The organism is Paraburkholderia sp. RL17-368-BIF-A (assembly GCF_046054045.1).
GTDB lineage: Bacteria > Pseudomonadota > Gammaproteobacteria > Burkholderiales > Burkholderiaceae > Paraburkholderia > Paraburkholderia graminis.
The window spans coordinates 56,262-167,873 of record NZ_JARESN010000007.1; the positions used below are offsets into that span (position 1 = coordinate 56,262).

Consider the following 111,612-nt stretch of genomic DNA (forward strand, 5'->3'; position numbering starts at 1 on the left):
GAGCGTCCTTGACGAGCAACAACGTGGCGAATTCGTGCGGACTCAGCATCGTTTCTCTCCATGTCAAGCAAACGCGGACAGCCTCGACGGCGACTGGCATCGAATGGCAGGGCCATTGCCAGGTGGTCCGCAAAAAATCGGGCGGGAGGTACGGCTTACGACAGTTTTGACTTCGCACCGGCGGCACGCGAGAGCGCAACGAACGCCGGGAACTGGAGTGTAGTCAAGCGAACGTTAAACACCAAACCGGCCCCTGCAAATTTTCCCTTTGACAATCAGGCGTCGCAGAGGCGGTTCGCGGCGGCGGGCAGATCCATGATTTCACTTGAAGTTCGGCGTGCACTGCAACATGCCGGCCAGCGCCGGGTCACGCGGCCACATACACCTGGCAATTGGCCGTATTGAGCGTTTCGACCATGTCGGCGGGCGGCGCGGCATCGGTGAAAAGTGCGTCGATCTGGTCGAGATGGCCCTGACGGACCAGCGCCGGGCGGCCGAACTTGGAACTGTCGGCGGCCAGGAATACGGTGCGCGCGTGCTGGATGATGGCTTCGGCGACGCGCACTTCGCGGGTGTCGAAATCGCGCAAGGTGCCGTCGGTCTCGATGCTCGAGGTGCCGATGATCGCGAAGTCGACCTTGAACTGACGGATGAAGTCGATCGCCAGTTCGCCGACGATGCCTTTGTCCCACGGCCGCACGATGCCGCCCGTGACGAGCACTTCGCAATCGGGATAGCCGCTCATCATGCTGGCGACGTTCAGATTGTTGGTGATCACGCGCAGGCCGCGGTGCCGGTTGAGCGCGCGCGCGACTTCCTCTGTGGTCGTGCCGAGATTGATGAAGAGCGACGCCTGATCGGGAATGTGCGTGGCGACTAACGCGGCGATGCGCCGTTTCTCGTCGTGGAACATGCGCTGACGCGCGGTGTACGAGACGTTCTCGGAACTGGTCGGCAAACTCGCGCCGCCGTGATAGCGGCGCAGCAGGTTCATGTCGGCGAGCCAGTTGACGTCGCGGCGGATCGTCTGCGGCGTCACGTCGAAGTGGGACGCGAGGTCGTCCACGGTCACGAAGCCGTCGCGTTGCACCCACTCCAGCAGTTCCTGTTGCCGGGCGTTCAGCGTGAGGCGGGGATCTCGGGTCATGGTCTCGGGTCGTGAGTTTGTTATGGCGTCTGCCCACGGCGGCGCGGGCAGGGCGGGAACGAGCGTGCGCGTATTGTAAGACCATCGCGGGGCGCGTCCGCCAACTCGGAGGATCGTCGCTATCTCCACGCCGTCATTCGCGAGCCGCCGTTACTCGCATTTCGCGAAGCAAGGCGAGTTTGCCGAGCCGGCTTTTTTGCCGGGCAGTGCAATCGCGCTTGCCTCACTGAAACTTTCGTCTATCGTGGAATTGGAACTGCGGCCAATCGGCACGGTCTGTGCTGGGTTGTCTGCAGACTTGCGAAACAGAGGCTAAGATGCAGACACAAGGGGTTAACTCTAATTCACGGCGCTGTATCCGACACGGCGAACCGCAACGCGAGGCAGCGCAATAGCAGCGGTTGCGAGCATGCTCCACGAGTCGATACAGCTTTCGGAGCAAGACACGATGCACACAGAGCTGAACCATGTCATGCCCTGGCGAATCGAGGACATCGACCTCACTCGGATCGACCGCCAGAAAGCCGTCGCAAATGAAGACCTGTTGTTGCTGCTGTGCGCCGCTTCGTTTATTGAAAGCGGTACTGATCTTTACACCAGTAATCTCAGCCAGTTCTTTAACGACGATCCCGAAGTTTCCGCGTGGCTTAACAACGAATGGGAGCCCGAGGAAATGCAGCACGGCCGCGCGCTCAAGACGTATATCGCGTACGTGTGGCCCGAATACGACTGGGACACCGCGTTCCGCAATTTCATGGACGAGTATTCGCTGACCTGTTCCGTCGAAGATTTCGAAAAGACTCGCGCGCTGGAAATGGTGGCGCGCTGCGTCGTTGAAACAGGCACCGCGACGCTGTATCGCGCGATCGGCGAGTGTTCGGACGAACCGGTTCTCAAGCAGATCACGGACAACATTCGCACGGACGAAGTCCGCCATTACAAGCACTTTTTCAAGTACTTCAAGAAGTACAACAAGATCGAGGGCAATGGCCGGCTCGCGGTGCTAGGTGCGCTGATGCGCCGCGTGATGGAGATCAAGAACGAAGATTCGGAGATCGCCTTGCGTCATGTGTTCGCGATTCGTTATCCGGAGCGCGTGCGCGATCAGGCTTATAACCGCGAGCGCGCCGCGCGCATCAACGCGCTCGTGCGGCGCAATCTGTCGGCGGACATGTGCGTGAAGATGCTGCTCAAACCGCTCGATTTGCCCGCGAAGATTCAACCCGGCGTGCACTATCCGCTCGCGAAGATCACGCAGCATGTGTTCTTTCGGTGAGGGCGTAGCAGGTTAGTGACGCATTGCTTAGGTCACGCGCGCAAACGCGCCGTCAAAGAAATGGCCCGCTCGATGCGGGCCATCTGCTTTTCGAGGCATGATGACGAATGCTTGCCTCTTAACCGGACCTTTGCGATGAGCGATTCCTCTCAGCCACAGCGCGCACTCGATCAGACTGCATTCGACGAATGGCCCGACTCGATTCGCGCGCTCTTCGACGGCTCGTCGCTCGCGAGCAAGACCGGCTTCACCGCGTCGCTCCTGACCGTCGACGTGAACCAGCACATTCGCACGTCACTGCTCGGCATCGGCGAGTTATACGCGCCCGATTCGCGCACGCTGTGCATCGCGCTGTGGCCGCAGGCGCGGGCGGCGCGCGCGATCGCACGGAGCGGGCGCGCGGCCTTGAGCTTCGTGTTCGACGACGCGTTTTACCAGGTGCAGTTGCTCGCCGCACCGCTGCCTTCCGCGGATGGCGACGACAGCGGTCTCGTCTATTTGAGCTGCTCTATCGAGTCGGCGGAAACGCAAAGCGTGCAGTATGCGCGCCTGACGAGCGGCATCACGTTCGAGCTGGATGTTGGGAGAGAGAAGGTGCTCGACCGATGGGAACGGCAGGTCGAGCATTTGAAGCGAGCCGCGTCGTCGGGTGGGTGACTTGCGGCTCGCGTTCGTGTTGCGGCTGGGTTGTGGCTAAGCTTGGTTAGCGACCGCGCTGACCGCTGCGCGCCGGATTGCCACCGCGCGGCGAGTCGTTGCGTGACTTTGCGCCGCCGAGCAATGCGCCCGGATTGCCACCCTGAGGTTTGCGCGGCGCGTGCTGCGCGGCGCTACCTTCATGAGCAATCGCGCGCGGACGATCGTCCTGACGCTGACCGTCGCGGCGCGGCTGGCCGCCGTTGCCGGCCGGCTTCGCGCCTTGCGGCTTCGGCTGCTGCTGAGCGTTCGCCGGACGTTGCCCCGAGCGTTGCGCTGGCTTTGCCGCGCCGCCGTTGCCGCCCTTCGGCGCGCCTTGACCCTGGCGCGGCGAACGTCCGCCGCCACCGCCGCCGCCCTGGCCGCGGCGCAGAATCGGCTCCGGCTTCGCAGTCGGGTCCGGTTCGAAACCGGCGATCACTTCCTGCGGCACCGGACGCTTGATCAGCTTCTCGATGTCCTTCAGCAACTGCAATTCGTCGACGCACACGAGCGACACCGCTTCGCCCGTCGCGCCCGCGCGGCCCGTACGGCCGATGCGGTGCACGTAATCTTCCGGCACATTCGGCAAGTCGAAGTTGACGACGTGCGGCAACTGATCGATGTCGATGCCGCGCGCGGCGATATCGGTCGCCACCAGAACCTGCAGCGTGCCGTCCTTGAACTCGGCCAACGCGCGCGTGCGCGCCGACTGGCTCTTGTTGCCGTGAATGGCGAGCGCGCTGATGCCGTCCTTCGTCAACTGCTCGGCAAGGCGATTCGCGCCGTGCTTGGTGCGCGTGAACACCAGCACCTGAAACCAGTTGTGCTGCTTGATCAGGTGCGTGAGCAACTCGCGCTTCTTGTCGCGATCCACCGGGTGGATTTTTTGCGCGACGGTTTCCGCCGTCGTATTGCGGCGCGCGACTTCGATTAGCGCCGGCGAGTCGAGCAGGTTGTCGGCGAGCGTCTTGATCTCGTCGGAGAACGTGGCCGAGAACAGCAGGTTCTGGCGCTTGGGCGGGAGCTTCGCGAGCACGCGCTTGATATCGTGGATGAAGCCCATGTCGAGCATGCGGTCGGCTTCGTCGAGCACGAGAATCTCGAGATGCGACAGGTCGATGGTCTTCTGCTGCATGTGGTCGAGCAAACGGCCCGGCGTTGCGACGACGATGTCCACGCCGCTTCTCAATGCACCGATCTGCGGATTAATGCCGACGCCACCGAACATCACGGTCGACTTCAGCTTCAGATATTTGCCATAGGCACGCACGCTTTCTTCAACCTGCGCGGCGAGTTCGCGCGTGGGCGTGAGAATGAGCGCGCGCACGGCGCGCTTGCCCGACGCCGACGTGTTCGCCGGCATGGAGTTCAGACGCTGAAGGATCGGCAGCGTAAAGCCGGCCGTCTTGCCGGTGCCGGTTTGCGCGCCGGCCAGCAGATCGCCGCCGTTGAGCACAGCCGGAATCGCCTGAGTCTGGATAGGAGTCGGAGTGGTGTAGCCGAGTTCGTGTACAGCGCGGACCAACGGTTCGGACAAGCCGAGGGAATCAAAAGACATAAATGCTCTTTGCAATGCAGTTTCGCGAACGGCGCATGTAAGCGCCGGCGGGGCAGGAATGCGGCATCAATGCCGCACGTACGCGCCGCCTGGCGTGATCGAGATCAAGGCCGAGGCCCAGTTCCGTTCGCAGGGAAATCGGCGGCACGCTCGAGATGCGTGCCGGATGCTTCAACGCGCTATGCAGACACGTTGACTGGCCTTAAGTTGCATTTCGCCGCCGTGGACGTCACGCGACATAGCGCGCGACGCTGACGAATTGACACAGACTGCCCGCCAGTACGAACAGGTGCCAGATACCATGTCCGTGCCGGATGCGCTCGTCGTTGATGAAGAAGTAGATACCGGCGCTGTAGATGACCCCGCCGGCCACGAGCCAGGCAGTGCCCGCAGCCGGTAATGCTTCCAGCAGCGGGCGGACGGCAACGAGCGCGAGCCATCCCATCAGGACATACAGCACCATCGAAACGCTGCGGGTGCGTCGCCCGAGCGTCAGTTCCTGCACGATGCCAAGAGCGGCAAGCCCCCAGCTCACGCCGAACAGCGACCAGCCCCACGGCCCACGCAACGTGACAAGCGTGAACGGAGTATAGCTTCCGGCGATCAGCAGATAGATCGCCGAGTGGTCGCATTTCTGCAGCACCGCCTTGACGCGCGGGTTGCGCACGCTGTGGTAGAGCGTCGAGATAGCATACAGCACGAACAGCATCGCACCGTACACGCTGAAGCTGACCACCTTGTACGCGTCGCCTTCAACCGCGCCCATCGTCACGAGCGTCACCAGCCCCGCCACCGACAGCACGGCGCCGACGAGGTGGGTAATGCTGTTCAAACGCTCACCGACATGCACGGTCTTTTCTCCTGCACGGTTTCATTGGGGCAAAAGTTGCCACGTTAACTACCCCATGATACCGGTCATCAAAAAACGAAGGGCGCGGCCGCGAATCTCGCAGGCCGCGCCCTTGATGCTACAAACGCTGCTTAGTCGAGCGGCGCCGAACGCAGATCGGACACTTGCTGCGGCGACACGGCCGTGCCGTGGTTGCCCCACGACATACGGATGTACGTCACGACCGCTGCGACTTCCTGATTCGACAGCGACTGTGCGAACGGCGGCATGCCGTACGGATGCGGGTTCGCGTCCGTGCTCGGCGGATAACCGCCGTTCAGCACCATGCGGATCGGGTTGACCGCCGACGGCATCTGGATCGACTGGTTGTTCGCGAGCGGCGGGAAGGCCGGCGGCATGCCGAGACCATTGTCCGCGTGGCACTTCGCGCAGTTGTCAGCGTAGATCTTCTGACCTTGCTTCAACAGTTCGCCGCCGAACTTTTCGGACGTTTCGAGCTGCATCGGCTCAGGTGCTTCGCTCTTCTGCGGAATCGTCTTCAGGTACGTGGCCATTGCGTTGATGTCCGCATCGCTCATGTACTGCAGGCTGTTGTGGACCACTTCCGCCATCGGGCCGAACACTGCGCCGCGGTTCGACACGCCGGTTTTCAGCAGATCGGCGATGTCTTTCGTTTCCCAGTCGCCGAGACCCGCTTCCTTGTTCGACGTGAGCGACGGCGCGTACCAGTTCTGCAGCGGGATCAGACCGCCGGCGAAAGCCGCCGAGCTGACCGGGCCGCCCATTGCGTTGATCGACGTGTGGCACATGCCGCAATGGCCGAGACCTTCGATCAGATACGCGCCGCGGTTCCACTCGACCGACTTGGTCGGGTCCGGCTTGTACTCGCCTTCACGGAAGAACAGCGTGCGCCAGCCGATCAGCATGTTGCGCTGGTTGAACGGGAACTTGAGTTCGTGCGGACGGCTCGGCACGGCAACCGGCGGCACCGAACGCAGATACGCGTAGATCGCGTCCGAGTCGGCGCGCGTGACTTTCGTGTAGCTCGTGAACGGGAAGCCCGGATAGAGCAGGCTGCCGTCTTTCGAGCGGCCCGTGTGCATGGCGCGATAGAAGTCGTCCTGCGTCCACTTGCCGATGCCGTACTGGTCGTCAGGCGTGATGTTCGGCGTGAACATCGTGCCGAACGGCGTGGCCATGGGCAGACCGCCCGCGAACTGCTTGCCGCCGCGCACCGTGTGGCAGGCGATACAGTCGCCGGCGCGGGCGAGGTACTCGCCCTTCTTGACGAGCGCGGCCTGGTCGGCCGGCGTTGCCGCCACGGCCGAGCCGTTATGCAGATTGTCGCCGCCCGACCACAGGACGGGGACGAGTGCAGCAGCCGCGACAACGACAACTGCCGAGAGGGCGAACAAAGACTTGCGTTTCATTTGAGTGTCTCTCCCGGTGCCTTATTGCGGTTCGCTGCCGCAGGCAAGCGGAGTCTTCATCGAGCGGGCCGGAGCCGGCACGGGGTTTTGTGGAGCCTGTTGCGTGGAAAGCCACGCAGCGACCGCGTTGACGTCTTCGTCGGTGAGACGCGTGGCGATGGTGTGCATGCAATCAGGTGCGATTGCGTGGCGCGTGCCCGAACGCCATGCGCCGAGCTGCGCGCTGATGTAATCGGAGTGCAGACCGACCAGACCCGGAATGGCCGGCTCCATGCCGGTCAGGCTCTTGCCGTGGCAAGCCGCGCAAGCCGGAATCTGCTTCGACGCGTCGCCGTTCAGCACGATCTGCTGGCCGCGCGCGAGCGTGGTGGACGAAACCGTCGGCTTGGCCGGCGCCGGATACGGCGGGCGCTGCTTCGAGAAGTACGTGGCGATCTGATGCAGATAGTCGTCGGAGAGATACGTGACGAGGTAGTTCATGGGCGGATACTTGCGGCGCCCTTCGCGGAAATTCTGCAACTGGTTGTACAGATAGTCGGCCGGCTTGCCCGCGAGGCGCGGGAAGTAGTCGTTGTCCGTGCCTTGACCGTGTGTGCCGTGGCAGGCCGTGCAACCTTGCACGCGCGCTTCCATCGTATCGGGGGCCTTCGGTTGAGTCTGCGCTTTCGCAGCGCTATAGACACCCGCGGAGCCGATCAGCAGAAGGGCAAGCAACGGGCGGAAAATGCGTCTTGAAGACACGCGTAACTCCATCAAAATCGGGGACCTGACCGAACTTCGAGCGGCTCGGTGTGAAGGGCAGCCGGCGCTGCGGCGACGCAGCATTCTATCATCGAAGGGTGATGATGACTATTTGCCGCACGCGCGACGCTTGCGGATGTCACAGGCGTGCGACAGTTTGACGCGCATTGCCGCGCCCGAGCATGTTCATGCACGCCTTCTCGACTTTTTACTGCGTGGTCCACGGTTGCAAGCGCTGTACCCGGCGAACTTTTGCGCGCGATGTTGAACCCACGCGCACGCGGACCATCGAAGCGTACACTTCCGGGCGCGCCGGGTTGCGCGTTCGATCTGTTCGCGCGGCGCGAGCGGTCTGCTGCATTCCGCTCCAGCCCTGCCGGCCACTGCCGTTTTCCTGTTCACCGCTATCGGCCTTACATGAAGCTAATCCATCTTATTCGTCCGGCGCGGCTTTCATTCGCGTTCGGCGCCGCGGCGCTCTTGCTGACGTCCACGGCATTCGCGCATGCGCAACTCGTTTCCAGCGAGCCGGCTGCCAACGCCGAAGTCGCCGCACCCGCCGAGGTCACGCTGCACTTTACGGAGCCGCTCGAACCGGCGTTCAGCAAGATCGCGCTCGCCGATGCCAATGGCAAGCCGGCCGCATCGGCTGCGTCGCAAGTCGATAAACAGGATGCGCGCGTCATGCATCTGCCGCTGCCGCAGTTGGGCGCGGGCCACTACGCGGTGCATTGGACCGCGGTTGCCACCGACGGTCATCGCACGCAAGGCGACTTTGCGTTCACTGTCAAATGAGCATCGACGGACTGTGGATCGGGCAGGTCGCGATGGCCGCGCTCATGAATGTCGCGTTTGCGTTTGCCGTCGGTTCGGCGTTGCTCGGCGCGTGGCTGGCGGACGATGCCAAGGCGAAGATCTCGCCCGCGCAACCCGCGTGGTTGCGCGCGCAACGGTCGTTGCTGACGGCGAGCGTCGTGCTGGTGCTCGCGGATCTCGGCTGGCTGCTGTATCAGGCGGCGTCGATGAGCGGCGTGGCATTGCCCGCCGCGTTCGGCATGGTGCCGACCGTGCTTTCGCAAACGCATGTCGGCTATGGCTGGAGCGTTGCCTTCGCCGGCGCGCTGATTTTGCTCGGCACGGCCATGACGAGTCACGGCGGCATGCTGCGCAATGCGCTGCTGTGGCTCGCGGTGATCGTCATCGCGGCGGGCAAGGCGTCGCTCGGACATGCGGCGGACGCCGGCCTCGCGTCGGCGGCCATCGCGATGCAAACGCTGCACGTGCTCGTGACGACCGTCTGGGGCGGCCTCGCGATCACGGCCGGGCTTGTCGCGTTGCCGGCGCTGGGCGCGTCGACGGCGCGCGGCGTGCTGATCCGCACGGCGACGCAGGTGTCGAATGTGTCGCTGGTCGCGGTCGGGTTTGTCATCCTGTCCGGCATCTTCAATGCGGTGCGGGGTTCGGGCGGGTCGTTGCTGGCGATCGAGTCGAGCTCGTGGGGCCATGTGCTGATTCTCAAGCTCACGCTCGTCGGACTGGCGCTGGTGCTTGGCGGACTGAACCGCTTCCTCGCGCTGCCGCGCCTGCGCCGCACGGCATCGACGATGGACGCGCATACCTTCGTCAACGTGCTTTACCTGGAAGCACTTGCGTTGATCGGCGTTCTTGTCGCGGCCGCCGTGCTGTCGCATAGCGTGCCGGCGTTTGCGGCGCTTGGGTGAGGGGTGGTTGGGTGGGTTTGGATGGGGCAAGGCGGCGGTGACTGTGCGCCTTGCCGCGTCACCTCGGGCGACGCGTAGTTCGCACGCGTCGCGTAGACAAGCGGCGGTGCGCCTTGCCGCGTCACCTCAGACAACGCGCAGTCCACACGCGTCGCGTAAAAAACGCCGCGCAGTTTTGACGCGCGGCGCAGTAGACACGGCCGCTCATCTCAGCAAGCGAATCCGCTAGTACCCGCCAATCCGCTACTGCCCCGCAGCCGACAACCGCCTCTCCACTTGCGCCGGCTCCAGCGTTTCCTCGGGAAACATCTCCTGCATCAGTTCGCCCGTATCGGTGAACCATTGGCAGATCAGCCAGTTGCCTGACGCGAACAGCACGGGACCGCTCCATGTGACGGTCATCGGCGATCCGCCCGATTTCAGCCTCAGCACATCGCCGACGCCGTACACCGGCCTGGTGAGCCGGGCCGTTCTGGCGATGCGCGTCGATAGCATGTTCAGCATGTGGCCGCCCGATCGATTCATTCGAGGCCCAGCCGATGCCCGACGATCGGCGCGCTAAAGAGCGCGATCGCGCAGCCTGCCGCTTTTCCTTCGAGTTCGGCTGCGGCCGCGTGCGCGCCGTAGACATGCGCCAGCACGTCGAAAAGCTGCGGAATGCAATAGATGACGGCGGCGGCGATGAACCATTTTTCGAGCGCCGCGATGCGCCAGCCGCGTTCATACGCGACGGCCGCGCCGATGATGCGCAGCACGCCGAACAGCGCGAGCGCGCCGACGGCCGCCTGTTCGCGCAGCAGATAGTCCGGAATGAATTCGCCCATGAAAGCCCCCGATGCATTTTGTTGTCGAGTGCATTTGAGCAAGGACCACGCCATGTGACTGTCTGATGCCGAACAAAGGGCGCGAGCGCCTTTGTCGACGGGGCTTTGCGGGGCGCAGAGGCAAGCGGCGCGAGCGTCTTGCGAGCGCTGCTGGAGCCGGTTTGGTCCCGGACGTTACGTTACTGAGACGGCCGCGCGTCACGTCGCCGTAACGTGTGGCTGCATCGCGCGAATCGCCCGGCTGTCGACGCACAAAAGAGAGCGCCGCCCGCAGGCGGCGCTAGTCAGTTAGTCAGTTAGTCAGCAAACCGGCTCAGTCAGCAAAGCTCCGCTCACCACTCCGCGACGCTGCCGTCCGCGTGACGCCAGACCGGATTGCGCCAGCGATGCCCGACCTTCGCCATCTCGCGCACCTTCTCTTCGTTCACCTCGATACCGAGACCCGGACCTTGCGGAATCGACACGAAGCCGTCTTCGTATTTGAAGACTTCCGGGTTCCTGATGTAGTCGAGCAGGTCATTGCCCTGGTTGTAGTGAATGCCGAGGCTCTGTTCCTGGATGAACGCGTTGTAGCTCACCGCGTCGATCTGCAGGCAGGTGGCGAGCGCGATCGGACCGAGCGGGCAGTGCAGCGCGAGCGCGACGTCGTAGGCTTCCGCCATCGACGCGATCTTGCGGCACTCCGTGATCCCGCCCGCGTGCGAGGCGTCCGGCTGGATGATGTCGACGTAGCCGCCCGACAGGATGTGCTTGAAGTCCCAGCGCGAATACAGACGCTCGCCCAATGCAATCGGCGTGTTGGTCTGGTTGACGATGTCGCGCAGCGCTTCCGCGTTTTCCGACAGCACCGGCTCTTCGATGAAGAGCAGCTTGTACGGGTCGAGCTCTTTCGCGAGCACTTTGGCCATCGGCTTGTGCACGCGGCCGTGGAAATCCACGCCGATGCCAATGTCCGGTCCCACCGCCTCGCGCACCGCGGCCACGTTGTTGATGACGCCTTGCACCTTGTCGAAGGTGTCGATGATCTGCAGTTCTTCCGAGCCGTTCATCTTCACGGCCTTGAAGCCGCGCTCGACCACGGCGCGCGCGTTGTTCGCAACGTCGCTCGGACGGTCGCCGCCGATCCACGAATACACCTTGATCCTGTCGCGCACCTGGCCGCCGAGCAGCGCGTGAATCGGCACGCCATGATGCTTGCCCTTGATGTCCCACAGCGCCTGATCGACGCCGGCGATCGCGCTCATCGTGATCGGACCGCCGCGATAAAAGCCCGCGCGGTACATGACCTGCCAGTGGTCTTCGATCAGAAGCGGGTCTTTGCCGATCAGATAGTCCGACAGTTCTTCGACGGCCGCGGCCACCGTATGCGCGCGGCCCTCGACCACCGGCTCGCCCCAGCCGACGATGCCTTCGTCCGTCTCGATCTTGAGGAAGCACCAGCGCGGCGGAACGATGAACGTTTCAAGCTTGGTGATTTTCATGACGTGCGTCTCCACTCATTGCGAAATATTCGAGGGTTTTCATGCTACCGCACAATCGCGCTAAAGTACTATTAATAGTACTATTCGCCACATATTGAGCGGCGCCGCCGCCGGGAGAAAGCTATTCAGCACGATCTGCATGGGCGCGTCGCGCATTTGCTGGGCACGGCGATTTTGCGTGGCGACTACGCGCCCGAATCGATCCTGCCGCGCGAGGCTGAGCTAATGGGCACTTTGGGCGTGAGCCGCACGGTGTTGCGCGAGGCGCTGCGCACGCTGACGTCGAAAGGGCTGATCGAATCGCGGCCGCGCGTGGGCACGCGCGTGCGGCCGAGGCACGCGTGGAATCTGCTCGATGTCGATGTGCTCGACTGGTATTCGCGCGTCGCCGAGCCGATGCAATTCGCGCTCAAGCTGCAGGAAATGCGCGAGATGATCGAGCCGTATGCCGCCGGTCTCGCGGCGGCTTCGCACGCGGATGACACGTTCGGCGCGCTGGCCGCCGCCCACGCGGCGATGGCCGCGGCGCGCAATGTCGACGAATGGGTAAGGGCGGATCTGCAGTTTCACCTGAGCGTGCTGATCGCGTGCAGCAACGAATTGCTGATTCCGCTCGGCACACTGATCGAACGTACGCTCGAGGCGCAGCTTCGGCTGAATGCGAAGCGCGCGGAGGTTTTCAATGCGTCGCTCGCGGAACATACGGCCGTGTTCGAGGCGATTCGCGAGCGCGACGCCGCCGCCGCGCGCGACGCGATGGCGCGCCTGCTCGGCGTGACGCGCGGGCGCATCGAGGCGTGATCGCGCCGGTTCCCGGATGGCTCGCTTACTTGGCTTCCGGGCCCGTCGTGGCCGCGCCCGACGACGGCGCCAGTTCATAACAGCCCGGCACTTTCTTGCTCGCCTCGGAGGCTTGCGAATCGATGCACTTGAAGGCGCTCTGGTCGCGCTGCACGAAGATCGTATCGGCCGGGCCGCCGTCGGCGCGAGGCGTATTGACGACGGCGACGATCCTGTAGCCGTTCTGCAGAAGCGTCGACAAGGTGGTCTGGCTTGCGCGCCACTGGTTGTCGGTCGGAGTTTGCGCCTGAGCCGCGCTCACGGAAGCGGCGCCCCAAAGCGCGATCGATGCGATGGCCACGGCGCGCGCGGCGGTGCGGAACGTCATCAACAATCCTCCTTGAAGTTGCGAGTGTCGGTGCCTGAATGAAAAATAGACAGCCAGAAACGAAAAAGCCGCTGGACCTTGTGGGTCAGCGGCTTTTTCTTGCAACTGGTGGCGAATCAGGGACTCGAACCCCGGACCTGCGGATTATGATTCCGTCGCTCTAACCAACTGAGCTAATTCGCCGAAAGAAGCGAGATTATGAGGATAGCGCCTGGGGCTGTCAACCCCCGGCGCGCAACTTTTTAAACTGCCGCCTCATGAGCCCGCAAGCGCGGGCCTGCGGGGCGGCGGATCCCGGTCAATCCTTCGCGTAAATGTCCGAGTCTTTCGTTTCGCGGACGAACAGCATGCCGATCACAAACGTGATGAGCGCGATCACGATCGGATACCACAAGCCCGAGTAGATGTTGCCCTTCGCCGCGACGATCGCGAACGCGGTGGCCGGCAGGAAGCCGCCGAACCAGCCATTGCCGATGTGATACGGCAGCGACATCGACGTATAGCGGATACGCGTCGGGAACATCTCCACCAGCATTGCCGCGATCGGTCCGTAGACCATCGTCACGTAGATCACGAGGATCGTCAGGATCACCACGCTCATCGGCCAGTTGATCTGCGACGAGTCGGCCTTCGGCGGATAGCCCGCGGACTTCAGCGTCGTGGCGAGCGTCTTGTCGAACGTCTTGCCCTGTTCCTTGGCGTCGGCGGCCTTGCCGTCATACGTGTTCACCACCGTATCGCCGACCTTGATCTGCGCCGCCGTGCCCGCCGGCGCCGCGACGTTCTCGTAGTTCAGGCCGGCCTTCGAAAGCGCGCTCTTCGCGATGTCGCAGGAACTCGTGAACTTCGACGTGCCGACCGGGTTGAACTGGAACGAGCATTCGTCGGGATTCGCGATCACGACGATCGGCGCCTTGGCCGTAGCCGTTTCCAGCGCCGGGTTCACATAGTGCGTGAGCGCCTTGAAGAGCGGGAAGTACGTCAGCGCGGCGATCAGCAGCCCGGCCATGATGATCGGCTTGCGGCCGATGCGGTCCGACAGCGAGCCGAAGAACAGGAAGAACGGCGTGCCGATCAGCAGCGCGATGGCGATCATGATGTTGGCCGTTGCGCCGTCGACCTTCAGCGTCTGCGTCAGGAAGAACAGGCTGTAGAACTGGCCCGTGTACCACACCACGGCCTGGCCGGCCGTCAGGCCGATCAGCGCGAGAATCACGATCTTCAGGTTCTTCCACTGGCCGAACGCTTCGGTAAGCGGCGCCTTCGACGTCTTGCCTTCGGCCTTGATGCGCTCGAACACCGGCGATTCATGCAGTTGCAGGCGAATCCACACCGAAATGGCCAGCAGCACGATCGACGCGATGAACGGAATGCGCCAGCCCCATGCGCCGAACGCGTCTTCGCCCATCGCCGTACGCACGCCGAGAATCACGAGCAACGAGAGGAAGAGGCCGAGCGTGGCCGTCGTCTGAATCCAGGCAGTGTAGAAGCCGCGGCGTCCCGGCGGCGCATGTTCCGCCACGTAGGTCGCGGCGCCGCCGTACTCGCCGCCGAGCGCCAGGCCCTGCAGCATCCGCATCGCGATGAAGATGACCGGCGATGCGATGCCGATCGCCGCATAGCCGGGCAAGAAGCCGACGAGGAACGTCGACACGCCCATGATCACGATCGTGACGAGGAACGTGTACTTGCGGCCGACCATATCGCCGAGCCGCCCGAATACCACCGCGCCGAACGGCCGGACCGCGAAACCCGCGGCGAAGCTGAGCAGCGTGAAAATGAAGCCGGCAGTCGGATTGACGCCGGAGAAAAAGCTCTTGCTGATGAAGGCGGCCAGCGAGCCGGCCAGATAAAAGTCGTACCACTCGAAAACCGTACCTAGCGACGATGCGAAGATCACCCGCTTCTCATCGCGCGTCATGGGCACGGGCGAAATGTGTCCGCCTACGGTAGCCATATGTCGTCTCCAATATTGATATGCACGCGGTGCGCCGGCCCGCGGCGTTCCGTGCAACCGATTATTGGAGTGAAAACTTACGGCCTACTGACGTGAATGGTTGCGCCGATGGCTTGCTGACCCGCGACGAAGGTTCGTGAAAATAGGTCAATTCTGGTTCAACGCCGTGCAATATGCTGTGAACGCCGGACAACTTGGCTTTGGCGGCTTATGGCTGTCAGCCCGCGTTAGGGTAAGTCCTGCCCCGCTCGAGCACATGCAAACTGACACGCACGAGCGTTCCCGCGAGCCGCGGCGCGGTTTGATAGACGTTGTCGTCGATGGTCAGCTCGCCGCCGTGCATCGTCGCGATTTCGCGGACGATCGCAAGCCCGAGGCCGCTGCCGTCGCCTTCGCGGCCGAGAATCCGGTAAAAGCGCTCGACGACCCGCGAACGTTCGGCGGCTGGAATGCCGATACCGGTGTCTTCCACTTCGAGATGCACGAGCCGCGCGGCGGCGTCGTGCCTCACTCTTACGGTGATGCGGCCGCCCGCCGGCGTGTAGCGGATCGCGTTGTCGATCAGGTTCGACAACATCTCGCGCAGCATGACCGGATTGCCGTCGACCTCGACGGGTTCGTCCGGCGCCTCGTAACCCAAATCCATCTGCTTGGCGAGCGCGGCCTGCACCCAGTCGCGCACGGCATTGCGCGCGACTTCCGTCACTTCCACCGGCGTGAAGATCTGCCCGGACATGCGGTTTTCGGCGCGCGCGAGCGCAAGCAGTTGCGTGACGAGCCGCGCCGCGTGCTCCGAACTCGTCGCGATCTGCTCGAGCGAGCGATGCACTTCCGCCGACGCGTCTTGCCGCAGCGCCAGCTCAGCCTGAGTGCGCAGGCCGGCGAGCGGCGTTTTCATCTGATGCGCGGCGTCGGCGATAAAGCGCTTTTGCAATTCCATGTTCTGCTCGAGGCGCGTCAGCAAATCATTGAACGACGTGACGAGCGGCTCGATCTCCGGCGGCGCGCGACGCGCCTCGAGCGGCGACAGATCGTCGGGCCGACGCGCGCGGATGTGCGCCTGCAGCGCGTGCAGCGGCGCGAGGCCGCGCGAAAGGCCGAACCACACGAGCAGGATCGCGAGCGGCAGGATCACGAACTGCGGCAGGATCACGCCTTTGATGATGTCGTTGGCGAGCTGGCTGCGTTTGTCGAGCGTCTCGGCGACCTGCACGAGCACCGGCTCCGCGCCGGGCGTCTGCGGGAATTCGACCGTCGTATAGGCCACGCGGATGTCGTTGCCGCGCAGCATGTCGTCCCGGAAAGCGACAAGGCCCGGTTGCGGCCGGTCGTCTTCGTGCGGCAGCGGCATGTCGCGCTCGCCCGCCACCAGCTCGCCCCGCGTGCCGAGCACCTGATAGAAAACACTGTCGACGTTGTCCGTCCGCAAAAAGTCGCGCGTGGAATCGGGCAGCGTCAGTTCGGCCACGCCGTTGACCGGATGAATCTGCCGAGCGAGCACGTAGGCGTCGGTTTCCAGCGCGCGGTCGAACGGCCCGTTCGCGATCGATTTGGCGACCAGATACGTGACCGCGAGGCTCATTGGCCAGAGCAGCAGCAAAGGCGCGAGCATCCAGTCGAGAATTTCGCCGAATAGCGAGCGGGGGCGCGCCTCGGCGGCGGCTTCGGTTTCGTCGGGCGGGGCGAACGGATTGGCGTAGCGCTCGTCGCGCGCCTCGTCGAGGTCCGCCGCGCGGGCCGTCGCGCGATCTGCGCGTGCGGACATGATGTGCTCTATTTGTAGTGGTGACTCGCCGGCATTCCGCCGGCCGGCGTTGACGGCGATGGTGCCGGTTCGGGCTCGGCGGGTGTGGTTGCCGCCGCATTCGCACTGGCATTCGCGGGCGCGACCGCTTTCTCGAGGCAGTAGCCGAGCCCTCGCACGGTGATGATGCGCACGCCGCTCGGCTCGATTTTCTTGCGCAGCCGGTGCACATAGACCTCGATTGCGTTGTTGCTGACTTCCTCGCCCCATTCGCAAAGATGGTCGACGAGCTGTTCCTTCGAAACCAGCCGGCCGATCCGTTGCAGCAGCACTTCGAGAAGACCCAGTTCGCGCGCGGACAGGTCGATCACCTGATCGTTGATATAGGCGATCCGGCCCACCTGATCGAAGCCCAGCGAACCGTGCCGCACGATCGTCGGACCGCCGCCCGCGCCGCGCCGCGTGAGCGCGCGTACACGCGCTTCGAGTTCGTTGAGGGCAAACGGTTTGGCCATGTAGTCGTCGGCGCCGAGGTCGAGGCCCTTGACGCGCTCGTCGACGCTGTCCGCGGCGGTCAGAATCAGCACCGGCAGGTTCGAATTGCGCGCGCGCAGGCGGCGCAGCACTTCGAGCCCGGACATGCGCGGCAGGCCGAGATCGAGAATCAGCAGATCGAAACTTTGCATCGACAGCGCGGTGTCGGCCTCGACGCCGCTCTTCACGTGATCCACGGCATAGGCCGATTGGCGGAGTGATCGAACGAGACCGTCCGCGAGTATGCTGTCGTCTTCGGCAATCAGAATTCGCATGATGCGCCAGCTCAGGGCCTTGGCCGGCACCTCGGGTGTCCCCGCGGCGCACAGCGGTCTCCGAATCATTGTGGGTGGTTGGGCGGCGCGACAGTAAAAATGCGCGTTCGCATCAGAATCACGCTTGCCAAAACCACTGTTTTTTTATACAGTGTCTGAGTTTCGTGTGCTGTCCTTCAAAACTGGACGACACATCTGCCTCAGACGCCGTTCATCATAGCAAAGGACGATTCATGGAAGAAAGCAAGAAAGGCTCGGCTGGACTGACTGCTGAAAAGAGCAAGGCACTCGCTGCCGCCCTCGCGCAGATCGAAAAGCAGTTCGGCAAAGGGTCGGTCATGCGGCTCGGCGCAGGTGAGGTAGTCGAAGACATCCAGGTCGTTTCCACCGGATCGCTCGGCCTCGACATCGCGTTGGGCGTCGGCGGTTTGCCGCGTGGCCGCGTGGTCGAAATCTACGGTCCGGAGTCGTCGGGTAAGACCACGCTGACGCTGCAAGTCATCGCGGAAATGCAGAAGATCGGCGGCACGGCAGCGTTTATCGACGCGGAACACGCGCTCGACATTCAATACGCGGGCAAGCTCGGCGTGAACGTGAACGACCTGCTGGTGTCGCAGCCGGACACGGGCGAGCAGGCGCTGGAAATTGCCGATGCACTGGTGCGCTCGGGCTCGATCGACATGATCGTGATCGACTCGGTCGCGGCGCTTGTGCCGAAGGCTGAAATTGAAGGCGAAATGGGCGACTCGCTGCCGGGTCTGCAAGCGCGTCTTATGTCGCAAGCGCTGCGCAAGCTCACGGGCACGATCAAGCGCACCAACTGCCTCGTGATCTTCATCAACCAGATCCGCATGAAGATCGGCGTGATGTTCGGCAATCCGGAAACCACCACCGGCGGTAATGCGCTCAAGTTCTACGCGTCGGTGCGTCTCGACATTCGCCGCATCGGCTCGATCAAGAAGAACGACGAAGTGATCGGCAACGAAACGCGCGTGAAGGTGGTCAAGAACAAGGTTTCGCCACCGTTCCGCGAGGCGATCTTCGACATTCTGTACGGCGAGGGTATTTCGCGTCAGGGCGAAATTATCGACTTGGGCGTGCAGGCCAAAATCGTCGACAAGGCCGGCGCGTGGTACAGCTATAGCGGTGAGCGTATCGGCCAGGGCAAGGACAATGCGCGTGAATTCCTGCGCGAAAATCCGGATATCGCTCGTGAGATCGAGAACCGCATCCGCGAATCGCTGGGTGTGAATGCAATGGCCGAGGCAGTGACCGGCGCAGGCGCAGAAGTCGCGGACGAAGAGTAACCACTACGTGATACGCAAGGGCCGGCCATTGTCCAATTCTGGACGCAACGTGGGCGGCCCGCGTAATGACGGGAGCGATTCGCCCGAACGTTCGGCGCATGCGGATCTATCCGAAACATCGGATCGCTTTGATCCGTTCGATCGGCCTGAACCGTTCGACGCACACGATCGCGCCGCAGGCCGTGGCCTGCGGCGCGCGCTGTTGCCAGGTCAGCCCGACCAGTCCGCTGAGGCTACCTACACGCGCTCGAGTGAGTCGCGCGGCTCACGCAACTCGCGTAACAACTCACGCAGCTCGCTTCGTTCGCATGGGTCAAGCGGCTCACGCAGCACATCTGCCTCAGACCAAACACCCGGCGACGCAGATCCCGCCCCAAGCGAAGCAAAAAAATCCCAACGCCCAGCACGTTCGCTCAAAGGACGCGCGCTCGGCTACCTATCGCGCCGCGAATATAGCCGCAGTGAACTTGCACGCAAGCTGAAGCCCTTCGTCGAAGAAAGCGATTCGCTCGATACGCTGCTCGACACGCTCGAAGCCGAAAACTGGCTATCCGATTCCCGCTTCGCCGAAAGCCTGATTCATCGTCGTTCGTCGCGACTGGGTGCGAGCCGCATCGTTGGCGAATTGAAGCAGCACGCGGTGGATCGCACGCTCGTCGACGAAGCGAGCGCTCAATTACGCGAAACGGAACTGGCGCGCGCCCAGGCCGTATGGCGCAAGAAGTTCGGTCAGCTTCCGGAGACCGCGGCTGAGCGCGCGAAGCAGGCGCGCTTTCTCGCGTCACGCGGCTTTTCTGGCGCGACGATCGGCAAAATCCTCAAAGGTATCGACGAAGAATGGAGCGGTGAATAACGGCGAAGGCGGCGACTAGCAGCGAAGGGCGCGAAATGACGCGAAACGGCGGAAAGTGCCGCGAAGCGCCAGAAGCAGGACAAGCACCACAAGTCCCACCAAACCGCATCACCCACACTAACGCTTCAACCCAACCTTCCCCCCACCAACTCCAGCCATAACCCCACCCATAACCGGCCAGCAGGCCGTCCCCGCCGCATTCCGGGCTGTCCCGAATACCCAGTATGCTAAAATTCACGCGTTTTCCAATTCGGCCTTTCCTTTCCGCATGCCGCTTTCCTCGTCAGTGCCCCGTCAATTGCGCCATCGTCGCGCAATCCGGGCGGAAGCTTATGAACGAGCCGATGGCCTGTGGGATGTGGAAGCGTGCTTGACCGACGAAAAGCCACGCGACGTGGTCCTTGCGTCGGGCGTCCGGCCCAATGGTCAACCGATCCATGAACTCTGGCTTCGCATCACCATCGATCGCAAGCTCAATGTCGTCGACGCCGAGGCGTCGTCCGACTGGGTGCCCTATCCTGGGCTCTGCCAAGCCAGCAATCCCGCCTATCGTGCCCTCATCGGGCTCAATCTGTTCCACAACTTCCGTCGCGATGCTGCCCGTTTGCTGGCCGGCACGGCGGGTTGCACGCATCTCACCGAGCTGTGCGCGATCCTGCCGACCGCAGCGATCCAGGCGTTCGCCGGCGACGTATGGAACACCGGTGACAGCACGCCAGGCGCGAGTGCAAGTTCAGAAAGCGAGTCGACCGACGGCACCGCCGAACGTCTAAACGAAAAACCGCCATTCCAGTTGGGACGCTGCCACGCGCTGCGTTTCGACGGGGAGGCAGTGCAGCAGTTTTACCCGCGCTGGTATGGCCATGCGCCACGCCCAGCAGACCGCCCGGCATCGCCAGACAACGGGGCGGCCCGCCACGAAGGCAGGGGCAATGCGCCCGGCATGTTGGACGGTAGCGGAAGCGATGTTTAATCCAACTCTCAGACTGAAGGGAATCACGCATGAAGATTCACGAGTACCAGGGTAAGGAAATCCTGCGGAAATTCGGCGTCGCGGTACCGCGCGGCAAGCCGGTCTTCTCGGTGGATGATGCGGTCAAGGCCGCGGAAGAGCTCGGCGGCCCGGTGTGGGTCGTGAAGGCTCAGATCCATGCGGGTGGCCGTGGCAAGGGTGGCGGCGTGAAGGTTGCCAAGTCGCTGGATCAGGTTCGTGAGTACTCGAACCAGATCCTCGGCATGCAGCTCGTCACACACCAGACTGGTCCGGAAGGCCAGAAGGTGAACCGTCTGTTGATCGAGGAAGGCGCGGACATCAAGAAGGAACTGTATGTCGGCCTCGTGATCGATCGTGTTTCGCAGAAGATCGTCGTGATGGCGTCGAGCGAAGGCGGCATGGACGTCGAGGAAGTCGCGGAAAAGACGCCCGAGCTGATCCACAAGGTTGCCGTCGATCCGTCGACCGGCCTGAAGGACGCCGAAGCAGACGACCTCGCGAAGAAGATCGGCGTGCCCGACGCGTCGATCCCGCAAGCACGCGCGATCCTGCAAGGCCTCTACAAGGCGTTCTGGGAAACCGACGCATCGCTCGCCGAAATCAACCCGCTGATCCTGACGGGCGACGGCAAGGTCATCGCACTCGACGCCAAGTTCAACTTCGATTCGAACGCACTGTTCCGTCATCCGGAAATCGTCGCGTATCGCGATCTGGACGAAGAAGATCCGGCTGAAGTCGAAGCGTCGAAGTTCGACCTCGCGTACATCTCGCTCGACGGCAACATCGGCTGTCTGGTGAACGGCGCGGGCCTCGCAATGGCGACGATGGACACCATCAAGCTGTTCGGCGGCGAACCGGCGAACTTCCTCGACGTGGGCGGTGGCGCCACGACGGAGAAGGTCACGGAAGCGTTCAAGATCATGCTGAAGAACCCGAACCTGACCGCGATTCTGGTCAACATCTTCGGCGGCATCATGCGCTGCGACGTGATCGCGGAAGGCGTGATCGCGGCGTCGAAGGCCGTCTCGCTGAAGGTGCCGCTCGTGGTCCGCATGAAGGGCACGAACGAAGACCTGGGCAAGAAGATGCTCGCCGATTCCGGTCTGCCGATCATCTCGGCTGACAGCATGGAAGAAGCGGCTCAGAAGGTCGTCGCGGCTGCCGCGGGCAAGGCGTAATCAGCCTCCCACGGCGTTTACCAGGATTACGAATGGCGGCGCACGGTAGCGCACGGGCAACGCGGGCGAGAACGTTCCGCCTCGTTGCTCGTCGCGCCATCGTGTGACGCCAAACGAACAGAGGTCAATACATGTCGATTCTGATTAACAAAGACACCAAGGTCATCACGCAGGGCATCACCGGAAAGACCGGTCAGTTCCATACGCGTGCTTGCCGTGAATACGCAAACGGCCGCGAAGCGTACGTCGCAGGCGTGAACCCGAAGAAGGCCGGCGAAGATTTCGAAGGCATTCCTATCTACGCAAGCGTCGCTGAAGCCAAGGCTGAAACGGGCGCGACCGTGTCGGTGATTTACGTTCCGCCGGCAGGCGCTGCTGCTGCAATCTGGGAAGCAGTCGAAGCCGACCTGGATCTCGCGATCTGCATCACGGAAGGCATTCCCGTCCGTGACATGATCGAGATCAAGGACCGCATGCGTCGCGAAAACCGCAAGACGCTGCTGCTCGGACCGAACTGCCCGGGCACGATCACGCCGGACGAGCTGAAGATCGGCATCATGCCGGGTCACATCCACCGCAAGGGCCGCATCGGCGTCGTGTCGCGTTCGGGCACGCTGACGTATGAAGCAGTCGGCCAGTTGACGGCGATCGGCCTCGGCCAGTCGTCGGCAGTCGGTATCGGCGGCGATCCGATCAACGGCCTGAAGCACATCGACGTGATGAAGATGTTCAACGACGATCCGGATACGGACGCCGTCATCATGATCGGCGAGATCGGCGGTCCGGACGAAGCGAACGCGGCTGAGTGGATCAAGGGCAACATGAAGAAGCCGGTGGTTGGCTTTATCGCTGGCGTCACGGCGCCTCCGGGCAAGCGCATGGGTCACGCCGGCGCGCTGATCTCGGGCGGTGCGGATACGGCCGAAGCGAAGCTGGAAATCATGGACGCCTGCGGCATCAAGGTCACGAAGAACCCGTCGGAAATGGCGCGTCTTCTGAAGGCAATGCTGTAAATCGAAACTGGCGCCCAGTTCGAGCGCCTTTTTTGATACGCTTACGAGATCCTTTCGTAGCGTGCGTTCTCAAAAGCGGGGGAGTTAAACACTCCTCCGCTTTTTTATTGGCCGCGCGTCCGCTTCCTTCTTATTCTTTTGCTCATGCTCGAGTTCCTCGCCACGCTCCATTGGGGCGCAGTCATTCAGATCATCGTCATCGACATTCTGCTCGGTGGCGACAATGCCGTCGTGATCGCGCTGGCCTGCCGCAACCTGCCGCCCGCGCAGCGCACGAAGGGCGTGCTGTGGGGCACGGCGGGCGCGATCCTGCTGCGCGTGATACTGATTGCTTTCGCGGTCGCGCTGCTCGACGTGCCGCTGCTGAAGTTCGCGGGCGGGCTGTTGCTGCTGTGGATCGGCGTCCGGCTGATGGCGCCGGCGCACGACGCGCACGACAACGTGAAGCCCGCCGATAAGCTCATCTCGGCGATCAAGACGATCATCGTCGCCGATGCCGTGATGAGTCTCGACAACGTGATCGCCATCGCGGGCGCGGCCGAAGCCGCTGACCCGGAGCATCGCCTCGCGCTGGTGATCTTCGGCCTCGTCGTGAGTATCCCGTTGATCGTATGGGGCAGCCAGATCGTGCTGAAACTGCTGGACCGGTTCCCGATCGTCATCACGCTCGGCGCCGCGTTGCTCGGCTGGATCGCGGGCGGGCTCATCATCAACGATCCGGCCGGCGACCGTTGGCCGGTCCTCGACACGCCGCTCGCCGAATACGGCATGAGCATCGCGGGCGCGCTGTTCGTCGTGATCCTGGGTTATGTGATCAAGCGCCGCAACGCGAAATCCGCGGCGGCCTGAAGGAACGCCAAGCATCACACCTGCGTGCGTTCCAGGTTCAACGTTAGCCATTCGGCTGACTGTCCGAGACGAGCGTCGCTCGCTACGATCAAAGCGCCTGTTCCCGATTCGTGGAGCAGGCGCTTTTCGTTTCAGGAGCCTGCCGATGATCGTCACCTTGCCTTATTCCCCTTATTCGCAATCCACGCTGGCGCACTCGCGATTCGCGCGAGCGCGCTGGTCCGCAACACTCGCGCGAGCGTGCCGCCGCGTCGGCTCGCGCCTCGGTCTCGGCTTCACGCTGATCGAACTGATGATCGTGCTGGCGATCGTCGGCGTGATCGCGGCCTATGCGATTCCCGCGTATCAGGACTACCTCGCGCGCAGCCGGGTGGGCGAGGGACTGTCGCTCGCGTCGTCGGCGCGTCTTGCCGTGTCGGAAAACGCGGCGAGCGGCAACGCGTTCGGTGGCGGCTACGCGTCGCCGCCCGCGACGCGCAACGTCGAGTCCGTTCATGTCGACGACGACAGCGGCCAGATCACCGTCGCCTTCACGACGCGCGTGGCGCCTGCTGGCTCCAACACGATCACGCTCGTGCCGTCGGTGCCCGACAACATCGATGCGCCCACCGCGCGCGTCTCGTTGGCGAAGGGCTCGGTGCAGGCGGGCGCGCTCGCGTGGGAATGCTTTGCCGGCGGCAAGACGGCGTCGTCGTTGCCGGCACCGGGCGCAGGTCCGATGCCCGCACAGGCGCCGACCTTGCCTTCCCACCTCGCACCTCCCGAGTGCCGCGCGTAATACAAGACGCGCGATGCAACACGCGACCCGCGCGATGCACGCACGGATAACTAGCCGTTCAAACGTAAATCGCTGATTTTCGGGATATTTCGGCCCAGCCGGCGCACAGCGCAAGGATTTTTTTGTATAGTGCGCCGGTTGCTGACGCCCACCCGCTTACTCGATGCCCACACCTTTCGCGCGCTACCTTTCTCTCATACTGTTGGCTCTCGCGTTGGTGCTGCCTTATGCAGTCGTCAACCATACCTATCCGATTCCGACGTTCTACGCTGAATTCACAGCCCTCGCGTTGTACCTGCTGATGGGCGCCGGCGTGGTCTTGCTGGTCGCGGGCTCGCAGCCGCGCATCGGCTTTGCGTCGCCCGTGGTGGCGCTCGTGCCGCTGCTGTTCGGGCTGTTGCTGGTCGCGCAGTCGGTGCTGCTGCCGGTCTCGCAGCCGTCGATGAACTGGCTCGGCGGCGGCTTTCTGTTGGCTGCATTCATGGCGACACACGCGGGCTACGGCTTCGCGCGCGCGAAGCTCAGCGAGACCGCGTTGCGCTGGGCGGCTTGCGCGCTGGTCGTCGGCGGGCTGTTTGCGGTGTTCTGCCAGGTCATCCAGCTCTTTCACCTGGAGACGCGCGTGTCGCCGCTCGTGATCGCGTATAACGTGACGGTCGAGCGCCGGCCGTTCGGCAACATGGCGCAGGCGAACCACCTCGCCACGTATATCGCGTTCGCGATGGCCGGCGCGCTGTTCCTCGTGCAGACGCGCCGGATCGCCGTCCCGATCTGGGCTCTCGTCTCCACCATCTTTGCAGTGGGGCTCGCGTTGACGGTCTCGCGCGGCCCGTGGCTGCAAATGGGTGTGATCGTCGTGGCCGGTTTCTGGATGGCGTTCGCGCAGACCCGCGCCGAACCGCAGTTGCGCCGCAGTCATCGGCAATGGCTGATTCCCATTGCGCTCGCTGTGCTGTTCTTCGTCGTGAATGCGCTGATTCGCTGGGCCAACGTGCGCTATCACCTCGAACTCGGGCAGTCGGCGGCGGATCGTTTCAAGGACGCCGGCCAGATCGCGCCGCGGCTCGCGCTGTGGAAATACGGCTGGACGATGTTCCGCACGCATCCGTTGCTGGGCGTCGGCTGGGGCGAGTTTCCGAGCTACCAGTATCAGTACGCGAAGACGCTCGGCGGCGTCGAGATCGCCAATAATTCGCACGACGTCTTTATCGATCTGCTCGCAAAAACCGGCCTGATTGGTCTTGCTATCGTGCTGTTCGGCCTCGTCACGTGGCTGGTGCGTGCGGTGCGCGCGCCGCAGAGCGCCGGGCGCGTATTCGGCATTGCGCTGATCGGCGTGCTCGTCATGCATGCACTCGTCGAATATCCGCAGCAGTACATGTTCTTCCTGCTGCCGGCCATGTTCGTGTTCGGCTTGCTCGAGACGCGTCCGTTGCGGCTCGTGCCTGCGCGTCTGTCGTTTGGCGTATTCGCGGCGATCGTGTTCGGCGGCATTGCCGCGCTTTATCCGGTGTACCGCGATTACGCGCGCGCCGAGGTGCTGTACTACGGCTCGCGTCCGGCCGAGCAATATCGCGCGGACCCGTCGTTCCTTTTCCGGGCGTGGGGCGGGTACGGCATGGCAACGCTGTTGCCGATGAACTCGATGGATCTTCAGCACAAGCTCGCGATGCATCGTCAGGCGATGGCGCTGTTGCCAGGCGAAACCGTGCTGCGTCGTTATGCGGTGCTACAGGCGTTGAGCGGAGACACGGCCGCGGCATTCGATACCGTCGAGCGACTGAAGATTTTCGCCGAGGAACTGAAAGACTGGCCGTCGCAGTTGAGCTATCTGTATCAACTCTGCGATGAGCAGAAGACGCTCGCCGGCTTCAAGGCGGAACTCGTCAAGCGTTACGGTCTGCCGTCGGGCGATGTCGAGCAGGAAGACGACGAGGAGTGAGGCGGGTCTTTGGTGGAAGCGCGAAGCAGTGAAAAGGGCAGCGTGATCGCGCGCTTACTCCGCCACCCAATCCCCCGACTTCCCACCATGCTTCTCCATCACCCTCACATCGGTGATCGTCATCCCGCGATCCACCGCCTTGCACATGTCGTACACCGTCAGCAGCCCGACCTGCACGGCGGTGAGCGCTTCCATCTCGACCCCGGTTCTGCCTAGCGTTTCCACCTGCGCGGTGCAATGCACGGCGGGCGTCTTGTCGTCCAGTTCGAAGTCCACCTTCACGCGTGTCAGCGCGAGCGGATGACACAGCGGAATCAGGTCCGCCGTGCGCTTTGCGCCTTGAATCGCGGCGATGCGCGCAACGCCGATCACGTCGCCCTTTTTTGCGTTGCCGTCGCGGATCAGCGCGAAGGTTTCAGGCAGCATGCGGATCGAGCCGCGCGCGATGGCGATGCGCTTCGTCTCCTGCTTGCCGCCGACGTCCACCATATGCGCGTCGCCGGCAGCGTCGAAATGAGTGAGTTCAGGCATGGTTGGCTCCTTCAGAGGGCGCCTATCATAGCAGTGCGGTGCGCCCGTCCGGCCCTGCGCCGGCCTGCCGGATGGGTGCGTCGACTGATTACAATTGCGCCATGCCCGCTATCTTAGTCGCGCGATGATCCGAGCGGCGGGCGTCGCTTTCGACTCCGTCATACGAACTCGCAATGCGTCTGAAACGGTCTCTTGCTGCGTTGCTCTGTGTTGCGCTGGCCGCGCCGCCTGGCGCGTTCGCGCAGACACGCGCGGCGTCCGGCGCTGCGCCGGTGCAGTCCGCTGAGCCGCCGCTCGTCAGCGGGCCGGTCGAGTCATACGCCGATCCGATCGTGCCGCCGGACATCGCACAAGGCGTATTCGGCGTGTACGGCGGCGCGCAAAGCCGCTTCTCCGGCAACTCGGGCGCGAACCGCGGCGCCAACGGTGGCGGCACCGGCGGCTGGCGTGCGCCGATCGTCGCGCAGCAATTGCCCGACCTCGGCAGCGGCGGCGCGGGGACGCTCACGCCACAAGCCGAGCGCAAGCTAGGCGAACGCGTGATGCGCGACTTGCGGCGCGACCCCGACTATCTCGACGACTGGCTGGTGCGCGACTATCTGAATTCGGTCGCCGCGAAACTCGCCGCAGCGGCGAACGCGCTGTATATCGGCGGCTATCGGCCGGACTTCGATCTGTTCGCCGTGCGCGACGCGCAGATCAACGCGTTTTCGCTGCCCGGCGGTTTCATCGGCGTGAACACGGGGCTGATCGTCGCGACGCAAACCGAATCCGAACTCGCGTCCGTGCTCGGCCACGAGATGGGCCACGTCCTGCAACGCCATATCTCGCGGATGATCACGACCGGCGAGCGCAGCGGCTACGCGGCGCTCGCGGGCATGCTGTTCGGCGTTCTCGCGGGCGTGCTTGCGCATAGCGGCGACCTGGGCAGCGCGATTGCGATCGGCGGTCAGGCTTACGCCGTGGACAACCAGTTGCGCTTTTCGCGCTCCGCCGAACACGAGGCGGACCGCGTCGGCTTTTTGCTGCTCGCCGGCGCAGGCTACGACCCGTACGCGATGACGGCGTTCTTCGCCCGTCTCGACCGTGCGGCGATGAGCGATACCGGCATTCCGGCCTACGCGCGCACGCACCCGCTGACCGGCGAGCGGATCGCCGACATGGAAGACCGCGCGCGGCGTGCGCCATACCGGCAACCGCATCAGGTGGCCGAGTACGGTTTCGTGCGCGCGCGGGCGCGCTTGCTGCAGGACCGCTCGCGCAGCGAATACGCCGACGAGATTTCGCGCATGCGCTCCGAAATCGAAGACCGCACGGCGCTGAACGTCGCGGCGAACTGGTATGGCATCGCGTATGGCCAGATGCTGCTCGAGCGTTACGACGACGCGGCTTCGTCGCTGGCGTCGTCGCGTGCGGTGTTTTCGGCTGGGGCACAGGCGGACGGCGACGCCGCGCGCACTTCCCCAAGTCTCGACGTGCTCGCCGCCGACATCGCGCGGCGTGCCGGCCGCGACGAAGACGCCGTGCGTCTTGCCGATCTCGCGCAAAAGCGCTGGCCGCAATCGAACGCCGCCATCGACATGCACATTCGTACCTTGCTGAGCTTGCGGCGATTCACCGAGGCGCAGGCGCTGGCGCAGAAAGAGACGCGCGCGCAGCCGGATCAGCCGGCCTGGTGGTTGTATCTGGCGCAGGCGAGCGCGGGGACGGGCGATGCGCTGACGCGTCATCGCGCGCTCGCCGAGAAGTTTGCGCTGGAAGGCGCGTGGCCGTCCGCGATTCGTCAATTGAAGGACGCGCGCGATATGAAGACGATCGGCTATTACGATCTGGCTACCGTCGACGCGAGGCTGCACGAGATGGAGAACCGCTACAAGGAAGAGCGGCTGGATGAGAAGGGTTAGGCGCGAAGTTCATGAACCCGCTCCTCTGAAGCATGCAAGCTGCGCGACGAGATGCCGAACCTCAAACCATCGCCGCCGGACTCGCCACAAACCCAAAGCGCGACGCAACTTCTTCGCGCCGTATCGGTTGAAGCGGCAACGTGACGCCGCCGTTCCAGTGGAATTCGCCGCTTAGAGAGTCGTCGGCGAGCGTCGCGTGGTCCGCGAAAACTTCCAGATCGTGGTCGTGCAGAACGGCGATGCGCGGCGGCGCTGAGGGATTGCCAGGATCGGAAGCACCGGCGAACAGAATCCCGCCCTCATCGTCGGCAAACACGGCCGACGGTTCGAAACCATTGCCCGCCTGATCTTTCAGCGCGAGCGCGCCGTCCGCCTCGACCGACAAACGCACGACCCACGGCGTATAGCCCAGCTCGACATACACGCGCTGCGGTCCATTCTGAAAGAACCACTGCCCGCGTTCGTCGCGCTCGTAATTGCGATTGATGAAGCCGAGCAGCGCTTCGTGACGGATCGGCGTGCCGGGCGATCCGCTCGCCTGCGCGGCTTCGTCGCGCATGCGCCACTGGCCGCGCCGGTCGAGCATCAGCCAGCCGGTGCAAGCCGGTACGTTCGGCCACTTGGCCAACGCCTGTTTGACGATGTCATCCATGATCGACGTGCTGCTCCAGATAGCCGAACACGCGCCGCGACAACCAGTCGATCCGGCCAGGAAACGGTCCGGTCATGAAGCCGGCGTGGCCGCCATCCCTCGGCTGATCGAGTTCCACCGCCGCCGACACCTCATGCCGCGACGGCAGCGCCTCGGCCGGCAGGAACGGATCGTTGCGCGCGTTCAGGACGAGCGTGGGCACCTGAATGTGCGGCAGCAACGGCCGCGTGGTGGCGACGCTCCAGTACTCGTCGGTATCGCGAAAGCCGTGCAGCGGTGCGGTCACGACGTTGTCGAACTCGTACATCGTACGGCTCGCGAGCATCGCGCCGCGGTCGAACAGGCCGGGAAACTGCACGAGCTTCTGCTCGGCTTTCTGCTTGAGCGTCTTGAGGAAGCTGCGCGTGTAGATCATGCCGAAGCCTTGCGACAACGCGCGGCCGCCGGCATGCACGTCGATGGGCGTGGAGATCGCAGCGGCGGCGTGGACGACCGACGCCGCGTCCTCGCGCCGCTCGCCGAGCCAGCGCAACAGCACATTGCCGCCGAGCGACACGCCCGCGGCGACGAGCGGCCCGCGATGCGCGGCGCGCAGGCGTCGCAAAATCCAGTCGACTTCGTTGCTGTCGGCCAGATGATAGAAGCGCGGCAAGCGGTTCAGCGCGCCGCTGCAACTGCGAAAGTGCGGCACCACACCGTGCCAGCCATATTCGCGTGCGGCCGCCATCAACGACGATGCGTAATGCGAGGCGGAGCTGCCTTCCAGGCCGTGAAACAGGACGAGCAACGGCGCTTCGGCTGAGGGACTCTGACTAAGCGCCGCGTCTGCTGTCATGACCGAGGCTGGCACGTTGTCGTGCCGAACCCAGTCGACGTCGATGAAATCGCCGTCAGGCGTGTCCCAGCGCTCGCGGCGAAACGACACCGCCGGGCGGCGCGCGAACAGCGACGGCACGATGGTCTGCACATGTTTGTTCGGCAACCAGAGCGGCGCACGATAGAGCAGGTCTTTGGCGACCTCGACGGTGGCTTCGATTGTGGCTTCGACGCTTGCTTGCACAGTGGCTTCGACAGCCGCCGCGGGGCGAGCCGCGTCGTCGGAAGCGGGGCGCTCTTGTGGCGTCCCCCACGGGGACTTGCTGCGGGGCGTGCTCATGCCGGCTTCAAGCGAGAGTGTGGCGGCGCGGAGCGCGCGTCAGTGAAGCGACCCTTGGCCGTGCCGCATCTTGGTCGCGAACTGGCTGGCTGCTTCATTGGGCATCGGGCTCGCGTGAATGTGCGCGATGCGCCATTCGCCGCGTTCATGAACCATCACGTAGGTGGTGAAGACCATCGCCGGCGTGGCTTTCGGATCGACCGGACGATGCGCTTCCGCGATCGCATAAACGACCGTGCCGAGGCTGTCGTAGACGCGAATGTCGAGCGGCTCGATCGAGACCGGCGCGGTTTCCAACTGGATCTGCAAGCCCGTGCGAATGCTTTCGAGGCCGTGCAGATGCGAGCCGTCGGCGCAAATGCAGCTCACGAACTCCTCATCGATCCACAGGCCCATCAGGCTGTCGATATTGACCTCGGCGACGGCCTGGTAATAGGCGTTGAGGGTATCGGCGGCGGCTTCGAAGATATGGGCAAAACGTGGCATGGCTCGTCAGTCTCTTGTGCGCGGCGCGCGGTTGCAAGGCAGCGGTCAGCGGGACAGTCCGGTGCGCCGGACATTCGCACCCGAGCGCCAGAATGCCCGCGCCGCAAGGCGCGAACATGACGCGACGCGCTGAGGGGCGTGCGGTGTTGCGTGCAAGTGTCAGCCGGCTCAGCGGTGCGCGAGCAACATGCCGCGCAAATCGCCGAAAACCTGCTCGGCGCTCAACTGCTTCAGGCAGTTCAGATGACCCAGCGGACACTCGCGCTGAAAACAGGGGCTGCATTCGAGATGAAGCCATTGTACCTTCGCAAGCTCCGACAAGGGCGGCGTGTGCCGCGGATCGGTCGAGCCGTAGACGGCCACGAGCGGTCGGCGCAGCGCGGCCGCGACGTGCATCAGCCCGGAATCGTTGGTGACGACTGCGTTGGCCCGCGAGATCAGCGCGCACGCTTCGCCGAGCGCCGTCTGGCCGCACAGATTGCGCACGTTCGGCGCTTTTTCGGCGATGGCCTGCGCAAGCGGCGCATCTTTCGGCGAACCGAGCGCGACGATCTGCGTGTACGGAAACGACTGGCCGACCATTTGCGCGAGCGCCGCGAAGTGCTCCGGCGGCCAGCGCTTGGCCGGGCCGTATTCCGCGCCGGGGCAGAACACGAGCAACGGCACCCGCGTGTCGAGATTGAAGCGCGCCGATACGCGCGCCGCCTCGTTCAGATCGGCGTCGAGCCGCGGCATCGGCAGGTCGTCGGGAATCTTCGCGCCGGGCGCGTAGGCGAGAGCGGCGTAATGGCCGACCATCGGCGGACGCTCGTCCTTGCGCGGATTCGCGTGGCGCACGTTCAACAGGCCGATGCGGCTTTCTCCGGTATAGCCGATGCGCAGCCGGATGCCGGCCATCCACGGAATCAGCGCGGATTTCAGCGAGTTCGGCAGCACATAGGCCGCGTCGTAGCCGACGTCGCGCAAGTCGCTCGCGAGCTGCCACCGGCGCAGCATCTGCAGCTTGCCGTGCGCGAGATCCGTCGCGTAGACGTCGCGGATTTCCGGCATGCGTTCGAGCACGGGCGCGACCCACGAGGGCGCGACCGCGTCGATCGCCATGCGGGGATGCAGTTTCACGAGGCGCGCAAAAAGCGGCTGCGCCATCAATGCGTCACCGATCCAGTTCGGTGCGATAACCAACGCGCGACGCATCAGAGTGGGTGTCCGGTGTCGAAACGAAGCGCCGCGCGCGATGCGCGTGGCGCTTCGTTTAAATGAAAGTAAAGGGAAAAGGCCGTCGGCCGCGGGCACGCCGCAACGGCGCGCCCGCAATCAGTCGACAGCCGATGACGCAGACGAACGGCGCTCAGGTGTGAGGTTCAGTGACCCTTGATCACTTCGCCGTCGCGCAGCTTGTAACGCGTGCTGCAATAAGGGCAGCGCGCCTCGCCGTGCGAGACGTCGATAAAGACGCGCGGGTGCGCGCTCCAGCGCGGCATGGCCGGATTCGGACAGTACGCCGGGAGGTCTTTTGCCGTGAGTTCGACCAGCGGCATTTCCTTGATATCGCTCATGAGACTTTCTCGTTGTATGCAGGGTGCGCGCGGTGCAATGCGCGTTAAATCTTGGTCAGCCAGTGCGCGTACTTGTCGCTCTTGCCGTTGACGATGTCGAAGAAGCCCGACTGCAGCTTCTCCGTGATCGGGCCGCGGGCGCCCGCGCCGATGGTGCGGTTATCCAGTTCGCGGATCGGCGTGACTTCCGCGGCGGTGCCGGTGAAGAACGCTTCGTCGCAGGTGTAGACCTCGTCGCGCGTGATGCGCTTTTCGATCACCTGGATGCCCGCGTCGCGCGCCAGCGTGATGACCGTGTCGCGCGTGATGCCGTCGAGGCACGACGACAGGTCCGGCGTGTACAGCTTGCCGTTGTTCACGAGGAAGAAGTTCTCGCCCGAGCCTTCCGACACGTAGCCGTCCACGTCGAGCAGCAGCGCTTCGTCGTAACCGTCGGCGACGGCTTCCTGGTTCGCGAGGATCGAGTTCACGTACCAGCCCGACGCCTTCGCGCGGACCATCGACACGTTCACGTGATGACGCGTGAACGACGACGTCTTCACGCGGATGCCCTTGGCAAGCCCGTCTTCACCGAGGTAAGCGCCCCACGGCCACGCCGCGATCGCGACATGAATGGTGTTGCCCTTGGCCGACACGCCGAGCTTTTCCGAGCCGACCCAGATGATCGGGCGCAGATAGCACGACTCGAGCTTGTTTTCGCGGACCACTTCGCGCTGCGCGGCGGCGAGCGTTTCATGGTCGAACGGCACGTCCATCTGAAAAATCTTGGCCGAGTTCAGAAGACGCTTGGTGTGTTCCTGCAGACGGAAAATCGCGGTGCCGCCGTCTGCCGTCTTATAGGCGCGCACGCCTTCGAAAACGCCCATGCCGTAATGCAGCGTGTGGGTCAGCACATGGATCTTGGCATCGCGCCAGTCGATCAGCTTGCCATCCATCCAGATCTTGCCGTCGCGGTCGGCCATTGACATACGGTTCTCCAGCAGGTGCGTGTTGGTGTGGAACCCCAAGCCCGTCGACTCGCGCGGGCGCCCGAAGCGCGGGAAAGCCGGGACGCGCCCGAAATTTCCGATGGGGTGCAGCGAAGAGCGTTATTTTAGCGTCTTTTGCACACGAAACGGGCATTTGGACGCAGGTCGGGCGCTATAATTCGGCGCACGCATAATTCACATCCGGACGCGCCAGCGGGTGCTTCACGACCTGGCGCCGATTTCGCTCCATTTCCTCATCGCGGCCTTCGGCGCCCGCGCTTTTCGCCTCATGCTCGCTCGCCTGTCAGATACCGATCGCCGCGCTTTCCTCGAGGGCGCGCGCGCCTATTCGCCCACGCTCATGGCGATCTGCTCGTGGGGGCTCGTCACCGGCATCGCGATGAGCAAGTCCGTGCTCACGCTGCCGCAGGCGCTCGCCATGTCGCTGCTGTGTTACGCCGGTTCGTCGCAACTCGCGGTGCTGCCGCTCCTCGCCGCCAAGCTGCCCATGTGGACGGTGCTGCTCACGGCCGCGATGGTGAATACGCGTTTCGTGATCTTCAGCGTCGGCCTTGCCCCGCATTTTTCCTATCTGTCGATGTGGCGGCGTATCGCGCTCGGCTACTTCAACGGCGACGTGATCTATCTGCTGTTCCTCAAGAAGAACTTCCCGACCGGCTACGTGCCCGGCAAGGAGGCGTACTTCTGGGGCATGGCGGTGTCCAGCTGGCTGTCGTGGCAGGTGGCGTCGATAGCGGGCATTCTGCTGGCGAGCCTGATTCCGGATAACTGGGGACTCGCGCTCGCGGGCACGCTGGCGCTGCTGCCCATCATGGTCGCGGCAATTGCCACGCGTTCCACGCTGGTGGCCGTGTGCATCGCGGGCATCGTGTCGTTGCTCGCTTTCGATTTGCCGTATCGCCTCGGGCTGCCGCTTGCGGTCATCGCGGCGATTCTCGCGGGCAGCGCGGCCGATCTGATGGCCGAGCGCGCCGACTTGCGCCGCGTTCGTAACAGCGCGGGAGATTCGCGATGACGTCCGTGGAAGTGTGGCTCGCCATTCTCGGCATGACCGTCGTCACCGCGGTGACACGCGCGATGTTTCTAATCGGCGGCGAACGCACGGTTTTGCCGGCGCGCGTGCAGCGCATGCTGCGCTACGCACCCGCCGCGGCGCTCGCCGCCGTCGTACTGCCGGACGTGCTCGGCACGCCCGACGGCCTGTCGTTCGCGCCGTCGAACCATGAGTTCTATGCGGCGCTCGCCGGCCTCGGCTGGTTTTTGTGGCGGCGCACCATGCTCGGTACGATCGTCGTCGGAATGATCGTGTTCACGGTATTGCGCCTTTTGATGTAGTTTCAGGCGTTGCGATGTTGCATTGCGGCATGCGGCGCGCGGCATTCGAATACGGGAGATTCGCCCGCGGGCGGGTCAGAAGGCTGTGCGGATCAGTTAAAATGCCCCTTTCCGGGATGACCGCGCCAACGCCTGGCGCCCGCGCCGCGGCGTTCGCACCGGCCTCCCGCTTCGTGGGGCCGCCGTGCCGACGCGCCGCAGTTGCTGCGCCGAAAGCCGTGTGCGCCGTCCGCCATCGCCTTCCATCAACTCGCACACAAACGCCCATGAACAAGGTACTGCGTCTCTCCGATCTGATCGCCGAAGGCAAGCTGTCCGGCAAACGAGTGTTCATCCGCGCCGATCTCAACGTGCCGCAGGACGACCAGGGCAACATCACCGAAGACACCCGCATCCGCGCCTCGGTGCCGGCGGTCAAGGCCGCGCTCGACGCGGGCGCCGCGGTGATGGTCACGTCGCACCTGGGCCGTCCGACCGAAGGCGATTTCAAGCCGGAAGACTCGCTCGCGCCGGTCGCGAAGCGTTTTGCCGAACTGCTCGGCCGCGACGTGCCGCTGGTGGCGAACTGGGTCGAAAACGGCGTGAACGTCGCGCCGGGCCAGGTCGTGCTGCTGGAAAACTGCCGCGTCAACAAGGGCGAAAAGAAGGATTCCGACGAGCTCGCGCAGAAAATGGCGAAGCTATGCGACATCTACGTGAACGACGCGTTCGGCACCGCGCACCGCGCCGAAGCGACCACGCACGGCATCGCTAAATACGCGCCCGTGGCTTGCGCCGGTCCGCTGCTTGCCGCCGAGCTCGAAGCGCTCGGCCAGGCGCTCGGCGCGCCGAAGCGCCCGCTGGTCGCGATCGTCGCGGGCTCCAAGGTTTCGACGAAGCTGACCATTCTGAAGTCGCTCGCCGAGAAGGTGGATCAGCTGATCGTCGGCGGCGGCATTGCGAACACGTTCATGCTGGCCGCGGGCCTGAAGATCGGCAAATCGCTGGCCGAAGCCGATCTGGTGAGCGAAGCCAAAGCCATTATCGACGCAGCGAAGGCGCGCGGCGCATCGGTGCCGATTCCGACCGACGTGGTCACGGCCAAGGAGTTCTCGCCGACCGCCAAGGCCGAAATCAAAGCCGTCGCGGACGTCGAAGACGACGACATGATCCTCGACATCGGACCGGACACCGCGAAGGCGCTCGCCGCGCAACTCGAAAAGGCCGGCACCATCGTGTGGAACGGTCCGGTCGGCGTGTTCGAGTTCGACCAGTTCGGCAACGGCACCAAGACGCTGGCCGACGCGATCGCGAGGTCGTCGGCGTTTTCGATTGCGGGCGGCGGCGATACGCTCGCCGCGATCGCCAAGTACGGCATCCACGACAAGGTCAGCTATATCTCGACGGGCGGCGGCGCTTTCCTCGAGTTCCTCGAAGGCAAGAAGCTGCCGGCGGTCGAAGTTCTGGAATCGCGGGCTTAACGTGGCGGCGCGCTCCCCAACGGCGAAGTCTGCGAAAGCGAACGGTCAGCGCGGCAAGCCGCGCGACACCGCGGCAGCAACGGCGGGGGAGCGTACAGCGCGCCCCGACGCCGCGACGGCGGCCAAGGAGTCCGAGCTTGCCGGCACGGTTGCCGCCGCGCTGGCCACCGCACTCGAAGCTGCCGCCGGCGAAGCCACGCCGGCGGTCAGCGAATCGGAACAATCCGTCGGATCTACAGCTACATCTCCACCCGCGCCCCCCGCGCCGGTGTCGAATACCGCTTCACCCCATAAAGCGACGCTGGTTTCAACCGGCGCGCAGCCCCTGGCAGCATCTTTCGGTGCGCAGCCTCCGCATCCGACTCGCAGCGCTCTTTCCAGCGATCCTATCCAGACGAGGAGACTCATGCATCGCGCCACCAAGATTGTCGCTACCATCGGACCGGCTTCCAGCACGCCGGAGATCCTGCTGCAAATGATTCAGGCAGGCGCCGACGTGGTGCGGCTCAATTTCTCGCATGGCACCGCGGACGACCACCGCCAGCGCGCCGAATTCGTGCGCGAGGCGGCTCGCCAGGCGGGCCGCGAGGTCGCCATCATGGCGGACCTGCAAGGCCCGAAGATCCGGGTCGGCAAATTCGAAAACGGCAAGGTCACGCTCGTCTCCGGCGAGCCGTTCATCCTCGACGCCGACTGCGAGCTCGGCAACCAGGAACGCGCGGGTCTCGATTATAAGGACCTGCCGCGCGACCTGAAGCCGGGCGACGTGCTGCTGCTCAACGACGGCCTGATCGTGCTGAACGTTCAGCGCGTGCTCGGAAACGAGATCCACACGATCGTGAAGATCGGCGGCGACCTGTCGAACAACAAGGGCATCAACCGCCAGGGCGGCGGCCTGACAGCGCCCGCGCTGACCGCCAAGGACATGGAAGACATCCGCACGGCCATGTCGCTCGGTGTCGATTTCGTCGCGGTGTCGTTCCCGAAGAACGCGACCGATATGGAAATGGCCCGTCAGCTCGCGAACATCGCCGGCGCGCCGTATGGCATCAAGCCGAAGATGATCGCCAAGATCGAGCGCGCGGAAGCCATTCCGGCGCTGCAAGGCATTCTCGACGCATCGGACGGCATCATGGTCGCGCGCGGCGATCTCGCCGTGGAAGTGGGGAATGCCGCAGTCCCCGCGCTGCAAAAGCGCATGATTCGGATGGCGCGCGAATCGAACAAGTTCGTGATTACCGCGACGCAGATGATGGAGTCGATGATCTACGCGCCGGTGCCGACGCGCGCCGAAGTGTCGGACGTCGCGAACGCAGTGCTCGACGGCACGGACGCGGTGATGCTGTCGGCGGAATCGGCGGCGGGCAAGTATCCGGTGCAGACCATCGAGACAATGGCCGCGATTTGCGTCGAAGCCGAGAAGTCGGAGCAGTCGGAACTGGACAAGGATTTCCTCGACCGCACGTTCACGCGCATCGACCAGTCCATCGCGATGGGCGCGCTGTTCACGGCGTTTCATCTGGGCGCGAAGGCGATTGTCGCGTTGACCGAGTCCGGCTCGACCGCGCTGTGGATGTCGCGTCACTGGACGCACGTGCCGATTTTCGCGCTCACGCCGCGCGTCGGCAGCGAGCGGGCCATGGCGCTGTACCGCAACGTGACGTCGCTGCATCTGGACACGAACACCGACCGCGACACGGCGTTGCAACAGGCGTTGGAGACGGTCGTCGGCAAGGGTTATGCGTCGCGCGGCGACATGGTCGTGCTGACCGTCGGCGAGCCGATGGGCCAGGCCGGCGGCACCAACACGCTGAAGATCGTGCGCGTCGGCGAGCCGTATTGACCGGCGGTACTGGCCGACTGGCGCAGGCTTGATCGAGCGAAGCAGGCTGGCCGACAGGTATGCGGCTTGCTTCGCTTTCTGATCGCCCAAAAGATGCCGGCGGCAAAAGAATTCGTTTCAATCTAAGGAGTACAGCATGCCTCTCGTATCAATGCGTCAACTGCTGGACCACGCCGCTGAAAACGGCTACGGCCTTCCGGCATTCAACGTGAACAACCTGGAGCAGGTGCAGGCGATCATGGCGGCGGCCGACAAGGTCAACGCTCCGGTCATCATGCAGGCATCGGCCGGCGCGCGTAAGTACGCGGGCGAAGCGTTCCTGCGCCATCTGATCGAAGCAGCGGTCGAGTCCTATCCGCACATTCCCGTCGTGATGCATCAGGACCACGGCCAGTCGCCGGCGGTCTGCATGGCGGCGATCCGCAGCGGCTTCACCAGCGTGATGATGGACGGCTCGCTGGAAGCCGACGGCAAAACCGTCGCTTCGTACGAGTACAACGTCGAAGTGTCGCGCAAGGTGGTGGAAGCGGCGCACTCGATCGGCGTGACGGTCGAAGCCGAACTCGGTGTGCTGGGCTCGCTGGAAACCATGAAGGGCGACAAGGAAGACGGCCACGGCGCGGAAGGCACGATGACCCGCGAGCAACTGCTGACCGACCCGGAGCAGGCCGCCGACTTCGTCAAGCTCACGCAATGCGACGCGCTGGCCATCGCCATCGGCACCTCGCACGGCGCGTACAAGTTCAGCAAGAAGCCGACGGGCGATATTCTGTCGATCCAGCGCATCAAGGAAATTCACCAGCGCATTCCGAACACGCACCTGGTGATGCACGGTTCGTCGTCGGTGCCGCAGGAACTGCTGGCCGAGATCCGCGAATTCGGCGGCGACATGAAGGAAACCTACGGCGTGCCCGTCGAGGAAATCCAGGAAGGCATCAAGCACGGCGTGCGCAAGGTCAATATCGACACCGACCTGCGTCTCGCGATCACCGGCGCGATTCGCCGCTACATGGCGACCAACCCGGGCAAGTTCGATCCGCGCGATTATCTGAAGCCGGCGCGCGAAGCCGCGATGAAGATTTGTATCGAGCGCTACACGCAATTCGGCTGCGAAGGCCAGGCCGGCAAGATCAAGCCGGTTTCGCTTGATAAAATCGCGGAGAAGTACAAGTCGGGCGAACTCGCGCAAGTCGTCCGCTAAGCTCCCGTTAAGCTCCCGGTTGCGTCATTTTTTGTTGTGCGCCTGGCCGTTTGGCCAGGTTGTCGTCAGATCGCCGTTCCCGCATCATCCGGGGAACGGCGTTTCCCTTTTGTTCCGCTCACACTTTTTTGCCTCACTTTTAGCGAACCACGACGATGTCTACCCTTTACGAATCCACGCTCCGCTCGCTGCCGCTGCTCGGCCGCGGTAAAGTCCGCGACAACTATGCGGTGGGCAACGACCAGTTGCTGATCGTCACGACCGACCGTCTGTCGGCGTTCGACGTCATCATGGGCGAGCCGATTCCGAACAAGGGTCGCGTGCTCAACGAAATGGCCAACTTCTGGTTCGAGAAGCTCAAGCACGTCGTGCCGAATCACCTGACGGGCGTGGCGCCCGAGTCGGTCGTGGCGGCTGACGAAGTCGAGCAGGTCAAGGGCCGCGCGGTGGTCGTCAAGCGCCTGGAGCCGATTCTCGTCGAAGCCGTGGTGCGCGGTTATCTGGCCGGCAGCGGCTGGAAGGACTACCAGGCCACCGGTTCCGTCTGCGGCGTGGAATTGCCGCCGGGGCTGCAAAACGCGCAGAAGCTGCCCGAGCCGATTTTCACGCCGGCAGCCAAGGCCGAAATGGGCCATCACGACGAAAACATCACCTACAACGAGATGGAACGCCGCATCGGCACCGAACTGTCGGCCACGATCCGCGACATCTCGATCCGGCTGTACAAGGAAGCCGCGGACTATGCGGCGACGCGCGGCATCATCATCGCGGATACGAAGTTCGAGTTCGGTCTGGACAACCACGGCAAGCTGTATCTGATGGACGAAGCGCTTACCGCCGATTCGTCGCGCTTCTGGCCGGCCGACCAGTATCAGGTCGGCACGAATCCGCCGTCGTTCGACAAGCAGTTCGTGCGCGACTGGCTCGAAACGCAGGACTGGGCGAAAGAGCCGCCCGCGCCGAAGCTGCCGGACGACGTGGTCCAGAAGACGGGCGAAAAATACCAGGAAGCGCTCGAACGTCTGACCGGGCACAAGCTCGCCTGACCGCTTCCGACCCGCCAACCCATAGCAGCGAAGCCGCAAGAGGAAAGCCGCAAGATGAGTGAAGCACAGACCGCCCATACGCATGGCGCGCCGGTTGTCGGCGTGCTGATGGGCTCCAGCTCCGACTGGGAAGTGATGAAGAACGCCGTCGCGATTCTGCAGGAATTCGGCGTGCCGTACGAAGCGAAGGTCGTGTCGGCGCACCGCATGCCGGACGAAATGTTCGCCTATGCTGAAAGCGCGCGCGAGCGCGGCATCCGCGCGATCATCGCGGGTGCGGGCGGCGCGGCGCATCTGCCGGGCATGCTGGCCGCCAAGACCACGGTGCCGGTGCTCGGCGTGCCGGTGGCGAGCAAGTATCTGAAGGGCGTCGACTCGTTGCATTCGATCGTGCAGATGCCCAAGGGCGTGCCTGTCGCGACCTTTGCGATCGGCGAGGCGGGCGCGGCGAATGCAGCGCTCTTTGCCGTGTCGATCCTCAGCGGCACGAGCGCGGAATACGCGGAGAAGCTGGCGGCGTTCCGTGTGCGCCAGAACGAAGCGGCTCACGCGATGGTTCTGCCGGCGCTGTGAGCGCCAACTGACCCGCGATTGCTACACGACGTCCCCTGTCCGACCTACCCGCCGGGCGCTTGCCACTGCTGAACCGCATGCACGCCCGGCCGCGACCGACCACCAAGATGAACCCAGACAACACACCGGTTTCACCGATTCTGCCAGGCGCATGGCTTGGCATGGTCGGTGGCGGCCAGCTCGGCCGCATGTTCTGCTTTGCCGCACAGGCCATGGGCTACCGCGTCGCCGTGCTCGATCCGGACGAAAACAGCCCGGCAGGCTCGGTAGCCGACCGCCATCTGCGCGCGGCTTACGACGACGAAGCGTCGTTGACCGAACTCGCGCGGCTGTGCGCGGCGGTCTCCACTGAATTCGAGAACGTCCCGGCCGCAAGCCTCGACTTCCTCGCGAAGACCACGTTCGTCAGCCCGGCCGGCCGCTGCGTGGCCGTCGCGCAGGACCGCATCGCCGAAAAGCGCTTTATCGCGTCGTCGGGCGTGGCGGTCGCGCCGCACGTCGTGATCGAATCATCGGACGCGCTCGCCGCAATGGACGATGCACAGCTCGACGCCGTGCTGCCCGGCATCGTCAAAACGGCGCGCATGGGCTACGACGGCAAAGGCCAGATCCGCGTGCGCAATGCCGAGGAAGTGCGCGAGGCGCACGCGTCGCTCGGCGGCGTGCCGTGCGTGCTCGAAAAGCGTTTGCCGCTCAAGTTCGAAGTCTCCGCATTGATAGCGCGCGGCTCGAGCGGCACGTCGGCCGTCTATCCGCTCGCGCAGAACACGCACCGCGACGGCGTGCTGTCGCACACCATCGTGCCGGCGCCGGACGCGAGCGCGACGCTTGTCCAGCAGGCGCAACAGGCCGCGCTGCAAATCGCCGACAAGCTCGGTTATGTCGGCGTGCTGTGCGTCGAATTCTTCATTCTCGAAGACGGTTCGCTGGTGGCCAACGAAATGGCGCCGCGTCCGCACAACTCGGGGCACTACACCGTCGACGCCTGCGCGACCAGCCAGTTCGAGCAGCAAGTGCGCGCGATGACCGGCATGCCGCTTGGCGACACGCGTCAGCATTCGCCGGCCGTCATGCTGAACATTCTCGGCGACGTGTGGTTCCCAAGCGGGCCGAAGGGCGCGTCGGTCACGCCGCCCTGGCACGAGGTGGCGGCGATGCCGGCCGCGCGCCTGCATCTGTATGGCAAGGAAGAAGCGCGTTGCGGCCGCAAGATGGGCCACGTGAACTTCACTGCCGCGACGCTCGAAGAAGCGCGCACGGCGGCACGCGATTGCGCGCGCCTTCTGCATATCCCCACGAGCTGACGCGCGCGCCATGCCCGATCCACAGACACCCGGCCAGGCCGGCCATTCCGACCAATCCGGCGAAGGCGCCGCGAACGCGCTGCCTGTCAGCGCCGCGCAGATCGAGCATGCGGCGGCGCTGCTCGACGCGGGCGGTCTCGTCGCGTTTCCGACGGAGACGGTCTATGGCCTCGGCGGCGACGCGGAGAATCCCGACGCCGTCGCGCGCATCTACGCGGCAAAGGGCCGGCCGGCCAATCATCCGGTGATCGTGCATCTCGCGCCGCAGGGCGATCCGAACTATTGGGTCGAGCACTTGCCGCAAGAGGCGCAGCGTCTGATCGACGCCTTCTGGCCGGGGCCGCTCACGCTGATTCTGAAGCGCGCGGCGCGCATCCCGGCGGCCGTCAGCGGCGGGCAGGATTCCGTTGGCTTGCGCTGTCCGTCGCATCCTGTGGCGCAGGCGCTGCTCGAAGCGTTCAGCGCGTTGCGCGCCGGGCACGGCGGCGTGGCGGCGCCGTCGGCGAATCGTTTTGGGCATGTGAGCCCGACCACCGCGCAGCATGTGCGCGACGAGTTCGGCAGCGCGATTCATGTGCTCGACGGCGGCGCGTCCGACGTCGGCATCGAGTCGACCATTGTGGATCTGTCGCGCGGATTCCCCGCGTTGCTGAGGCCGGGCCGCGTCACGCCGCAAGACATCGCCGATGTGCTCGGCGAAGCGCCGCGCCTGCCCGATGGTTCCGACGCCACCGCGCCGCGTGCGTCCGGCACGCTGAAGGCGCATTACGCGCCGCGCACGCCGCTCGCGTTGCTGCCGTTCAATGCGCTCGAGCCGTTGCTCGCCGCGCGCGCAGCCGGCGAGCGCGTTGCGCTCGTCGCGCGGGCATCGCGAGCAGGGCATTGGGCCGACGCCGAGGGCGTGCACTTCATCGCCGCGCCGGAAGATCCGCATGTGTATGCACGCGAGCTGTACGGCTTGCTGCGGGCGCTGGATCGCGCGAACGTCGCGCGTATTCTGATTGAGAAGCTGCCGGATACGATCGAATGGATCGCCGTGAACGATCGGCTCGGCCGCGCCGCGGCCGCGTTCGAGGCGCAAGGGCGCTGAGTTTTGCTGCGCTTGGCTGTTGCTTCGCAAGCGCTCGATCAAAGACCGAACGAAGACGCAATAAAAAAACGCCTGGCTACTCAATCGACAGAATCGATAAGCCAGGCGTTGCTCAATCCTTCCTTCGCGGAAAGCGACCGCGCCCCGCGCGGCCGAACTCCACTCACTCCACTTACTTACCCAGTCCCGTCGCCGCGATCTGCTGCTGAACGTACTGCGCGAACAGCGCGTGCATGTGCGAGCTCGGGTGAACCGTGTCCGCGAACATGTACGTCTGATCCGCGCCGGCCACCGTGTAGGTCTGCGGCGAGCAGAACAGCGAAGAGCCGAACTGCGCGCCGTACTGCTCCGGCGTCAGCCCGTTCGTCGCGCTCGGATTGGCGCGGGCGTAAGCGGTTGCGTTGGTCTGCATCGCGGTGAGGTTGCAGGCCGTGCCGGTGTTCGACACCGTGAAGCCGAGCGCCTTGTAGTTCGGCAACTGCTGATCCTGCCAGGTGAACGCATCGACCACGATCACCTTGCCCGTTCCGAGCAGACCGAGCGCCGTGAGGTTCTGCACGAACAGATAGTTATACGCCGCGGAGATTCCCGACAGCAGCGCGGCCGAGCCGGGCGTGCTCGCGTTGGCCGCGACGCCGAGCGGCGTATTGCCGATGTCCGGCACCGTCGACACCACGACGTGCGTCGCGCCCGCGTTGACGATGGTCTTGACTTGCGCGGCGAGCTGGCTGGCAGCCTGAGCAACCTGGGGATTGGACAACTGCTGCAGATAGCCGACGATGAACGCAACCTGGCCCGCCTGCGTATTCGGCAGCTTGCCTGCCTGCACGAGCAACGGGAACTGCGTCTGCAGCGCGGCGCCGAGCGCGGTGAGATTCGCGGTGTTTTCGGCGAACTGGAAGATGTCGTTCGCGCCGCCGTTCACCAGCACGAGCTGGTTCGCATTGAAGCTCGTATGGGCGCTCAGGTAGTTCTGCACCTGACCCACGATAGGCACGGTCGTGGCCGCCATATTGTTCGGCGCCCAGCCTTTGCCTTGAGCATTGACGACGTCCGAGCCGCCCTGGGCGTAACCGAAGCCGCCTGCCGCGGCGAGCGGCTTACCGAAGCCGCCGAGGTAGGCGGGCTTCAACGTGTCGCCGTAATACTCGGCGACCTTTTGCGTCCACACTTCGCCGGGGTTGGTCGTGAAGCGGCCGCCGCCGAAGCTCCCCTGGATGACCGGCGCATACGTGCCGACGTCCGACAGGCTGTCGCCGAACGAGACGACCTGCAATTTGACGCCGCCTGCCGGCGTGCTGCTGCTGGCGTTGTTGTTGTCATCGCCGCCACCGCCGCAAGCGGCGAGCAGCGCAAACGCGGCGCTGGCTACGGCAATTTGCGTGACGCGCAACCAATCCTGTTTCCTCGATGCTGTTTGCTTCATGTTGGCTACATCTCCTCGTATGTTTGGCCCTTGCGCCATGTATTGCAGGCCGCGTCCGCCGCGTCGGCGGCGTGACGACAGCTTACAGAATCTTCCAGGGTCTGCGTCGTGCTGATAACGCGGCCTTGTTGTTGTTTTCGTTGTCGTTGAGCGTTGTGTGGGCCGTTGAAGCAGCCATGCGCCGCGCATGATAATCGGCGGCCCACGCAGGCGGCGCGAACAGCGCGCGCAGCTTGTCGGGCACACTGCGCGCGCTCGCGAAGTCGCGCGCCATCGACGCCCATTCGTGAAACGTCGCCCTCAGCGGGTTGTAGGTATGAAGCGGCTCGACGATGCCGTAGACCGGCGGCTCGCGCGGGTCTTCGTCGACGAAACTGCCGAACAGCCGGTCCCAGATCACCAGCACGCCCGCATAGTTGCGATCGATATAGCGGTCGTTGCGCGCGTGATGCACGCGATGAATCGACGGCGTGTTGAACAGGTATTCGATCCACGCAAACTTGCCGCCGATCTTGCCGATCGCCTGCGTATGCACGAAAAACTGGAAGCCGAGATTAATCAGCACGATCGCCACGATCTGCTTCGGCGGAAAGCCGAGCACGGCAAGCGGAATCCAGAAGAGCCACATGCCCGCAACCGGATACATAAGGCTCTGCCGGAACGCGGTCGAAAAATTCATCCGCTCCGACGAGTGATGCACGACATGCGCGGCCCACAACCAGCGCACGCGATGACTGCAACGGTGAAACACGTAGTAGAGCAGATCCTGCGCGACGAACAGCAGCGCAAACGAGAGCCAGCCCGCGTGCCACGTGTGGACGCGGTAGTGATCGTAGAAGAATGCATAGACGGGGAGAATCGCGAGCCACGCGAGCTTGTCGGCGGCTTGCTGCATGAGCGCGAGCGCTGCATTGCAGAGCGTGTCGCGCCAGCTATAGAGCCGTGCGCCGGGGCGCGTTCGCCGCAGGTGCCACGCCTCCCAGCCGATACATGCGAGAAAGACTGGCGCCATGGCGAGCAGCAGCAATTCGGCATCGAATTGCATGGTGTCTTCCTCCGTGGTCCCTTGCCGCCGCGTGACATGCCGCGGTGTTCTGTCGTGGGTTTGTTGTTATGGTTCGGGCGTGACGTGCGGCCCGAACACTGCCCGACAGCGTACACGGTTACGCGCGTGGCGCGCGCGGCCTTCGCTAGAAGGAATCCTCAATGGGCGCCGCGCGTGCGCGGGTTTTTCCTGGGCTTGCCGCGCGGTGCCGCGCTCGCCGGTTCGGCGGCGGGCGCGGAGATTTTGCTGAAGCCCGTGGCGGGTCCTTGATAAACCCATTCGAGCAGCGCGTCGTGCGCCGCGCGCGCGGCTTCCGAATGCGGATCGTTGATGAAGCTCACCACGACATAGCTGTTGCCGTCCGCGGATGCGACATAGCCCGCGATCGCGCGCACGTCGCGCAAGGTGCCGGTCTTGATCTGCGCGTTGCCGCCCGCGCCCTGGTTGGTCAGGCGGTTGCGCATCGTGCCGTCGACACCCGCAATCGGCAGCGACTGCACGAACACCTGCGCCACCGGACTTGCGTTCGCCCGTTGCAGCAAATCGGCGAGCGAGAGCGCCGTGATGTGCTCGTCACGCGAGAGGCCCGAGCCGTTGTCGAGCGTCAGGTATTCCATGTCGATGCTGTCGCGCCGCAGGAACGCTTCGATCGCGCGCGCCGATTTGGCGGGCGTGGCGGGCGGCTTTTCTTCGGCCGCGCCGATCGACAGGAACAGGTTGCGCGCCATCGTGTTGTTGCTGAACTTGTTGATGTCGCGCACGACGTCCGACAGTATCGGCCCCTGATGCGTGGCGACGAGCTTCGCGCCGACGGGGACCGCCCCTTCGCGTGTCGTGCCGCTGAACGTGCCGCCGGTTTGCTGCCACAGCGCAAGGAAGCCGCCCGCGAAGAACGCCGAATGATCGAGCACCGCGACGTTGATCGTGCGCGGGCCGCAGCGCACCGAATAGTCGCCGGAGAACGACGCGACGACCGTGCCGTTCGGCGTCGGCGTGACGGTGGGCGAGACGGACGCCGCTTCGCCGCGGCACGGGCCGTTGACCGCGCGCATCTGATTGTCGATCTGCAACTGCGCGAGGGCGGGCAGCACGTCGATGGCGACCGTGCCGTCCGGCGAAGGCGTCAGCGTGAACGACAGCGACTTGAACGCGTACAGCAGCGGATCGGGACCGACGTTGTACGGCGCGTTGGCGTCGTCGTCGAAGGCGGGCAGGTCGCGCGTCGACGGATCGAAGTAGCGCTTGTCGAGCACGAGCGCGCCGTCGATGCCGCGAATCCCGGCCTTGTGGATCTTCTCCACGAGGTCGATCAGTTCCTCGGGCACGAGCTTCGGGTCGCCCGTGCCCTGAATGTACAGATTGCCGTGCAGCACGCCGTTGGCGTCGAGCGTGCCGTCGCTATAGGCGCTCGTGCGCCAGCGGTAGTCGGGGCCGAGAATGGACAGGCCGGCGTAAGTGGTGACCAGCTTCATCGTCGATGCCGGCATCATCGGCTTGCCGGCGTTCAACGCGACGATCGGCGTGCGGTCGCCGACTTTCTCGACGACCACGCTGATCGACGACAACGGTACGTGCGCGCGCTGCAAGCCGATCATGACGGACTGCGGCAACACGGTGCTGACGTTCACGCTCGGATGCGTGGCCTTGACGCGCGCCTCGGCGGCGAGCGGCAACGATGCGGAGCCGACGAGCGCCGCGCAGACGAACAGCCACGCCGCGTTCGCGCGCGTCACAACGCGGCGTGGCGGTATTGAAGGCGGCGTCGAAACCGAAGCGTCAGCCGAACAGGCGATGAAAGCGATGAAAGCGGAACTCAGGCGCGAACGCAGCGCCGCGTAATGAAAACGGCGTGCGACGGAAGAGATGAAAGCGTGCGTCATGAACGGGCGAGAAAGCAAAATGTCAGGGCGTTGTGCGACGCAAAGCGCCCATTGTAGTGACATGCGTGCAGCCTGCGGCGAAAAATGCGTCGTCGGGCGCGCAGTGCGAAGCGGGCGCTAGAATGCGGCATCATCGAATGTTGAGGAATGTGACCATGCGCATCTTGCTAGTCGAAGACGACCGGATGATTGCCGAAGGCGTGCGCAAGGCGCTGCGCGGCGAAGGCTTCGCGGTCGACTGGGTGGAAGACGGCGAAGCGGCGCTCAGCGCGGCGTCGAGCCAGCCCTACGATCTCGTGCTGCTCGACCTCGGCCTGCCCAAGCGCGACGGTCTCGACGTGTTGCGCACGCTGCGTGCGCGCGGCCACGCGTTGCCGGTGCTGATCGTCACCGCGCGCGATGCGGTGGCCGACCGCGTGAAGGGCCTCGACGCCGGCGCAGACGATTACCTCGTCAAGCCGTTCGATCTCGACGAACTCGGCGCGCGCATGCGGGCGCTGATTCGCCGCCAGTCGGGACGCAGCGATTCGACCATCCGCCACGGCAATCTGACGCTCGATCCCGCGTCGCATCAGGTCACGCTCGACGGCGCGCCGGTCGCGTTGTCGGCGCGCGAATTTGCCTTGCTCGAAGCGCTGCTCGCGCGGCCAGGCGCGGTGCTGTCGAAGAGCCAGCTCGAGGAAAAAATGTACGGCTGGGGCGAGGAGATCGGCAGCAATACGGTCGAGGTCTACATTCACGCGCTGCGCAAGAAACTCGGCGCGGAGCTGATCCGCAACGTGCGCGGCCTCGGCTACATGATCGCGAAGGAAGCCTGAGCCGATGCGATCCATCCGCCGTCAATTGCTGGTCTGGCTGCTTGCGCTCGTGCTGCTCGGCGTCGGCATCGCGGGCTGGCTGATCTATCGCCAGGCGCTTGCCGAAGCCAACGAACTGTTCGATTACCAGCTGGAGCAGATCGCGGCGGCGTTGCCCGCCGAACCGTTCTCGCAAGTGCTCGGCTCGCGCGATACCGGCGACGAAGGCATCGTGCTGCAAATCTGGAACCGCAACGGCGTGCTGATGTACTACTCGCGTCCGCGTGCGCCGCTCGCGCCGCGCGCCGAACTCGGCTTCTCGACCGAGCACACGGAACGCGGCGAGTGGCGCGTGTATGGCGCGATCGTCGGCGATAACGTCGTGCAGCTGGCGCAGCCGCTCTCGGTGCGCAACCGCCTTGCCGCCGACGTCGCGTTGCGCACGCTGTGGCCGCTGATCGTGCTGCTGCCGGTGCTCGGGCTCGCGGTGTGGGTCATCATCGGACGCGGGCTGCGTCCTTTGCGGCGCGTGACGAGTGCGCTCGACACGCGGCATCCCGAAGCGCTCGATCCGTTGCCCGATCAACGTCTGCCGCTCGAAGTGCAGCCGCTCGTTCGCGCGCTCAACGGCTTGTTGCAGCGGCTCGCCACCGCGCTCGACATCCAGAAGGCTTTCGTCGCCGATGCGGCGCACGAACTGCGCACGCCGCTCGCCGCCGTGCAGATTCAGGCGCAACTGGTGTCGCGTGCAAAAGACGACGCCGCGCGCGGCGAAGCGCTCGCCGATCTGCAAGCCGGCGTGACGCGCGCGACGCGCCTCGCCGAGCAACTGCTCGCGCTTGCGCGCTCGGAGCCGGACGGCCTTGCCGCGACCGATGCGATCGATTTGCGCGCGCTGCTCTCGGACTGCGTGCTCGCGTATGCGCCCCTTGCGCAGGATCGCGGCGTCGATCTCGGCATCGAGGCGAGCGAGTCGGCCACGGTGATCGGCGACCCCGAATCGCTGCGCGTGATGTTCAACAATCTCGTGGACAACGCAACCAAGTACACGCCGCGAGGCGGGCGCGTCGACGTGAGCCTGCATGTGGAAGGCGGGCATCCGGTCGTGCGTATCGCCGACAGCGGACCGGGCATCGAGCCGGCCGAACGCGAGCGCGTGTTCAACCGTTTCTACCGCGCGGGAGCCGGCGAGAATCGCGTGCGTACCGACGTCGCCGGCAGCGGATTGGGCCTCGCAATCGTGCGGCGCATCGCGACCCAGCATCAGGCGGCGATATCGCTCGACGAATCGCCGGCGGGCGGGCTCCAGGTCACAGTGCGTTTCTGACCAGCAAGGTTTCAACTTCCTTTCTAAAGAAAAGCCCCTGAAACAAGGGCTAAACTAGTCGAACGCGATCTGTCGCTGCTTAAGTCTCCTTTAAGCGATAACGCTTACGCTTCCTGACATCCGAGTTTCTTTCTCCAGTCAGGAGCACACAATGAACGCGAAAACCTTGTCCCGCAGCGCCGTCGCGGCTGCTGTCGCCGTAGCGCTTTCCGCCGGCTATGTGGCGGGCCATCGCGACGTGCCGGCGCCGCAGGTCATCACGCCGGCGCAAGCCGCGATGATGCCCGCCGAAGCCGCTGCGAAAACCGGCATTCCCGATTTCTCCGGTCTCGTCGAAACCTACGGGCCGGCCGTCGTCAACATCAGCGCGAAGCATGTCGTGAAGCGCGCTGCGCTGCGCGGCAACGGTGGCAATGGCGGCAACCAGTTGCCGATCGATCCGAGCGATCCGTTTTATCAGTTCTACAAGCACTTTTTCGGCGGCATGCCGGGCATGCAAGGCGGCGACGGCGGCGATGTGCCCGATCAGCCGAGCGCGAGCCTCGGCTCGGGCTTCATCGTCAGCAGCGACGGTTATATTCTGACCAACGCGCATGTGGTGGACGGCGCCAACGTCGTCACCGTGAAGCTCACCGACAAGCGCGAATTCAAGGCCAAGGTGGTCGGCGCCGACAAGCAGTCCGACGTGGCCGTGCTGAAGATCGATGCGGGCAATCTGCCCACGGTCAAGATCGGCGATCCGCGTCAGAGCAAGGTCGGGCAGTGGGTCGTCGCCATCGGCTCGCCGTATGGTTTCGACAATACGGTGACCTCGGGCATCATCAGCGCGAAGTCGCGTTCGCTGCCGAACGAAAACTACACGCCGTTTATCCAGACCGATGTGCCGGTGAATCCGGGCAATTCGGGCGGGCCGCTCTTTAATCTGCAGGGCGAAGTGATCGGCATCAATTCGATGATCTACTCGCAGACGGGCGGCTTCCAGGGGCTTTCGTTCGCAATCCCGATCAACGAGGCGATCAAGGTCAAGGACGACATCGTCAAGACCGGTCACGTGAGCCGCGGACGCCTCGGCGTCGCGGTGCAGGGCATGAACCAGACGCTGGCGAACTCGTTCGGCATGCAGAAGCCGCAAGGCGCGCTCGTCAGCTCCGTCGATCCGGGCGGCCCCGCCGCGAAGGCCGGCTTGCAGCCGGGCGACGTGATTCTCTCGGTGAACGGCGAGCCGGTGACGGATTCGTCGGCGCTGCCCTCGCAGATCGCCGGTCTCGCGCCTGGCAGCACGGCCGCGGTTCAAGTGTGGCGCGACAAGGGCACGAAGGATCTGAAGGTGACGATCGGCTCGTTGTCCGACAGCAAGGTCGCTTCCGACAAGGCCGACCAGCCGACGCAGTTGCAAGGACGTCTGGGCGTCGCCGTGCGTCCGCTGACGCCGGAAGAAAAGAGCAGCGCTGCGATCTCGCACGGGCTCCTGGTGCAGCAGTCGGGCGGCGCGGCGGAAAGCGCGGGCATTCAGCCGGGCGACGTGATTCTCGCGGTCAACGGCCGGCCCGTCGCGAGCGTCGATCAATTGAAGCAGATGGTTGCGGGCGCAGGCAATAGCATCGCGCTGCTGATCCAGCGCGACAACGCGCAGATCTTCGTGCCGGTGGACCTCGGCTGATCGACGGCGCAGGGCGAGTTCCGTTCCGGCGTATCGCATGAAGTAAGGCTTGCCGGTCTGTTTGCAGTTACTGCACACAGACCGGCATTTTTGTTTTCAGGGCTGAAGCCGCGAGGCAGGCGCTTTGCGGCAGGGGGCGTGCACGGCGGCGGTTTGCCGGCCTGGCGAGCGGCCGTGTGGCACGCAGGTTGCATCCATCCTGAATCCGGCCCCATCGACGGGCGCCGGACGAAGATGTCAATAAGGAGCAAACCGATGAAAAACCAACGCACTCAGCGAAAGATCGTAGCCGCCGCGGCCAGCGTGGCGCTCACTCTCGGTCTGGTGGGCGGCGCGTACGCGCAGCAGGCGAGCGACGTAACCGGTGGCACCACCACCGACCAGACGAGCGCAGGCAACGTCAACGGCGGAGGTCTGCCGCAAATCCAGCAGCAAGGCGACGTGTCGTTCGTCTCGGGCGGCGTCGGTCTCGACGAGTCGAAGGCGCTGCAGCAGGCGCAAAGCCAGTGGCCGCTGTCGCTGCGCTTCACGGGGCCGGGCTCGGACTTTCTCGCCGACGTCCATGTGCGGATCGTCGACGCGCATAACGGCGAGGTGTTGAGCACGACGTCGCGCGGTCCGTACATGCTCGTGAAGCTGCGGCCGGGCCGCTACACGGTGCATGCGGCCTACAAGGACCGCGACCAGTCGAAGGCCCTGACGGTTCCGGCGAAGGGCACGGCGAAAGCGGCGTTCTACTGGAACACCCAGTAAACCCGAGGCTGACGGGGTATCCGCATGGACGCCGCGCAATCGTGAGAACTTTGACAGATAATGAAGCCACGGGCCTGTCCCGTGGCTTTGCTGTTTGCACGACCGCACACTTTCACGGAGCCGAGACATGAGCGATGCCTTGACACCCCACGGAAGCCGGGACAAGTCCGCCGGCGGACATGCCATCGCGATCACCGGCAACGATCACCGCGTCCGCGTGATCCACGGCGGCGTGACGATGGCCGACACGCACGCCGCGCTGACACTCAGCGAAACCGGCCTGCCCGACGTGTTCTACTTTCCGCGCGAAGACGTGAACATGGCGCGGCTCGAGCGCTCGACGCACACCACGCACTGCCCGTTCAAGGGCGACGCGTCGTACTTTCATCTGCGCACCGAAGACGGCCTGATCGAAAACGCCGTATGGAGTTACGAGACGCCGTTCGAGCAGGCGGGCCGAATCAAGGGCTATCTCGCGTTTTACTCATCGCGCGTCGACCGCATCGATCAGACGTCCTGATCGGCTGTCGCGCGTTCGTCGGGAGGCTGGCATGGAACTGAACGACGCGTTGCGGATTCCACTTGCGCCGTCCGATGTCTGGGACGCGTTGCAAGACCTCGCGCTCCTGCGCGCCAGCCTCGATAACTGCGAGTCGTTCACGCGCTTTGCGCACGGCGAATACGCGCTGACCATGACGGTTCCGCTCGGGCCGCTGCGCGCGCGTTACGAAGTTCGCGCGCACGTCGCCGGCCAGGATTCGGGCCCCGCCGATGCGGAACGCCGCACCATCAACTTCAAGGCGCGCGCCGACGGTGTCGGGTCGCTGCGCGGACAGATCGAAGTGCGGCTGCGCGCGGAAGAGGGCGCGGCGGGCGGTCGCGAGCGCGGCACGCGGATCGACTACACGATCTGGGCGACGTCGTCGGGACCGCTCGCGCAATTGCCCACGCGTCAACTCGAAAACGCGCTGCGTCAACTCGCCGACGATTTCTTCGCCGAATTCAGCGCGGTCGTGTGCGCGAAGCACGGCCAGGGTCCGAATCGCGCGCGCGGTTCGGCGGCGCGTCGCCAGCATGTGTTTTTGCGGCCGATCACGTTGGGCGGCATCGCGCGGCGCACTCGCGGCGAGGATGGCGGCGCGCTCGGCGGACGGGCGGCGAGCGTATCGCACAGCGTCTCGCATCACGAACCGACGCCGCATGCCGTGCCGAACTGGGCATGGGCGGCGATGATTTTTCTGGTCGCGTTGTTGTTGTATGTCGCGCGGTGGATTAGTGAGCGGTGAGGGCCGCTTAGGCCGTGGCGTGTTGACGCATGACGTGTGATGCGCCACGCGCAACCCCATGACGACGACTGTCGCGCCGACGCGACTACGAAATCGCGGTGCGCGCCTACGAAAGGACGTCGTTCCGGGCCGCGCTTGGTCTTGTCGCGCGCTCGTTGCCGGGCGGGGGTTGCTTTCTCGCTGAGCGCCTGATGCGTCGCGAGCTTCATCCCGTGCGCGCCGGGCAGCGCGAGCTTCACCTATCGCGCCACTCGCATCGGCTACCCAGCGTCACGCACCGCGAAACTCCCTTCGCCACGCCGACGGCGACGTGCGAAACGCGTCCGCGAAATGCTGGCGCAGCGATGCCGCCGACCCGAAGCCGGCCATGCCCGCGATCGCCTCCACCGACTCATCCGTGCTCTCGAGCAACTGCTGCGCGCGCCCGAGCCGCTGCGCGAGCAGCCAGGCGCCGACAGTCGTGCCCGTCGCGAGCCTGAAGCGCCGCGTGAAAGTGCGGCGGCTCATCAGCGTGCGCGCCGCGAGGCTGTCGAGCGTGTGCGCCGCGTCGAGATTGCCGCGTACCCAGTCGAGCAGGCCCGACAGCCGGTCTTCGCGGATGTTCGGCGGCACTGGCTGCTGAATGTATTGCGCCTGCCCGCCTTGCCGATGCGGCGACACCACCAGCCGGCGCGCGACGAAGTTCGCCACTTCCGCGCCGCACATCTTGCGCAGCACATGCAGGCAGCAATCGAGCCCCGCCGCCGTGCCCGCCGATGTCAGCACGTTGCCGTCGTCGACATACAGCACGTCGCGGTCGAGCCTCACGCGCGGGTAGCGGCGCGCGAAGTCGTCGGCCCACGCCCAGTGCGTCGACGCCGGGCGCTCGTCGAGAATGCCGGCCGCGGCCAGCACGAACGCGCCGAGGCATAGTCCGACGAGCTGCGCACCGCGCGCGTGGGCCGCGCGCAGCGCGTCGAGCAAGGCCGCGGGCGGCGGCTCGTCGGGATCGCGCCAGCTCGGCACGATGATCGTGTGGGCTTCGGCGAGCGCTTCGAGGCCATGCGTGACGGCGATCGAGAAACCCGCGGTCGTCGTCAGCGGGCCGGTTTCGGCCGCGCACACGCGAAAATCGAAATGCGGCACGGCGCCGCTGCGGTCCTCGCCAAAAACCACGCACGGCACCGAGAGGTGAAATGGACTGATGCGGTCGAAGGCGATCACCGCGACGATGTGCGCGTGCTGTGGATCGGACGAAGCGGCCAGCGCAGCCGATGCGGCGGATGCAGCCATGAGTCGGGCACCTGGTGGAATGACAACGTCGATGGGAAAACCAATGGCCCGATTCTAGCGAAGATTGTCAAACGGGCCGCTGTTGTCGAAGGCGCGGTGGAGGAACAATGCGTCATCGCCGCTGCCGTTGCGGCTTGCAGCCCGGTCTTCCGCGCTCGCAGCAACGGCGGCGCGCGACATCGATCAACACCCACAGGAGTCTTGCCATGACCAGCCCGCGCCGCGCGCTCATCGTCATCGACGTGCAGAACGAATACGTGAGCGGCGATCTGCCGATCGAATATCCGGAGGTGCAAAGCTCGCTCGCCAACATCGGCCGCGCGATGGATGCGGCGCGCGCGGCCGGCGTGCCGGTCGTCGTCGTGCAGAATTTCGCGCCGGGCGGCTCGCCGATCTTCGCGCGCGGCAGCGACGGCGCGGGACTGCACCCGGTCGTCGCGTCGCGCGAGCACGATCACTACGTGGAAAAGTCGCTGCCGAGCGCCTTCACCGGCACGGATCTCGCCGAGTGGCTGACCGCGCGTCAGATCGACACGCTGACGGTCGCCGGCTACATGACGCACAACTGCGATGCGTCGACGATCAACCACGCGGTCCACGCCGGGCTCACGGTCGAGTTTCTGCATGACGCGACGGGCTCGGTCCCGTACGAAAACAGCGCGGGCTTTGCGAGCGCAGAGGACATCCACCGGGTATTTTGCGTGGTGCTGCAGTCGCGCTTCGCGGCGGTCGCGAGCACGGACGAATGGCTTGCCGCGGTGAAAAGCGGCGTGCCGCTCGAACGCGGCAATATCTATGCGTCGAATCAGAAAGCGCGCAGCAGAAACCGCTGACACGCAGAGCCACGGACGCGGCTGAAAAGCCGCGACGAGCCCGAGCCGCCGACAGCCTTACGCCAACTTGCGCAGCGCCGGGCTCATGCGCAGCGCATCGAAGATGCCTTCGACCATGCGTTCGCCGAGCGCGGCGAAATCGGTCGCATCGGGCAGGAACAGCATGTCGCGCAACGATCCGCCGACAAACGCATGCACCATCGCCGCGGCCAGCTTCGTGTCGAGGTCCGCGGGCAATTGCCCCTTCGAGATCGCATTGCGCAAGCCGCCTTCGATCTTGACCAGCGCCTCGCGCATGTTGGTCTGATAGCGGACCATCACCGGTCCCATTTCCTCGACCAGCTCGCACTTCAGAAACAGGATGTCGAACACGCGGCGGCGGCGCGGATCGTTCGCCGTGTCGCGCACGCACACAATACAGATTTCCATCAGACGGCCGAGCGGATCGGGCTCGTTGGGGTCCAGCGACGCGGCCTTGAGTTCGTCGAGCGGCAGCAGCACCCGGTCGAACATCTCCGTGAACAGGTCGCTCTTGTGCGAGAAATGCCAATAGATGGCGCCGCGCGTGACGCCGGCCGCTTGCGCGATGTCCGCGAGCGACGTGCGCGATACGCCTTTTTCGAAAAACACTCTTTCTGCCGCGTCGAGAATGCTATTGCGCGTCTCCAGCGCTTCTTCCTTGGTTCGTCGCACCATGGTTATATGACCTGCCCTGATTGTGGGGTTTTCCCGAGCTTTTTTAAGTACGCCCGGTGACAATCCGTCTGCTCTTGAGTGTTTGCCGAAGCATTCTTGCCGGTCCCCGCCCTGCACGAGAAGCAACGCACTTTTACATTCATTCTTGAATGTATATATAATAGCACCCCACGATCGGATAGCCCAAGCCGTGACGACCAGTTAATATCCGTCACTGTTGCCTTTCAAAACGCTCTTTGCGTCGCGCCCGAACGGGCGGCGCCGTGCGGCATTTCCCGGTTTGGCGCATATCGCCCAGGTGCCTCGTAACTTCGGTACGTCTTCACGGGCTTCCGGTCGAGCGTCGCAAGACGCATGTGTGCGCTGCTGTCCCCGGGGTAGGGATGCGCGCACTTTTTCATTCTCAGTCATAGACAGAGGTCGCTCCATGCGCGTCGAACGGGTTCCATTCCGCTTAATCAGTGCCGCGACGGCTGCCATATTGCTGGCAGCATGCGGACCAAAACAATCTGCCCCGCCGCAACAGACGCCCGAAGTTGGCGTCGTCACCGTCCAGCCGACTACCGTACCTGTCGTCACCGAATTGCCCGGCCGCACCAGCGCCTTCCTCGTCGCGCAAGTGCGCGCGCGGGTCGACGGCATCGTGCTGCGCCGCGAGTTCACGGAAGGCGGTCAGGTCAAGGCGGGTCAACGTCTGTACAAGATCGATCCGGCGCCTTATATCGCCGCGCTGAATAACGCGAAGGCCTCGCTCGCCAAGGCGCAGGCCAACCTTGCGTCGACCACGGCGCAGGCCAGCCGCTTCAAGGTGCTGGTCGCCGCCAACGCGGTCAGCAAGCAGGACTACGACAACGCGGTGGCCGCGCAAGGCCAGGCCGCGGCCGACGTCGCCGCCGGCAAGGCCGCGGTCGAGACGGCGCAGATCAACCTCGGCTATACGGACGTCACCTCGCCGGTGACCGGCCAGGTCGGTGTATCGCAAGTCACGCCGGGCGCGTATGTGCAGGCGAGCGCCGCGACGTTGCTGGCCACCGTCCAGCAGCTCGACCCGGTCTACGTCGACCTGACGCAATCGAGCCTCGACGGCCTGAAGCTGCGCCGCGAAATTCAGGAAGGGCGTCTCAAGACGAACGGACCTGACGCAGCGAAGGTGTCGCTGATTCTCGAAGACGGCCGCACCTATTCGGAAAAGGGCAAGCTGCAGTTCACCGACGTCACGGTCGACCAGAGCACCGGTTCCGTCACCGTCCGCGCGATCTTCCAGAACAAGGACAAGGTGCTGCTGCCGGGTATGTTCGTGCGCGCGAAGATCGAGGAAGGCGTGAACGAGAACGCGCTCGTCGTGCCGCAAGTCGGTATCACGCATGACCAGAAGGGTCAGCCGACCGCGCTCGTCGTCGGCGAAGACAACAAGGTCGCGCTGCGTCAGCTTGTCACGTCGGGTACGTACGGTTCGAACTGGGTGGTCGAGAACGGCCTGAAGCCGGGCGACCGCGTGATCGTGCAGGGCACCGACAAGGCGAAGCCCGGCATGCAGGTCAAAGCCGTTGCCGCACAACTTCCCGCCTCGCCAGCCTCGGGCGCAGCCGCCCAGGGCGCGCCGGCCGCCAGCGGCGCTGCGCAGACGGCTCAACCCGCTTCCGCAGCATCGGGCGCGTAATAACAGGGAGCCCGCCACATGGCAAAGTTCTTTATTGATCGCCCGATTTTTGCATGGGTGATCGCCATCATCCTGATGCTCGCGGGCATTGCGTCGGTGTTTACATTGCCGATCGCGCAATACCCGACCATCGCACCGCCGGCTGTGCAGATCAGCGCAACCTATCCGGGCGCGTCGGCGAAGACGGTCGAAAACACCGTCACGCAGGTGATCGAGCAGTCGATGAGTGGTCTCGACCACTTGCTGTATCTGTCGTCCACCTCGGACGACTCGGGTACGGCAACCATCACGCTGACGTTCGCGGCCGGCACCAATCCTGACATCGCGCAGGTGCAGGTGCAGAACAAGCTGCAGCTCGCCACGCCGCTGTTGCCGCAAGCCGTGCAGCAACTGGGTACGAAAGTCACGAAGTCGAGCAGCAGCTTCTTGCTGGTCATGGCGTTCGTGTCCGAAGACGGCAGCATGAACAAGTACGACCTCGCGAACTACGTGGCGTCGAACGTGCAGGACCCGGTCAGCCGTATCGACGGCGTGGGCACGGTCACGCTGTTCGGCTCGCAGTACGCGATGCGCATCTGGCTCGACGCGAACAAGCTCACCAACTTCGGCCTCACGCCGGTGGATGTGCAGAGCGCGTTGCAGGCGCAGAACGTTCAGGTCGCGGGCGGCTCGCTCGGCGGCACGCCGTCGGTGCCGGGGCAGGTGTTGCAGGCGACCATCACGGAAGCCACGCTGCTTAATACGCCGGAACAGTTCAGCAACATTCTGCTGAAGGTGAATCCGGACGGCTCGCAAGTCCGCATCAAGGACGTGGGGCGTGTTGAGCTGGGCGGCGAGAACTACAACTTCGACACGAAGTACAACGGTCAGCCGACCGCGGGCTTCGGTATCCAGCTCGCCACGGGCGCGAATGCGCTGGCTACCGCGAAGGCGGTGCGCGCGAAGGTCGACGAGTTGTCGAAGTACTTCCCGCACGGTCTCGTCGTGAAGTACCCGTACGACACCACGCCGTTCGTGCGTCTGTCGATCGAGGAAGTGGTCAAGACGCTGCTCGAAGGTATCGTGCTGGTGTTCCTGGTGATGTACCTGTTCCTGCAGAACCTGCGCGCCACGCTGATCCCGACGATCGCCGTGCCGGTGGTGCTGCTGGGCACGTTCGCGGTCATGAGCGTGGTGGGCTTCTCCATCAACACGCTGTCGATGTTCGGTCTCGTGCTGGCCATTGGCCTGTTGGTGGACGACGCGATCGTGGTGGTGGAAAACGTCGAGCGGGTGATGGCGGAAGAGGGCTTATCGCCTCGCGACGCGACCCGCAAGGCGATGGACCAGATTACCGGCGCGCTCGTCGGCGTGGCGCTCGTGCTGTCGGCGGTGTTCGTGCCGGTGGCGTTCTCGGGCGGCTCGGTCGGCGCGATTTACCGGCAGTTCTCGCTGACAATCGTGGCGGCGATGGTGCTGTCCGTGCTGGTCGCGCTGATTCTCACGCCGGCCTTGTGCGCGACGATTCTCAAGCCGATTCCGCAAGGTCATCACGAAGAGAAGAAGGGCTTCTTCGGCTGGTTCAACCGCACTTTCAACAAGAGCCGCGACAAGTATCACTCGGGCGTGCACCACGTGATCAAGCGCTCGGGCCGCTGGCTCATCATCTATATGGTGGTGATTTTCGCGGTTGGCCTGCTGTTCGTGAAATTGCCGAAGTCGTTCCTGCCCGATGAAGACCAGGGCACGATGTTCGTGCTCGTGCAAACGCCGTCCGGCTCGACGCAGGAAACCACGGCGCGCGCGTTGAAGGACGTGTCGGACTACCTGCTCAACGGCGAGAAGGCGATTGTCGAATCGACCTTCACGGTGAACGGCTTCAGCTTTGCGGGCCGCGGTCAGAACGCGGGTCTCGTGTTCGTGCGGATGAAGGACTACGCGCAGCGTCAGCATGCGGACGAAAAGGTGCAGGCGCTGGTGGGCCGTCTTTTCATGCACTTCGGCAGCTATAAGGGCGCGCTGGTGTACCCGGTGAATCCGCCGTCGATTCCGGAACTCGGCACGGCCGCGGGCTTTGACTTCGAGCTGCAGGACCGCGCGGGTGTCGGTCACGCCAAGCTGATGGAAGCGCGCAACATGCTGCTCGGCATGGCCGCGCAAGATCCGACGTTGGCTCAGGTTCGTCCGAACGGGTTGAACGATACGCCGCAGTTCAAGGTGAATATCGACCACGAAAAGGCGGCGGCGCTCGGCGTGTCGTTGTCGGCGATCGACCAGACGTTCTCGATCGCGTGGGCGTCGCAGTACGTCAACAACTTCCTCGATACAGACGGCCGGATCAAGAAGGTCTACATGCAGGGCGATGCCCAGTTCCGGATGAAGCCCGAAGACCTGAACGCCTGGTACGTGCGCAACACGGGCGGCGGCATGGTGCCGTTCTCGTCGTTCGCAAGCGGGGAGTGGACTTACGGTTCGCCGAAGCTCGAGCGCTACAACGGTATTTCCGCGGTGGAAATCCAGGGCGCGGCGGCGGCGGGCAAGTCGACCGGTCAGGCGATGACCGCGATGGAAGCGCTCGTGGCGAAGCTGCCCGCGGGTATCGGCTACGAGTGGACGGGTCTGTCGCTGCAGGAGCGTCAGTCCGGTTCGCAGGCGCCGATCCTCTACGGCATCTCGATCCTCGTCGTGTTCCTGTGTCTCGCGGCGCTGTATGAAAGCTGGTCGATCCCGTTCTCGGTGATCATGGTGGTGCCGCTCGGCGTGATCGGCGCACTGCTGGCCGCGACGCTGCGCGGGCTCGAAAACGACGTGTTCTTCCAGGTCGGTCTGCTGACCACGGTGGGGCTGTCGGCGAAGAACGCGATTCTGATCGTGGAATTCGCGCGCGAGTTGCAGCAGAGCGAAGGCATGGGCCCGATCGAGGCCGCGCTGGAAGCGGCGCGTCTGCGGCTGCGCCCGATTCTGATGACCTCGCTCGCGTTCATTCTCGGCGTGATGCCGCTCGCGATCAGCAACGGCGCCGGCTCGGCGAGCCAGCACGCAATCGGTACGGGCGTGATCGGCGGCATGTTGACGGCGACCTTCCTCGCGATTTTCATGATCCCGATGTTCTTCGTCGTGATTCGCGCGAAGTTCGGCGGCGAGACGGAAGACCCGGATGTGGCGCTTGCACACTACAACCAGCACCATCCGCATGATCCGGACAGCAATGCCTCGGGCAAGGACGGACATTGAGATGCAAAAACACTCTTTGATTGCAGTAGCGGTCGCGCTGTTCGCCGCTGGTTGCACGATGGCGCCGAAGTACGAGCGCCCCGCCGCGCCGGTGACGAGCAACTTCCCGACCGGCGGCGTGTACGAAACGCAGCCGGGCGCGACTCAACCGGGCCAGTCGGGCGCGCGCAGCGCGAACGGCGTGGCCGCGGCGGACATCGGCTGGCGCGATTTCTTCGTCGATCCGCGCATGCAGCGGCTGATCGACATCGCGCTGAAGAACAACCGCGATTTGCGCGTGTCGGTGCTGAACATGCAGGCGTCGCAGGCGCAGTTCCGCATCGTTCGCGCGGGCCTGTTCCCGACGCTCGACGCCGCGGCTTCGCAAAGCAAATCGCGCACGCCGGAGAATCTGTCGGTGGCCGGCAGGACGATTAGCAACTCGTATTCGGTCGGTCTGAACGCTTCGTGGGAAATCGACTTCTTCGGTCGCATTCAGAGCTTGAAGGATCAGGCGTTGGCGCAGTACCTGGCCACCGCGCAGGCGCGCAAGGCGGCTGAAATCGCGCTGGTTTCGCAGGTCGCGAATCAGTACCTGACGGTGCTCGAACTCGACGATCTGCTGAAAGTCACGCAAGGCACGCTGAAGACCGCCGAGGAGTCGTACCGGATCACGAAGCTGCAGTTCGACAACGGCACGGGCTCGGAACTCGATCTGCGCCAGGCGCAGACCGTGGTCGAGCAAGCGGGCGCGAACCTGCAGGCGCAGGAGCGCTTGCGCGCACAGGCCGAGAATGCGCTCGTGCTGCTGCTCGGCGAGCCGCTGCCGGCTGATCTGCCGCCGGGCCTCACGCTCAGCGACCAGAATCTGCTGACGGACATTCCGGCGGGCTTGCCGTCCGATCTGCTGACGCGTCGTCCGGACATCATGGAGGCCGAGGAGAATCTGCTCGCGGCCAACGCGAATATCGGCGCGGCACGGGCGGCGTTCTTCCCGAGGGTCTCGCTCACGGGCAGCTTCGGCACGCTGAGCCCGACGCTCGGCGGATTGTTCAAGCCGGGTTCGGCCGCGTGGAGTTTTGCGCCGTCCATCACGTTGCCGATTTTCGAAGGCGGCCAGAACAAGGCCAACCTCGACCTCGCCAACATCCAGAAGAACGCGCAAATCGCCACGTACGAAAAAGCGATCCAGACGGCCTTCCGCGAAGTGGCGGACGGGCTCGCCGCGCGGGGCACGTACGATCAGCAGATCCGGTCGCTCGAGCGCAATGCGTTTGCAGAACAGCGCCGGCTGGATCTGTCGACTCTGCGTTATACGAACGGCGTCGATAGTTATCTGTCGGTGCTGACCGCGCAGACCGATCTGTATTCGGCGCAGCAGTCGTTGATCACCGCGCGCATGCAGCGCCTGCAGAACCTGGTCACGCTGTACCAGGCGCTCGGCGGCGGGTGGATCGAGCATAACGGCGATCAGCCGCGTCCGCCCGATGCCCCGGTCGACTACGGCGCGGCCAGCGCGCCGGCGGCGGCTTCCGCTGCTACCGCGGGCTGAGCGTTGCGGTAATCGACGCTTGAAAAGCACAACGCCACGGCATGCCGTGGCGTTGTTTTTTTATGGCGGTTCTCTGACAGACAGCGGCTCGCCTAGCTAGCGTGGCTTCGCGACTGAGCGGCGCTCAGCGCTTCGCCGCCATAAGCCGCGAAGCCATAAGCCTCGGAGCCATAAACCGCAGAGCCACGAGCCTCAATGCAAATCCGCCGCCCGCAGCATTTCATCGCGCGGCGGCTCCTTGCCGCCGCGTCCGTCGAAATCATGGCCGGCCGCACGGATTTCGCACTGCGCCTTCTTCTCGCTTTTTACGCCGTTAAAAATCAGATTCAGCACGACCGCGGACACCGAAGCCAGCAGAATCCCGCTGTGCAGAAGCGGCGACAGCGCAGCCGGCAGCCTCGCGAAGAAGTGCGGCGACACGACCGGCACGAGCCCGAAGCCGACACTCACCGCGACGATGAACAGGTTGTGGTGATTCTTCACGAAGTCCACCTTCGACAGCACCTTGATGCCGTTGGCCGCGACCATCCCGAACATCACGATGCCTGCGCCGCCCAACACGAAAGCCGGCACGGAGGCGACCACTTGCGCCATCTTCGGAAAGAGGCCCAGCATGACGAGAATCACGCCGCCCATCGCGCAGACGAAGCGGCTTTTCACGCCCGTCACGCCGATCAAGCCGACGTTCTGCGAGAACGACGTATGCGGAAACGAGTTGAAGATGCCGCCGATCAGCGTGCCGAGTCCATCCACGCGCAGGCCGCGCACCAGCGTTTTCTGATCGACCGGCCGGTCGACCATGTCGCCGACCGCGAGGAACATGCCGGTCGATTCGATGAAGGTGACGAACATCACCGTCACCATCGTCGCAATCGAAAGCGGATCGAAGTGCGGCAGGCCGAAGTGGAACGGCATCACGAAGCCGACCCACGGCGCATGCGTCACGCCGTCCATGTCGACGCGGCCGAGCGCGAGCGCGATCGCAAAGCCCGCGACGATGCCGAGCAGCACCGAGATGTTGGCGACAAAACCCTTCGCAAACTTGTTGATGAGCAGAATCAGCATCAGCACGATCAGCGACAGGCCGAGGTACACCGGATTGCCGTAGTCGGGATTGCCGACGCCGCCCGCTGCCCAGTTGATGCCGACGCCCATCAGCGAGAGGCCGATCACCGAAATCACCACGCCGATCACGACCGGCGGGAAGAAGCGCAGCAGCTTGCCGACTGCGGGCGCAAGCAGAATGCCGATCACGCCAGCGGCGATCGTCGAGCCGAAGATGTCGAGAATGCCGAGCGACGGGTTCGTGCCGATCGCGACCATCGGGCCGACCGCGGCGAACGTGCAGCCCATGATGACCGGCAGGCGGATGCCGAAGATCCACAAGCCGAGCGTCTGGATCAGCGTGGCGATGCCGCAGGAGAACAGATCGGCGCTGATCAGGAACGCGATCTGGTCTTTCGGCAGCTTGAGCGCCGCGCCGACGATCAGCGGCACGGCGACGGCGCCGGCGTACATCACCAGGACGTGCTGGATGCCGAGGGTGAGCAACTGGCCTGCGGGCAGCCGCTCGTCGCACGGGTGAACCGTGTTCGATTGCATAACGTCTCTCTCCACCGTCTGAGTTTTGGGATGGACTCCAAGGTATCGGGGACGAAAAAGCGCAACAAGACCGCTGGCGCCTATTCCGGCATTCCCGGTCACGATATGGGTATCTCCGCTGCGAGGCTTCAAATCGCGCCGAAGAGCGGTTTCATCGGCGGTCAGCCCCTTGTGGCGGCGCTGCGTGCGCGCTCGCGCCGCGTGCCCGAGCCACGGCGATATATGTGAGAATCGATGACGTGTATCCGGCCGCGCGCATAGTCGTATTTTGGCGCGGCTCGCCGCGGGGCGGGGTTAACCCGCGATTTGCCGACTTTTCAGCTCGCGGCCACGCGGCCAGGTGGCCACGCAAAGCGCGCGTGCGGCGGGCAATACCAGGCGACTTGCCGCATCTCCGGCGCGCGCTTCTTCGCGCCTCAACCGACCACATTGACCCCTCATGAGTTTTCTCGGCATCGACCTCGGCACCGGTTCCCTCAAAGTCGCAATCGTCGATGAAGACGGTCATGAGCAGGCGGTCGCAAGCGTCGCTTATGCGCTCGAGACGCCGCATCCCGGCTGGGCGGAAACGTCGGTGCAAACGTGGTGGCGCGCGCTCACCGAAGCCGCGGCGCGCTTGCCCGAAGCGCTGCGCCGCGAGGTCAAGGCGATAGGCTTGTCGGGGCAGATGCATGGCGTCGTGTTGATCGACGAAACTGGCAATGCCGTGCGGCCCGCGATGCTGTGGCCCGACACGCGCGCGCTTTCCCTGCTCGACGCTTGGCCCGAGCCGCAGCCGAATCCGGTCGCGCCGGGCATGGCCGGTCCGTTGCTGCGCTGGATCGTGCGGCACGAGCCGGAGTCGGCGCGCCGCACGCGTTGGGCGCTGCAGCCGAAAGACTGGCTGCGCGTGGCGCTGGGCGGCGCGGTCGCGACCGATCCTTCCGACGCGTGCGCGACCGCGCTCGCCGATCCTGACGGCGCGTGGGACACAGCGCTGCTTGAGCGCCTCGGTATTCCGCATGAATGGTTCGCGCCTGTGGGGCCGTCGTATGCCGCTGCCGGCGTGCTGTCGCCGGGTGCTGCGCAGGCGTTGGGACTGCGCGCGGGTATCGTGCTCGCGACAGGCGCCGCCGACACGCCCTGCGCCGCGCTCGGCAGCGGCCTTGCTCGCGACGGCGACGCGCTGCTGACCACCGGCACTGGCGGCCAGATCGTCGTGCTCGCCGAGCATGAGCCTGCCGCGGTCAGAGGCTTGCATCGTTATCGGGCGGCGAGCGATCACTGGTATCGGATGGCCGCGATGCAAAACGTCGGCATCGCGCTGGAACGCGCTCGCGGATGGCTGTCGTATGAGTGGGCCGATGCTTATAACGAGGCGTTTGGCGATTGTGTCAGCCTGAGCCCCGAGGGCACCGCGCGTGCGAACACCGTCGCGCCTGGTGCGCCGCTCACCTTCCTCCCCTACATCACAGGCGAGCGCACGCCCTGGCTCAACGCATCGGCGCGCGGCGGCTGGCTCGGACTTGCGCTCGATCACACGCGCGGCGCGATGATGCGCGCGGCATTCGAAGGCGTCGCCTTTTCGCTGCGAGCAGGGCTCGATGCGATTCGCGCGAGCGGCGCAACGGTGACGGCACTGAAGCTCGCAGGAGGCGGTTCCGTCGATGCGCGCTGGCGGCAGTTGCTCGCCGATGCGCTGAACGCCGAACTGCATGCGGTCGATTGCCCGAATGCGGCGCCGCGCGGCGCGGCGATTCTCGGCGGCATCGCGAGCGGTTACTGGCATGCGCACGATCTCGCCGCGCTCGCGCCGGGCGCGACGCACGTGGCGAGCCCGCGAGGCGATCGCGCGCTTGCCGATCGCTATGCGCGTTTTCTCGATCTGTATGGCCGCGTCGAAACATGGTTCGACGCACCGACGCCAGAAGGACAAAGCGGCGATGTCACGTGCTGACAATGCCGTGACGCACTTTGCAATACCATGACGCTTTTCATGCGTTAGCCTGTAGCTCGCGCAGCACGGGCATCGACCGTAGCCTTCCCGGACATTCGCGCGCCCTAACGCACTGCCAACGCACTGCCACACTAGACGGCGCGACGTTCAACGCATTCACCGACTCACAGGAGCATTCACGATGAAGACCAAAGCAGCAATCGCATGGAAAGCCGGCGCACCGTTGACGATCGAGGAAGTCGATCTCGAAGGCCCGCGCGCCGGCGAAGTCCTGATCGAAGTGAAAGCGACCGGCATCTGCCACACCGACTATTACACGCTCTCGGGCGCGGACCCCGAAGGCATCTTCCCGGCGATTCTCGGCCACGAAGGTGCGGGCGTGATCGTCGATACGGGCCCGGGCGTCGGCACGCTGAAGAAGGGCGATCACGTGATCCCGCTTTACACGCCGGAATGCCGTCAGTGCAAGTTCTGTCTGTCGCGCAAGACGAATCTTTGTCAGGCGATCCGCGCGACGCAAGGCAAGGGTTTGATGCCCGACGCGACTTCGCGTTTTTCGCTCGACGGCAAGCCCTTGTTTCACTACATGGGCACGTCTACGTTTTCGAACTACATCGTCGTGCCTGAAATCGCGGTCGCGAAGGTGCGTGAAGACGCGCCGTTCGACAAGATCTGCTACATCGGCTGCGGCGTGACGACCGGCGTCGGCGCGGTCGTATATTCGGCGAAGGTGGAAGCGGGCGCGAACGTCGTCGTGTTCGGCCTCGGCGGCATCGGTCTCAATGTGATTCAGGGCGCCAAAATGGTAGGCGCGGACAAGATCATCGGCGTGGACATCAATCCGGGCCGCGTCGAACTGGCGAAGAAGTTCGGCATGACGCACTTCATCAACCCGAACGACGTCGAGAACGTGGTCGATCACATCGTGCAACTCACCGATGGCGGCGCGGACTATTCGTTCGAGTGCGTCGGCAATGTGAAGCTGATGCGTCAGGCGCTCGAATGCACGCATAAGGGCTGGGGTCAGTCGTTCATCATCGGCGTGGCGGCGGCGGGCGAGGAGATCAGCACGCGTCCGTTCCAGCTCGTCACGGGCCGCGAATGGAAAGGCTCCGCATTCGGCGGCGCGCGCGGTCGCACGGACGTGCCGAAGATCGTCGACTGGTACATGGAAGGCAAGATCAATATCGACGATCTCATCACGCACCGTCTGCCGCTCGAGCGCATCAACGAAGGCTTCGATCTGATGAAGAAGGGCGAGTCGATCCGCTCGGTCGTGCTGTACTAACGCGGCTCATTCAGAGCGCTTGAACAAGGAGCAAGACGATGCTTGAGCTATTGTCGTCGCACGCCTGTCATGGCGGCGAGCAGCGTTTTTACCGCCACGAGTCGCAGACCATCGGCCTGCCGATGCGCTTTTCGGTGTACTTGCCGCCGCAGGCGTTGCAAGCGTCGCAGGCAAATGCAAACGCGAAGGTGCCCGCGCTCTTTTATCTCGCGGGCCTCACTTGCACCGAAGAGACCTTCGCGATCAAGGCGGGCGCGCAGCGCTTCGCGGCGCAACACGGCGTGGCGCTTGTCGCGCCGGACACGAGTCCGCGCGGCGCGGGCATTCCGGGCGAGAGCGCGGCGTGGGACTTCGGTGTGGGCGCGGGCTTTTACGTCGATGCGACACAGGAGCCGTGGGCGCGGCACTATCGGATGTACTCGTATGTGCGCGACGAGCTTCGCGAGACGGTGTTGAACGAACTGCCGTTCGACGCTTCGCGGCTCGGCATCTTCGGTCATTCAATGGGCGGCCACGGCGCGCTGATGCTGGCGCTGCGCAATCCGGACATCTATCGCTCGGTGTCGGCGTTCGCGCCGATTGCCGCGCCCACGCGCTGCCCGTGGGGCGAAAAAGCGTTCACCGGCTATCTCGGCGACGACCGCGAGGCGTGGAAGGAGTACGACGCCAGTGAACTCGTGGCGCGCGCGTCGAGCAAGTTTGCGGAGGGCATTCTGCTCGATCAGGGACTCGCCGATCAGTTTCTCGCCGAGCAGTTGTACCCGGACGTGTTCGAGGCAGCGTGCCGTGACGCGGGCCAGCCGCTGACGTTACGCCGTCATGCGGGCTATGACCACGGCTATTACTTCATCTCGACGTTCATCGAGGACCACATCGCGCATCACGCGAAGGTGCTGCTCGGCTGACTTTAGTCGTGCAGGCAGATGGCGGCGCCGTTGCGGGCCGCCATCGCGTGCTTTGCGTTAAAGCGCAATCAGCGGCGCTTCAACAGACTCGCGCCATACACGACGGCGGAGAGCGCGGTGATCCAGAAGCTCGTCGGCCAGTCGGTATAGAACGCGAGCGTCACGCCGAGCCAGGCTTGCAGCAGCGCGAGGCCGGCGGCCAGCACGAGACCCGCCGAGAGCCGCGTCGTCATGTTTTGCGCGGCTGCGGCGGGCCCGACCATCAGCGTAAAGACCAGCAATACGCCGACAATCTGCGTGCAGGCCGCCACCGCGAGCGCGGCAATCGCGAGAAACAGCACGGACACGAGGCGCAACGACACGCCCTTGGCTTCGGCCAGCTCGGGCTGCAACGAAGCGAACAGCAACGGCCGCATGATGGCCGCGAGCGCGACCAGGCTGACCACGCCCAGGCCCGCGAGTACAGCGAGCGTCGATTCGTTCACGCCGAGCACGTTGCCGAACAGCAGCGCGGTGACCTGCGTTGCATAGGCCGTGAAGAAGTGCAGAAACAGCAGGCCGAAGCCGAGCGACAACGACAGAATCACGCCGATGGCCACGTCGCGTCCGGCGAGGCGTTCGCCGAGCGCGCCCATGCCGATGCCCGCGGCCAGCGTGAAGCCGACCATCCCCCAGATCGGCGAGATGCCGATCAGCACCGCGCCGGTCGCGCCGGTGAAGCCGACGTGCGAGAGCGCGTGGCCCGCGAACGTCTGTCCGCGCATCACGAGAAAATAGCCGACCACGCCGGCGAGCACCGCGACGATCCCCGACGCGGCAAACGCGTTCACCATGAAGTCGTATTCAAACATCGTGCTTGTGTCCGTCGCGTGAGTCGTGTTGATGCTGCTCGTGTGAGTGGCCGTGCGCATTGTGAGAATGGCCGTGCGAATGCGTGTGTCCGCCGTTCTCGTCGTGCTCGTGTTCGTGATCGTGCTTTTCCACTTCGACGCCGCCCGACATCACGAAGATGCGGCCATTGACGCGCATTACATCGATCGGCGAGCCATAGAGGCGCGACAGCACCGGCCGCGTGATGACTTCATCGACGGTGCCGAGCGCCGCGACGCCGCTGCCGAGATACAGCACGCGATCGAGCGAGTTCAGCAGCGGATTGAGTTCGTGCGCGGAGAACAGCACGGCAATGCCGAGTTCGCGCTGCACGCGGCGCACCAGTTCGACCACGCTTTTCTGATGATGTGGATCGAGGCTGATCAGCGGTTCATCGAGCAGCAGCAGTTTCGGCGAGCCGAGCAGACATTGCGCGAGCAGCAGGCGCTGACGCTCGCCGCCCGAGAGTTCGGACAGCGGCCGCTCGGCGAGCTTGCGGCCGTCCACGAGTTCAAGCACGCGCTCGACATCCGCGCGCGTTTTCGCGTCGGCGTGAGGCAGGCCCCAGCGGTGACCGTCGGCCGCCATCGCGACGAAATCGCGGCCGCGCACGCGCCGTCCCGCGAGCGCGCTGCGCGTTTGCGGCATATAACCGATCGATGCGTTGCCGCGTTCCACCGGATGCCCCAGCACGCGGATCGTTCCGCTTGCCGCCGGCACGAGGCCGAGCACCGCGCGCATCAGCGTGGTCTTGCCCGCACCGTTCGGCCCGAGCACGCCGATGAATTCGCCCTGATTCACGACGAAGCCCGTATCGCGCAGGATCGTGCGGCCGCCGAGTTCGAGCGTGACGTGATCGAGTTCGAGCACGGGTGCGCGGCTTGCCGCGGGCGTGTCGGTGGACGCCGCCGTTGACGCCGTGGTTGACGGATAGGCTGGCGTGCCGCGGCCAGTGACATTCATTGGCTTTTTCCTTTGACGCCGCCAGGCGCTGCGCCCGCATTGCCCGCATTGTCCGCGCCGCCTTTTGCCAAAGCTGCGCCGAGTGCGTCGAGCTGCGACAGCATCCACGTCTGATAGGTGGTGCCCGCGGGTTGCGTTTCGGTGACGCTCACCGTCGGCACCGTGGATTGCTGCGCGAGTTTCAACATGCGTTTGGTCAGGGCCTCGGTTGCCTGGCTGTTATAGATCAGAACACGCACGCGCTTCTCGCGCAGATCGCGTTCGAACGCGACGATGTCCGACGCGCTCGCCTCCGTCTCGTTCATGGCCGCCATCTGGAAGCGCATGTTGCGCATGGCGAGCCCGATGGCGTCCGACATATAGCCGAACACCGGCTCCGTTGCCGTGACCGGCGTGCCCGCATAGCGGCCATGCAGTTCGGCGACCTTGGCCTCGACGGGTTTCAGCGAGTCGAGAAACTTCGCGAGGTTCGCATCGTACGCCGACTTGTGCGCCGGGTCAGCCGCGACGAGCGCCTCGTTCACCGCGCGCGCCACCTTCGGCATGGTCGCAAGGTCGTACCAGAGGTGCGGATTGTCGCCGCTTTTCCTGCCGGTCAACTGCGCCGCAACGATCGTCGTGCGCTTGCCGCTCTGCGCGCTCTTCGAGGCTGCCAGCAATTTTGCCATCCACGGATCGTAGTCGGCGCCGTTGTACACGACAAGGCGCGCATGCTGCAACGCGCGCGCCGTCTTCGCGCTCGCTTCGAACAGATGCGGGTCCTCGTCCGGATTGCTGAGAATGCTCGTCACGTCGACATGATCGCCGCCCAGTTGCTGCACCACGTCGCCGTAGAAGTTTTCCGCGGCGACCACCGGAATTTTCGCATCCGCCGCGAAGGCTGCATGGCTTAACGCGAACGCGGCTGTGACTGCGGCGACATACTTCGCGAGCGACATCGTGACGAGCTTCTTCATGGTGTGTCCTGCTGCAAGAGGTTGAGTGGATCGCGGACATGACGGTGATGGTTCAGCCGATGTCATGTAGCCGTAAGCATGGGCCGTCCGACGAGGCCGAAATGATATAACGTATCTCGTTTTCGTGTCATCCCGGACTCGACAGAAGCTGGCAAGCAGGCGACGCGCTCGTTGCGCGCTGCACCATCGAAATCTGATAGAGCGCCTTGACATGACCCGGTGCGTATCCGATCATTCGATCACAAACAGAGCAATTGATCACGTAATGAGCGTTCGCTCACTGTGCGTCGAAAAGCGAAACGAACCGGAGACAAAGCGTGGCGGCACGACTGCAAGACAAGGTGGCCATTCTGACGGGCGCGGCAAGCGGAATCGGTGAAGCCGTCGCGCGGCACTACCTGGATGAAGGCGCGCAATGCGTGCTCGTCGACGTCAAGCCGGCGGACAGTTTCGGCCAGGCGCTGCGCGCCTCGCATGGCGAGCGCGTGCTGACCGTCACCGCGGACGTCACGCGCCGCGACGACCTCGAGCGCATCGTCTCGAGCACGGTCGAGCGTTTCGGCCACATCGACATTCTCTTCAACAACGCGGCGCTCTTCGATATGCGTCCGATTCTCGACGAATCCTGGGACGTGTTCGACCGCCTCTTCGCGGTCAATGTGAAGGGCATGTTCTTTCTCATGCAAGCCGTCGCGCGGCGGATGGTCGAGCAAGGCCGCGGCGGCAAGATCATCAATATGTCGTCGCAAGCGGGGCGGCGCGGCGAAGCGCTCGTGTCGCATTACTGCGCGACGAAGGCCGCGGTGCTCAGCTATACGCAATCCGCGGCGCTGGCGCTTGCGCCGCACAAGATCAATGTGAACGGCATTGCGCCAGGTGTTGTCGATACGCCGATGTGGAACGAAGTCGACGCGCTCTTCGCCCGTTATGAAAACCGGCCGCTCGGCGAGAAGAAGCGCCTCGTCGGCGAAGCGGTGCCGCTCGGGCGCATGGGCGTGCCGGAAGATCTGACGGGCGCCGCGCTGTTCCTCGCCTCCGCGGACGCGGACTACATCACCGCGCAAACGCTTAATGTGGACGGCGGTAACTGGATGAGTTGAGGGTTTGCCCGCGCGCTTATCTCTGTCATTCAGCGCCATTTCGTAGAACAAACGCAGCATCACATAACGCACGAGAAAGGAGACAACACACATGAAACCAGCCCTCAAGTCCGCGCTCAAGATGGTGAGCGCAGGCGCCGCTGCCTGCTTTGCGCTAAGCGCGTCGGCGGCCACGGTAACGATCGCGACGCTGAACAATCCGGACATGATCGAGCTGAAGAAGCTCTCGCCAGAATTCGAAAAGGCGAATCCGGATATCAAGCTGAACTGGGTGATTCTCGAGGAAAACGTGCTGCGTCAGCGCGCCACTACCGACATCACGACTGGCAGCGGCCAGTTCGACGTGATGACGATCGGCGCCTATGAAACGCCGCAGTGGGGCAAGCGCGGCTGGCTCACGCCGCTCACGAACCTGCCCGCCGACTACGATCTCAACGACGTCGTGAAGACGGCCCGCGACGGACTTTCCTCCGGCGGCCAGTTGTACGCGCTGCCGTTCTACGTCGAAAGCTCGATGACGTATTACCGCAAGGACCTGTTCGCAGCGAAGGGCCTGAAAATGCCCGATCAACCGACCTACGACCAGATCGCGCAATTCGCCGACAAGCTCACCGACAAAGCCAACGGCGTGTACGGCATCTGCCTGCGCGGCAAGGCTGGCTGGGGCGAGAACATGGCATACGGCACGACGGTCGTGAACACGTTCGGCGGCCGCTGGTTCGACGAAAAGTGGCATGCGCAACTCACGTCGCCGGAATGGAAGAAGGCGATCACGTTCTATGTCGATCTGCTGAAGAAGAACGGCCCGCCCGGAGCGAGCTCGAACGGCTTCAACGAAAACCTCACGCTGATGTCCTCGGGCAAATGCGCGATGTGGATCGACGCGACCGTGGCAGCCGGCATGCTTTACAACAAGCAGCAATCGCAGATCGCGGACAAGGTCGGCTTCGCGGCCGCGCCGGTCGCGGTCACGCCGAAGGGTTCGCACTGGCTGTGGGCGTGGGCGCTGGCGATTCCGAAGTCGTCGAAGCAGGCCGATGCGGCGAAGAAGTTCATCGCGTGGGCGACGTCGAAGCAGTACATCGAACTCGTCGCGAAGGATGAAGGCTGGGCTTCGGTGCCGCCGGGAACGCGTCAATCCACCTACGCGCGTCCGGAATACAAGCAGGCTGCGCCGTTTGGCGACTTCGTGCTGAAGGCCATCGAGACGGCCGATCCGGAACATCCGACGTTAAAGCCCGTGCCGTACACCGGCGTGCAGTTCGTCGGGATTCCTGAGTTCCAGTCCTTCGGCACGGTGGTCGGTCAGAGCATCTCCGGCGCGATTGCCGGTCAGATGACCGTCGACCAGGCGTTGGCGGCAGGGCAGGCCACCGCGGATCGCGCAGTGAAGCAGGCCGGCTACCAGAAGTAATGCCGAAGTCGGTCGCACTTCGCGACTGACTGAAGCAACGGAACTGAACCACGGAACCGAAGCACGGAAACAAGCCCTGTGGCACGCGCCGGCTGACGCCCGTCAGCCGGCTCACGCAGTACAGCGGGCCGTCACGGCCGCACTAAGCCGTCACGCCGTTTTGTCCTCGCATCAAAAGCGACATGGCGATTCATGCGGCTCGTGCCGCCCGCGCATTACCGAACAGGTGGTCAATCATGCGTCCTCTGCGCCTGCCTCTCATGCATGCCCATCCTCAGACAGAAAAAGAACGCGAAGTCCGCAAAGCCAATTCGGCGCGCTGGCTCGTGTCGCCGTCGGTCGCGGTGCTGTTGCTGTGGATGACGATTCCGCTCGCGATGACGATCTGGTTTTCGTTCTCGCGCTACAACCTGCTGAACCCGGACTTGAAGGGTTTCGCCGGCTTCGACAATTATCAGTATCTTGCCAGTGACCCGTCGTTCGGTCCGTCGATTGGTCATACGCTGCAATTGATCGTGGCGGTGCTGGTGATCACGGTGGTGGGCGGCGTGCTGATGGCGATTCTGTTCGATCGCAAGTTCTACGGTCAGGGCGTCGCACGGCTACTCGCCATCGCGCCGTTCTTCGTGATGCCGACGGTGAGCGCGCTGATCTGGAAGAACATGATCCTGCATCCGGTGTATGGCCTGATCGCGAGCGGCATGCGCGCAATCGGCCTGCAACCAATCGACTGGTTCGCCGAATATCCGTTGACCGCGGTCATCATGATCGTCGCGTGGCAATGGCTGCCGTTCGCGTTTCTGATTCTGTTCACGGCGATCCAGTCGCTCGATCAGGAGCAGAAAGAAGCGGCGCGCATCGACGGCGCGGGGCCGTTCGCGATGTTCTTCTATATCACGCTGCCGCATCTGAAACGCGCGATCGCCGTGGTCGTGATGATGGAGACGATTTTCCTGCTGTCGATCTTCGCGGAAATCTATACAACGACGGGCGGCGGTCCGGGCACCGCGACCACTAATCTGTCGTACCTGATCTATTCGCTCGGCCTGCAACAGTTCGACGTCGGTCTCGCATCGGCGGGCGGCATTCTCGCTGTCGTGCTGGCCAACATCGTGTCGTTCTTCCTCGTGCGCATGCTCGCGAAGAACCTCAAAGGGGAGTACGAAAAATGAGCCACGTTGCCTCTACTCCGGCGTCGACCACGGCGCCCGTCACCGTGCATGCGAAGTCGCCGTTCGATACGATCCGCCGCGCGATTCCCGGCGTGCTCGCCTGGCTCGTCGCATTGCTGCTGTTTTTCCCGATCTTCTGGATGACGATCACCGCATTCAAGACCGAGCAGCAGGCGTATTCGTCGTCGCTATTTTTCACGCCGACGTTCGACAGCTTTCGTGAAGTGTTTGCGCGCAGCAACTACTTTTCGTTCGCGTGGAATTCGATTCTGATCTCGGTCGGCGTCACGGTGCTGTGCCTGATTCTGGCCGTGCCCGCCGCGTATGCGATGGCCTTTTTCCCCACGCGCCGCACGCAAAAAGTTCTGCTGTGGATGCTGTCGACGAAGATGATGCCGTCCGTCGGCGTGCTCGTGCCGATCTATCTGCTGTGGAAAAACAGCGGCCTGCTCGATACCGTGTCGGGTCTCGTGATCGTCTATACGCTGATCAATCTGCCGATTGCGGTGTGGATGTCGTTCACGTACTTCGCTGAAATTCCGCGCGATATTCTCGAGGCCGGACGCATCGACGGCGCGGCGACCTGGCAGGAAATCGTCTATCTGCTGATGCCGATGGCGCTGCCGGGGCTTGCTTCCACCGCGCTGCTGCTCGTGATTCTTTCGTGGAACGAAGCGTTCTGGAGCATCAATCTGTCCAGTTCCAATGCCGCGCCGCTGACTGTGTTCATCGCGTCGTATTCGAGTCCGGAAGGGCTCTTCTGGGCCAAGCTGTCCGCGGCTTCGCTGCTTGCCGTGGCGCCGATTCTGATCGTCGGCTGGTTGTCGCAGAAGCAGCTCGTGCGCGGCCTCACGTTCGGGGCGGTCAAATGACGGCAGACACGCGTGCAGCAAATCTCGCGCTGATCTGCGATTGCGACGGTGTGTTGATCGACAGCGAAGCGGTGGCCGCGCGCATGCTCGTGCAGGAACTCGAGGCGCGCTGGCCCGGCGCGAATGTCGAACCGGTCGTGCTGCCGCTGCTCGGGCTACGCATCGAAAGCGTGCTGACGGGCACGGCGATGCAGCTCGGCAAGAGCCTCGGCCTCGACGACATCGACGCGATTCGCCGTTCTGTCGAAGCCGCCGCGATGCAGGCGCCGGCAGTGGAAGGCATCGAGCAGGCGCTCGCGCAAGTGCCGCTCGTGAAGGGCTGCGCGAGCAACAGTTTTCGGCCATACGTGGAGACGGTTCTGGCTCGCACGGGCCTCGTGCGGTTCTTCGGCGATCGCCTCTTTTGCGCCGACAGCGTCGCCAATCCGAAGCCCGCGCCCGACGTTTATCTCGCGGCGGCGCAGGGTTTGCGGCTCGCGCCGTCGGCGTGCCTCGTGGTGGAAGACAGCGTAACCGGCGTCACGGCCGCAAGCGCGGCGGGCATGACGGTGCTTGGCTTTATCGGCGGCGGTCATGCAAGCGATGCGCAGATCGACAAGCTGCATAAAGCCGGCGCGCGTCATGTATTCGACGACATGCAGCAGTTGCCGGAACTCGTCGCGCAATGGACGCTGAGCGCCACGGCTGCGGCGCCTTGAACGCACAAGCAACGCAATAGCACCACACAAGCAACACGCAAGCATTACACGGAGACACATCATGGCAAGCGTAACTCTGCGCAATATCCGGAAGGCTTACGACGACACCGAGGTGATGCGCGACATCAACCTCGACATCGCGGACGGCGAGTTCGTCGTGTTCGTGGGCCCGAGCGGCTGCGGTAAATCGACCCTGATGCGGATGATCGCCGGCCTCGAAGACATCAGCGCCGGCGATCTCACCATCGACGGGACACGCATGAACGATGTGCCGCCCGCCAAGCGCGGCATCGCGATGGTGTTTCAGTCGTACGCGCTGTATCCGCACATGACGCTGTACGACAACATGGCGTTCGGCCTGAAACTCGCGGGCACTAAAAAGCCTGAGATCGACGCGGCCGTGCGCAATGCGGCGAAGATTCTGCATATCGATCACCTGCTCGATCGCAAGCCGAAACAGCTTTCGGGCGGCCAGCGTCAGCGCGTCGCGATTGGCCGCGCGATCACGCGTAAGCCGAAGGTGTTTCTGTTCGACGAACCGCTGTCGAATCTCGACGCCGCTTTGCGCGTGAAAATGCGCCTCGAATTCGCGCGTCTGCATGACGAGCTGAAGACCACGATGATCTACGTGACGCACGATCAGGTCGAAGCGATGACGCTTGCGGACAAGATCGTCGTGCTCTCGGCGGGCAATCTCGAACAGGTGGGCAGTCCGACAATGCTGTATCACGCGCCGGCCAATCGTTTTGTCGCGGGCTTTATCGGTTCGCCGAAAATGAATTTCATGGAAGGCGTGGTGCAGTCGGTCACGCACGACGGCGTGACGGTGCGCTACGAAACCGGCGAGACGCAGCGCGTCGCTGTTGAACCGGCTTCGGTGAAGCAGGGCGACAAGGTGACGGTCGGCATTCGTCCCGAGCATCTGCATGTCGGCATGACGGATGACGGCGTGTCGGCCCGCACGATGGCCGTCGAATCGCTCGGCGACGCCGCGTATCTGTATGCGGAGTCGAGCGTGGCGCCGGATGGTTTGATCGCGCGCATTCCGCCGCTCGAACGGCATGCGAAGGGCGAGACGCAGAAGCTCGGCGCGACGCCCGAGCATTGTCATCTGTTCGATAGCGACGGTAAGGCGTTCCAGCGCAAGATCGTCGAAGTGCTGGCGGCCTGAGTTCTACCCGCTAGAAGGGGGCGTGCGCCGCTTCACGCCTCCAGCGCCGCGCGCGCGCACAGCTCATCGGTGACGAGCCCCGACAGCCAGCCGCCCTTGAGCACGGCGATCAGCGCCTCGCGCTTGCGCTTGCCGCCCGCGAAGCCAATGGTGGGCCGCTGCGGCGGCGAGTCGATTGAAATGCTGGTCACGCGCCGGCCTGTGGGCGACTCGACACGCGCGCCGGCGGCATTAATTGGCAGTCCGAGCATTTCCGCCACCGCACCGCCTTGCACCAGCTCTTTTACTTCCGCCGACGTAATAAAGCCGTCTTCGTGCAGCGGGCATTTCGGCCCGATATTGCCGATGCCGACAAACGCGACATCCGCCTCGGCCGACAACGATTCGACGATCCGATACAGCCGGTGATTGCACCACTGTGCACGTTCGGCCTCGCTATCGGCGATCAACGGCGCGGGCAGCAGAAAATGCTTGCCGCCCGTCTTCTCCGAAATGTGCAGCGCGACGTCATAGCGGTTCGAGGAGCCGTCCTGGGCGATCGCTCCGACCATCGATACCAACCGATGCTGCGGACGGTCTAGCTGCGCGATCTGGTCGACCGCGGCTTTGAGCGTCCGGCCGCTGCTGACGGCGACCACCATCGGTTTTTCTTCCGTGAGGTAGCGCTCCATCACCTGCGCGCCGGCTACCGCGAGTTTGCGGTCGACTTCCTCGGGCGTGTCGCTGTCGATGGGCACGACTTCGCACATCGACAGGCCATAGCGTTTGGACAATTGGTCCGCAAGCGACAGGCAGTCCGCCAGTTGATGATCGACGCGCACGCGGATCAGGTTCTTTTCCACCGCGAACGCGACGAGCCGCTGCGCAACCGGGCGCGACACCTGGAGCTTCTCGGCGATCTCGTTCTGCGTATTGCCCGCGACGTAGTAAAGCCACGCGGCGCGAGTAGCAAGGTCTAATTTTTCTGTGGACTTGGGCACGGTGACGATCCGCTTGAGGGGCGCCGATGATAGCAGCCGGTTCATGCATGCCGATGCATCACGATGCATGGCGGCACGGCCGGCTGCGGTTTGCGCTGCGTTGCTATGCGCCTGGATGAGCGCCTAGATGAGCCGCTCGCGAGCGGAGTCGAAGAGCGGCCGCACATGACGGTACAGCGCACGATAAGCGTCGAGCCGCGCGCGCAATTCGGCATGACGGCGCGCGTTCGGCGTGAACTCTTTTTCGATCGGCGGTTTGGCGAGCACGATCGCCGGATCGCCGCCCGCTGCGAGCCAGCCGAGGCGCGCCGCGCCGAGCGCCGCGCCCGTCTCGCCGCCGCCGTGCTTGCGCGTCGCGGTGTCGAGCGCGTCGGCGAGCAGTTGCGCCCAGTAGTCGCTGCGCGCGCCGCCGCCTAACAGCGAGAACGCTTTCGCTTCGGTGCCGGCCGCGCGCAGTGCGTCGAGGCCGTCGGTGAGCGCGAGCGTCACACCTTCGAGCACCGCGTAGCCGAGCAACGCGCGATCCGTCGCGTGATTCATGCCGAAGAAAACGCCCTGCGCGTAGGGGTCGTTGTGCGGCGTGCGTTCGCCCGACAGATACGGCAAGAAGAGCGGCGCGGTGTTGAGCGCATCCGCGGGCAGCGCTTCGATTTCGGCGAGCAGCGTGGGTTCGTCGGTCGAGGTGAGCTTGCAGACCCAGCGCAAACAGCTCGCCGCGGAGAGCACCACGCTCATCTGATGCCAGCGGTCGGGAATCGCGTGGCAGAACGCGTGGACAGCGGACGCGGGATTCGGCCGGAAGCTGTCGCCCACCACGCACAACACGCCCGACGTGCCGAGCGACACGAAGCCGTCGCCCGGCTGCGTCGCGCCGATGCCGATGGCGCTCGTCGCATTGTCGCCGCCGCCGGCCGCGACGATCACGCCGTCGCTCAAGCCCAGTTCGCGCGCGACCTCGGGCAGCAATGTGCCGGACGGCGCGCTGCCTTCGGCGAGCGCCGGCATCTGCGCGCGCGTCATGTTGCAGGCGGCGAGCAGCGAATCGGACCAGTCGCGTTTCGCGACATCGAGCCACAACGTGCCGGCCGCATCCGATGGATCGGACACCTTGCCGCCGGTCAGTTGCAGACGCAAGTAGTCTTTCGGCAGCAGCACGCAGGCGGTGCGCGCAAAGATGTCGGGCTCGTGACGCGCGACCCACAGCAGCTTCGGCGCGGTGAACCCCGGCATCGCAAGATTGCCGGCGACGCTATGCAAATCGGGCGCGCGCTCCGTGAGCTCGGCGCACTCCTTGTCGCTGCGCATGTCGTTCCACAGTATCGCGGGCCGCAGCACGCGGTTCTCCGCGTCGAGCAGCACCGCGCCGTGCATCTGCCCGGACAGGCCGATGCCGCGAATCTGCGCGAACTCGTCGGGATGCTTCGCGCGCAGTGCGGCGAGCGCGCTTTGCGTGCCCGTCCACCAGTCTTCGGGATTCTGCTCGGCCCAGCGCTGATGCGGGCGCGAAACGGTGAATGGCGAGCCGGCGGTGCCGATCACGCGTCCCGTCGACGCGAGCAGCAGGACTTTCACTTCGGACGTGCCGAGGTCGATGCCGAGATACATGGGCGCGAAACCTTCGTCGTTGGAGATGCGCTACTTTAGCCGCACGCCGCGCGCGGTGCCATGCGCATTAAGCCTGGCACCGCGCGAATCCGGCTGGTGTGTTTGCGGCGTGGCTTACGCCTGACCGCGTTTTGCGAGCCACACGTCGACGCGCGCGAGCGCGCCGGCCAGCGCCGATTCGAGTTCCTGCGTCGCGGCCATGCTGCCCCACAGCAGACGGTCGGCGGCGAACGCCTGCAACGGATCGGGCGCCGCGAAGAAGCCGCGCGCGACGCGCTCGTCCATCACGCCGTCCTGGTACGTGTAGGGCAGCTTGCCCGTCTGCCAGCGTTCGAGGAAGCGGAAGAACAACGCGGGCAGCATCGCGGTGGCCGCGGGCGTGACGCCTCGCTCGAAACATTCGGCGAGCGTCGGCGCGATGAAGCCAGGCAGTTTGGAGAAGCCGTCCGCCGCGACGCGCTGGTTCGTGTCCTGGATATAAGGATTGCCGAAGCGCTCGAGCACCACATCGCGATAGCGTTCGAGATCGAGCGGACTCGGCGAGAGACAGGGGATCACATCCTGCGTCACGTAATCGAATGCGAACTGGCGGATGTCGGCGTCGTGCGTGCCTTCGTGAATGTAGTCGAGACCGATCAACGTGCCCGCCCACGCAATGCAGCTATGCGTCGCGTTGAGAATGCGGATCTTCGCTTCTTCATAGGGCAGCACCGAGTCGACCAGTTCCGCGCCGACTTTCTCCCACGCGGGACGCCCGGCGATGAAGTGCTCTTCGATCACCCATTGGATAAACGCTTCGCCCATCACCGGGCACGCGTCGTCGACACCGGTTGCGGCCTTTACGCGTTCGCGCACGTCCGGCGTCGGGCGCGGCGTGATGCGGTCGACCATCGAACTCGGGCACGCCGTGTTGTCGTCGAACCACTGCGCGAGTTCGTCCGCGCCGCGCAGCTCGAGAAACGCGCTCATGCCCGCATGGAAACGCTCGCCGTTGCGGCGCAGGTTGTCGCACGTTTGCAGCGTGACGGGGCCCGCGCCGGCTTTCATGCGCGCGTCGAGAATGGCCGCCAGCGCGCCGTAGATGGTCGTGTGTCCGCCTTTGAGATCGGTTGCGAGATCGGGATTCGCGGTGTCGAGCTGGTCGTGTTCGTCGAGGTAATAACCGCCTTCGGTGACGGTGAACGCAATGATCTTGCACGCGGGATCGGCGCCGGCTTCGATCAGCGTGTCGAGGCTTTGCGTCCACGGCAGCACGCGCTCGATCGAGCGGATCGTCTCGTAAGCGCGCTCGCCTTGCGGCGTGACGGTCTCGAGCGTATAGACGCCGTCTTGCGCGGCCAGTGCTTCGAGCACCGCGTTCATGTCGCTGCGAATGTTACCGACGGTGAGCGACCAGTGCGGTTCGCCCGGCAGCTTCGCTTCGTTCAATCGGTGGAGATACCACGCCTGATGCGCGCGATGAAACGACCCCGCGCCGATATGCAGGATCACCTGTGCGGCGTCGCCGCTGCCTTGCCCGCTGCTCATTGTGCGTCTCCATCTGTCTGGGCTGTTGCGCGGCTTGTCGCGCGCATTTATTGGTCGTTAGAGCATTTGCTCTGTATGTGAGCGAATGATCGTACCCGCTGAAACGAAAGTCAAGGCGGCCACAGGATGTTTTCGTGGCGCGGCGCGGCGGGCCAAGGCTGCAACGCATCACGGAATCGCGTCGATACATGCTTCGTGGCGCGCTTCATCGGCTCTTTTGCATTGCATCATTCTTGACCTTGCGCGCGTCGGGACTTACCCGAATGCAAAAAAGTATCGGTACGCGGTTTCATTTTTAGTGGTGGCGCGCGCGTTTCAAGACTACTTTTCGCTATACAAGACGAAGACGAGCGGCATCTCCCTTGAGCCGCTTCATGGAGGCAGACAGTGCAACCCGATCTGGAGATCGTGGCCGTACGCCGCGACGAGTCGTTCAAAGTGTGGTCGCACGGCTATCCGTATCGCACGGTACGCTGGCACTTTCATCCCGAGTACGAGATTCATCTGATCGTGGCGACGACCGGGAAGATGTTCGTCGGCGATCACATCAGCAGCTTCGCGCCCGGCAATCTCGTGTTGATGGGGCCGAACCTGCCGCATAACTGGGTGAGCGATGTGCCCGAAGGCGAGAACATCGCGCAGCGCAATCTCGTCGTGCAGTTCGGCCAGGAGTTCGTGTCGAGTTGTCTTGAGAGTTTTCCCGAGTGGCGTCAGGTGGAGGCGCTCCTTGCGGACTCGCGCCGCGGCGTGTCGTTCGGCGCGCGCACGAGTGCGGCGATTCAGCCGCTTTTTCTCGAACTATTGGGCGCGCGGGGATTGCGCCGCCTCGTGCTCTTCATGTCGATGCTCGAAATCCTGATGAGCGCCGAAGACCGCGAGACGCTCGCGAGTCCCGCGTATCAGGCCGATCCGACGGGCTTCGCGTCGACGCGCATCAACCATGTGCTTTCGTATATCGGCAAGAACCTCGCGAACGACTTGCGCGAATCGGATCTCGCGCAACTGGCCGGCCAAAGTGTGAGTGCGTTTTCGCGTTATTTCCGCCGGCACACGGGCCTGCCGTTCGTGCAGTACGTGAACCGCATGCGCATCAATCTCGCGTGCCAGTTGCTGACCGATAGCGAACTGAGCGTGACCGACATCTGCTTCAAGGCGGGCTTTAATAACCTGTCGAATTTCAACCGGCAGTTTCTCGCGGTGAAGGGCATGGCGCCTTCGAAGTTTCGCCGCTATCAGCAATTGAACGACGCGAGCCGCGATGCTTCGGAAGAAGCGGCCGCGCGCGGAAGGGGCGTCGACGACGCGCCCGCCATCGTGCTCGCGCCAGGCTTGCCGCGTCCTGCCGCCGCAGCTTATCCACCGACGTAGCCTCTGCGTATTTCACCGCCGCGCTTTTCAGCAAGGCGCTTTGTTTCACCCGCGTTTCAACACGTATCGCGCTGTCCGCCGACAGCGTGACGGACGTGCTCACTTCAAAAACGGAGACAACCATGACGCAAACCCTCGTGACGCAATCCATCATCAAACAGGCATCGTTGAAGACATTCGCGAGCCTTGCATTCGGCCTCGCGCTGATCGCCGCGCCTGCCGCGCAGGCCGCACCGCTGAAGATCGGCATGACGTTTCAGGAACTGAACAATCCATATTTCGTGACGATGCAGAAGGCGTTGAACGACGCCGCTGCGTCGACCGGTGCAACGGTGGTCGTCACCGACGCGCATCACGACGTGAGCAAACAGGTGAGCGACGTCGAAGACATGCTGCAAAAGAAGATCGACATTCTGCTCGTGAATCCGACCGATTCGACGGGCATTCAGTCGGCGGTGACGTCGGCGAAAAAAGCGGGCGTGGTGGTGGTCGCAGTGGACGCGAACGCGAACGGTCCCGTCGATTCGTTCGTCGGCTCGAAGAACTTCGACGCGGGACAGATAGCCTGCGAGTACCTCGCCAAGTCGATTGGCGGCAGCGGCGAAGTGGCGATTCTCGACGGCATTCCGGTCGTGCCGATTCTCGAACGCGTGCGCGGCTGCAAGGCGGCGCTTGCGAAGGCGCCGGGCGTCAAGCTCGTGGATACGCAGAACGGCAAGCAGGAACGCGCGACCGCACTGTCCGTCACCGAGAACATGATTCAGGCGCACCCGAACCTGAAGGGCATCTTCAGCGTGAACGACGGTGGATCGATGGGCGCGCTCTCCGCAATTGAGTCATCGGGTAAGGACATCAAGCTGACGAGCGTCGACGGCGCGCCCGAAGCGATTGCCGCGATTCAAAAGCCGAATTCGAAATTCATCGAGACGTCAGCGCAGTTTCCTGCCGATCAGGTGCGCATTGCACTCGGCATCGCCTACGCGAAGAAGTGGGGCGCCAATGTACCCAAAGCGATTCCCGTCGACGTGAAGATGATCGACAAGAGCAACGCGAAGGGTTTTAGCTGGTAAGCCCAATGCCCGCCGCGCTGTGTTTGCGGTGGTCGATGCGAACACGGCGGCGGGCAGTGATGGAGCACCCGATGGACACGATATTGAAACTCGAGAACATCAGCAAAAGTTTTCCGGGCGTGAAGGCGCTGCAAGGCATTCACCTCGAGATAGCGCGCGGCGAAATCCACGCGCTGCTCGGCGAAAACGGCGCGGGCAAGTCGACGCTGATGAAGATTCTGTGCGGCATTTATCAGCCGGACGAAGGCACGATCACGATCGACGGCGAGCCGCGGCACTTTGCAAATTATCACGACGCGGTCGCTGCGGGCGTCGGCATCGTGTTTCAGGAATTCAGCCTGATTCCGTACTTGAATGCAGTGGAGAACATCTTTCTCGGCCGCGAGATGAAGAACGGCTTGGGCCTGCTCGAACGCGGCAAGATGCGGCGCGCGGCGGCCGATATATTCGCGCGGCTCGGCGTGTCAATTGATCTGTCTGTGCCGATTCGCGAACTGTCGGTTGCGCAGCAGCAGTTCGTCGAGATCGGCAAGGCGTTGTCGCTCGAAGCGCGCATTCTGATTCTCGACGAACCGACCGCGACGCTCACGCCCGCCGAAGCCGAGCACCTTTTTGCCATCATGCGCGACCTGAAAAAGCAGGGCGTGGCGATGATTTTTATCTCGCATCACCTGGAAGAAATCTTCGAGGTGTGCGACCGCATTACGGTGCTGCGCGACGGTCAGTATGTCGGCATGACCGATGTCGCGCAGTCCGACGTGAGCCGGCTCGTCGAAATGATGGTGGGACGCCGCATCGAAAACAGTTTTCCGCCGAAGCCGCCGCTGTGCTCCGACGCGAAGATCGTGCTGGACGTACAGAAGCTGCAGTTGCATAAAGACAGCCCGGTGCTGCAATTCACGCTGCGCGAAGGCGAGATTCTCGGTTTCGCGGGACTGGTCGGTTCGGGCCGCACCGAGACCGCGCTCGCCGTGATCGGCGCGGACGCGGCCTATGCGAAGGAGATTCGCATCAACGGCGAGGCCGCGAAACTGTCGGACCCGGCGGATGCGTTGCGCGCGGGCGTCGGCATTCTTCCTGAAAGCCGCAAAACGGAAGGGCTGATTACGGACTTCTCGATCAAGCAGAACATCTCGATCAATAACCTCGGCAAATACCGCTCGCTGCGATTTTTTATCGATCAGCGCAGCGAAGCGCGCGCCACCGCCGACATCATGAAACGCGTCGGCGTGAAAGCGCCGACCATGCATACGGAAGTCGCCACGCTGTCGGGCGGCAACCAGCAGAAAGTCGTGATCGCGCGCTGGCTGAACCACCACACCAACATCCTCATCTTCGACGAACCGACGCGCGGCATCGACGTCGGCGCGAAGGCGGAAATCTATCTGCTGATGCGCGAACTCACCGCGCGCGGCTATTCGATCATCATGATTTCGTCGGAACTGCCGGAGATCGTGGGCATGTGCGACCGCGTCGCCGTGTTCCGGCAAGGCCGCATCGAAGCGCTGCTCGAAGGCGATCAGATCGACTCGAACGCCGTGATGACCTATGCAACCGCCGGCACTCGTGGAGCCCTGCATGAACACGCCTAATCCCTCTTCGCCGCCGAAAACGTCGAGCGTCAGTGGCAATACGCCCGGCGCACCCGTGCGCTTCACCTGGGCCGCGTTGAAGCGCTCGACGCTCTTCTATCCGTTCGTCGGTTTGCTCGTGGTTTGCATCGTGATGGTGTTCGCGAGCGACAGCTTTCTCTCCGGCGCGAACATCGAGAACGTGCTGCGCCAGGTGTCGATCAACGCGATCATCGCGGTCGGTATGACGTGCGTGATTCTCACGGGGGGCATCGACCTGTCGGTCGGCTCGGTGATGGCGCTTTCGGGCACGCTCGCCGCGGGACTGATGGTGGCCGGCATGAACGCGGTTGCCGCGTTGGCGGTTGGCGTTGCGGTGGGTCTCGGCTTCGGCGCGGCCAACGGGTTCTTCGTCGCGTTCGCCGGCATGCCGCCGATCATCGTCACGCTCGCGACGATGGGCATCGCGCGCGGCCTCGCACTCATCTATACGGGCGGCTATCCGATCGACGGCTTGCCCGAGTGGGTCAGCTTCTTCGGCAGCGGCAAGATTCTCGGCATTCAGGCGCCCGTCGTGATCATGGCGGTGATCTATGTGATCGCGTGGGTGCTGCTCGAACGCATGCCGTTTGGCCGCTACGTGTACGCGATTGGCGGCAATGAACAGGCGACGCGTCTGTCGGGCGTGCGCGTCGCGCGCGTGAAGCTGATCGTCTACACGATTGCAGGGTTGACGTCTTCGTTTGCCGCCATCGTGTTGACCGCGCGGTTGATGAGCGGCCAGCCGAATGCGGGCGTGGGCTTCGAACTCGACGCCATCGCGGCCGTCGTGATGGGCGGCACGTCGATCTCCGGCGGACGCGGTTCGATTATCGGCACGTTGATCGGCGCGCTGCTGCTAGGTGTGCTGAACAACGGACTCAACATGGTCGGCGTCAATCCGTATGTGCAGAACGTGATCAAAGGCGGAATCATTCTGCTCGCGATTTACATCAGCCGTGACCGCAGAAAGTAACGCTTTCTTCTCCATTGATTTTCACTTCCGGCAGGATCATGCAATGACGAATGAATTCACTCCATCCGACAAGCAGGACATGACGGCGATTGTCTGCCACGCACCGAAAGACTATCGCGTCGAACAGGTAGCGAAGCCGCGCGCGCGAGCGCATGAACTGGTGATCCGCATCGCCGCATGCGGGATCTGCGCGAGCGATTGCAAATGCCATTCGGGCGCGAAGATGTTCTGGGGCGGCCCGAGTCCGTGGGTTAAAGCGCCGGTAATTCCGGGGCACGAGTTCTTCGGCTTCGTGCAGGAACTCGGCGAAGGCGCGGCAGAACATTTCGGCGTGAAGGTCGGCGACCGCGTGATCGCCGAGCAGATCGTGCCTTGCGGCAAGTGCCGTTATTGCAAATCCGGCCAGTACTGGATGTGCGAAGTGCACAACATCTTCGGCTTTCAGCGCGAAGTCGCCGACGGCGGCATGGCCGAGTACATGCGTATTCCGCCGACCGCTATCGTCCATAAGATTCCGGACGGCATTTCACTCGAAGACGCCGCTATCATCGAACCGCTGGCGTGCGCGATTCACACGGTCAATCGCGGCGATGTGCAGTTGGATGACGTGGTCGTGATTGCAGGCGCAGGTCCGCTCGGTTTAATGATGACGCAAGTCGCGCATCTGAAAACGCCGAAGAAACTCGTCGTGATCGATCTGGTGGAAGAGCGCCTCGCACTCGCGCGCGAGTATGGCGCGGACGTGACGATCAACCCGAAGCAGGACGACGCGCTCGCGATCATCCATTCGCTCACTGACGGCTACGGCTGCGACGTATATATTGAAACGACCGGCGCGCCGGTCGGCGTCAATCAGGGCATGGATCTGATCCGCAAGCTCGGGCGCTTCGTCGAGTTCTCCGTGTTCGGCGCGGATACGACACTCGACTGGTCCGTGATCGGCGACCGCAAGGAACTCGATGTACGCGGCGCGCACCTCGGACCGTATTGCTATCCGATTGCAATCGATCTGCTCGCGCGCGGACTCGTGACGTCGAAAGGCATCGTCACACACGGCTTTTCTCTGGAAGAATGGGACGAGGCGATCAAGGTCGCCGATTCGCTGGATTCGATCAAGGTGCTGATGAAGCCGCGCGCGTAAGCGCCGGCATCTACTGAAGCGCAGCGCTACAACAACGGAGACTGTATGGAATACGTCATCGGCGTCGACATCGGCACGCAGAGCACGAAGGCGCTGCTCGTCGATCGGCACGGCGCTATCGTTGCGCAACACGCGTCGAGCTATCAGCCGGATACGCCGAAGCCGTTATGGGCCGAGCAATGGCCGGCGGTGTGGTTCAAGGCGGTCACCGAATGCATTGCCGCGTGCGTGCAGAAGGCGAAACAGGCGGGCGTCGCGGCGGATTCCATCAAGGCCGTGTGCGTGAGCAGCCTGTATGGCGGCTCGGGCATTCCCGTCGATAGCGAGATGCGGCCGCTTTATCCGTGTCTGATATGGATGGACCGGCGCGCAACCGATCAGGTCGAATGGGTGCGCCGCAACGTCGACCTCGAGCGGCTGTACGCGATCACCGGCAATGGCGTGGACAGCTACTACGGCTACACGAAGATGCTGTGGCTGCGCGATCACGAGCCCGACGTATGGGCGCAAACGCGTTACTTCCTGCCGCCGAACGCGTATGTGATCTACATGCTGACGGGCGAAGTCGCGGTCGACCACAGCTCGGCGGGCAACATCGGCGGCATCTACGATATTGCGCAGCGCGACTGGTCCGACGAGGCGCTCGACATGCTCGGCATTCCCGCGACGATGATGCCGGAGCGGCTCGTCGATTCGTCGGAAGTCGTCGGCGGGTTGCTGTCGCAATGGACCGAACAGCTCGGACTCGCGGCAGGCACGTCGATCGTGGCGGGCGGCGTGGACGCCGCGGTCGCGACATTCGCCGCGGGCGTGAGCCGAGCAGGGCAACATGTCGCGATGATCGGCACGAGCATGTGCTGGGGCTACATCAATCAGACGGTCGATGCGCGCCACGGATTGATCAGCATGCCTCACGTTTTCAACGGGCAGCGCGACATCTATGTGTTCGGCGGCGCGATTACCGCGGGTGCGTCGGTGACGTGGTATCGCGATCAGTTCTGTCATGCCGAAATGGAAGCCGCGCGCGCGACGCCGCATGGCGATCCGCATCGTCTGCTCGAAGACAACGCCGCGAAGGTCCCGGCGGGATCGGATGGCGTGATGTTTCTGCCTTATCTGATGGGCGAACGCAGCCCCGTGTGGGACGCGAAGGCGAGCGGCGCGTTCGTCGGTCTGAGCCTTTTTCATACGCGGGCGCACTTGTATCGCGCGGTGCTCGAGGGCGTGTCGTTTGCGTTGAAGCACAACATCGAGGCCGGACGCCAGGGAGCGCAGTCGTTGGAGGACAAGCTGATCGTGGTCGGCGGCGCCGCGCATTCGGATTTGTGGATGCAGATCATCGCCGACATCACCGGCTATCCGGTCTATACGATCGAGCAGGAAGTGGAGGCGGCGATGGGCGCCGCGTTGCTCGCCGCGCTCGGCGTCGGGCTGATTTCGCGCGAGGCGGCGCAGGGCGGCTGGATCACGCTAATCGAGCGCGCACAACCGGACGCCGCGCGAATGGCGCGTTACGAAGAGCGCTTCGGCATCTATAAAGACCTGTATCCGGCATTGAAGCCGGTCATGCATCGCTTGCAAACATCATGAATGCTACTTTCGATTTTTCCGGCCGCTCGATATTCGTGACGGGCGCCTCGAGTGGAATAGGGCGCGCGACGGTCGAGATGTTGTGCGCGAGCGGTGCCGATGTCGTCGCGGCGGCACGCAATGCGAACGAGCTTGCGCGTCTCGCCGAAGAGACCGGCTGCGAGCCGTTGAAGCTCGACGTCAGCGACGAAGCCGCGATCAACGAAGCGTTTCTATCGCTCGGCGCTTTCGACGGTCTGGTGAATTGCGCGGGCATTGCGTTGCTCGAGCGAGCGGTGGAGACAACGGCCGCGAGTTTCGATCGCGTGATGGCGGTGAACGCGCGCGGCGCGGCGCTGGTGGCGAAGCATGTGGCGCGAGGGATGATCGACGCGAAGCGGGCCGGCAGTATCGTGAACGTTTCGAGCCAGGCGGCGCTTGTCGCGCTTGACGATCACCTGAGCTATTCGGCTTCGAAGGCTGCGCTCGATGCGATCACGCGGGCTTTGTGCATCGAGTTGGGGCCGTTTGGAATTCGCGTCAACAGCGTCAATCCAACCGTCACGTTGACGCCGATGGCCGTGCAGGCGTGGAGCGATCCTGTCAAGCGCGAGCCTGCACTTAAGGCTATTCCGCTTGGGAGGTTTGCCGAGCCGGTTGAAGTGGCTTCGGTGGTGGCGTTCTTGTTGAGCGATGCGGCTTCTATGGTGAGTGGGGTTTCGCTGGCGGTTGATGGGGGATTTGTGGCGCGGTGACATTTACTGGTGCGGCGCGTGCGGCGCCGCTCGAGACATGACTGTCTTGTCACTAACGAGCGAAGCGGGTTAGACAAAAACCCGCCGCAGCTCGTCCCTACAACACCGTCCTGACATGCCAAAGCTCAGGAAACAAAACCACATCGAGCATCTTGCGCAGATAAGGCGCGCCACTGGTCCCGCCCGTCCCCTGCTTGAAGCCGATAATCCTCTCGACGGTAGTAACGTGCCGGAACCGCCACTGCCGGAAAGCGTCCTCGAGATCGACCAGTTCCTCGGCCATCTCATACAACTCCCAATGCTGCGAAGGATTGCGATACACCTCGAGCCAGGCCGCTTCGACGGAAGCATCGTGAACCGTGGGCTGTGTCCAGTCGCGCGCGAGCCGCGACGGCGAAATCGCAAAGCCGCGACGCGCAAGCAGCTTCACCACTTCGTCGTAGAACGACGGCGCTTCCAGTGACGCCTTCACCTCCGCAAGCACATCGGCACGATGCGCATGCGGCTTGAGCATCTGCTCGTTCTTGTTGCCGAGCAGAAACTCGATCTGCCGGTACTGATAAGACTGAAACCCCGACGAGCTGCCCAGGTAAGGCCGCATCGCCGTGTATTCGGACGGCGTCATTGTCGCGAGCACGCTCCAGGCCTGCACGAGCTGCTCCATGATCCGCGAGACGCGCGCGAGCATCTTGAACGCCGGCGGCAACTCGTCGCGATGCACGGCGCCGAGCGCGGCGCGCAACTCGTACAGCGCGAGCTTCATCCACAATTCGCTGGTCTGATGCTGAATGATGAACAGCATCTCGTTGTGATCGGGCGACAACGGATGCTGCGCATTCAGCACCGTCCCGAGCGACAGATAATCGCCGTAACTCATCGAGCCGGAGAAGTCGAGCTGCGCGTCGTGCCAGCCATCCTCGGCTGAAGAAGCGTTCGTAGCAGCAGTCGCAGCGTCGGCGGACGCAGCGCTCCCATGACCGAACGGGCAACCTTGCGCGGGCTTTTCTTCGGGCAAGCCCGGCGTTTGCATGTGATCGTTCATCGTGCGCTCCTCAGGTCACGGCGCCGCGCGCGGCAAATTCCGGCGCGCGCCAGGTCTCGCGTGCGAGCACGTCGCGCAAGGTTTCGACGGCGTCCCATACATCCACGAAGCGCGTATAAAGCGGCGTAAAGCCGAAGCGCAGCACATGCGGCTCGCGATAATCGCCGATCACCCCACGCGCGATCAACGCCTGCATCACCTCATAGCCATGCGGATGCTCGAAGCTCGCATGCGAGCCGCGCTGCGAGTGTGCGCGCGGCGTGACGAGCTTCAACGGAAACTCGCTGCAACGCGCTTCGACGAGTTCGATAAAGAGATCGGTCAGCGCCAGCGACTTGCGGCGAATCGCCTGCATGTCAGTCTGCAGAAACACGTCGAGCCCGCATTCGACGAGCGCCATCGACACCATCGGCTGCGTGCCGCACAAATAGCGGCCGACGCCCTGATCCGGCCGATACGTCGGGTTCATCTCGAACGGCGCGGCATGTCCCCACCAGCCGGAAAGCGGCTGCGCAAAATTATTCTGATGGCGCTTCGGCACCCACACGAACGCGGGCGAGCCCGGACCGCCGTTCAGATACTTGTACGTGCAGCCGACTGCGTAGTCGGCGCCGACGCCGTTCAGGTCGACCGGCACCGCGCCCGCCGAATGCGCGAGATCCCACAGCGCGAGCGCGCCCTTGTCGTGAATCAGCTTCGTCAGCGCGGCCATGTCGTGCATGTAGCCGGTGCGGTAGTTCACATGCGTGATCATCGCGATCGCGGTGTCGTCGCCGATTGCTTCCGGCAGCTCCGACGGGTCGTCGACGAGACGCAGTTCATAGCCGCGGTCGAGCTGCTCGATCACGCCCTGCGCGATGTACAGGTCGGACGGGAAATTCGAACGCTCGGACACGATCACACGCCGCTTCGGGTCGCGCGCGTCGGCGAGCCGCAGTGCGGCGGACAGCACCTTGAAGAGGTTGATCGAAATCGTATCGGTGACGACGACTTCGTCCTCGGCGGCGCCGATCAGCGGCGCGAGTTTATTGCCCAAGCGACGCGGCAGCGCGAACCAGCCCGCCGCATTCCAGCTGCGGATCAAACCCTCGCCCCATTCGGCGGCGATCACGGTTTGCGCGCGTTGCGCGGCGGCGGCCGGCGGCACGCCGAGCGAATTGCCGTCGAGGTAGATAGTGGTCGACGACAGCGCGAACTGGTCGCGCAGTGGTGCGAGCGGGTCGGCGCTGTCGAGCGCCAAGGCTTCTTCGCGATGATTCATGGTGGTCTCGTTCGTTCGCGTATTGCGGATTGAAAGTCAGTGCGCGTCGGGCAGCGCGCGCAGGACCGCGCGCACGGGGCTCGCGTCGAGCGTGGTCAGCTTGAGCGGCAGCGCGATCAGTTCGTAGTCGCCGGGCGCGACATCGTCGAGCACGATGCCCTCGAGAATCGCCATGCCGTGCGCGCGAATACGGTGATGCGCGTCCATCGTCTTCGATTCCTGCGGGTCGAGCGACGGCGTGTCGATGCCGATCAGCTTCACGCCGTTGGCCGCGAGCAGGTCGATCGTTTCGGGCGCGACGGCGCAGAAGCCGCTGTCCCACGCCGCGGTCGGCGCGTTTCTGTAAGTGCGCAGTAAGACTCGCGGCGGCAACCCGCCCAACGAGTCACGCAGATGTTGTGGCGTGACAACAGGCGACGCGCCGATGCAATGAATCACGCGGCATCGTCCGAGATAGGCGTCGAGCGGCACCTGGCCGATTGCGGCGCCCTCCGCGTCGTAGTGCAGAGGCGCGTCCGTGTGCGCGCCGGTATGCGGCGAGAGCGTCAGCCGCGCGACGTTGACGGGCGAGCCGGCCTCCATCCGCCAGACGCGCTCGATGCCGACGGGCGTGTCGCCTGGCCAGACGGGCGTCGCCGTATCGACGGCGGGGGTGATGTCCCAGAGTGTTTGCATGTCCGCATGGAAGGTGGAGGTCTATACGGAATGATAGGTGGCCAGCCGCGAAATGTGATTGCGAAAAAATCTCCTTCTAAGCCCGGTCTTGGAACATAATTTGAGTTAAATGGGAAAGGGAGACCGAATATGAACGCGATCTCGCTCGACGCCACCGATTGCCGTATCTTGACGGTGCTTCAGCAGGAAGGACGAATCAGCAATCTCGATCTCGCGGAGCGCATCTCGCTGTCGCCGTCGGCGTGTCTGCGGCGCTTGCGTCTACTGGAAGAACAGGGCGTCATCGAGCACTATCGCGCGTGTCTGAACCGCGAAGTGCTGGGCTTCGAGCTGGAGGCGTTCGTTCAGGTGTCGATGCGCAATGAACAGCAGAATTGGCACGAGCGCTTCGCTGAAGCGCTGCGCGACTGGCCGGAAGTGGTCGGCGCTTTTGTCGTGACGGGCGAGACGCACTATCTGCTGCGCGTTCTCGCGCACAACCTCAAGCACTATTCGGATTTTGTGTTGCAGCGTCTCTACAAGGCGCCGGGCGTGCTGGATATTCGTTCGAATATCGTGCTGCAGACCTTGAAGGAAGATTCGGGCGTGCCGGTTTCGCTGGTTACGCGCAATAACACGCACGGCGCGCCGCACAACGATCGCTGAGGCGCCCTCTGGCGTACAGCGCCGCGTGCGCTTACAACGATTTGAGGCCGTGGAACTGGCCGTTCTGGAAGACGAGCGGCGCCATGTCGGCGGCATTCTCGTGCACGCCGCAGCGCTCCACTTCGCCGACGAAAATCACGTGATCGCCTTCTTCGTAACGGCTGCGGTTATGGCATTCGAACCACGCGAGCGCGCCGTCGAGCACCGGCATACCGCTGTCGCCCGCCGCGTGCGATACGCCTTCGAAGCGGTCGCCCTTCACCGTGGCGAAGCGCTTGCATAGATCGAGCTGCGACGCGGCCAGCACGTTGACCACGTAGTGACTGTTCGCGCGGAACACCGACATCGACGCCGAGCGCGTGGCGAGGCTCCACAGCACGAGCGGCGGCTCGAGCGAAACCGAATTGAACGAGCTGGCGGTGATGCCGATTAACTGGCCGGACGGCGCACGCGTCGTGATGACGGTGACGCCCGTAGCGAACTGGCTGAGCGCCTGCCTGAAGGCCGGCTGGTCGAAGTTGGGCGGGCTGGCGTGCTTCATTGCGCGCAAGCCGCCGATGCGTGGCGGCCGGAAGCCGCGCCGAAGCTCTCGCGCGCACGGCGGGAAACAGTTGATTCGAAAGTCATAGTGAAAATCGTCGATTTGCCCCAATTTTAACTGCAATCGCGGTGCACTGACCGCGACGCAACCGGCGCATCGCAAAACCCGCTAAGCTGGAACGCTACCGCCGATGGCATGGGCGTTGCGGCAAAGCGAATGCGGCATCGGCCGATCACGAGTGAGAAGGAGCGAGCAGCATGAGTCAGACAGGCGAAGTCGCCACCTTGGGTGGCGGGTGTTTCTGGTGCCTCGAAGCGGTTTATCTGGGCGTCGACGGCGTCAACTCGGTGGAGTCGGGCTATGCGGGCGGCCACACGCAGCGTCCGACCTACGAGCAGGTGTGCGACGGCGCGACGGGGCACGCGGAAGTGGTGAAGGTCGAGTTCGATCCGTCGAAGATCAGCTACCGCGAGATCCTCGAAATTTTCTTCGCGATCCACGATCCCACGCAGTTGAACCGGCAAGGTAACGATGTCGGCCCGCAATACCGCTCGGTCATCTTCACGCATTCCGACGCGCAGCGTGAAGCCGCTTTGCAGGTGATCCGCGAAATCGGCGAGCAGGGCATTCACGACGGCCAGATCGTCACGCAGGTGCTTCCGCTCGACGGCAACTACTGGCCTGCCGAGGCCTATCATCAGAATTATTTCGCGCAGCATCCGGAGCAGGGCTATTGCTCGTTCGTGGTCGCGCCGAAGGTGGCCAAGTTCCGGCAGAAGTTCGCGCATCGGATCAAGGCGGGTTGAGGCGGGCCGGCGCGGGTCTGTGTTCAGTGCGGCTCAGTGCGGCTCGCTGCTGTTCGAGTCGCTGGTCTGAGCGCGGCTTGCGTCGCCCGGCGGATCTGGCGGGCGCGGCTCCTGAGGGTCACTGTGTTGCATCGCTGCGGCATTCACGGCGTCTGTTTCCTGCTGTGAGGGCTCCTGCTCGCGGCGGTGGCCGTGTTCGTGTTCCTCCTGTTCGTGCTCGCGCTCATTCGCGAGCCGCGCATACGCTTCAATGATCTCGCGCGCCAACTCGACGCAACTGAGCGGCGCCGAACCTTCCGCCTTGTTATTCACCGCGATGACCACCGGCTGGCCGGCCAGCGCATAGCGCGCGGCCAGTTCCGCGAGCGACGCGCGCGTGGCCGGATCATGGTCGACGAGCTTATCGAACGGCTCGTATTTCGCCTTCGCCTGCTCATATTTGAAGCCGCCGTGCAGGCTCCAGCGCACGACCAGCGGACCGGCGGGCTCGCCGTCCAATAGTGCGAGCGCCGCCGCCTGCCGCAGCGGATCGGGCATCCGCGCATGAATGCCGACGCAGTAGCGCACGCCCGCCGCTTTCAGCGTACGAATGAAACGCGGCGTGAGCAGACTGGCGTCGCGGATTTCGACTGCGTAGCAGGTGCCTTGCGGCAGCGTGGGCAAGGCCGCGAGGAACTCGGCCAGCCGTTCGATGAACACCGCGGGCTGCGCGAGCATCTGGTCGGGCAGCGGCGACAACTGGAACACGAGCGCGCCGGCCTTCGCGCCCAGGCCTTTGAGACACGGCGTCACGTAGTCGTCGATCGCCATCTGCGCGTTCAGAAAACACGGATTCAGCGCCACCGGCTCGCCGCGTTCTGCGCGCACGGTGGCGTCGGTGATCGTCATCGGCGCTTTGACGATGAAGCGGAAATGCTCGGGCACCTGCTGCGCGTAGCGCAGGTATTCGGTGACGGTGAGCGCCTGATAAAACGACCGGTCGATGCTGACCGTCTTCAGCAGCGGATGCGCGCCGTAGGCGGTCAGGCCGTCGCGCGACAGTTTGCTGTTGCTGTATTCGTCGCCGTAGACGATGCCGTTCCAGCCGGGAAACGACCACGTCGATGTGCCGAGGTGCACTTGCGGCGGCAGTTGTGAGGCGAGCGCGAGTACGTCGGGCGAGGGCGGGGCCGCGAGGATTTCGCGAGTGCGGCGTTTTTTGGGGGCGTCGGTGGCGGCGGCCGTTGGTGTGGCCATAGGCGCCGGCTCGGGCGCTGCTTCTTCTTGCCACAGCGACGCGGCGGCGGTTGTAGAGCGGGCGGGTTGGCGGCTTTCGGTTTTCGGCGCGTGAGTTACAAAAGGCGCATCGGCTTGCGCGTCCAACGGTGCTTGAGCGCCTGAACGAGCGCGCGACGGTTTCGCGCGGGCTTCGGCTTTCGGCGCTGCGGGTGCCGCTTGCACCGGCATCCCGAACAGATCGAACTGCGCCGCTTCGCCTGGCGCTTCCGCTTCGCTCGACGCCTCGCCTCCGCTCCGCACTCCCACGTCGCTTTGCTCGCCGCGTTCGTCCAGCGCCTCTTCCTCTTCTCTTGTCCCGCTCTGACCCATCGAGATTTTCACTAGTAAGCACCGCGACCGCCCGCGCTAGCACGACGCCGCGGCGCTCACCTCACAGCGGCTTCTCGTACATGTAGCGGCGCGACCACGGCAGGGTTTTCGCACTGCGGCCGGCCCTGCGGCAGACAACCTGATAAATGGAGACGTCGTCGTTTTCGAATGCATACGCGCAGCCGGCCAGGTACACGCGCCAGATGCGGAATTTTTCGTCGTCGACGAGCTTGCGGGCTTCTTCCGCGTGCGCCTCGAAATTTTCCGCCCAGATGTCGAGCGTGTGCGCATAGTGACGGCGCAGGCTTTCCACGTCAACCGCTTCGAGCCCGCCGCGCTGCATCGACTCGAGCGCGAGGCTGATGTGCGGCAGTTCGCCGTCCGGAAACACATAACGGTCGATGAACTCGCCGCCGCCCAGCGCCGTCTCGCCGCTGTCCGCATCGCTCGACGTGATGCCGTGATTCATCGCGATGCCGTCGTCGGCGAGAAGGTCGTGCACTTTCTTGAAGTAGCCCGGCAGGTTCTTGCGGCCCACGTGCTCGAACATGCCGACGCTCGTGATGCGGTCGAATCGTCCTTCGACGTCGCGATAATCCTGCAGACGAATCTCGATCTGATTCTCGAGGCCCGCGGCTTTCACGCGCGCCGTCGCGAGGTCGAACTGGTTTTGCGACAGCGTCACGCCCACGCATTGCGCGCCGAATTTTTGCGCCGCGCGCAGCACGAGCGCGCCCCAGCCGCAGCCGATGTCGAGCAGCCGCTGACCCGGCTGCACCTGAATCTTCGTGAGGATGTGGTCGATCTTCTTGATCTGCGCGGTGGCGAGATCTTCGTCGCCGTTCTCGAAATAGGCGCACGAGTAGACCATGTTCTCGTCGAGCCAGAGCTTGTAGAACTCGTTCGAGACATCGTAGTGATACTGGATGGCCTTTTTATCCGACGCCTTCGAATGCTGGAAATAGCGCCGCACGCGCGCGAGCTTGCCCGCACTATTGACGGTGTTGCGCGCGAGCTGATAACCGACGTTGATGATGTCCGAGAGCTTGCCCTCGATGTCGATCTTGCCCTTGACGTACGCCTCGCCCAGGTTGTCGAGGCTCGGTTCGAGCAGATAAGGCAACGCCGTTGCGCTCTTGACGTGCAGCGTGACCTGCGGCGCGGCGAACCGCCCGAAGTCGTGCTGCTGGCCGTCCCACAGCACGAGACGCGCCGGCAAATCAGCCTTGGTTTTTACTTCTTCCACCCACTGCGCCAGCTTTTTCTCCCAGAACATGCGATTTCTCCGTGTCCGTTGAATTAAAGCGAAGCTTGTGTGGATCGCAGCCCGATGCGGCGCAACTCCCATGCCGCGAGACGCGATCCTTGCGCCGCGCGCTGCTACGTCGGCAACGCGCTGACGACATTGTTAGTGCTGGTTCAGGGCGACAGACGGCAGATTTGCCAGTCGCTGTTTTCGCTCGAACGCGTGTAAAGCAGACGGTCGTGCAAACGCGACGGCCGGCCCTGCCAGAATTCGATTGCTTCGGGCACCAAACGATAACCGCCCCAATGCGGCGGACGCGGCGGTTCGTCGCCGTATTGCAGGCGCATTTCGCGTTCGCGCGTTTCGAGCTGCGAACGGCTTTCAATCACCTGACTTTGATTCGACGCCCATGCGCCGATACGCGAACCGGGCGGACGCGACGCGAAATAGGCGTCGCTTTCCGCCGCGCTCGTTTTGACGACGCGCCCCTCGATGCGCACCTGGCGCTCGAGCTCGATCCAGTAGAAGAGCAGGCTCGCGTACGGATTCGCGGCCAGCTCGCGGCCCTTGCGGCTTTCGTAGTTGGTGAAGAACACGAAGCCTCGTTCGTCGACGCCCTTGATCAGCACGATGCGCGCTGAAGGCCGGCCGCGCGAGTCAACGGTGGCGAGCGTCATCGTATTCGGTTCGGGCAGTTTCGCCTCGACGGCCTGCTGAAACCAGACGTCGAATTGCCGGAACGGGTCGCGGTCGACGTCGCCGATGTCCAGAGAACCCAGCGAATAATTTTTTCGAAGTTCGGCGAGTGAGGTCATGTTCTTATGCGCACGCTACAGTCAGCCCAGTATAGCTAAGGCGCCAATTTTTTGCCCGCAGCCAGATCAAGCGCGATGCACCGGTGCCGCGCTTTCGCGGGTTTTCGAACGGCGACTTTCTCACGGTGATTGCCGCGGCAATGCTGATCCATGCGTTCAGGCAAAATACGGACTGCGCGATTCACATGCGCTTTCTGCCTTGCGCTTTCTGCTTTCTTGCCTTCAACGAGTTCCATCATGTCGACCACCGCGCAATCCGATCTTACTACCAGCCTCGACGGGCATGAAGCCGCCGACCGCGCGCGACGCTTCGGCGGCATTGCGCGTTTGTACGGCGCGCCCGCGCTTGCCGCTTTCGAGGGCGCGCATGTGGCGGTAATCGGTATCGGCGGAGTGGGCTCGTGGGTCGCCGAAGCGTTGGCGCGCAGCGCGGTGGGCACGCTGACGCTGATCGACCTCGACAATGTTGCTGAAAGCAATACGAACCGGCAGATTCATGCGCTCGACGGCAACTACGGAAAACCGAAGGTCGAAGCGATGGCCGAGCGCATCGCCGCGATCAATCCGTCGTGCGATGTGCGTCTCGTGGAAGACTTCGTGGAGCCCGACAACTTCGCGGCGACGCTCGGCGGCGGCTTCGATTATGTGATCGATGCGATCGACAGCGTGCGCACCAAGACCGCGCTGATCGCGTGGTGTGTCGAGCGCAAGCAGCCGTTGATCACGATCGGCGGCGCGGGCGGCCAGCTCGATCCGACGCGCATTCGCATCGACGATCTCGCAGCGACGATTCAGGACCCGTTGCTGTCCAAAGTGCGCGGACAGTTGCGCAAGCAGCATGGTTTTCCGCGCGGGCCGAAAGCGAAATTCAAGGTGAGCGCCGTGTATTCCGACGAGCCGCTGATCTATCCCGAAGCCCCTGTCTGCGACATCGATGCGGAAGCGGAACACGTCGCGACATCGCCGGGATATGCGGGGCCGGTCGGTCTGAATTGCGCGGGCTTTGGTTCGAGCGTGTGCGTGACGGCGAGCTTTGGCTTCGCCGCGGCCGCGTATGTGTTGCGGGCGCTGGCGAAGCAGGCGGTGTGACCTTTAGTGCGCAGCGGGTGCGCAAGGCACCGGATCTGGTATCTAGTACAGCGCGGCGCTCAGCTTGCGGCGCCATTGCGCGACGAGTTCCGGCTGATGCGCGGCCAGATCGAACACCGAGAGCATCGTCTTGCGGCCGATGTCGTCGCGGAACGTGCGATCGCGCTGCACGATTGCCAGCAGATGCTCGAGCGCGCCCGCATATTTGCGGCGTGCGATCAGCGCGCTCGCGAGATCGAAGCGCGCTTCCAGATCGTCGGGATGGCTCGCGACGCGCGCTTCGAGCGCGTCGGTCGGCGGCAGATCGGCCGCGGCATCCACGGCGTCCAGACGCGTCTTGATCGCGTTGAAGCGCGCGTCGATGCCTTGCGTCGTTTTCGGCGACAGCAAATCGACCTCGTCGCGCGCTTCGTCGATACGGTTGTCATCAAGCAGCATCTCGATGCGGTCGAGGCGCGCTTCGTCGAAAGCCGGGTCGATCGCGAGCGCGGCCTGCAACGCCTCGTAAGCGTCCTCGCGGCGGCCTTCGGCCAAGGCGGCCTGCGCGTCGAGACGCGCGGCATCCGCGCCTTGCGGCACGAGCCGTTCGATGAATTCGCGCAGTTGCCCTTCAGGCAGCACGCCGACGAACTGATCGACCGGCCGGCCGTCCGCGAATGCCATGACGTGCGGAATGCTGCGCACCTGGAAGTGCGCGGCAAGTTCCTGGTTCTCGTCCACGTTCACCTTGACGAGCTTCCATTTGCCGGCGCCTTCGGCTTCGAGCTTTTCCAGCATCGGGCCGAGCGTTTTGCAGGGGCCGCACCACGGCGCCCAGAAATCGACCAGCACAGGGGCCAGTGTCGACGCCGTGATGACGTCCTTTTCGAATGTGGCCAGAGTGGTGTCCATTACGTCCTCGTCGATAAAACGGTTTGTCTGTTAGCTGGGGCCGAACTGCGCGGATTCAATGTGTGTTGACGCCGCGCCCGCGCCTGAAATCCGCCGTCATTTCCGCCGTCACTTTTTTAGCGGCAGCGGTATCCATTCGGTTTCGCCCGGCACTGTGCCCATTTCCTGATTCGTCCACGCGAGTTTCGCGGCTTCGATCTTCTCACGCGAACTCGCGACGAAATTCCATTCGATAAAGCGTTCGCCGTCGAGCTTTTCGCCGCCGAGCACCATCACGCGCGCGCCGTGCGTGCTCGCGAGCGTCACGGTTTCGTCGATTGCGAGCACGGCCATCTGACCGACTTCGAGCGGCGTGCCGTCGATCTCCAGATCGCCTTCCACCAGATACACGCCGCGCTCCTCGTGCTCCGGTTCGAGCGCGAACGCGCTGCCCGGCGCGAACTCGCCCGCGACATACAGCGTGCCGGAAAACGTGCTGACGGGCGAACGCTGGCCGAACGCGGTGCCGGCGATCACGCGCAACGTGACGCCGTTGCGCTCGACCACCGGCAGCGTGTCCGCGCTGTGATGCGCGAACGACGGCGCGACCTCTTCGTCGTCGAGCGGCAGCGCGACCCAGGTCTGAATGCCGTGGATGGTCTGACCGCGCGCGCGGTCTTCGGCGGGCGTGCGCTCGGAATGGACGATGCCGCGTCCGGCCGTCATCCAGTTGACGTCGCCGGGGACGATCTTCTGTTCCGAGCCGAGACTGTCGCGATGCATGATCGCGCCTTCGAACAGAAACGTCACCGTGGCGAGGCCGATATGCGGATGCGGACGCACGTCTAGGCCGACGCCGGGTTCGAGCGTCGCCGGGCCCATGTGATCGAAGAAGATGAACGGTCCGATCAGACGCGCGGCCATTGCAGGCAGCACGCGCCGCACAGTCAGACTGCCGACATCGCGCAGATGCGGTTTGAGAACTGCTTTGATCGAAGAGGACATGGGGCGCTCGGCAAGAAGGGATGAGGAAAATTCTTAATGGATGATTCTACTGCGTTGGCTCAGCCAGCGCCTCCAGCCAGGCTCGGCGTACACACATGTATTTACATCGCGCCGCTGCCCGTCTATAGTGATGTATGTACATTGGATGTACATCATCGTACGAGGAGCGCAATATGCTGACCAAGGTTTTTCGCAATGGCAATTCGCAGGCCGTGCGCATTCCGGCTGAACTGGCGTTTAGCAGCGTCGACATGGAAGTGGAAATCGAGCGGGTCGGCGACGAACTGCGCATTCGTCCCACGCGCCGCCCGCTCGCCGGCGTACTAAAGAAATTCTCGAAGTTCAGCCCGGATTTCATGGCGGAAGGCCGCGGCGACCACGAGCAGGCTGAGCGCGAGGATCTGTAATGCCGCGCTACATGCTGGACACCAACATGTGCATCTACCTGATGAAGAATCAGCCGGAGCAGGTTGCGAAGCGTTTTGCGGAATGCTTCGTCGGCGACGTCGTGATGTCCGCCATTACTTTCGCCGAGCTGGAGTACGGCGTGGCGGTCTCGGCCAATCGTGCGCGCGAGCGTCGCAACCTTGCGGCGCTTGTCGAAGACATCCTGGTTGCGCCGTTCGACAGCGCGGCGGCGAGTGCCTACGGCCCGATCCATGAAGCCACGCGCGAGCGCAAGAAGGACCAGCTCGACAAGCTGATCGCGGCCCACGCGGTCTCGCTCGACGTCGTGCTCGTCACCAACAATGAGCGCGATTTCACGGCCTATCCCGGCCTGCGTATCGAAAACTGGCTCAATGCCTGAGCGCACGGCGACTGCGCTTTCGGTCCCGTGCGAATTTCCCACGCTCCGCTAAACTGACGGGTTCAACACTTTATTGGAGACCGGCATGTCGCCGAGGGACCTGCTGCTCGCGCTCGTCGTCGTCATTGCGTGGGGCGTCAATTTCGTCGTTATCAAGGTCGGCTTGCATGGCGTGCCGCCGATGCTGCTCGGCGCGCTGCGCTTCACGCTCGCGGCAATACCGGCGGTGTTTTTTGTCAAGCGTCCACAATTGGCATGGCGCTGGTTGCTGGCCTATGGCTTGACGATCTCGCTCGGGCAGTTCGCGTTTCTGTTCTCGGCGATGTACGTCGGCATGCCGGCCGGACTCGCATCGCTCGTGTTGCAGGCGCAGGCGTTTTTCACGCTGATCTTCGCCGCGTTCTTCTTGCATGAGCGTTTTCGCTTGCCGAATGTCGCCGGTTTGCTGATCGCCGCCGCGGGCCTCGCCGTGATCGGCATGCAGGGCGGCCATGCGATGACGCTCGCCGGCTTCCTGCTCACGCTGTGCGCCGCGTGTTCGTGGGCGCTCGGCAACATCGTCACGAAGAAGGTCGGCAAGGTCGACCTCGTCGGCCTCGTGGTGTGGGGCAGTCTGATTCCGCCGCTGCCTTTCTTCGCGCTGTCGTATGCGTTCGAGGGTCCGCAGCGGATCGCGGCGGCGCTTTCCGGCATCAGCGCGATGTCGATTTTCGCGGTCGTCTATCTCGCGTTTATCGCCACGCTGCTCGGCTATGGATTATGGAGCCGTCTGTTGTCGCGCTATCCGGCGAGCCAGGTCGCGCCGTTTTCGCTGCTCGTGCCGATCGTCGGTCTCGCATCGGCGGCGGTCTTTCTCGACGAGCGGCTCTCCACCGCGCAGATCGCCGGTGCGGTGCTGGTGATGGTGGGGCTCGCGGTGAACGTATTCGGCGGCTGGGTCGTGCAGCGCTTGTCGCTGGCGCGTTGAAACGCGCGGATAAACGACAACGGCCGCATTGCTGCGGCCGTTTTTTTGTTGAAGCGCTGAACGAGAACAACGCGCTAAAGACGCATCGTCACGTCATGCGATTCTTGGCAAGCGGCGGATTCGCCGCGAAATAACGCTTGATGCCGGTCATGATCGCATCGGCCATCTTCTCGCGATAGGCGTCGTCGTTCAGGCGCCGCTCCTCGTCGGGATTGCTGATGAACGCCGTTTCCACGAGGATCGACGGAATGTCGGGCGCCTTCAACACCGCGAAGCCCGCCTGTTCGACCGAACCTTTGTGCAGCTTGTTGATCCCGCCGATTTCCTTCAGCACGAAGTTGCCGTAGCGCATGGAGTCGCGAATCTGCGCGGTGGTGGACATGTCGAACAACGCGCGATTCACGGTGGCGTCGGCGGATTTGATGTTGATGCCGCCAATCTGGTCCGACGCGTTCTCCTTGTTCGCCATCCAGCGCGCGGCCGCGCTCGACGCGCCGTGCTCCGACAACGCGAACACCGACGAGCCGCGCGCCTCGGGCGTGGTGAACGCATCGGCGTGAATCGACACGAACAGGTCCGCGCCGACGCGCCGCGCTTTTTGCACGCGCACGTTCAGCGGCACAAAGAAGTCGGCGTCGCGTGTCATCATCGCGCGCATGTTCGGTTGCGCGTCGATCTTCGCGCGCAGTTTCTTCGCGATGTCGAGCGCGACGTGCTTCTCGTAAGTGCCCGAGCCGCCGATCGCGCCGGGGTCTTCGCCGCCGTGTCCCGGATCGATCGCGACGGTCAACAGGCGCACCGTGTTGCTCTTGCCCGACTTCGGCGTGGTGAACGCGTAAGTGTCGTCGCCGCTGTCGTCGTTATCCAGACTCTTCGCGCTGTTGGCGCCGCTGCCCTTGTTGCGCGCGATCGCCGTGGGCGGCGTGGCCGGAGTGGGCGGCACGCCAGGCGTTGGCGTCGGCGTCTTCGCAATGATCGGCGGCAAACCTGGCGACCCGGACGTAGAGCCGGACGGCGACCCACTGTGCGCCGGCGCATGCGGTGCGCCCGCCGCGGACCCGCTGCCGCCGTTCTGCGCATAGCGCTCGAAGAACGCCTCGCTGTTGTCGGCGGCCGGCGGCGTCGTGCCGGGGCCGCTCAACGTAGCGGGCGGCGCGCTGTTTTCTTCGTTCAGCGTTTGCTGCTTGCGCTCGCTTTGCGCGAGCAGTTCCATCAACGGATCGGGCGCGACGGCCGGATACAGGTCGAACACGAGCCGGTACTTGTACGCGCCGACGGGGGGCAGCGTGAACACCTGCGGCTTCACCGAGCCCTTCAGATCGAACACCATGCGCACGACGTGCGGCTGGAATTGCCCCACACGCACCGATTGAATTTGCGGATCGTTCGGCGTGATCTTCGATACGAGGTCCTTCAACGCCTGGTCGAGATCCAGGCCGCTCAGATCGACGACGAGCCGGTCAGGGCCCTGAAGCAACTGCTGCGCGTTTTGCAGAGGCTGATCGGATTCGATGGTGACGCGCGTGTAGTCGCGCGCCGGCCACACGCGCACGCCGAGCACCGAACTCGCCAGCGCGAGACGCGGCGCGACGAGGCCGAGCACGAGCGTGGACGCGCCCGCGCGCAGAATCTGCCGGCGCCGCCAGTTATGCGTCGCGGTGGCCGCCGATTCAATCGAGCGGAACGGTTTGATCAACATCTTTCGAGACATGCCTTTCCTGTTTCGCTGTATGCCTGTGCGACGAGTGTGCGGCCGTCGCCCTCGCCAGCCAGGTCGAGCGAGAAGACGAGATCCGGCACGCCGAGCAGCGCGCCGGCGCGTTGCGGCCATTCGACGAGGCAAACCGCGCCGCTGTCGAAATACTCGCGAAAGCCCGCGTCGGCCCATTCGGCCGGATCGGTGAACCTGTAGAGATCGAAGTGGTAAAGCGCGAGTTCCCCGGTGGGCCGCTCGAGTACATAAGGCTCGACGAGCGTGTACGTGGGACTGCGCACGCGACCGGTGTGACCGAGGCCGCGCAAGGTGGCGCGCACGAGTGTCGTTTTGCCGGCGCCGAGATCGCCGACCAGTTGTACTTGCAGACCGTGGAATGCCTGAGCGTTCGCGTTGCCGTCATGCGCGACGGCGACGCTTTCGATGGCCCGCGCGAAGCGCTCGCCAAATGCGAGCGTGGCGGCTTCGTCCGCGAACGAGAAGACGCGTTCGAGCAGAACTTCGGCGGGCGGCGCGATCGCGCGATCGGGATGGTCAGGCATTCTCGTAAAATGACGTGATGAACCGAAGTCCGGAGTCCCCCGTGTGCCCTGTGTCCAATGCGCCTGCAACTGGCGACGAGGCGCGTGCCGAGCGTCAATTCGATCAAGCGGCGCTGCATGCGCTCGCGCAAAACATCAAAACGTGGGGCCGTGAACTGGGTTTCGGGGCGATCGGCATTAGCGATACCGACCTCTCCGTTGCCGAAGCGCCGCTTGCAGCCTGGCTGGAAGCGGGTTGCCACGGCGAGATGGATTATATGGCCAAACACGGTATGAAACGCGCGCGGCCTGCCGAGCTTGTGGCCGGCACGCTACGTGTGATTACCGCTCGCATCGCCTATTTGCCCGCTGATGTACTGAACGGAAAGCAGCCCGAAAGCGACTCGTCGAAAGGGCCGCTCAACCAGGACTGGCGGGGCGCCGAGCATGCGCGGCTTGCCGATCCTGCTGCTGCCGTCGTGTCGATTTATGCGCGCGGCCGCGACTATCACAAGGTGATGCGTAACCGTCTGCAACATCTGTCAGAGAAAATTCAGGCGGAGATCGGCGCGTTCGGTTATCGCGTGTTTACCGACTCGGCGCCGGTGCTCGAAGTCGAGCTTGCGCAGAAGGCCGGCATCGGCTGGCGCGGCAAACATACGCTGCTTTTGCAACGCGACGCGGGCTCGCTGTTTTTTCTCGGCGAAATCTACGTCGATGTGCCGTTGCCGACCGATGCCGAGACATCGCCCGAAGTCGCGCCCGAAACGCCGGGCTCGCATTGCGGCAGTTGCTCGCGCTGCATCGACGCATGTCCGACAGGAGCGATCGTCGGTCCTTACAAAGTGGATGCGCGTCTGTGTATCTCCTATCTGACGATCGAACTGAAGGGCAGCATTCCGGTGGAGATGCGTCCGCTCATCGGCAACCGCGTGTATGGCTGCGACGATTGTCAGCTCGTGTGTCCGTGGAACAAGTTTGCGCAGGCCGCGCCGGTCGCCGATTTCGACGTGCGTCATGGGCTCGACCGCGCGTCGCTGGTGGAGCTGTTCGGCTGGAGCGCGGACGATTTCGACACGCGCATGCAGGGCAGCGCGATACGGCGCATCGGTTACGAGAGCTGGTTGCGCAACCTTGCGGTCGGGATGGGCAATGCACTGCGTGCATCGCGCGACGCGTTGAGCGCGGAGGCCCGCGAGGCGATTGTCGAGGCGCTCAGGCGCCGTGCCGACGATCCTTCGGCGCTCGTGCGCGAGCATGTGCAATGGGCGCTCGAAGCGGCGTAAACTATCGGCAATTCATGGCTTACGTTGTGGTGTGCGAGGAGGCGACATGTTCAACGCAGTGATCGATGCGCCGTTCGGCAAGGTCGGCATTCGCACCGAAGGCGAGGCGGTGCGCGAGATCGTCTATCTGCCGGAGTCGATGCAAAACGTCGCGCCGGACACGCCGTTGGCGCAACGCGCTGTCGAGCAGATCGAGCGGTATTTCGCGGAGCCGTCGGCGAAATTCGACTTGCCGCTCGCCACCGCGGGCACCGCGTTCCGGCGGCGTGTGTGGCAGGCGCTGTGCGAGATTCCGCCCGGCGCGGTCGTCACGTATGGGCAACTGGCAAGGCAGCTCGGCAGTGTGCCGCGCGCGGTCGGGCAGGCGTGCGGCGACAATTGTTTTCCTATCGTGATTCCGTGTCATCGCGTGGTGAGTTCGAGCGGCATCGGCGGATTCGCGCATCATGCCGACGACGGCTTTTTTCGCAACGTCAAGCGCTGGCTGCTCGCGCATGAAGGCATTCCCTACGCATGAGCGATACCCTGGTTGAGGACGCAAGCGCGGACCCAGGCGCGGGCTTCGCGCAGTCGCCCTTGTTCGCGGCGAGTTCGGCGTCGATCGACGCATTCTGCGACGCGCTATGGCTCGAACACGGCCTCTCGCGCAACACGCTCGACGCGTATCGCCGCGACCTGCGTCTCTTCAGCGAGTGGCTCGCGCAAACGCGCGGCGCATCGCTCGACATCGCCAGCGAGGCCGATCTGAACGCGTACAGCGCGGCGCGTCGGAAGGACAAATCGACGTCGGCGAACCGGCGCCTCTCGGTGTTTCGCCGCTATTACGGTTGGGCTGTGCGCGAGCATCGCGCGAAGGTTGATCCGACGCTGCGCATTCGCTCGGCGAAACAACCGCCGCGTTTTCCGTCGACGCTCAGCGAAGCGCAAGTCGAGGCGCTGCTCGGCGCGCCCGACATCGACACGCCGTTGGGTCTGCGCGATCGCACCATGCTCGAGCTGATGTACGCGAGCGGCTTGCGCGTCACCGAACTCGTCACGCTAAAGACCGTTGAAGTCGGCCTGAACGAAGGCGTGGTCCGCGTGATGGGCAAGGGCTCGAAAGAGCGGCTGATTCCGTTCGGCGAAGAAGCGCACGGCTGGATCGAACGTTATTTGCGCGACGCGCGGCCAGCGCTGCTCGGCGCGCGCGCCGCCGATGCACTGTTCGTCACGAATCGCGCCGAGGGCATGACGCGCCAGCAGTTCTGGAACATCATCAAGCGACATGCGGCGGCGGCCGGCGTGCATGCACCGTTGTCGCCGCACACGTTGCGGCACGCGTTCGCGACGCATCTGCTCAATCACGGCGCCGATCTGCGCGTGGTGCAACTACTGCTCGGCCACACCGACATTTCGACCACGCAGATTTATACGCACGTCGCGCGCGAGCGGCTCAAGTCGCTGCATGCTGTGCATCATCCGCGCGGTTGACGCACACGCACCTTCAAAGCAATTCGCGCAGCCGGTGCTTGAGAATTTTTCCCGTCGATGCCGCGGGCAATGCCGCAAGCACCTTCACTTCGGCGGGGCGCTTGTAGGGCGCAAGGCGTTCGGCGCACCACGCGGCAAGCTCAACCGGTGTAACGGTCGCGTGAGCCGCCAGTTCGACGAACGCGATCACTTCCTCGTTGCCCTCGACTGCGCGCCCGATCACCGCCGACTGCACGACTTGCGGATGCGCGTTCAGCACATGCTCGACCTCGGCGGGATAAACATTGAAGCCGGAGCGGATGATCAGGTCCTTGCTGCGCCCGACGATATGCAGCGCGCCATCGGCGTCCTGCCGCGCGAGATCGCCGGTTTTCAGCCAGCCGTCTTCGGTCACTGCCGCGCGCGTTTGCTCCGGGTTGCGGTAGTAGCCGAGCATTACGTTCGGGCCGCGCACCCATAGCTCGCCGATTGCGCCGGGCGCGGCGTCCGCGCCGTCGAGTTCGACAAAGCGCACTTCGACGCCCGGAATCACTTCGCCGACCGAACAGTCCGCGCGCGGCGCATCGAGCATGGTCTGCGAGACAGTCGGACTGCTTTCGGTCATGCCGTAGCCGTTATGCAGCGGCAAACCGTACACGCTTTCGACGTGGGCTTTCAGCGCCGCGTCGAGCGGCGAGCCGCCCGAATAGATGAAGCGCAGATGCGGCGCGCGCCATTCATGCCCGTGCGTCTGCAAATGCTCGAGCAGTTTGGCGTGCATCGCGGGCACGCCCTGAAAGATCGACACGCGTTCGTCGGCGAGCGCGCGGCGCACGGCTTCGGGCGCGAAGCGCGGCGCGAGCCGCAAGGTCGCGCCGGCGTGCAGACTGCCGAGGCACACCGACGCGAAGCCGTACACATGCGAGATGGGCAGCACGGCATAGACCACGTCGTCGGGACGAACCTGGCGCAGCCGGCTCGACACGGTGGCGATAAAAAGCAGATTGCGATGCGACAGCATCACGCCCTTTGGCGCGCCGGTGGTGCCGGTCGTATAGATCAGCGCCGCGCATTGGCATTCGCTCGCGGCTTCGACCGGTTCCGCTTGCGCTTGCGCCGAATCGTCCACCACGTAGGACCACGCGCCGATGTCCGGCGTCATGCGCGGCGCCGTACGTGCCTGATGACGCTGCGCATGCTGGCTCGCATCGACCGAGCTTTCGACCATATACGCGGTGACGCGCGGCTTCGCGTGCGCGCGGATCGCGTCCAGTTCCGCCGCCGACAGACGTGCGTTCGACACCAGCGCCCACGCGTCGAGCCGCGCCGTGGCGAACAGCAGCACGATCTGCGCGATGCTGTTCTCGGCGACGATCATCACGCGGTCGCCGCCTTGCACGCCCCATTCGCGCAGCAACGCGGCGGCCGCGTCCACGGCCACCATGAGTTGCGCATTGGTGAGACGGCGCGCGTCCTCGATCAACGCAATGTGCTGCGGATCGCGCGCGGCGGCCAGCGCGGGAATATCGGAAATGCGCGCGGGGAGGGCGGCCAGCAGCGCGGGAACGTCTATCGTGGAGCGTAAAGCGGAAGCGGTGGTCAAGTGCGTCTCCTAAGGGCGATTGCGTGACCGGCGTGCATCGCGCCGGAAGATTTTCGAACGATCGTGCCACAATGCCCGAAGCCGCACAATTGGCCATTCGGCAAATAGCCGTTGTGCAAAGTCGCCATTACAATGCGCCGATGAGCAAATCCAGACACGTTTCCGAAACGCCCGCCACGCAGTTTCTGCGTCGGCACGGCGTGGCTTTCGGCGAGCATCCGTACGATTATGTGGAGCATGGCGGCACCGGCGAATCGGCGCGTCAGCTTGGCGTAGACGAGCATCAGGTCGTGAAGACGCTCGTCATGGAGGACGAGCATGCGAAGCCGTTGATCGTCCTCATGCACGGCGACCGCACCGTCAGCACCAAGAACCTCGCGCGGCAGATCGGCGTGAAGCGCGTCGAGCCGTGCAAGCCCGAAGTGGCGAACCGTCATTCCGGCTATCTGATCGGCGGCACGTCGCCGTTCGGCACGCGCAAGCAGATGCCGGTGTACATCGAGTCCACCATTCTGGAGATGGAGCGCATCTGGCTGAACGGCGGCCGGCGCGGTTTTCTCGTCAGTATCGAGCCGAAAGTGCTGACCGGATTGCTGGGCGCGAAGCCGGTGCAGTGCGCGAGCGTCGATTGACGTTTGCCTGAATGTTTTCGCGGTGCGCGCGTTCGGTAGAATGTGCGCCGCTTCGGTTCGCCGCCGCGTGCTGCGTGCCGGCTTTCGTTCCCTGTTGCGGTTGAGGTATCCAGTTGCAGACCGCCGATCCTTATAAGAGTCACAGATGCAAAACCTGATCGTTGCTGTCGTTGCCTACCTGATCGGTTCGGTGTCGTTCGCCGTGATCGTGAGCGCCGCGATGGGGCTCGACGACCCGCGCTCGTACGGCTCGGGCAATCCCGGCGCGACCAACGTGCTGCGCAGCGGCAGCAAGAAGGCCGCGATTCTCACGTTGATCGGCGACGCCTTCAAGGGCTGGTTGCCCGTGTGGTTCGTCGCGCATTTCGGTGCGCGCTACGGGTTCGACGATACGTCGGTGGCGATTGCGTGCGTCGCCGTGTTTCTCGGCCACCTGTATCCGGTGTTCTTCCGCTTCAAGGGTGGCAAGGGCGTGGCGACGGCCGCCGGCGTGTTGCTCGCGATCAATCCGGTTCTCGGCCTCGCCACGCTTCTGACGTGGCTGATCGTGGCGTTCTTCACGCGCTATTCGTCGCTGGCGGCGTTGGCTGCGGCAGTGTTCGCGCCGATCTTCGACGGCTTTCTGTTCGGGCCGCACGTCATCGCGCTGGCGATCGTCGTGATGAGCTCGCTGCTCGTGTGGCGTCATCGCGGCAATAT

105 protein-coding genes and 1 tRNA gene (2 of these 106 running past the window's edge) are annotated in these 111,612 nt (G+C 64.1%); 60 read left to right on the forward strand and 46 right to left on the reverse strand.

All coding sequences use genetic code 11. The features are described from left to right. Positions 1-49, reverse strand: partial view of a hypothetical protein gene (locus tag P0D87_RS14070; protein ID WP_006049938.1) — the 5' end (the start) only. The gene continues 149 nt to the left of window position 1, outside the view; 49 of the gene's 198 nt are visible here — the first part of the coding sequence; the start codon lies at positions 47-49; the stop codon falls past the left edge of the window. 318 nt (positions 50-367) lie between these two features. Further along, the gene (locus P0D87_RS14075) at positions 368-1,147 is read right to left on the reverse strand and encodes a DeoR/GlpR family DNA-binding transcription regulator (protein ID WP_006049939.1); all 780 of its coding nucleotides are present in this window, start codon (positions 1,145-1,147) and stop codon (positions 368-370) included. A gap of 448 nt (positions 1,148-1,595) precedes the next feature. Between P0D87_RS14075 and P0D87_RS14080 the strand changes: the two genes are divergently transcribed. Beyond that, positions 1,596-2,423 carry a ferritin-like domain-containing protein gene (locus tag P0D87_RS14080; RefSeq protein WP_006049940.1) on the forward strand — a complete coding sequence of 276 codons (828 nt, stop codon included), beginning with the start codon at positions 1,596-1,598 and terminating at the stop codon, positions 2,421-2,423. Between the two features lie 135 nt (positions 2,424-2,558). Next, complete coding sequence (locus tag P0D87_RS14085; RefSeq protein ID WP_053858710.1) at positions 2,559-3,080, forward strand: hypothetical protein; 522 nt, start codon at positions 2,559-2,561, stop codon at positions 3,078-3,080. 46 nt (positions 3,081-3,126) lie between these two features. Here P0D87_RS14085 and P0D87_RS14090 read toward each other — a convergent pair whose 3' ends face one another. From P0D87_RS14090 to P0D87_RS14105, 4 genes are all read right to left on the reverse strand, one after another. After that, positions 3,127-4,659 carry a DEAD/DEAH box helicase gene (locus P0D87_RS14090; protein ID WP_029968197.1) on the reverse strand — a complete coding sequence of 511 codons (1,533 nt, stop codon included), beginning with the start codon at positions 4,657-4,659 and terminating at the stop codon, positions 3,127-3,129. Positions 4,660-4,888: 229 nt separating this feature from the next. Continuing rightward, positions 4,889-5,509: a PAQR family membrane homeostasis protein TrhA gene (gene trhA / locus P0D87_RS14095; RefSeq protein WP_006049943.1), complete on the reverse strand. Its 621-nt coding sequence runs from the start codon at positions 5,507-5,509 to the stop codon at positions 4,889-4,891. A gap of 131 nt (positions 5,510-5,640) precedes the next feature. Next, positions 5,641-6,939, reverse strand: a complete 1,299-nt coding sequence (locus tag P0D87_RS14100) for a c-type cytochrome (RefSeq protein WP_006049944.1) — start codon at positions 6,937-6,939, stop codon at positions 5,641-5,643. Positions 6,940-6,960: 21 nt separating this feature from the next. Further along, positions 6,961-7,692: a c-type cytochrome gene (locus tag P0D87_RS14105; RefSeq protein ID WP_029968196.1), complete on the reverse strand. Its 732-nt coding sequence runs from the start codon at positions 7,690-7,692 to the stop codon at positions 6,961-6,963. A gap of 405 nt (positions 7,693-8,097) precedes the next feature. Between P0D87_RS14105 and copC the strand changes: the two genes are divergently transcribed. Both copC and P0D87_RS14115 read left to right on the forward strand, forming a co-directional pair. Further along, positions 8,098-8,475: a copper homeostasis periplasmic binding protein CopC gene (copC, locus tag P0D87_RS14110; RefSeq protein ID WP_053858708.1), complete on the forward strand. Its 378-nt coding sequence runs from the start codon at positions 8,098-8,100 to the stop codon at positions 8,473-8,475. After that, positions 8,472-9,401 carry a CopD family protein gene (locus P0D87_RS14115; protein ID WP_006049947.1) on the forward strand — a complete coding sequence of 310 codons (930 nt, stop codon included), beginning with the start codon at positions 8,472-8,474 and terminating at the stop codon, positions 9,399-9,401. Before copC ends, P0D87_RS14115 begins: the two co-directional genes overlap by 4 nt. Positions 9,402-9,644: 243 nt before the next feature. On the opposite strand, the gene P0D87_RS14120 is transcribed toward P0D87_RS14115, so the two are convergent. From P0D87_RS14120 to dgoD, 3 genes are all read right to left on the reverse strand, one after another. Next, the gene (locus P0D87_RS14120) at positions 9,645-9,905 is read right to left on the reverse strand and encodes a YodC family protein (protein ID WP_232292287.1); all 261 of its coding nucleotides are present in this window, start codon (positions 9,903-9,905) and stop codon (positions 9,645-9,647) included. 17 nt (positions 9,906-9,922) lie between these two features. Then, positions 9,923-10,225, reverse strand: a complete 303-nt coding sequence (locus tag P0D87_RS14125) for a hypothetical protein (RefSeq protein WP_006049949.1) — start codon at positions 10,223-10,225, stop codon at positions 9,923-9,925. 332 nt (positions 10,226-10,557) lie between these two features. Then, a complete protein-coding gene (gene dgoD / locus P0D87_RS14130; RefSeq protein ID WP_006049950.1) occupies positions 10,558-11,706 on the reverse strand; it encodes a galactonate dehydratase in 1,149 nt (382 codons plus the stop codon). A gap of 93 nt (positions 11,707-11,799) precedes the next feature. Here dgoD and P0D87_RS14135 point away from each other — a divergent pair, with 93 nt between their 5' ends. Then, the gene (locus tag P0D87_RS14135; protein WP_044021245.1) at positions 11,800-12,507 is read left to right on the forward strand and encodes a FadR/GntR family transcriptional regulator; all 708 of its coding nucleotides are present in this window, start codon (positions 11,800-11,802) and stop codon (positions 12,505-12,507) included. Between the two features lie 25 nt (positions 12,508-12,532). Here the strand turns inward: P0D87_RS14135 and P0D87_RS14140 are convergent, their stop codons facing one another. The 5 genes from P0D87_RS14140 to P0D87_RS14160 all read right to left on the reverse strand — a co-directional run bounded on the left by P0D87_RS14140 (position 12,533) and on the right by P0D87_RS14160 (position 17,384). Beyond that, positions 12,533-12,874 carry a hypothetical protein gene (locus P0D87_RS14140; protein WP_006049952.1) on the reverse strand — a complete coding sequence of 114 codons (342 nt, stop codon included), beginning with the start codon at positions 12,872-12,874 and terminating at the stop codon, positions 12,533-12,535. 106 nt (positions 12,875-12,980) lie between these two features. Then, positions 12,981-13,057 (reverse strand) — tRNA-Met (locus P0D87_RS14145). Between the two features lie 115 nt (positions 13,058-13,172). Next, the gene (locus tag P0D87_RS14150) at positions 13,173-14,831 is read right to left on the reverse strand and encodes an MFS transporter (protein WP_006049953.1); all 1,659 of its coding nucleotides are present in this window, start codon (positions 14,829-14,831) and stop codon (positions 13,173-13,175) included. A gap of 217 nt (positions 14,832-15,048) precedes the next feature. Then, a complete protein-coding gene (locus P0D87_RS14155; protein WP_029968190.1) occupies positions 15,049-16,596 on the reverse strand; it encodes a sensor histidine kinase in 1,548 nt (515 codons plus the stop codon). Between the two features lie 8 nt (positions 16,597-16,604). Next, entirely contained in the window at positions 16,605-17,384 is a 780-nt protein-coding gene (locus P0D87_RS14160; RefSeq protein ID WP_029968189.1) for a response regulator transcription factor, read from the reverse strand. Positions 17,385-17,617: 233 nt separating this feature from the next. Here P0D87_RS14160 and recA point away from each other — a divergent pair, with 233 nt between their 5' ends. From recA to P0D87_RS14200, 8 genes are all read left to right on the forward strand, one after another. After that, a complete protein-coding gene (recA, locus tag P0D87_RS14165; RefSeq protein WP_006049956.1) occupies positions 17,618-18,691 on the forward strand; it encodes a recombinase RecA in 1,074 nt (357 codons plus the stop codon). Between the two features lie 7 nt (positions 18,692-18,698). Beyond that, positions 18,699-19,544 carry a recombination regulator RecX gene (gene recX / locus P0D87_RS14170; protein WP_053858707.1) on the forward strand — a complete coding sequence of 282 codons (846 nt, stop codon included), beginning with the start codon at positions 18,699-18,701 and terminating at the stop codon, positions 19,542-19,544. 268 nt (positions 19,545-19,812) lie between these two features. After that, complete coding sequence (locus P0D87_RS14175; protein WP_006049958.1) at positions 19,813-20,517, forward strand: DUF2889 domain-containing protein; 705 nt, start codon at positions 19,813-19,815, stop codon at positions 20,515-20,517. 29 nt (positions 20,518-20,546) lie between these two features. Continuing rightward, the gene (gene sucC / locus P0D87_RS14180) at positions 20,547-21,716 is read left to right on the forward strand and encodes an ADP-forming succinate--CoA ligase subunit beta (protein ID WP_006049959.1); all 1,170 of its coding nucleotides are present in this window, start codon (positions 20,547-20,549) and stop codon (positions 21,714-21,716) included. Between the two features lie 131 nt (positions 21,717-21,847). After that, positions 21,848-22,729 carry a succinate--CoA ligase subunit alpha gene (sucD, locus tag P0D87_RS14185; protein WP_006049960.1) on the forward strand — a complete coding sequence of 294 codons (882 nt, stop codon included), beginning with the start codon at positions 21,848-21,850 and terminating at the stop codon, positions 22,727-22,729. A gap of 144 nt (positions 22,730-22,873) precedes the next feature. Further along, positions 22,874-23,578 (forward strand): TerC family protein, encoded by a 705-nt coding sequence (locus P0D87_RS14190; protein ID WP_029968185.1) that lies wholly within the window; start codon positions 22,874-22,876, stop codon positions 23,576-23,578. A 145-nt stretch (positions 23,579-23,723) separates the two neighbouring features. After that, positions 23,724-24,356, forward strand: a complete 633-nt coding sequence (locus P0D87_RS14195) for a pilin (RefSeq protein ID WP_029968183.1) — start codon at positions 23,724-23,726, stop codon at positions 24,354-24,356. 163 nt (positions 24,357-24,519) lie between these two features. Beyond that, complete coding sequence (locus tag P0D87_RS14200; RefSeq protein WP_053858705.1) at positions 24,520-26,298, forward strand: PglL family O-oligosaccharyltransferase; 1,779 nt, start codon at positions 24,520-24,522, stop codon at positions 26,296-26,298. A gap of 54 nt (positions 26,299-26,352) precedes the next feature. On the opposite strand, the gene moaC is transcribed toward P0D87_RS14200, so the two are convergent. Further along, entirely contained in the window at positions 26,353-26,829 is a 477-nt protein-coding gene (gene moaC, locus P0D87_RS14205) for a cyclic pyranopterin monophosphate synthase MoaC (RefSeq protein ID WP_053858704.1), read from the reverse strand. A gap of 173 nt (positions 26,830-27,002) precedes the next feature. Between moaC and P0D87_RS14210 the strand changes: the two genes are divergently transcribed. After that, complete coding sequence (locus P0D87_RS14210; RefSeq protein WP_053858703.1) at positions 27,003-28,733, forward strand: M48 family metalloprotease; 1,731 nt, start codon at positions 27,003-27,005, stop codon at positions 28,731-28,733. A gap of 61 nt (positions 28,734-28,794) precedes the next feature. Here the strand turns inward: P0D87_RS14210 and P0D87_RS14215 are convergent, their stop codons facing one another. The 6 genes from P0D87_RS14215 to P0D87_RS14240 all read right to left on the reverse strand — a co-directional run bounded on the left by P0D87_RS14215 (position 28,795) and on the right by P0D87_RS14240 (position 33,551). Further along, a complete protein-coding gene (locus P0D87_RS14215; RefSeq protein WP_053858702.1) occupies positions 28,795-29,385 on the reverse strand; it encodes a DUF2946 family protein in 591 nt (196 codons plus the stop codon). After that, the gene (locus P0D87_RS14220) at positions 29,378-30,541 is read right to left on the reverse strand and encodes a YheT family hydrolase (protein ID WP_053858701.1); all 1,164 of its coding nucleotides are present in this window, start codon (positions 30,539-30,541) and stop codon (positions 29,378-29,380) included. The genes P0D87_RS14215 and P0D87_RS14220 overlap by 8 nt, the downstream gene beginning before the upstream one ends. Before the next feature lie 39 nt (positions 30,542-30,580). Then, positions 30,581-31,027 carry a nuclear transport factor 2 family protein gene (locus tag P0D87_RS14225; RefSeq protein ID WP_006049968.1) on the reverse strand — a complete coding sequence of 149 codons (447 nt, stop codon included), beginning with the start codon at positions 31,025-31,027 and terminating at the stop codon, positions 30,581-30,583. A 168-nt stretch (positions 31,028-31,195) separates the two neighbouring features. Beyond that, positions 31,196-32,221 carry a lipopolysaccharide heptosyltransferase II gene (waaF, locus tag P0D87_RS14230; protein WP_006049969.1) on the reverse strand — a complete coding sequence of 342 codons (1,026 nt, stop codon included), beginning with the start codon at positions 32,219-32,221 and terminating at the stop codon, positions 31,196-31,198. Between the two features lie 167 nt (positions 32,222-32,388). Next, complete coding sequence (locus P0D87_RS14235) at positions 32,389-32,583, reverse strand: zinc-finger domain-containing protein (protein ID WP_006049970.1); 195 nt, start codon at positions 32,581-32,583, stop codon at positions 32,389-32,391. 44 nt (positions 32,584-32,627) lie between these two features. Next, positions 32,628-33,551: a branched-chain amino acid transaminase gene (locus P0D87_RS14240; protein WP_006049971.1), complete on the reverse strand. Its 924-nt coding sequence runs from the start codon at positions 33,549-33,551 to the stop codon at positions 32,628-32,630. 289 nt (positions 33,552-33,840) lie between these two features. Between P0D87_RS14240 and P0D87_RS14245 the strand changes: the two genes are divergently transcribed. The 9 genes from P0D87_RS14245 to P0D87_RS14285 all read left to right on the forward strand — a co-directional run bounded on the left by P0D87_RS14245 (position 33,841) and on the right by P0D87_RS14285 (position 43,424). After that, the gene (locus P0D87_RS14245; protein WP_006049972.1) at positions 33,841-34,587 is read left to right on the forward strand and encodes an AzlC family ABC transporter permease; all 747 of its coding nucleotides are present in this window, start codon (positions 33,841-33,843) and stop codon (positions 34,585-34,587) included. Continuing rightward, positions 34,584-34,907 carry an AzlD domain-containing protein gene (locus P0D87_RS14250; protein WP_006049973.1) on the forward strand — a complete coding sequence of 108 codons (324 nt, stop codon included), beginning with the start codon at positions 34,584-34,586 and terminating at the stop codon, positions 34,905-34,907. Before P0D87_RS14245 ends, P0D87_RS14250 begins: the two co-directional genes overlap by 4 nt. 266 nt (positions 34,908-35,173) lie before the next feature. Beyond that, positions 35,174-36,367 carry a phosphoglycerate kinase gene (locus tag P0D87_RS14255; RefSeq protein ID WP_006049974.1) on the forward strand — a complete coding sequence of 398 codons (1,194 nt, stop codon included), beginning with the start codon at positions 35,174-35,176 and terminating at the stop codon, positions 36,365-36,367. A gap of 406 nt (positions 36,368-36,773) precedes the next feature. Further along, positions 36,774-38,210, forward strand: coding sequence for a pyruvate kinase (gene pyk, locus P0D87_RS14260; protein WP_006049975.1), 1,437 nt, complete (start codon positions 36,774-36,776; stop codon positions 38,208-38,210). A 136-nt stretch (positions 38,211-38,346) separates the two neighbouring features. Next, positions 38,347-39,411 (forward strand): class II fructose-bisphosphate aldolase, encoded by a 1,065-nt coding sequence (gene fba / locus P0D87_RS14265; RefSeq protein ID WP_006049976.1) that lies wholly within the window; start codon positions 38,347-38,349, stop codon positions 39,409-39,411. A 155-nt stretch (positions 39,412-39,566) separates the two neighbouring features. Continuing rightward, entirely contained in the window at positions 39,567-40,457 is an 891-nt protein-coding gene (locus P0D87_RS14270) for a phosphoribosylaminoimidazolesuccinocarboxamide synthase (protein WP_006049977.1), read from the forward strand. Between the two features lie 54 nt (positions 40,458-40,511). Then, positions 40,512-41,030 carry a 5-(carboxyamino)imidazole ribonucleotide mutase gene (purE, locus tag P0D87_RS14275; RefSeq protein ID WP_029968172.1) on the forward strand — a complete coding sequence of 173 codons (519 nt, stop codon included), beginning with the start codon at positions 40,512-40,514 and terminating at the stop codon, positions 41,028-41,030. A gap of 107 nt (positions 41,031-41,137) precedes the next feature. Further along, complete coding sequence (locus P0D87_RS14280; protein ID WP_006049979.1) at positions 41,138-42,334, forward strand: 5-(carboxyamino)imidazole ribonucleotide synthase; 1,197 nt, start codon at positions 41,138-41,140, stop codon at positions 42,332-42,334. 10 nt (positions 42,335-42,344) lie between these two features. After that, positions 42,345-43,424, forward strand: a complete 1,080-nt coding sequence (locus P0D87_RS14285; protein WP_053858700.1) for an L-threonylcarbamoyladenylate synthase — start codon at positions 42,345-42,347, stop codon at positions 43,422-43,424. A 172-nt stretch (positions 43,425-43,596) separates the two neighbouring features. Here P0D87_RS14285 and P0D87_RS14290 read toward each other — a convergent pair whose 3' ends face one another. From P0D87_RS14290 to dacB, 3 genes are all read right to left on the reverse strand, one after another. Further along, positions 43,597-44,850: an SGNH/GDSL hydrolase family protein gene (locus tag P0D87_RS14290; RefSeq protein WP_006049981.1), complete on the reverse strand. Its 1,254-nt coding sequence runs from the start codon at positions 44,848-44,850 to the stop codon at positions 43,597-43,599. Positions 44,851-44,932: 82 nt separating this feature from the next. Next, positions 44,933-45,895, reverse strand: a complete 963-nt coding sequence (locus P0D87_RS14295; RefSeq protein ID WP_053858699.1) for a sterol desaturase family protein — start codon at positions 45,893-45,895, stop codon at positions 44,933-44,935. Positions 45,896-46,053: 158 nt separating this feature from the next. Next, positions 46,054-47,775, reverse strand: a complete 1,722-nt coding sequence (gene dacB / locus P0D87_RS14300) for a D-alanyl-D-alanine carboxypeptidase/D-alanyl-D-alanine endopeptidase (RefSeq protein ID WP_053858698.1) — start codon at positions 47,773-47,775, stop codon at positions 46,054-46,056. A gap of 155 nt (positions 47,776-47,930) precedes the next feature. Here dacB and P0D87_RS14305 point away from each other — a divergent pair, with 155 nt between their 5' ends. The 6 genes from P0D87_RS14305 to P0D87_RS14330 all read left to right on the forward strand — a co-directional run bounded on the left by P0D87_RS14305 (position 47,931) and on the right by P0D87_RS14330 (position 53,598). Next, a complete protein-coding gene (locus P0D87_RS14305) occupies positions 47,931-48,593 on the forward strand; it encodes a response regulator (RefSeq protein WP_006049984.1) in 663 nt (220 codons plus the stop codon). A 4-nt stretch (positions 48,594-48,597) separates the two neighbouring features. After that, positions 48,598-49,899, forward strand: coding sequence for an ATP-binding protein (locus P0D87_RS14310; protein WP_006049985.1), 1,302 nt, complete (start codon positions 48,598-48,600; stop codon positions 49,897-49,899). 151 nt (positions 49,900-50,050) lie between these two features. Beyond that, on the forward strand, positions 50,051-51,559 hold the full coding sequence (locus P0D87_RS14315; protein WP_006049986.1) for a DegQ family serine endoprotease: 1,509 nt from the start codon (positions 50,051-50,053) through the stop codon (positions 51,557-51,559). Between the two features lie 255 nt (positions 51,560-51,814). Then, positions 51,815-52,312, forward strand: coding sequence for a hypothetical protein (locus tag P0D87_RS14320; protein WP_006049987.1), 498 nt, complete (start codon positions 51,815-51,817; stop codon positions 52,310-52,312). Positions 52,313-52,439: 127 nt separating this feature from the next. After that, a complete protein-coding gene (locus tag P0D87_RS14325) occupies positions 52,440-52,832 on the forward strand; it encodes a DUF427 domain-containing protein (RefSeq protein ID WP_006049988.1) in 393 nt (130 codons plus the stop codon). Positions 52,833-52,863: 31 nt separating this feature from the next. Next, on the forward strand, positions 52,864-53,598 hold the full coding sequence (locus tag P0D87_RS14330; RefSeq protein ID WP_006049989.1) for an SRPBCC family protein: 735 nt from the start codon (positions 52,864-52,866) through the stop codon (positions 53,596-53,598). 270 nt (positions 53,599-53,868) lie between these two features. On the opposite strand, the gene P0D87_RS14335 is transcribed toward P0D87_RS14330, so the two are convergent. Beyond that, positions 53,869-54,870, reverse strand: coding sequence for a helix-turn-helix domain-containing protein (locus P0D87_RS14335; protein ID WP_029968163.1), 1,002 nt, complete (start codon positions 54,868-54,870; stop codon positions 53,869-53,871). Between the two features lie 206 nt (positions 54,871-55,076). Between P0D87_RS14335 and P0D87_RS14340 the strand changes: the two genes are divergently transcribed. Beyond that, the gene (locus P0D87_RS14340) at positions 55,077-55,703 is read left to right on the forward strand and encodes a cysteine hydrolase family protein (RefSeq protein WP_053858697.1); all 627 of its coding nucleotides are present in this window, start codon (positions 55,077-55,079) and stop codon (positions 55,701-55,703) included. A gap of 57 nt (positions 55,704-55,760) precedes the next feature. Here P0D87_RS14340 and P0D87_RS14345 read toward each other — a convergent pair whose 3' ends face one another. Next, entirely contained in the window at positions 55,761-56,399 is a 639-nt protein-coding gene (locus P0D87_RS14345) for a TetR family transcriptional regulator (RefSeq protein ID WP_006049992.1), read from the reverse strand. A 427-nt stretch (positions 56,400-56,826) separates the two neighbouring features. On the opposite strand from P0D87_RS14345, the gene P0D87_RS14350 reads away from it, so the two are divergent. Genes P0D87_RS14350 through P0D87_RS14360 form a run of 3 tightly spaced genes read left to right on the forward strand, consistent with a single transcriptional unit; the run spans position 56,827 to position 62,803 of the window. Then, positions 56,827-58,059: an efflux RND transporter periplasmic adaptor subunit gene (locus tag P0D87_RS14350; protein ID WP_006049993.1), complete on the forward strand. Its 1,233-nt coding sequence runs from the start codon at positions 56,827-56,829 to the stop codon at positions 58,057-58,059. 18 nt (positions 58,060-58,077) lie between these two features. Further along, the gene (locus P0D87_RS14355; RefSeq protein ID WP_006049994.1) at positions 58,078-61,272 is read left to right on the forward strand and encodes an efflux RND transporter permease subunit; all 3,195 of its coding nucleotides are present in this window, start codon (positions 58,078-58,080) and stop codon (positions 61,270-61,272) included. 1 nt (position 61,273) lies between these two features. Beyond that, positions 61,274-62,803 carry an efflux transporter outer membrane subunit gene (locus P0D87_RS14360; protein ID WP_006049995.1) on the forward strand — a complete coding sequence of 510 codons (1,530 nt, stop codon included), beginning with the start codon at positions 61,274-61,276 and terminating at the stop codon, positions 62,801-62,803. A gap of 192 nt (positions 62,804-62,995) precedes the next feature. Here the strand turns inward: P0D87_RS14360 and P0D87_RS14365 are convergent, their stop codons facing one another. Beyond that, positions 62,996-64,405 carry a nucleobase:cation symporter-2 family protein gene (locus P0D87_RS14365; protein WP_053858696.1) on the reverse strand — a complete coding sequence of 470 codons (1,410 nt, stop codon included), beginning with the start codon at positions 64,403-64,405 and terminating at the stop codon, positions 62,996-62,998. Positions 64,406-64,844: 439 nt separating this feature from the next. On the opposite strand from P0D87_RS14365, the gene P0D87_RS14370 reads away from it, so the two are divergent. From P0D87_RS14370 to fghA, 3 genes are all read left to right on the forward strand, one after another. Further along, entirely contained in the window at positions 64,845-66,341 is a 1,497-nt protein-coding gene (locus P0D87_RS14370; protein ID WP_053858695.1) for a xylulokinase, read from the forward strand. Between the two features lie 181 nt (positions 66,342-66,522). After that, a complete protein-coding gene (locus tag P0D87_RS14375; RefSeq protein ID WP_006050000.1) occupies positions 66,523-67,629 on the forward strand; it encodes an S-(hydroxymethyl)glutathione dehydrogenase/class III alcohol dehydrogenase in 1,107 nt (368 codons plus the stop codon). Between the two features lie 38 nt (positions 67,630-67,667). Then, entirely contained in the window at positions 67,668-68,534 is an 867-nt protein-coding gene (gene fghA / locus P0D87_RS14380) for an S-formylglutathione hydrolase (protein ID WP_053858694.1), read from the forward strand. A 68-nt stretch (positions 68,535-68,602) separates the two neighbouring features. Here the strand turns inward: fghA and P0D87_RS14385 are convergent, their stop codons facing one another. Genes P0D87_RS14385 through P0D87_RS14395 form a run of 3 tightly spaced genes read right to left on the reverse strand, consistent with a single transcriptional unit; the run spans position 68,603 to position 71,323 of the window. Then, a complete protein-coding gene (locus P0D87_RS14385) occupies positions 68,603-69,385 on the reverse strand; it encodes a metal ABC transporter permease (protein ID WP_006050002.1) in 783 nt (260 codons plus the stop codon). Beyond that, positions 69,378-70,367: an ABC transporter ATP-binding protein gene (locus P0D87_RS14390; protein ID WP_053858693.1), complete on the reverse strand. Its 990-nt coding sequence runs from the start codon at positions 70,365-70,367 to the stop codon at positions 69,378-69,380. The genes P0D87_RS14385 and P0D87_RS14390 overlap by 8 nt, the downstream gene beginning before the upstream one ends. Further along, positions 70,364-71,323, reverse strand: a complete 960-nt coding sequence (locus P0D87_RS14395; protein ID WP_006050004.1) for a metal ABC transporter solute-binding protein — start codon at positions 71,321-71,323, stop codon at positions 70,364-70,366. Before P0D87_RS14395 ends, P0D87_RS14390 begins: the two co-directional genes overlap by 4 nt. A 317-nt stretch (positions 71,324-71,640) precedes the next feature. On the opposite strand from P0D87_RS14395, the gene P0D87_RS14400 reads away from it, so the two are divergent. From P0D87_RS14400 to P0D87_RS14425, 6 genes are all read left to right on the forward strand, one after another. Continuing rightward, the gene (locus tag P0D87_RS14400) at positions 71,641-72,423 is read left to right on the forward strand and encodes an L-iditol 2-dehydrogenase (RefSeq protein ID WP_053858692.1); all 783 of its coding nucleotides are present in this window, start codon (positions 71,641-71,643) and stop codon (positions 72,421-72,423) included. Between the two features lie 91 nt (positions 72,424-72,514). Next, entirely contained in the window at positions 72,515-73,837 is a 1,323-nt protein-coding gene (locus P0D87_RS14405; RefSeq protein ID WP_053858691.1) for an ABC transporter substrate-binding protein, read from the forward strand. Positions 73,838-74,073: 236 nt separating this feature from the next. Then, positions 74,074-75,009, forward strand: coding sequence for a carbohydrate ABC transporter permease (locus P0D87_RS14410; RefSeq protein WP_006050007.1), 936 nt, complete (start codon positions 74,074-74,076; stop codon positions 75,007-75,009). Then, positions 75,006-75,881, forward strand: a complete 876-nt coding sequence (locus P0D87_RS14415; RefSeq protein ID WP_006050008.1) for a carbohydrate ABC transporter permease — start codon at positions 75,006-75,008, stop codon at positions 75,879-75,881. The genes P0D87_RS14410 and P0D87_RS14415 overlap by 4 nt, the downstream gene beginning before the upstream one ends. Further along, positions 75,878-76,579, forward strand: a complete 702-nt coding sequence (locus P0D87_RS14420; protein ID WP_029968140.1) for an HAD family hydrolase — start codon at positions 75,878-75,880, stop codon at positions 76,577-76,579. The genes P0D87_RS14415 and P0D87_RS14420 overlap by 4 nt, the downstream gene beginning before the upstream one ends. 61 nt (positions 76,580-76,640) lie before the next feature. Continuing rightward, complete coding sequence (locus P0D87_RS14425; protein ID WP_029968138.1) at positions 76,641-77,750, forward strand: ABC transporter ATP-binding protein; 1,110 nt, start codon at positions 76,641-76,643, stop codon at positions 77,748-77,750. A 32-nt stretch (positions 77,751-77,782) separates the two neighbouring features. Here the strand turns inward: P0D87_RS14425 and P0D87_RS14430 are convergent, their stop codons facing one another. The 3 genes from P0D87_RS14430 to dalD all read right to left on the reverse strand — a co-directional run bounded on the left by P0D87_RS14430 (position 77,783) and on the right by dalD (position 81,862). Continuing rightward, positions 77,783-78,730 carry a sugar-binding transcriptional regulator gene (locus P0D87_RS14430; protein ID WP_029968136.1) on the reverse strand — a complete coding sequence of 316 codons (948 nt, stop codon included), beginning with the start codon at positions 78,728-78,730 and terminating at the stop codon, positions 77,783-77,785. 123 nt (positions 78,731-78,853) lie between these two features. After that, the gene (gene xylB / locus P0D87_RS14435) at positions 78,854-80,335 is read right to left on the reverse strand and encodes a xylulokinase (RefSeq protein ID WP_006050013.1); all 1,482 of its coding nucleotides are present in this window, start codon (positions 80,333-80,335) and stop codon (positions 78,854-78,856) included. Positions 80,336-80,449: 114 nt separating this feature from the next. Beyond that, entirely contained in the window at positions 80,450-81,862 is a 1,413-nt protein-coding gene (gene dalD, locus P0D87_RS14440) for a D-arabinitol 4-dehydrogenase (protein ID WP_053858690.1), read from the reverse strand. Between the two features lie 387 nt (positions 81,863-82,249). Between dalD and P0D87_RS14445 the strand changes: the two genes are divergently transcribed. The 7 genes from P0D87_RS14445 (at position 82,250) to P0D87_RS14475 (ending at position 90,351) form a co-directional block, all read left to right on the forward strand. Further along, the gene (locus tag P0D87_RS14445; RefSeq protein WP_029968135.1) at positions 82,250-83,230 is read left to right on the forward strand and encodes an AraC family transcriptional regulator; all 981 of its coding nucleotides are present in this window, start codon (positions 82,250-82,252) and stop codon (positions 83,228-83,230) included. Between the two features lie 122 nt (positions 83,231-83,352). Then, a complete protein-coding gene (locus P0D87_RS14450; RefSeq protein WP_029968134.1) occupies positions 83,353-84,300 on the forward strand; it encodes an ABC transporter substrate-binding protein in 948 nt (315 codons plus the stop codon). A 71-nt stretch (positions 84,301-84,371) separates the two neighbouring features. Beyond that, on the forward strand, positions 84,372-85,892 hold the full coding sequence (locus P0D87_RS14455; RefSeq protein WP_053858689.1) for a sugar ABC transporter ATP-binding protein: 1,521 nt from the start codon (positions 84,372-84,374) through the stop codon (positions 85,890-85,892). Further along, positions 85,879-86,886, forward strand: a complete 1,008-nt coding sequence (locus tag P0D87_RS14460) for an ABC transporter permease (RefSeq protein WP_006050018.1) — start codon at positions 85,879-85,881, stop codon at positions 86,884-86,886. Before P0D87_RS14455 ends, P0D87_RS14460 begins: the two co-directional genes overlap by 14 nt. Before the next feature lie 43 nt (positions 86,887-86,929). Further along, complete coding sequence (locus tag P0D87_RS14465; RefSeq protein WP_029968132.1) at positions 86,930-88,027, forward strand: alcohol dehydrogenase catalytic domain-containing protein; 1,098 nt, start codon at positions 86,930-86,932, stop codon at positions 88,025-88,027. Positions 88,028-88,072: 45 nt separating this feature from the next. Then, entirely contained in the window at positions 88,073-89,617 is a 1,545-nt protein-coding gene (locus P0D87_RS14470; protein ID WP_053858688.1) for an FGGY-family carbohydrate kinase, read from the forward strand. Next, positions 89,614-90,351 carry an SDR family oxidoreductase gene (locus P0D87_RS14475; protein WP_053858687.1) on the forward strand — a complete coding sequence of 246 codons (738 nt, stop codon included), beginning with the start codon at positions 89,614-89,616 and terminating at the stop codon, positions 90,349-90,351. Before P0D87_RS14470 ends, P0D87_RS14475 begins: the two co-directional genes overlap by 4 nt. Positions 90,352-90,448: 97 nt before the next feature. Here the strand turns inward: P0D87_RS14475 and kynA are convergent, their stop codons facing one another. From kynA to kynB, 3 genes are read right to left on the reverse strand one after another with little or no spacing between them, the layout of a single operon-like run. Then, positions 90,449-91,393: a tryptophan 2,3-dioxygenase gene (kynA, locus tag P0D87_RS14480; protein ID WP_053858686.1), complete on the reverse strand. Its 945-nt coding sequence runs from the start codon at positions 91,391-91,393 to the stop codon at positions 90,449-90,451. 10 nt (positions 91,394-91,403) lie between these two features. Beyond that, the gene (gene kynU / locus P0D87_RS14485; protein ID WP_053858685.1) at positions 91,404-92,654 is read right to left on the reverse strand and encodes a kynureninase; all 1,251 of its coding nucleotides are present in this window, start codon (positions 92,652-92,654) and stop codon (positions 91,404-91,406) included. Between the two features lie 36 nt (positions 92,655-92,690). Further along, positions 92,691-93,329: an arylformamidase gene (gene kynB / locus P0D87_RS14490; protein ID WP_006050024.1), complete on the reverse strand. Its 639-nt coding sequence runs from the start codon at positions 93,327-93,329 to the stop codon at positions 92,691-92,693. A 129-nt stretch (positions 93,330-93,458) separates the two neighbouring features. Here kynB and P0D87_RS14495 point away from each other — a divergent pair, with 129 nt between their 5' ends. Beyond that, positions 93,459-93,974, forward strand: a complete 516-nt coding sequence (locus P0D87_RS14495; protein ID WP_006050025.1) for an Lrp/AsnC family transcriptional regulator — start codon at positions 93,459-93,461, stop codon at positions 93,972-93,974. A 31-nt stretch (positions 93,975-94,005) separates the two neighbouring features. Here P0D87_RS14495 and P0D87_RS14500 read toward each other — a convergent pair whose 3' ends face one another. Next, positions 94,006-94,515, reverse strand: coding sequence for a flavin reductase family protein (locus P0D87_RS14500; protein ID WP_006050026.1), 510 nt, complete (start codon positions 94,513-94,515; stop codon positions 94,006-94,008). Between the two features lie 257 nt (positions 94,516-94,772). Between P0D87_RS14500 and msrA the strand changes: the two genes are divergently transcribed. Further along, positions 94,773-95,321: a peptide-methionine (S)-S-oxide reductase MsrA gene (gene msrA, locus P0D87_RS14505; RefSeq protein ID WP_029968120.1), complete on the forward strand. Its 549-nt coding sequence runs from the start codon at positions 94,773-94,775 to the stop codon at positions 95,319-95,321. Positions 95,322-95,354: 33 nt separating this feature from the next. Here the strand turns inward: msrA and P0D87_RS14510 are convergent, their stop codons facing one another. The 4 genes from P0D87_RS14510 to P0D87_RS14525 all read right to left on the reverse strand — a co-directional run bounded on the left by P0D87_RS14510 (position 95,355) and on the right by P0D87_RS14525 (position 99,208). Next, complete coding sequence (locus tag P0D87_RS14510; RefSeq protein ID WP_053858684.1) at positions 95,355-96,908, reverse strand: DUF72 domain-containing protein; 1,554 nt, start codon at positions 96,906-96,908, stop codon at positions 95,355-95,357. 61 nt (positions 96,909-96,969) lie between these two features. Next, entirely contained in the window at positions 96,970-98,184 is a 1,215-nt protein-coding gene (locus tag P0D87_RS14515) for a class I SAM-dependent methyltransferase (protein WP_053858683.1), read from the reverse strand. A 143-nt stretch (positions 98,185-98,327) separates the two neighbouring features. After that, positions 98,328-98,969, reverse strand: coding sequence for a pyridoxamine 5'-phosphate oxidase (pdxH, locus tag P0D87_RS14520; protein WP_006050031.1), 642 nt, complete (start codon positions 98,967-98,969; stop codon positions 98,328-98,330). Between the two features lie 35 nt (positions 98,970-99,004). Then, positions 99,005-99,208 (reverse strand): hypothetical protein, encoded by a 204-nt coding sequence (locus tag P0D87_RS14525; RefSeq protein ID WP_149029195.1) that lies wholly within the window; start codon positions 99,206-99,208, stop codon positions 99,005-99,007. Between P0D87_RS14525 and tcdA the strand changes: the two genes are divergently transcribed. Continuing rightward, a complete protein-coding gene (gene tcdA, locus P0D87_RS14530) occupies positions 99,207-100,058 on the forward strand; it encodes a tRNA cyclic N6-threonylcarbamoyladenosine(37) synthase TcdA (RefSeq protein WP_053858682.1) in 852 nt (283 codons plus the stop codon). The two genes, P0D87_RS14525 and tcdA, sit on opposite strands and share 2 nt — an antisense overlap. Positions 100,059-100,100: 42 nt before the next feature. Here the strand turns inward: tcdA and trxA are convergent, their stop codons facing one another. Beyond that, a complete protein-coding gene (gene trxA / locus P0D87_RS14535) occupies positions 100,101-100,949 on the reverse strand; it encodes a thioredoxin (protein ID WP_006050033.1) in 849 nt (282 codons plus the stop codon). A gap of 108 nt (positions 100,950-101,057) precedes the next feature. Next, positions 101,058-101,933 (reverse strand): pirin family protein, encoded by an 876-nt coding sequence (locus P0D87_RS14540; protein ID WP_053858681.1) that lies wholly within the window; start codon positions 101,931-101,933, stop codon positions 101,058-101,060. Positions 101,934-102,106: 173 nt separating this feature from the next. Between P0D87_RS14540 and P0D87_RS14545 the strand changes: the two genes are divergently transcribed. From P0D87_RS14545 to P0D87_RS14555, 3 genes are all read left to right on the forward strand, one after another. Next, a complete protein-coding gene (locus P0D87_RS14545) occupies positions 102,107-102,340 on the forward strand; it encodes an antitoxin (protein ID WP_006050036.1) in 234 nt (77 codons plus the stop codon). Beyond that, the gene (locus tag P0D87_RS14550; RefSeq protein ID WP_006050037.1) at positions 102,340-102,741 is read left to right on the forward strand and encodes a type II toxin-antitoxin system VapC family toxin; all 402 of its coding nucleotides are present in this window, start codon (positions 102,340-102,342) and stop codon (positions 102,739-102,741) included. Before P0D87_RS14545 ends, P0D87_RS14550 begins: the two co-directional genes overlap by 1 nt. Positions 102,742-102,826: 85 nt before the next feature. Next, positions 102,827-103,708 carry an O-acetylserine/cysteine exporter gene (locus P0D87_RS14555; protein ID WP_006050038.1) on the forward strand — a complete coding sequence of 294 codons (882 nt, stop codon included), beginning with the start codon at positions 102,827-102,829 and terminating at the stop codon, positions 103,706-103,708. 88 nt (positions 103,709-103,796) lie between these two features. Here the strand turns inward: P0D87_RS14555 and P0D87_RS14560 are convergent, their stop codons facing one another. Together P0D87_RS14560 and tsaE are read right to left on the reverse strand one after the other, a co-directional pair. After that, the gene (locus tag P0D87_RS14560; protein WP_053858680.1) at positions 103,797-105,419 is read right to left on the reverse strand and encodes an N-acetylmuramoyl-L-alanine amidase; all 1,623 of its coding nucleotides are present in this window, start codon (positions 105,417-105,419) and stop codon (positions 103,797-103,799) included. Then, on the reverse strand, positions 105,401-105,964 hold the full coding sequence (gene tsaE / locus P0D87_RS14565; RefSeq protein ID WP_006050040.1) for a tRNA (adenosine(37)-N6)-threonylcarbamoyltransferase complex ATPase subunit type 1 TsaE: 564 nt from the start codon (positions 105,962-105,964) through the stop codon (positions 105,401-105,403). The genes P0D87_RS14560 and tsaE overlap by 19 nt, the downstream gene beginning before the upstream one ends. A 17-nt stretch (positions 105,965-105,981) precedes the next feature. Between tsaE and queG the strand changes: the two genes are divergently transcribed. Genes queG through xerD form a run of 3 tightly spaced genes read left to right on the forward strand, consistent with a single transcriptional unit; the run spans position 105,982 to position 108,699 of the window. Next, complete coding sequence (gene queG, locus P0D87_RS14570; protein ID WP_053858679.1) at positions 105,982-107,229, forward strand: tRNA epoxyqueuosine(34) reductase QueG; 1,248 nt, start codon at positions 105,982-105,984, stop codon at positions 107,227-107,229. A 46-nt stretch (positions 107,230-107,275) separates the two neighbouring features. Next, a complete protein-coding gene (locus tag P0D87_RS14575) occupies positions 107,276-107,746 on the forward strand; it encodes a methylated-DNA--[protein]-cysteine S-methyltransferase (RefSeq protein WP_029968111.1) in 471 nt (156 codons plus the stop codon). Beyond that, positions 107,743-108,699, forward strand: coding sequence for a site-specific tyrosine recombinase XerD (gene xerD / locus P0D87_RS14580; protein WP_053858678.1), 957 nt, complete (start codon positions 107,743-107,745; stop codon positions 108,697-108,699). The genes P0D87_RS14575 and xerD overlap by 4 nt, the downstream gene beginning before the upstream one ends. A gap of 13 nt (positions 108,700-108,712) precedes the next feature. Here xerD and P0D87_RS14585 read toward each other — a convergent pair whose 3' ends face one another. Continuing rightward, positions 108,713-110,281, reverse strand: a complete 1,569-nt coding sequence (locus P0D87_RS14585) for a class I adenylate-forming enzyme family protein (protein ID WP_053858677.1) — start codon at positions 110,279-110,281, stop codon at positions 108,713-108,715. A 140-nt stretch (positions 110,282-110,421) separates the two neighbouring features. Here P0D87_RS14585 and P0D87_RS14590 point away from each other — a divergent pair, with 140 nt between their 5' ends. Beyond that, complete coding sequence (locus tag P0D87_RS14590) at positions 110,422-110,913, forward strand: aminoacyl-tRNA deacylase (RefSeq protein WP_053859089.1); 492 nt, start codon at positions 110,422-110,424, stop codon at positions 110,911-110,913. A gap of 145 nt (positions 110,914-111,058) precedes the next feature. Next, a protein-coding gene (gene plsY, locus P0D87_RS14595; protein WP_053858676.1) for a glycerol-3-phosphate 1-O-acyltransferase PlsY crosses the window boundary here: on the forward strand, positions 111,059-111,612 show its 5' portion. 88 nt of this gene lie beyond the right edge of the window; the window shows 554 of its 642 coding nt (coding positions 1-554); its start codon is at positions 111,059-111,061; the stop codon falls past the right edge of the window.

What these genes read in the sequence shown, in the direction of transcription:
- P0D87_RS14245 (WP_006049972.1), top strand. Translation starts at nt 33,841, where the DNA reads ATGCTCGCTCGCCTGTCAGATACCGATCGCCGCGCTTTCCTCGAGGGC.
- P0D87_RS14225 (WP_006049968.1), bottom strand. Translation starts at nt 31,027, where the DNA reads ATGCCACGTTTTGCCCATATCTTCGAAGCCGCCGCCGATACCCTCAAC.
- P0D87_RS14295 (WP_053858699.1), bottom strand. Translation starts at nt 45,895, where the DNA reads ATGCAATTCGATGCCGAATTGCTGCTGCTCGCCATGGCGCCAGTCTTT.
- P0D87_RS14330 (WP_006049989.1), top strand. Translation starts at nt 52,864, where the DNA reads ATGGAACTGAACGACGCGTTGCGGATTCCACTTGCGCCGTCCGATGTC.
- P0D87_RS14090 (WP_029968197.1), bottom strand. Translation starts at nt 4,659, where the DNA reads ATGTCTTTTGATTCCCTCGGCTTGTCCGAACCGTTGGTCCGCGCTGTA.
- P0D87_RS14285 (WP_053858700.1), top strand. Translation starts at nt 42,345, where the DNA reads ATGCCCGATCCACAGACACCCGGCCAGGCCGGCCATTCCGACCAATCC.
- P0D87_RS14550 (WP_006050037.1), top strand. Translation starts at nt 102,340, where the DNA reads ATGCCGCGCTACATGCTGGACACCAACATGTGCATCTACCTGATGAAG.
- P0D87_RS14410 (WP_006050007.1), top strand. Translation starts at nt 74,074, where the DNA reads ATGCGTCCTCTGCGCCTGCCTCTCATGCATGCCCATCCTCAGACAGAA.
- P0D87_RS14415 (WP_006050008.1), top strand. Translation starts at nt 75,006, where the DNA reads ATGAGCCACGTTGCCTCTACTCCGGCGTCGACCACGGCGCCCGTCACC.
- P0D87_RS14545 (WP_006050036.1), top strand. Translation starts at nt 102,107, where the DNA reads ATGCTGACCAAGGTTTTTCGCAATGGCAATTCGCAGGCCGTGCGCATT.
- sucC (WP_006049959.1), top strand. Translation starts at nt 20,547, where the DNA reads ATGAAGATTCACGAGTACCAGGGTAAGGAAATCCTGCGGAAATTCGGC.
- copC (WP_053858708.1), top strand. Translation starts at nt 8,098, where the DNA reads ATGAAGCTAATCCATCTTATTCGTCCGGCGCGGCTTTCATTCGCGTTC.
- P0D87_RS14125 (WP_006049949.1), bottom strand. Translation starts at nt 10,225, where the DNA reads ATGGGCGAATTCATTCCGGACTATCTGCTGCGCGAACAGGCGGCCGTC.
- P0D87_RS14320 (WP_006049987.1), top strand. Translation starts at nt 51,815, where the DNA reads ATGAAAAACCAACGCACTCAGCGAAAGATCGTAGCCGCCGCGGCCAGC.
- P0D87_RS14425 (WP_029968138.1), top strand. Translation starts at nt 76,641, where the DNA reads ATGGCAAGCGTAACTCTGCGCAATATCCGGAAGGCTTACGACGACACC.
- P0D87_RS14560 (WP_053858680.1), bottom strand. Translation starts at nt 105,419, where the DNA reads ATGTCTCGAAAGATGTTGATCAAACCGTTCCGCTCGATTGAATCGGCG.
- P0D87_RS14575 (WP_029968111.1), top strand. Translation starts at nt 107,276, where the DNA reads ATGTTCAACGCAGTGATCGATGCGCCGTTCGGCAAGGTCGGCATTCGC.
- P0D87_RS14385 (WP_006050002.1), bottom strand. Translation starts at nt 69,385, where the DNA reads ATGTTTGAATACGACTTCATGGTGAACGCGTTTGCCGCGTCGGGGATC.
- P0D87_RS14305 (WP_006049984.1), top strand. Translation starts at nt 47,931, where the DNA reads ATGCGCATCTTGCTAGTCGAAGACGACCGGATGATTGCCGAAGGCGTG.
- P0D87_RS14465 (WP_029968132.1), top strand. Translation starts at nt 86,930, where the DNA reads ATGACGAATGAATTCACTCCATCCGACAAGCAGGACATGACGGCGATT.
- P0D87_RS14540 (WP_053858681.1), bottom strand. Translation starts at nt 101,933, where the DNA reads ATGTCCTCTTCGATCAAAGCAGTTCTCAAACCGCATCTGCGCGATGTC.
- kynA (WP_053858686.1), bottom strand. Translation starts at nt 91,393, where the DNA reads ATGAACGATCACATGCAAACGCCGGGCTTGCCCGAAGAAAAGCCCGCG.
- recA (WP_006049956.1), top strand. Translation starts at nt 17,618, where the DNA reads ATGGAAGAAAGCAAGAAAGGCTCGGCTGGACTGACTGCTGAAAAGAGC.
- P0D87_RS14315 (WP_006049986.1), top strand. Translation starts at nt 50,051, where the DNA reads ATGAACGCGAAAACCTTGTCCCGCAGCGCCGTCGCGGCTGCTGTCGCC.
- P0D87_RS14390 (WP_053858693.1), bottom strand. Translation starts at nt 70,367, where the DNA reads ATGAATGTCACTGGCCGCGGCACGCCAGCCTATCCGTCAACCACGGCG.
- trxA (WP_006050033.1), bottom strand. Translation starts at nt 100,949, where the DNA reads ATGGACACCACTCTGGCCACATTCGAAAAGGACGTCATCACGGCGTCG.
- kynU (WP_053858685.1), bottom strand. Translation starts at nt 92,654, where the DNA reads ATGAATCATCGCGAAGAAGCCTTGGCGCTCGACAGCGCCGACCCGCTC.
- P0D87_RS14105 (WP_029968196.1), bottom strand. Translation starts at nt 7,692, where the DNA reads ATGGAGTTACGCGTGTCTTCAAGACGCATTTTCCGCCCGTTGCTTGCC.
- P0D87_RS14310 (WP_006049985.1), top strand. Translation starts at nt 48,598, where the DNA reads ATGCGATCCATCCGCCGTCAATTGCTGGTCTGGCTGCTTGCGCTCGTG.
- tsaE (WP_006050040.1), bottom strand. Translation starts at nt 105,964, where the DNA reads ATGCCTGACCATCCCGATCGCGCGATCGCGCCGCCCGCCGAAGTTCTG.
- xerD (WP_053858678.1), top strand. Translation starts at nt 107,743, where the DNA reads ATGAGCGATACCCTGGTTGAGGACGCAAGCGCGGACCCAGGCGCGGGC.
- P0D87_RS14475 (WP_053858687.1), top strand. Translation starts at nt 89,614, where the DNA reads ATGAATGCTACTTTCGATTTTTCCGGCCGCTCGATATTCGTGACGGGC.
- P0D87_RS14470 (WP_053858688.1), top strand. Translation starts at nt 88,073, where the DNA reads ATGGAATACGTCATCGGCGTCGACATCGGCACGCAGAGCACGAAGGCG.
- P0D87_RS14160 (WP_029968189.1), bottom strand. Translation starts at nt 17,384, where the DNA reads ATGCGAATTCTGATTGCCGAAGACGACAGCATACTCGCGGACGGTCTC.
- P0D87_RS14155 (WP_029968190.1), bottom strand. Translation starts at nt 16,596, where the DNA reads ATGTCCGCACGCGCAGATCGCGCGACGGCCCGCGCGGCGGACCTCGAC.
- queG (WP_053858679.1), top strand. Translation starts at nt 105,982, where the DNA reads ATGAACCGAAGTCCGGAGTCCCCCGTGTGCCCTGTGTCCAATGCGCCT.
- P0D87_RS14395 (WP_006050004.1), bottom strand. Translation starts at nt 71,323, where the DNA reads ATGAAGAAGCTCGTCACGATGTCGCTCGCGAAGTATGTCGCCGCAGTC.
- P0D87_RS14325 (WP_006049988.1), top strand. Translation starts at nt 52,440, where the DNA reads ATGAGCGATGCCTTGACACCCCACGGAAGCCGGGACAAGTCCGCCGGC.
- P0D87_RS14360 (WP_006049995.1), top strand. Translation starts at nt 61,274, where the DNA reads ATGCAAAAACACTCTTTGATTGCAGTAGCGGTCGCGCTGTTCGCCGCT.
- P0D87_RS14190 (WP_029968185.1), top strand. Translation starts at nt 22,874, where the DNA reads ATGCTCGAGTTCCTCGCCACGCTCCATTGGGGCGCAGTCATTCAGATC.
- P0D87_RS14495 (WP_006050025.1), top strand. Translation starts at nt 93,459, where the DNA reads ATGAACGCGATCTCGCTCGACGCCACCGATTGCCGTATCTTGACGGTG.
- P0D87_RS14365 (WP_053858696.1), bottom strand. Translation starts at nt 64,405, where the DNA reads ATGCAATCGAACACGGTTCACCCGTGCGACGAGCGGCTGCCCGCAGGC.
- tcdA (WP_053858682.1), top strand. Translation starts at nt 99,207, where the DNA reads ATGTCGACCACCGCGCAATCCGATCTTACTACCAGCCTCGACGGGCAT.
- waaF (WP_006049969.1), bottom strand. Translation starts at nt 32,221, where the DNA reads ATGCGTCGCGCGTTGGTTATCGCACCGAACTGGATCGGTGACGCATTG.
- P0D87_RS14210 (WP_053858703.1), top strand. Translation starts at nt 27,003, where the DNA reads ATGCGTCTGAAACGGTCTCTTGCTGCGTTGCTCTGTGTTGCGCTGGCC.
- P0D87_RS14120 (WP_232292287.1), bottom strand. Translation starts at nt 9,905, where the DNA reads ATGCTGAACATGCTATCGACGCGCATCGCCAGAACGGCCCGGCTCACC.
- P0D87_RS14280 (WP_006049979.1), top strand. Translation starts at nt 41,138, where the DNA reads ATGAACCCAGACAACACACCGGTTTCACCGATTCTGCCAGGCGCATGG.
- P0D87_RS14080 (WP_006049940.1), top strand. Translation starts at nt 1,596, where the DNA reads ATGCACACAGAGCTGAACCATGTCATGCCCTGGCGAATCGAGGACATC.
- sucD (WP_006049960.1), top strand. Translation starts at nt 21,848, where the DNA reads ATGTCGATTCTGATTAACAAAGACACCAAGGTCATCACGCAGGGCATC.
- P0D87_RS14175 (WP_006049958.1), top strand. Translation starts at nt 19,813, where the DNA reads ATGCCGCTTTCCTCGTCAGTGCCCCGTCAATTGCGCCATCGTCGCGCA.
- P0D87_RS14405 (WP_053858691.1), top strand. Translation starts at nt 72,515, where the DNA reads ATGAAACCAGCCCTCAAGTCCGCGCTCAAGATGGTGAGCGCAGGCGCC.
- P0D87_RS14525 (WP_149029195.1), bottom strand. Translation starts at nt 99,208, where the DNA reads ATGATGGAACTCGTTGAAGGCAAGAAAGCAGAAAGCGCAAGGCAGAAA.
- P0D87_RS14355 (WP_006049994.1), top strand. Translation starts at nt 58,078, where the DNA reads ATGGCAAAGTTCTTTATTGATCGCCCGATTTTTGCATGGGTGATCGCC.
- dalD (WP_053858690.1), bottom strand. Translation starts at nt 81,862, where the DNA reads ATGAGCAGCGGGCAAGGCAGCGGCGACGCCGCACAGGTGATCCTGCAT.
- fghA (WP_053858694.1), top strand. Translation starts at nt 67,668, where the DNA reads ATGCTTGAGCTATTGTCGTCGCACGCCTGTCATGGCGGCGAGCAGCGT.
- fba (WP_006049976.1), top strand. Translation starts at nt 38,347, where the DNA reads ATGCCTCTCGTATCAATGCGTCAACTGCTGGACCACGCCGCTGAAAAC.
- P0D87_RS14510 (WP_053858684.1), bottom strand. Translation starts at nt 96,908, where the DNA reads ATGGGTCAGAGCGGGACAAGAGAAGAGGAAGAGGCGCTGGACGAACGC.
- P0D87_RS14195 (WP_029968183.1), top strand. Translation starts at nt 23,724, where the DNA reads ATGATCGTCACCTTGCCTTATTCCCCTTATTCGCAATCCACGCTGGCG.
- P0D87_RS14590 (WP_053859089.1), top strand. Translation starts at nt 110,422, where the DNA reads ATGAGCAAATCCAGACACGTTTCCGAAACGCCCGCCACGCAGTTTCTG.
- P0D87_RS14200 (WP_053858705.1), top strand. Translation starts at nt 24,520, where the DNA reads ATGCCCACACCTTTCGCGCGCTACCTTTCTCTCATACTGTTGGCTCTC.
- P0D87_RS14515 (WP_053858683.1), bottom strand. Translation starts at nt 98,184, where the DNA reads ATGTTCTGGGAGAAAAAGCTGGCGCAGTGGGTGGAAGAAGTAAAAACC.
- P0D87_RS14270 (WP_006049977.1), top strand. Translation starts at nt 39,567, where the DNA reads ATGTCTACCCTTTACGAATCCACGCTCCGCTCGCTGCCGCTGCTCGGC.
- moaC (WP_053858704.1), bottom strand. Translation starts at nt 26,829, where the DNA reads ATGCCTGAACTCACTCATTTCGACGCTGCCGGCGACGCGCATATGGTG.
- pdxH (WP_006050031.1), bottom strand. Translation starts at nt 98,969, where the DNA reads ATGACCTCACTCGCCGAACTTCGAAAAAATTATTCGCTGGGTTCTCTG.
- P0D87_RS14420 (WP_029968140.1), top strand. Translation starts at nt 75,878, where the DNA reads ATGACGGCAGACACGCGTGCAGCAAATCTCGCGCTGATCTGCGATTGC.
- P0D87_RS14240 (WP_006049971.1), bottom strand. Translation starts at nt 33,551, where the DNA reads ATGTCAATGGCCGACCGCGACGGCAAGATCTGGATGGATGGCAAGCTG.
- dgoD (WP_006049950.1), bottom strand. Translation starts at nt 11,706, where the DNA reads ATGAAAATCACCAAGCTTGAAACGTTCATCGTTCCGCCGCGCTGGTGC.
- dacB (WP_053858698.1), bottom strand. Translation starts at nt 47,775, where the DNA reads ATGACGCACGCTTTCATCTCTTCCGTCGCACGCCGTTTTCATTACGCG.
- P0D87_RS14140 (WP_006049952.1), bottom strand. Translation starts at nt 12,874, where the DNA reads ATGACGTTCCGCACCGCCGCGCGCGCCGTGGCCATCGCATCGATCGCG.
- P0D87_RS14500 (WP_006050026.1), bottom strand. Translation starts at nt 94,515, where the DNA reads ATGAAGCACGCCAGCCCGCCCAACTTCGACCAGCCGGCCTTCAGGCAG.
- P0D87_RS14335 (WP_029968163.1), bottom strand. Translation starts at nt 54,870, where the DNA reads ATGGCTGCATCCGCCGCATCGGCTGCGCTGGCCGCTTCGTCCGATCCA.
- P0D87_RS14250 (WP_006049973.1), top strand. Translation starts at nt 34,584, where the DNA reads ATGACGTCCGTGGAAGTGTGGCTCGCCATTCTCGGCATGACCGTCGTC.
- P0D87_RS14455 (WP_053858689.1), top strand. Translation starts at nt 84,372, where the DNA reads ATGGACACGATATTGAAACTCGAGAACATCAGCAAAAGTTTTCCGGGC.
- P0D87_RS14220 (WP_053858701.1), bottom strand. Translation starts at nt 30,541, where the DNA reads ATGAGCACGCCCCGCAGCAAGTCCCCGTGGGGGACGCCACAAGAGCGC.
- P0D87_RS14075 (WP_006049939.1), bottom strand. Translation starts at nt 1,147, where the DNA reads ATGACCCGAGATCCCCGCCTCACGCTGAACGCCCGGCAACAGGAACTG.
- pyk (WP_006049975.1), top strand. Translation starts at nt 36,774, where the DNA reads ATGCATCGCGCCACCAAGATTGTCGCTACCATCGGACCGGCTTCCAGC.
- P0D87_RS14460 (WP_006050018.1), top strand. Translation starts at nt 85,879, where the DNA reads ATGAACACGCCTAATCCCTCTTCGCCGCCGAAAACGTCGAGCGTCAGT.
- kynB (WP_006050024.1), bottom strand. Translation starts at nt 93,329, where the DNA reads ATGCAAACACTCTGGGACATCACCCCCGCCGTCGATACGGCGACGCCC.
- P0D87_RS14340 (WP_053858697.1), top strand. Translation starts at nt 55,077, where the DNA reads ATGACCAGCCCGCGCCGCGCGCTCATCGTCATCGACGTGCAGAACGAA.
- P0D87_RS14290 (WP_006049981.1), bottom strand. Translation starts at nt 44,850, where the DNA reads ATGAAGCAAACAGCATCGAGGAAACAGGATTGGTTGCGCGTCACGCAA.
- xylB (WP_006050013.1), bottom strand. Translation starts at nt 80,335, where the DNA reads ATGTATCTCGGCATCGACCTCGGCACGTCCGAAGTGAAAGTCCTGCTG.
- msrA (WP_029968120.1), top strand. Translation starts at nt 94,773, where the DNA reads ATGAGTCAGACAGGCGAAGTCGCCACCTTGGGTGGCGGGTGTTTCTGG.
- P0D87_RS14345 (WP_006049992.1), bottom strand. Translation starts at nt 56,399, where the DNA reads ATGGTGCGACGAACCAAGGAAGAAGCGCTGGAGACGCGCAATAGCATT.
- purE (WP_029968172.1), top strand. Translation starts at nt 40,512, where the DNA reads ATGAGTGAAGCACAGACCGCCCATACGCATGGCGCGCCGGTTGTCGGC.
- P0D87_RS14115 (WP_006049947.1), top strand. Translation starts at nt 8,472, where the DNA reads ATGAGCATCGACGGACTGTGGATCGGGCAGGTCGCGATGGCCGCGCTC.
- P0D87_RS14555 (WP_006050038.1), top strand. Translation starts at nt 102,827, where the DNA reads ATGTCGCCGAGGGACCTGCTGCTCGCGCTCGTCGTCGTCATTGCGTGG.
- P0D87_RS14215 (WP_053858702.1), bottom strand. Translation starts at nt 29,385, where the DNA reads ATGGATGACATCGTCAAACAGGCGTTGGCCAAGTGGCCGAACGTACCG.
- P0D87_RS14370 (WP_053858695.1), top strand. Translation starts at nt 64,845, where the DNA reads ATGAGTTTTCTCGGCATCGACCTCGGCACCGGTTCCCTCAAAGTCGCA.
- P0D87_RS14375 (WP_006050000.1), top strand. Translation starts at nt 66,523, where the DNA reads ATGAAGACCAAAGCAGCAATCGCATGGAAAGCCGGCGCACCGTTGACG.
- P0D87_RS14255 (WP_006049974.1), top strand. Translation starts at nt 35,174, where the DNA reads ATGAACAAGGTACTGCGTCTCTCCGATCTGATCGCCGAAGGCAAGCTG.
- P0D87_RS14350 (WP_006049993.1), top strand. Translation starts at nt 56,827, where the DNA reads ATGCGCGTCGAACGGGTTCCATTCCGCTTAATCAGTGCCGCGACGGCT.
- P0D87_RS14085 (WP_053858710.1), top strand. Translation starts at nt 2,559, where the DNA reads ATGAGCGATTCCTCTCAGCCACAGCGCGCACTCGATCAGACTGCATTC.
- P0D87_RS14150 (WP_006049953.1), bottom strand. Translation starts at nt 14,831, where the DNA reads ATGGCTACCGTAGGCGGACACATTTCGCCCGTGCCCATGACGCGCGAT.
- P0D87_RS14450 (WP_029968134.1), top strand. Translation starts at nt 83,353, where the DNA reads ATGACGCAAACCCTCGTGACGCAATCCATCATCAAACAGGCATCGTTG.
- P0D87_RS14235 (WP_006049970.1), bottom strand. Translation starts at nt 32,583, where the DNA reads ATGAGCGATATCAAGGAAATGCCGCTGGTCGAACTCACGGCAAAAGAC.
- P0D87_RS14100 (WP_006049944.1), bottom strand. Translation starts at nt 6,939, where the DNA reads ATGAAACGCAAGTCTTTGTTCGCCCTCTCGGCAGTTGTCGTTGTCGCG.